This is a genomic window from Bradyrhizobium nivariense (genome assembly GCF_029846695.2).
Lineage (GTDB): Bacteria > Pseudomonadota > Alphaproteobacteria > Rhizobiales > Xanthobacteraceae > Bradyrhizobium.
This window is the reverse complement of record NZ_JARWCR020000015.1, coordinates 1-115,343: the sequence shown is the minus strand read 5'-3', so window position 1 is coordinate 115,343 and position 115,343 is coordinate 1. Positions and strand designations below refer to the sequence as shown.

The window sequence follows — 115,343 nt, the reverse complement described above, 5'->3', positions numbered from 1 at the left end:
CGTCCGACAACGCGCTCGGCAGCGCCTGGTACCGCCGCGAGATCGTCGGGGTACATCTGCGTCGTCTTCTCTTGGGTCAGGAATAGATCGTATGGCCAAGACTGCCCTGCAATTTCGTCACAACGGCAGCGATGTCGCCATTTTCGTTGATGGCGGCACCAACCTGCTCGTTGCGCTTCGCGAATTGATCGGCGACATGACGCCGAAGTTCGGCTGCGGACAGGGGGGCTGCGGCACGTGTAGTGTCCTGATCGACGGCGAGCTCCATCTCTCCTGTCTGACGCTGGCCGAGACCGTCGCCGGCCGTTCCGTCGAGACGCTGGATAGCCTGAAGCAGGGACCCAACCTGCATCCGCTGCAACGCGCTTTCGCCGAGAATTTTGCCGCCCAGTGCGGCTATTGCACGCCGGGCATGCTGATGGCTGCCAAGGCACTGCTCGACCGCAATCCCTCCCCGAGCCGCGCCGAAGTCGTCGAGGCGATCTCCGGCAACATCTGCCGCTGCACCGGCTACGAGCCGATCATCAACGCAATCCTCGCCGCCTCCGGCGGCCGGGCCAGCGCCTGAAGGACCAGATCATGCTGGAACTACGCAAAGACATTTTCGCCGACGAGCGCGACGACAATCTCAAGGAGATCGGCAAGGGCACACAGCGCCAGGACATGCTCGGCCATGTCACGGGCACATCGAGCTATTTCAACGACCACAAGCTCCAGGGCATGCTGCACCTGAAAGTCGTCCGCTCGACCCATTCGCATGCAAGGATCCGGCGGATCGACACCGCGGACGCCGAGCGCTCAGCCGGCGTGCGCCGGATCATCCGCGGCTCCGACGTGCCCCGCAACCTTAATACGCTTTTGAGCCTGATCAATTTCGGTAAGGACGACGAGCCGTCGCTGGCCGTCGACAAGGTCCGCTACAAGGGTGAACCGATCCTGGCCATCGTCGCCGACAGCGAGCGCGAGGCCTTCGAGGCGATCGCGAAGGTGCGGATCGACTATGAACCGCTGCCAGCCGTGTTCGACGTTGAAGATGCGCTGAAGGCCGGCGCACCAGTCGTCAACGATACTTATCCGAAGAATGCCTTCATTTATCACGACGTCTATGACCACCAGAAGCTCCGCTTCGGCGACGCCGATGCCGCACTCGCGACCGCCGATCACGTGCTCGAACAGCGCTACCAGATGTCGCCTATCGAGCACGCGCCGACCGAAACCAACGGATCGATCGCGGCGCCCGACACCAACGGGCGCTATGTCGTCTATACGTCGACGCAGGCACTGTTCTTCTCGGTCGACACCTGCGCCAAGATCCTCGACGTCCCCTCCAACACTTTCCACTTCATCGGCGGCACCGTCGGCGGGGGCTTTGGCGGCAAGGTCGATACGCTGACCGAACCTTTATGCATCCTCGGTGCGATGCTGACGGGACGTCCCGTGCGCTACGTGTTCGGACGCGAAGAAGAGATGCAATACGGCCCGCCGCGTGGCGCCGAGCGCATCTACATCAAGGATGGCGTGATGCGCGACGGCCGAGTCGTCGCGCGAAAGGTCCGCGCCTATTTCGACAGCGGCGCATATACGCGGCTCTCGAGCTATGCCGCGGTGAAATGCGCAGCCCACCTGCCAGGGCCCTACACCATCCCGAACGTCTATGGTGACGTCTACTGCGTCTTCACCAACCGCACGCCGGCGACCGCGATGCGCGGCTTCGGCGTCACCGCAATGGATTTTGCGATCGAGTGCCAGATGGACAAGCTCGCGAACCTCGTCGGCATGGATCCGATGGAGTTCCGCATCCTCAATGCCTATCGCGACGGCGACATGAAGGCGCACCGGCGCGAGGCCAAGAACACGGCGCTGATCGAGTGCGTCCAGATCGCCGCCGAGAAAGCCAAATGGCCGATCCGCGACGAGTTCAAGCGCGCCTCCTCCCGCAAGGACGGTGGCGGCAGCCGTGCCGCTATCCCACGGACGCCTGCCGACGCCTACGCAGCGACAACCGCGCCCGCACAGCAGCGCACGACCTATGATCGCCTACCGACGGCCGCGTTGCACGAACCACCGCGCGAGCCCCCACCACCCGCGCCGCCCTCGCCGCCGTCACCGCGACCGGCGTCGCCCTCGCATGGGGCGGGTCGATTCTCATCCGTGTTCGGCACCAGGAGGCGTTGAGATGACCCGACATCGCGGACGCGGCATCGCGTCGGTCAATTATCCCATCGGCATGAACCTCGGCGGCGATCCCAGCCAGGCCCTGGTTCATTCCAATCCAAGCGGTAAATTCACCGTGGCGCTATCTTCGATTGATCTCGGCCAGGGCATGAAGTCGGTAACGCGGCAGATCTGCGCAGAGACGCTCGGCGTGCCCGTCGAGGACGTCTATGTCGACACCGCCGATTCCGACACCGGCCCGCATTGCATGGGCTCGTTCGCCTCGCGCGGCACCCATCGCGTCGGCAATGCCGTGATGGCGGCGGCGCGCGAGGCGCGCGGCGTGATGATGGAGGCCGCAGCCGAGGAGCTCGAGGTCAATGCCGCCGATCTCGAAACCGACGGGCGTGGCAACATCCACGTCAAGGGCGCGCCGCACCGCTCGATTTCCACAAAGGACGTCGCCATCGCCGCGCAGTTCAAACAGGGCAAGACCATCTCGGGCCGTGGCATCTTCCTGGTGCCGCTGTCGAACGTCGACCCCGAGACCGGCGAGATGTCGCCGGCGACCTGCTACGCCCATGCCTGTCTTGTCGCCGAGGTCGAGGTCGACGACGAGACCGGCGAGGTCACGATGATCCGCATGGACTCTGCCTATGAGCTCGGCCGCGCGCTCAATCCGCGCCTGGTTGAGCAACAGCTCGTCGGCGGCGCCTGGATGGGCGTCAGCCACGCGCTCTACGAGACGCCCGAACCCTATTATCCCGACCCCATCCACTGCCCTCGCGACTTCGTCGAATATGTCATGCCTGGTCCTGGCGACATCTGTCCGCACGACATCGCCGTGTTGGAACGCCCCGCTCCCGATGGCCCCTTCGGCGCCAAGGGCCCCGGCGAAATGTGCGCGAATCCCGTATTGCCGGCCGTTGCGAACGCCATCTTCAACGCCGTAGGCGTCCGCATCGACGATTTGCCGATTACGCCGGAGAAGGTGCTGCGCGCGATCAAGGCCGAGGGCGGCGCGCGCCCTCAGGCACGGCGCTGAGGTCTCGATGGCCGTCCGCAGCAACATCGTCGGCATCGACAGTCCCGAGGCACTGGAGAAGGCGCTTCGGGCGGCCTATTACCTCGCCGACGAGGGGCTGGCGACCGCGGCCTATCTCGGCCTGGCACTCGGCAAGCCATTGCTGGTCGAAGGTGCGCCGGGCGTCGGCAAGACCGAGGCCGCCAAAGCCATTGCCGCTGTACTCGGCCGCCGCCTGATCCGCCTGCAATGCTACGAAGGCATCGACGCGTCCGCCGCGCTCTACGAATGGAACTATCCGCGCCAGATGCTCGCAATCCGCCAGGCCGGCGATGAGAGCATCGATATCTACGGCGAAGCATTTCTGATCGAGCGACCGATGCTGGCGACGCTGCGCGCGCCTGACTCAACTGTGCTGCTGATCGACGAAATCGATCGCGCCGACCAGGAGTTCGAAGCCTTCCTGCTCGAGTTTCTGTCCGACTTCCAGATCTCGATCCCAGAGCGCGGTACGGTGCGCGCCTCGGAGCGCCCGGTCGTGGTACTGACCTCAAACCGCACGCGGGATCTTCATGAAGCCTTGCGGAGGCGGTGCGTCTATCACTGGATCGACTATCCCTCCGCCGAGCGCGAAGCACGCATCGTGATGATGCGCGCCTCCAGCGTTGCCGAGGGGACCGCGCGGGCCGTCGTCGCGGCCGTCGAGAAGCTGCGACGCGAGCCGCTAAGCAAGGCGCCCGGGATTGCCGAGGCCGTCGACTGGGCTGAGGCCGCCACGCTGCTGCACAAGGGCGGCGCACGCTGGCCCGATGCCTTCAGGCGCTCGATCGGCGTTGCGCTGAAAGACGAGGAGGATCTGCACTTCATTTCGCCGCGCCTCGACGCCCTGCTGGCGCAGGCCTCTGCATGAGCGCCGAATCCGAACTGCCGCGCGCTGCGCGTGTCTTCATCTCCTTCGTGGGGCTGTTGCGAACGAACAGGTTTGCCGCCGCGCCGGAACAGACGACCTCGTTCCTGGCCGCGATCCAGTTGCTCGGCCCCCGCAGCCTGGAAGACATTCGGCAGGCAGCCCTCGCAACCCTGGCGCCTCCGCCGGAGTGTCGTGCAACGTTCGGCCGGCTGTTCGATCTGCACTTTCGCGGAAACGAGGCAATCGAGCGTGTCGATGAGGGGGAGGACGACGAGACTGTTCGGCTGCAAGAGGAGGCCCGCGGAGACGACGAGCCGCTGTTGTCGGACGAGGCCAACGAGTCCGGTCTCGCGGCTGCGCGCGCGGAAGCCCTGGTCGAGCGCCGCTTTGCGCAGCTCTCAACCGCCGATGCGCTGCGCCGGCTGTTCCGTGAGGCGCCCAGGCGGCTGCCGAAGCGGCGCGGCCATCGCCGCATGCGGGCCCGCCGCGGGCCCTACGCCGATTTGCGCCGCACCCTGCGCGACTCCGTTCGCAGCGACGGCGAAGTCCTTCGGCTGGGACGTTTGAAGCGGCGGCAGCGCCCACGCAAGGTGTTGCTCCTGATTGACGTCTCCGGCTCGATGAAGACCCGCACCGAAGAGAATATGAAGCTCGCGCACACGCTGGTGCAGGCGGCGCCCAACGTCGAGGTCTTTACCTTCGGCACGCGGCTGACCCGCATCACCCGCCCGTTGCGTCTCAGGCGGCGCGAGCAGGCGCTCAACGCCGCGGCCTATCTGGTCAGCGACTGGGACGGCGGCACCCGAATCGGCGATGCGCTTCAGGCCTTTCTCGCCGTGCCCCGCTTCGGCGGATACGCGCGGGGCGCCGCCGTGATCATCGTTTCCGACGGCCTGGAGCGCGGCGAACCCGATGCGCTGCGCGATGCGGTAGCGAAACTATCGCGCCGTGCGTGGCGCGTGAGCTGGCTGACGCCGCTCGCGGCTGGTCCCGGCTTTCGCCCGCAGACCGAAGCGCTGGTCGCGATCGAACGCTTTGTCGACGACCTCGTCGATGGTGGATCGAGCGCGTCGATCATCGCGCATGTGCTGGCGCTGGGACAAAGGAGAGTTGCGTGACCGACATCGTCGATGGGCACCATCATATCTGGCGCCAGGCCGACCTGCCCTGGCTGGTCGGTCCGATGCAGCCGCGCATCTTCGGTCCGTACGAGCCGATCCGGCGCGATTACCCGATCGAGGAATATCTCGGCGACCTCAAAAGCAGCGGCGTCACCCGCTCGGTCTATGTCCAGACCAACTGGGCCAATGACCGCTTCGGGGACGAGGCCGCTTGGGTGCAGCAGACCGCCGAGGAGCACGGCTGGCCGCATGCCATCGTGGCTTACGCCGATTTTTCAGTGGACGACGTGCGTCCGCAACTCGACCGCCTGAAGCGCTATTCCCTCGTACGCGGCGTCCGCATGCAACTGCATTGGCACGAGAACCCGCTTTATCGCTTTGCCGCGCGGCCGGATCTCTGCACCGATCCCGTGATCCGGCGCAACATCGGCCGCCTTGCGGACTACGGCTGGAGTTTTGACCTCCAGGTGTTCACGCCGCAGATGCCGGACGCCGCCCGCCTCGTGGAAGCCTGCCCCAAGGTGACCTTTATCCTCCAGCACGCCGGCATGCTGGAGGACCTTTCACCCTCAGCCCGCGCGGCGTGGCGCGCCGGAAAGGCCCGTCTCGCCGCCTGCCCGAACGTCGTGTCAAAACTGTCGGGGCTCGGAACCTTCATCCACCGCAACGACCCCGCGCATATCGCATCGGTCCTGACCGACACGATCGCGATTTTCGGCGCCGAACGCTGCCTGTTCGGTTCGAATTTTCCAATCGAGAAGTTGTGGACCAGCTACCGCGAGCTGATCGATGCGTTCCGTGCCGCCGCCGCGCCGCTGCGCGATGACCAGCGCGAAGCCATTTTCAGGACCACTGCCATGCGCGTGTATCGGCTCTGAGCGCAGCGGAAACGAACGAGAACGGACACAGGGAGGGACGGAATGCCGCTGGAGATCAAGATCCTCGACTATGGCGATATCGAACTGGAATCGAGCTTTCTGGTTCTCGGTCACAATTGCGGCCGGACGCGCCGTGTCCTCACCCTCGGCTTCCTGATCCTCGGCGGCCCCTACCCGGTCGTGGTCGACACCGGCTACCGCTCCAACCAGATCATGGAGACGCTGGGCATGCGCGGCCTGCAGTATCACGAGCACATGATCGAAAACCAGCTTGCACGGCACGGCGTGCGCATGGGCGATGTGCGCTTCGTCTGCCACACCCATCTGCACATCGACCACGCCGGCAAGGACGATCTGTTCCCGATGAACACGACCGTCGTCGTCAACCGCCGCGAGCTTGAGTATTCCGTGTCCGGCTTGATGCATCCGCAATATCCGGCGCCGGATATCAAGCATCTGATCGACCGTCTGCACACCAAAAGCGCGCTGCGCTTTCTCGACCTCGAGATCACGGGTCCTATCGAGCTGATGCCCGGCGTCTATTGCGACGCCGCGAATGCGCACACGGAGGGCTCGATGAACATCATCGTCGAAACCGCCGACGGCATCGCCACTATCTGCGGCGACGTCATCTATGATTTCAACGACCAGATCGTGACGCCCTTCAACGAGATCCACGACTGGGAGCCGCGCACCACGGGCAACCACGGTACCACCAAGCGCGCGGAGAAAGCCGCCATCAAAAAGCTGCTCAGCAATTCGCGCTATCTGCTGCCGGTCCACGACCGTCCCGCCAAGATCGAAGGCGGCAACGTCGTCGGCCGGCTGCACGACCACGTCCCTGGACCGATCGTGCAGTCCCTGCCCCAGCGCAACTGGTTTCCGGCTTGAGGCTTTTATCTGCGCATGATCTTTTCGGCAAAACCGCTCCACTTTGCCGGATCATGCTCTTGAGGATCGACCGATGACGCACGTCACCTTGCGCTCCGAATTCGAGACCCTGATCGATCCTTACGCGCCAGTCGCGCAGCTCGGCACCGGTTTTGACTTCACGGAGGGACCGATCTGGCATCCGGTCGATCATTACCTGCTGTTCTCGGACATGCCGGGCGACGTTCGGCGGCGCTGGGATGCGCGGCGCGGCGTCGCCGAGGTCAAGCGTCCGTCGAACAAATGCAACGGCATGACCTATGACGCCGAGCTCAATTTGATCGTTTGCGAGCACGCGACATCCTCGTTGATCCGCGAGCGGCCGGACGGGCGGCGCGAGGTGCTGGCCTCGCACTTTGGGGGACAGGAGCTCAACAGCCCCAACGACGTCTGCGTGCACTCCTCCGGCGCGATCTATTTCTCCGATCCCTGGTATGGGCGCATGCCGGTCTACGGCGTCGAGCGGCCAAGGCAGCTCGGCTTCCAGGGCGTCTATCGCGTCGTGCCCGGCGCCGAGCCGAAGCTCGTGGTGGACCGCAATCTGTTCGATCAGCCGAACGGGCTGTGCTTCTCGCCGGACGAGAGGCTGCTCTATGTCAACGACACCGTGCAGGCACTGATCCGCGTGTTCGATGTCAATCCCGACGGTTCCCTGTCGACCGCGCGGGTGTTCGCGAGCGGCATCCGCTCCGAGCTCGAGCCCGGCTTGCCCGACGGCATGAAGTGCGACCAGCACGGCAATGTCTGGGTCACCGCGCCCGGCGGGGTGTGGGTCTATTCGCCGGGCGGCGAGCTGCTCGGCAAGCTCCGCGTGCCTGAACTGGTCGCCAACCTCGCCTGGGGCGGCCCGGATTTCCGCACGCTCTACCTGACATCGACGCACTCGGTCTACGCCATTCCCACCAAGGTCGGCCCGCGCCACGAGCCCTATATGAGCGGCAAGCGAGGCAGCGGCACTGCAGCCGGCGGCTCTGCATCCGCCGCACCCGTCCTCGCCGACGGCGAGATGCAGCTCGACCCGCGACGCTGTGCCATGATCATCCAGGATCTCCAGAACGACGTCATCATGGACGGTGGCGCGTTTGCCGATTCCGGCGCGCCGGGGCATGCCCGCCAGCAGCACGTCGTCGAGAATGTCCGCCGCCTCGCGGAGACCGCGCGGGCGCGCGGCGTCGCCATCATCCATGTCTGGTTCGTGGTCGAACCGGGCGCGCCCGGCGTGACGCTGAATGCGCCGCTATTCGAGGGTCTCGTCGACAGCAAGGCGATGGTGCGCGGAAGCTGGGGGGCCGCACCGGTGTCAGGCCTCGAGCCGCGACCCGGCGATTTCGTGGTCGAGAAGGTGCGAATGAGCGCCTGGGAGGGCACGCGGCTCGAAACCATCCTTAAAGCCACCGGCCGCGACATGATCATCAACACCGGCGCCTGGACCAACATGTCGGTCGAGCACACGGCGCGGACCGGGGCCGACAAGGGCTACTTCATGATCGTCCCCGAGGATTGCTGCTCGACCATGAATGCCGACTGGCACACTGCATCGATCAACTTCGCCATGCAGAACGTCGCCGTCGTGACCAAGGCCGATGCGGTGATCAAAGCGCTGGGATGAACGGTGGCAAAGCTCCTGCACCTGTCCTGCTCGCCCCGCGGCGACTCCGAGTCGAGCGCCGGCGCGCGCGTTTTCCTTGACGGTTTTAGCCGAGCCCGGCCCGACTGGGACGTGGACGTTATGGATCTCTGGCGCGAGCGCCTGCCGGAATTTTCAGGCCCCATCGTCGAGGCCAAATATGCACGGATGAAGGCGCAAGCCTTCAACGACGCGCAACGGGACAGCTTTGCGGAGGCCGAGCGTATGGCGCTCCGCTTGGCGCTCGCCGATCGGGTGCTGATCTCGACGCCGATGTGGAACTTCAGCATTCCCTATAAGCTCAAGCAATGGTTCGACGTCATCGTCCAGCCCGGGCTCACCTTCCGGTTTGACCCGTCCCTGGGATACATCCCGTTATTGAAGGACCGGCCGACCATCGTCGTCATCGCCAGTGGCAGCGATTTCGCCACCGGAATGAACCGCGGGCGCATCGACATGGCAACGCCTTACCTGCGCGAGATTTTGCGCTTTGTCGGTATCAACAATGTCCGCTTCATTCCGATCGGGCCAACCATCGGACCGCAACAGCCCATCGAGGCTGCCCGCGAAAGAGCTCATCAACGCCTGGCCGCAATGGGCGCGAGCTTCTGATGCACTCCGCAGGCGACTCGACGTTACGGTAGATTATCCCGCAGAAAAATGTCGATACGGATACGCTCCTGGTCGGGGCTGATGGGTTCACCCGAACAATGCGCGAGCAGAACTCGCGCCGCAGACCGTGCCTCGTGGCCGGGGTCCTGGTTGATTACGGCATCGAGCGTGCCGCGGACCAGGAAACGCCGCGTGTGCTGGGTCAGCTCATGGGCAATCCAGACCACCTCGCGCGCGCGTCCCGAGGCCTCGAGCGCGTCCGCAATGCCGCGGTTTCCGGCACCGCAGCAGTATATGCCGCGGAGATCGGCGTGACGTGCCAGCAGCGCAGCCGTGAGCTCCCGCGTGCGCTCGCTGTCGTCGCGGCCCTCGATCACCGATAGCCCGAGCAGGTTCGGATACTCGCTGGACAGGATCTGGTGGAAGCCGTATTGCCGCTCGGTGTGATCGCGCAGCGACAATGATCCCGCGATCACGACGACCGTCCCCTCGCGGCCAGTGAGAAACCGTCCCATCAGCGTAGCAGCCGTGCGGCCTGCGGCCGGATTGTCGATGCCGACATAGTGCAGGCGGCGCGAGCTCGGCGCGTCCGACACAAGGGTCACCACTGCGACCCCGCGTGTGGCGAGCTCGTCGATCGCGGCGCGAACCCTGGGATGATCTAGCGCGATGACGGCGACGCCCTGATAGGCGGGCGACAGGTTTTCCAGCGCGGCGGCGAGTACATCCGGATCGAACACGTCGACATGGAGGATATCAATGAAGCCACGCTGGCCGGCGAGCCAGTCCGCGGTGCGCTGGACCTGCTCGGTCAGGTTGGTCATGAAGCTGTTGCTACCGGTCGGCAGCACGAAGGCAAAGCGGAACGTCTGCCCGCGGGCAAGCCGAGCGGCCGCGACATCGGCACGATAGCCGAGTTTTGCCACCGCGGCCTCGACGCGCGCGACGGTCTTGGCACGAACGCCCTCGCGCCGGTTGACGACGCGGTCGGCGGTGGCGAGCGAAACACCCGCCGCGCGCGCGACGTCTTCAAGCGTGGCGCGAATCACCGGCCGGGTCGCAACAGCCGTCATTCGCGCGCTGCCCACAGCATGCCGCGCGTCATCAACGTTCGGATCTCCGGTACGTCGAGCTCGTAGGCGCGGTGGCCGAGCGAGCAATAGAACACCCTGCCCGCGCCGTATCGCTTCTTCCAGACCACAGGCATCACCACCCCGTCGATCCAGGGCGCGTGCTCGCCGGTGAAAGTCGTCGTCGCCAACACCTCGTTGGCGGGGTCGACATGCATGTAGTATTGCTCGGAACGATGCTCGAAACTTTTCAGGCCCTTCATGATGGGGTCATCCGGCTTCGTCAAGTCGACCCTGTAGTCGATGATGTTGCCGGGATGCGCAACCCACTGCCCGCCGCACAGGAACTGGTAGTCGACGGAATCGCGGAACGCGTCGCCCATGCCGCCGTGATGGCCGGCGAGCCCGACGCCGCTACGCACTGCCGCGCAGAGATTGAGCGCCTCCGCCTTCTCGATCTTCGACATGGTGTAGATGGGGATGATCAGCGACAGATCATGAATTGCGGGATCGGCGAACGCCGCCGTCGTGGTTTCGGTCCGCACCTCGAAGCCTTCCGCCTTCAGCCAGCCGCGGATCATCGAGGCACAGAGATCGGGATCATGTCCCGGCCAGCCGCCCCATACAATCATTGCCTTGCGCATGTTTCTGTCCTCAGTCGATCTGTCCGGTTTCGCGCCCGGCCGGCAGCATCGCCGGCCGCTCGACGCAGCTCTCGATCTTGACGCGGCGTCCTTCGTCGGCGGAGGTCTGGAACGCCTCCATCACCTCCAGCACATGGAAAGCGAGCGCGCCGCTAGCGCGGTGCGGCCGATCGTTCAGGATCGCAGAGGCCATGTCGGCGGCGCCGATGGAACGGAACTCACCGTCGACATGACCGTGAGTCAGCGGCACCGGCTCCCATTCACTGCCGGTCTTCGCAACCTGCACCTCGCCGCCGAAGCGGTTCGGATCCGGCACCAGCATGCTGCCTTTGTCGCCATAGATCTCGATCGGCGCGTGCCGGTGCTTCGGCACATCAAAGCTCATCGCGATCGAGACGAGCGCCCCGCTCTCGAATTCGAGCGTGCCGGCGACATGGGTCGAAACTTCGACCGGGATCAGCGTGCCGTTCATCGGCTGGCTGGTGACCAGCCGCTCGGATTTCGGGCGCGCGGTCGAGCCCATCACGCTCGCGACCGGGCCGAGCAGCTGCACGAGATCGGTGATGTAGTACGGGCCCATGTCAAGCATCGGCCCGCCGCCGCGCAAATAGTAGAAACCCGGCGCCGGATGCCAGCGCTCGTGGCCGGGGCAGCCGAAGAACGCGCTGCCTCCCACAGGCGTGCCTATCGCGCCATCGTCGATCAGCTTGCGCGCGGTCTGGTGCCCACCGCCGAGAAACGTATCGGGCGCGCAGCCGACGCGAAGGTTCTTCTGCGCGGCGAGATCGATCACCTTGCGGGCTTCCGTGACGTCGATGCCGAGCGGCTTCTCGGAATGAACGTGCTTGCCGGCGTTCAGCACCGCGAGGCTGACGTCGGTGTGGGCGAGTGGCACGGTGAGGTTGATGACGATCTCGACGTCGTCTCGCTTGAGCAATTGATCGACCCGCATCGCCGGCAGCCCGAAGACGGCGCCCTGCCGCTCCGCCACATCGCTGCGCATATCGGCGAGCGCCTTGATTTCCATCACCGGGAAGCGCTGGGCTGCCTTCAGATAGGCAGTGCTGATATTGCCGCAGCCGATGATTCCGACGCCGACTTTTCTCATTGTGATCTCCGTGAGATATCGCTCATCCCTTGACCGCGCCTGCGGTGAGACCTGCGACGATGTGTTTCTGCGCCAGGAGGAAGAGAATGATCGTCGGCAGGATGGTAAGCGTGATGAAGGCCAGGATTAGATGCCACTCGGACGAATACTCGCCCTGATAAACCATGATACCGAGCGGCCAGGGATAGAGCGCGTCGGTATTGAGCATCACCAGCGGCAACAGATAGGCATTCCAGCTGTTGACGAAGGTGATGGTCCCGACGGTCGCCAGGATCGGCCGCGATAAGGGCAACGTCACATAGCGGAAGAATTTGACATAGCTGCAGCCGTCGACTAGCGCGGCCTCCAGCAGTTCGTAAGGGATGTCCTTGAAAAAACGCCGCAGCAGCAGCACGCTCATCGCAAGACTGAAAGCCACCTGCGGCAGTGCAACGCCAAAATAGGTATCGAGCAAGCCGAGATCGCGCACCTTGATGAAGAGCGGCAGCACCGCGGTCGCGGCCGGAAACAGCAGGCCGAGCGTCAGGTAGCTCAGCAGCATCGAGCTGCCGTAGAACTTGATATGAGCGAAGGTGAACGCCGCCATCGAGGCGACGATCAGGGTCAGGGCCACCGTGAGGGTCGAGATGATCAGCGAGTTGCGCAAGAGCTGCCAGTAGCGCCCGGAGAACAGGATGTCGGCATAGTTCTGCCACTCCCAGTGACGTGGCAGGCCGAACGGATTGACGCGCAGCTCGCCGAGCGATTTGAAGCCGCCGAGCAAGGTCGCGAGCAGCGGCACCAGCACGAACACGGCAACGACGGCGAGGAACACCGCCTTGAACAGCACGGCGGCATCGAACGGCGAGCGGTTGGTCTCGGTGCTACTCATCGCGCATGAACCATCGCTTGTACGTGAACGCAAAGGTCACGCAGATCGCGAACAGAATGACACCGATGGCGCTGCCATAGCCGACCCGCATGCGCGAGATGCCATTGTTGTAGAGAAAGCTCACCATCGTGTTCGAGGAGTCCGCGGGCCCCCCGCGCGTCAGCGGCATGACGAGGTCGAACAGCTGCAGCGAGCCGACAATGGCGAAAAACACGGAGAGCCGGATGGTGGGATAGAGCAAGGGGATGACGACATGGCGCAGGGCTTGCGACCGGGTCGCGCCGTCGATGCGGGCTGCCTCGATCAGGCTCTTGTCGAGGCTCTGAAGCGCCGCGATGAAAAGCATCATGTGGAAGCCAAAGTACTTCCAGACGATCACGATCAGCACCGCCAGCATCGCCGTGTCGGTCGAGGCCAGCAGATGCGGAGGCTCGGCGCCGAAGGTGCGCCAGATCGAGGCGACAAGGCCGTAGTCGCCGTCATAGACGAAGCTGAAGATCAGCCCGGTCGCGATCTCGGCCAGGATATAGGGCATGAAGAACAGCGTGCGCAGCGCCACCGCGCCACGAAAGCGGTCGGCGAGCATCAAGGCCAGCGTGAGCGCAAGCGGCAGCTGGATGGCGAGCGAGACAGCAATGATCAGCCCATTGTTGCGTAGCGCGAGCCAGAAGGCGCGCGTCTCCAAAACGAAGCGGTAGTTGTCGAAGCCAATCCAGTTGCTCGGCCTGCCGAACCCGTTCCAGTTGAAGGCCGAGTACCAAGCTGCTTCGCCGATCGGCAGCACAACGAACAACGTGAACAATAGCAGCGCCGGCGGCAGGAACAGGATGAGCACCGTGAGCCTGCCGTCCCAACTCGGTCCACGGACCGTGACCTGCTGGACCATCCCGCCGGCAACGCCCATCGCCGACACGCTCGCGGTCCGCCGCGCCACCGTCAGTTACCCTGCTTCCAGGCCGCCTGGATCGCCTTGGCGGCGTCTTGCGGGCTCATGCTGCCGCCGGCGATCTCGGCGGTGACGTCGTTGACGACGCGGCCGACCGACGGGCCGAGGCTCTGGTCATAGAAGTTCTGGTGGTAGTTCGACTTCGCCAGATTGGCCGCGATCAGCTTCATGAAGGAGTTGTTGAGGCCGACGTCTGCGCCCTGCACCACCGGGATAATGAAGTTGCCCGCGGCAAGCCGCGTCTGCACCTCCTTGGAGACGAAGTATTTCAGGAAATCGACAGCCTCCTTCGGCGAGCCCTTTGTAATCAACCAACCGGTGATGCCGCCGAGCGTATCGGTCGGCGCGCCCTTGCCGCCGGTCACGACCGGGAAGTCGAACCAGCACATCTTGTCTTCGTTCAATCCGACCTTGTCAGCGGCGAGAGCGCGCTGCAGATGATAGACTGTGCTGATCGCGAGCGTCATCGCCGCCTTGCCGTCGCCGAAATAGCCGATGGCCTGCGGATTCTTGAAACCGAGGAAGCCATTCTGGAACGGCTGGAGATCGACGAGTTGCTTGAACAGCTCGCCGGATTTCTGGAAGGTCTGCCCGGCGAAGCCGCCGTCCTCGCCGCGCAGCGCCGCATCGAACGCCGCCTTGCCGCCGATGCGCACCGCAAGATGCGTCCAGTAGAAGTGCAGCGGCCATTTGTCGGCGCCGCCGACCACGATCGGGGTCACGCCGGCAGATTTCAACGTCTTCACGGCAGCAAGCAGATCGTCCCAGCTCTTGATCCCGGCAGGGTCGACCTTCGCCTTGGCCATCAGCTCCTTGTTGCAGAGGAAGCCGACCTGCGAGAGCGCTGTGGGCAGACCAAAAACACGGCCGTTGCTGGTGAAGGCGGCGAGCGCCGCCGGTGTGAGACTGTCGCTGTAGCCCTTCACAGAATCAGTGATGTCGTCGAGCACGCCGGCCTCGATCTGCGTCTTCAGGACACCGCCGGCCCAGCTGTAGATGATGTTCGGCCGGTCCTTGGACTGCAGGATGGTCGGCAGCTTGGCCTTGTAGGCCTCGTTCTCGAGGAACTGCATCTCGACCTTGACGCCCGGATGCGCCCCCTCATAGGCGCGTGCGACCTCCTCCCAGATTTTGACCTGGGCCGGATTGGCCTCGATGTGCAGCCACTTTACCGTCGTTTCGGCTGCGGCGAGGTCCGCTCCAAGCAGGCATGCGACAACGGCGAGTCCCAGTTTCCCGAGCAGTCTCATCACATTCCTCCCAACGGCTCTTATTCTTTGGCTGCAATCCTGCCTTCGATTTTTGAGGTACGCAACTAAAATTCTGATCTATGCACCTCACGAGAGGAATCGCTAAAGGTTATTCGGTGAGTCGGGCGGCGCGCCGCACTGCCCGTAATGCAAATCGAGGGTACCCATGGCTGCCGTTTATTCCGATCTTGCCGGCAAGGTCGTTCTCGTCACCGGGGGCGCATCCGGAATTGGCGCTGCGATCGTGCAGCGCCTTGCACAGCAGAAATCCAACGTCGTGTTCTTCGACATCAAGGCCGAAAAGGGCCAACACCTGGCACGCGAGCTGTCGGATCAAGGTCTCCGCGCACATTTCATGCGTGTCGACTTGACCGATATCGCCGCGTTGCGCGCCGGCATCGCGGAGGCGCGCAACATGCACGGCGCGATTGACATCCTCGTCAACAATGCCGCGCATGACGAACGGCACAAGACCGAGGAGATGACGCCGGAATATTGGGACAACCGCATCGCGGTGAACCTGAAGCACCAGTTCTTTGCTGCGCAGGCCGTGTTGCCGGACATGAAGGCGGCGAACGCCGGCGCCATCATCAATTTCGGCTCGGTGTCGTGGATCGCCGGACAAGGCGGCATGGCCGCCTACACCGCCAGCAAATCAGGCGTGATCGGTCTCACACGCTCTCTGGCCCGCGATTACGGCTCCTACAATATCCGCGTGAACGCGATAGCGCCGGGATGGATCATGACTGAGCGCCAGCTCGAGAAATGGATGACGCCACAGGGAGAGGTCGAGCTGATGCAACGGCAATGCCTGAAGCGCAAGCTTGGACCTGACGAGGTCGCGAAGTTCACCGTCTTCCTCGCTTCCGACGAGGCCTCCGCCTGCACGGCCCAGCACTACATCGTCGATGGCGGCTGGGTCTGAGGCAAGCGGCGGCACGAGCGCCTTCGTGCAGTGCTTCCGCGGTCCGTTGTCGGACGGTCCCAGCTTCTGCGCGATGACGCATCGGTAGGGACGCCGACTGGCGCGCCGCTACCTTGCCAGGCGGAACCTCCCGCCTTCGACCTTGATCAGAAAGGCCGAACGTTCATCGTAGCCGTTGTGGTCGGCCTTGCTCATGTTCGACAGCCCATTGTTGAGATAGACGTCCTGCCCGCGCTCGAGTGCGTCCCGCAGAGCCGCGCGAAATTCGGCCGTGCCAGGCTTCGCCGTTTTCAGCGCATCCGGTGCAGCTTTTCCGATCAGCGCGACGACATCCCAGAGGTGAGCCGCGAACATGTTGGGCTTCTGCCCGTTCGCCGCCTCATACGCGGTCACGAACTCCTCCGTCGAGCGACGGAACGGATCTCCTGTGGGAAGATCGCCAGCAATGGTAAAAGCCTCGCCTGCGAATACGGCACCTTCGACGTTCGCGCCCCCTAGCTTGATGAACTCCTCACTGGCCACGCCGTGTGTTTGAAATATCTTCCCAGCGTATCCGCGCTCGCGAAGCGCCTGCTGCGGCAAGACAGCCGGAGTTCCTGCGGAGGCAATGAAGACGGCATCGGGATTGGTCGACATCACCTTCAGCGCCTGACCGGTGACGCTCGTGTCGGCTCGCGCATAAACCTCATGTGTGGTTACGGTCAGCCCCAGAGCGGGCGCGAGGCGGCTTACCTCCTTGTAGTAGCCTTCGCCGTACCCATCCGAAACGCCGATATAGCCGAGCGTCTTCACGCCTGATTTCGCAATATGCTTGAGGATGGCGGCCGCCATGAGGTCATCATTGGGAACGACCTTGAAGGCCCAGGCGCGCTTCTCATCCATCGGTTGAACTATCGCGGTAGCGGCAGCGAGCGACAGCAGTGGCGTCTTCGATTCGAGCGCGACATCCAGCATCGGCATGGTCACCGGGGTCAGAGAGGAGCCGACCAGCACGTCAACCTTGTCCTGGATCACGAGCCGCCGTGCATTCTGGATCCCTTTGGTCGAATCCGACTCGTCGTCCAGGGCAATATAGGTCACCTTCTCTCCACCGATCTCTTTCGGAAGAGCTGCAACCGTCCTGAGCTGCGGCTGCCCCAGCGCGGATCCCGGGCCGGTTGCCGAAATCACAATTCCAATTTTGATTTCCGCGTTCGCCGTATTTCCATAAAGGACGCATGCCACAAGCATCCAAGCTCGCGCGAAACCGATCTTCATGTTCTGTTCCCCCTTGCCCGCTTTGATGCGTCCGCCGGCTGTATTGGGCGCCAGAGCGAGCAGTGCTCCCCTACGAGGCACCGTCGCTCCTCAGAAGGATGTCGTCCGACATACGCGCGTCCTCCTGCGGTCCCAAGCAACCGGTGGACCACCCTAAGTGGATCAATGCTACGTGTCTGTCCCTAGCGTTAGGGACAAGACATCGGTGGCCAAGCAGAATTTTGAGGTGAGCGGACGCACCGCCGCGTTCTCGCGGCGCAATTCGCCCGAGTTTTATTTCGTCGCTCCACCCTCAAATCCAAGAGGGTGCAGGGAAGGCCGGGTGCCGGCTGGCACCCGCGGTCCGCTGCGCAAAAGCACACGCAGAAAAACCGCACAGCAGCATACAGGTGTAGCCAAATCACTCGGCCTTCCCTGCGCAGTGGCTTTACGGCTTATGCCGTGCTCTCCCGGGAGCCGAGTTCCTTTTGGCCTCCCTCGCCCTCACAGAAGTCGCCGACATCGCGCCGGTTGACACGAATGCCGCCTCCGCAAGAGCTTGACCGTAGCAACGACGGCCAGGACCACACGGTTTTGCCGTACGCACGGCTCGCTTGCTCACCGCATTATCTCCCGGCGTTGTCGACGTTGCCGGAAGAATGCTGACGAGACGAACCTGACAGCGCCGTCCGTCCGCACGAAGCCTCGGGCTCACGGAGAGCAATCCGCCCTGCCCTTAGCCTCTCGCGCCCGACGCTGCCGCGTCCACCGCAAGCCCGGCTCGCGAAAATGACGACATATGATCGCCCCTCAAGGTCGAGCCGGGATGGGCGACACATACGCCGTTTCCGAATTTCGGTAAAGTGGAATATTTTTGCGGAGAGGGGTTGACGGGATGGTGGGTGTTTTGCCCGACGGGTCCCAGCGCGACGGAGTCGGGGGCGCCGACTTCACCGCGACGGCGGAATCAGGGCGCGGAGGATGTCCGGCTTCCAGGCCTGACGCGCGCTGTCGAAGGCCGCGAAGTCGTGATCGAACTGCCAGTAGGCCCATGCCCAGCCCAGCCTGTCGGCGCTTCTCGCCACAAACGACAAATATCGCTGGCGAGCCTCGGATGGCGCCCGCTCGTACACTCCGAACTCGCCGAGATAGACCGGGCGTCTCTCTTTCTCCGCCCATACGCTCATCTTCTTGAAATCGGCGGCCGCCTTCGCTTCGTCGTCCGGGCTGCCCCAATCCAGGGGCCCGATCCGCGAAAACGTTGGAGACCACGGCGCGCCCTGATGGGTGAACCGTATCGGCGCGTAATAATGAAACGTGACGATGAGATGCCTGTCGTCGGCCGGCAGAACCAGCTCGTCGACAGGGATCTCATCGGTGTTGAGAACGGCGGCAATGACCGGCCGTTCGGGATTGGTGCGGCGGATGATGCCGAGACATTCATTGAGGAGCGAATTCCAGCTGGCGGACGTCATCTCTCCACCGGGCTCGTTCAACACCTCGAAGACGAGCGCCGGATATTTGCCGGCATAGCGCTCGGCGATCTGCCGCCAGAACGCCTTGAGCTTCTCGGCGCATTCGGAAACGTCGCGCTGACAAAGGTGGGTATCGTGCTCATCGACGATGGGAACGAGTTTCCTCGCGAGAACATCCTCGATGACGGCGTCAAGCCGCCTCAGGACGATCTCGTCCAGGACGTTCCCCGGGCCCATGAACTTGAAGCCGAAGAAATTGATCCTGACGTGCGAGAATCCGGCCTTCTTGATCGCGGTCAAATTGTCCAGGCGAAACGGCGCGTTCTGGCCGCCTTCCCAGATTCCATCGTAGCCGAGAATGTTGATGCCGCGACCCAGTTTTGGCGTGTCGCGGGAGGCGGCCTGCTCGGCTCCATGGGCGTGGGATAACAGCGATGCAAGGAAAAATGCCGTTGCTGCGAGATTGAAGCCTCTCGGCCAACGGGCGCGCATGGCGGTCATCCTGCTTCCATTTGTCGAGACTGGAATTCCGTTGGTCGCACCGGTCTGCACGTCGCGAAGAAAAGCCCCACCAGGAGCACCGATGTGAACATCGTCGAGCGAAGGAATGTCGTCTCCGTAAAATTGGTCTGAAAGCTGAGGACGACAAAGCCGATGATGAGGGCACAGTGCGATCGGTCGATCGTGCGAGCGGAAATCAGATGGAGGATCTTGTGCGAGAACAGCAGGACGCTCGCGGCAAAGAGCGTGTACCCCAGAAATCCCGTTTCCATCAAGATCGTGATGTAGCCGCTGTGATAATTGTCGAGGACCCAGCCGTGGTTCTGTTCGAAATAATCGTAGATCGACGGGATCGTCCAGAAGCCGTTGATGCCGAAACCAAGCAGCGGCGCGTCGTCGAAATGGCTTATCGCGTAGTGCCAGATGAAGGTCCGTTCGGTAAAATCGATACTGGCGTCGCCGATATGGATGGCGTCGTATCCCGTCGCATAGAAATACAGGATCAGAAGGCCGGCCAGAATGCACATGACGAACGGCAGGAGCGCATAGAGCCTCATGCAGCCGACCGACCACATCGAGGTCACGAGCATTGCGCAGGCAGCGAGAGCGACAGCACCGGCGCCGCGCGATTCCGACGCGAGGACGCATGTTGACGCCAGCAGGACTACAACGAGGAAGGCCAGCCACCCCTGCCCCGTCATCTTTCGATAGCAGGCAAGGAACATCAGATACGCGCCGACGAAGCCCAGAGTCTGCTTCGATTCGTAGACGCCCTGCCACTGACCGTTGTGCATCCAGCTGTGGTCTATCCCGATGTCGGGTACGGCAACCGCACAGAAAGCCGATGCGGCGACCAATATGAAGAGCCCATTGGCCGTCGCCCTCACGACTTCGTCCAGGTCGACGCGCGTGACGAGGCAAAATGCGCCGAACGTCGTCATCGCAAGCGCCGCGCTCTTCATGATCGCTGCGACGCTCAGGCTGGACCAGAACACCGAGACGACGGCGAAGCCGTAGAATGCGACCAGCGCCACCAAATCGGGATTGACCTGTAACCGCAGACGCGGCCGCACGAATGCACTTGCGTAGATCAGGACGCCCCACATCAAAAGCGCGACGGCCTGTTGCAGAAAGCTCAGCTCCGCCGGCAGTAGCGCGGCGTTGAAGATGCCCATCGACGCGACCACGTTGACCGTGATGGAGCAGCTGATCGCGGTCCTGGCAATCCTCTCAACGCCAACGCTGCGCGTCGTCCAGATCGCGCTCCCGGGTGCCCCGGAATCCACCTCGGTCTGCAGGCTGGCCATGACACGACCTTCCTTAAGCGCGGTTAATAATTCGCTAGCGCCGGCCGAACTCCACGCCGCGAACCCGCTCGGGGCGCGAAAATTTAACGGTTTGGTAACGATGCGAGCCCGGTTCGATGCATTAATGCAAATCACACGCCGCCGGTGTCTCGCCCGTAACGACCCTGCTATAAAGCGAAAGATCCGGCTCGATCGACCTTCCCGGCTTATCTGGTTTCCCAGGTTGCGCATGAACAGACCCAGCAACACGTTCGACATCGCCATCGAGCAGGGGTTCGACTTCCTGTCACCGGACTACGCTGTGCTGTTTGACGACTCGGCCGCCACCGCGTTCCAGCATCCGCTCTGGCTTGATAGCCTCTACACCGGGCTCGCGTCGCATGCAGGGGCAACTCCTCTGGTTGTCGTGGTCCGCCATCGCACGACAGGCACCCTTGCGATGGTGCTGCCCTTGCTACGGGTCCGGCGCGGTCCGATACGGACCATCGAATTCGCCGACCTCCGCGTCTCCGACTATCTGGCGCCGGTGTGCAGCCCACAGTTATTTTCCGAGCTGCTCAAGGACGAGAGTGCGTGCGCAGAGATTCAGTGCCTCGTCCGCCCGTTCGATCTGCTCCGAATGACCAAGCTGCCCGACGGGCGGCTTCCGATCGAGAACCTCCTGGCTACGCCCCGCCGCGTAGCGATGGACACCAATGCCTACGCGACCGTTCTGGTCGCGCCGTTCGAGCAATGGCGCGCCCGTGCGATGGACCGCTCCTATCAGAAGGAGCTCGCAAAGAAATACCGGCAGCTCCAGAAGAAGGGCGGCTTGAGTTTCTCATGCTGCAGCGACAGCGCCTCCGTCCTCGACGCGCTGGACGTGATGAGGAAATTTCGCGGTCCGCGCTTTCAGGCACAAGGCGACGGAGATCTGCTCCAGCGTCCCGAATATTACGGCTTCTATTCCGACGTGGCGCTCCGCGGTCTCGGCTCCTTTGTCCGGCTCTATGCCATGAAGATGGACGGCGACGTCATCGCCGCCGTGCTCGGACTCTGCCATCAAGGCAGCTTCCTCGTCATCATGAGCGCCTTCGACATTGCCGGATACAAGAGCCAGTCCCTCGGCGCGCTGATGTTCGAGCAGGTCGCGAGAGATTGCATCGAGCGCGGAGATCAGATGCTCGATTTCACCATCGGCGACGAGCCCTACAAGAAGCTGTTCGGCGCGCAGCCGTCGCCAATGTGGGCGGTCACACAGGCCGGCAGCAGCACGGGCGCCATTTCCTTGTTCGCACTGAAACAGGCGCCCTGGCTCAAATTGGCCGCCAAGCGAATGTCGGAGTTCAGGCTCCTGCCGACCCGCACCTCGACGCCCACGCGCTGACCGGCGCGAGATGCCGACGGAATGCGGCTCTCAGGCGCGTAGCGCGCTTCGAACATGCGCGAGCCAGCCCGGCCGCATTTGATCGACCCGGTGGGTGATACTGCGGCGCAGGAAGTGCAGCCGCCGCCGCACGTCCCAGCCGATATCGTTGCGGGACGTCAGGGCCTGCCGGAAGCGCGCCATCTTCAGCGACTGCTGGTCCGCCGCGACCTTGTCGGGATCGGAATAGAATTCCGAAATCTTCTCCTTGCTCATGCCCTCGGTCATGAGCCAACGCGGCGCATATTCGGTGCAAAGGCGCTCGACGTCGACCAGCAGGCGGGCGACGCCCGTGCCGGCGGCGGGGCAATTGGTCTGGAACGCATCGCCGATGAGCACGACGCCGGGCTGGAGATGTCCTTCCACGACGGACAGGTCCATCACCCAATTCTGCACCCGGTCGGTCACGCGGAAATCGCCGAGATAGGGCCGCAATCCCGGCAGCAGGCGCAGAACCGTCGCTTCCGGTTCGCGGCGCAGCTCGCGCATGATCGGATCGGTCGAGTCGCGGAACATGAAGAGATTTGCGCGCATGCCGGCACGCACGGGAAACAGGCTGAGATAATCAATGCCGTCCGCCGTACGCTGGCCGTAGCAGGTCAGCGCCTCGAAATCGAACGGCGCGCCGTCCCGGCGGGCGATCGTGAAGCCGAACGAAACCGAATGGCGCTCGGCCACCACGCGCCGCTTGATGCCGAGCTTGTAGCCGAGAACGCCCGCCATGCCCGTGGCCAAAACAACGAGGCGTGCAGTTACGCGCCGTCCGGAAGCGAGCTCGATATGCTGGACATCGTCGCTGCAGTTGACTGCCGTGACCTCGTCGACGATCAGGCTGGACGGATCAGGCAGCTGACCGCGCGCCATGGCGACGAGATCGGCATAGGGAAGCCCGTAAGCCCGGCCGAGGCTGACATCGACCACCTTGCCTTCCCTGATATTGAGCACCTGATCATATCGGCAGGCCACGTTGTCGAGCGCGTTGAGGAAGCCAAGCTTGCGGAACATCTCCAACTGATGGCCGCCTATTTTCTCGACCCGAAACTCGTCGGGATAGATCGCGCGCTTGTCGATCAAGGCGACGCGGTGCCCTGCCCGCGCGAGCACGGCCGCCGCGAGCGAGCCCGCAAGACCACCGCCGACGATGGCGATATCCGCAACGATCGTCGAAGTGCCGGCTGCGGCAATCGGCTCGGTCACGCTTCTATCCGCCGTCATGGTCCAGGCTCCCACGGTCAACGATGGTTGCACGTGCAATTCTCTCGCCTGATGTCGCATCGCAGGACCAAACGCGATCATTTCTCGATATCTCGGTTAATGCAGCGGAGACCTGCCCGGCTTGACGATATCCGGCACGCACCTTGCTAAGGATGCCCCGGCAAACTCCGGTCTCGGGTGACTCGGCGGCCATTCCCGGCGAGACAGTCCGCATTCAAGCGGCTCATCTCGCCTTCATTGGCCGTCGATGCGGCGCTATGCCGCCACGCGATCGGGCTGCACTTTGCTCTATCTGGGACAAATGGGGTCAGCGATGTTCCATAGTGAAGCAACAGGCATGGCTGCGACGTCGTCGCGGTCGGCAAGATCCTGGAGGCCGCCCATTAACACTCGCGGTTTTTCGGCATGCTAGGCTGTCGCCGGTATCGAAAAATGTCTCTTCAGGGGGAGTTGCCCCTTAAATCTCCATGATCAAATCCATCGTCCAGTTCATGCGGCGCGACGTGACGCGCGGTGTTGCCGGAACCATCCTCCTCAAGGTTGGTAGCGGCGCGCTTGCGTTTGCGTTGTTCTCACTCGCGGCACGAACGATGTCGCCCGATGGGTTCGGCATCTTTGCGACCTGGCTTTCGGTGGCCCAGATGGCAGCGGTCGTGGGGCTGGTCGGCCAGGAATCGCTGCTGGTGCGATTTCTGAACGAGTATCGGGTGGGAAATCAGCCCGATCTCACGAAAGGCGTGCTGCTATCGAGCCTCAAGATTTCCTCCATCGCGATGCTGATTGCGATCGGCGCAATCGCGATCGGCGCTGACATCAGAGGCAACTCATGGCTGCTGGTTCTCGCGGTGTCGGCCTACACCGCCGTGAATGCAGGGCTGATGCTTGGCAGCCAGATCGCACGCTCGCTGGTCAGCATTCTCATGGGAGAAGGAAACAGGGAATTCTTCTGGCGCGTCAGCGTCGTGCTGTTTCTGCTCGCAATCATGTCCGGCCACCGGCAGCTCGATCCCGCCGAATTGATCGCCGTGATGACGATTGCCATGTCGGTCGGGCTGGTCGCACAGACCATCGCGATTGCGCGAGCTCTGCCGGATTTCCGCGGCACGGCGGTACGTTCCGAGACGTCGCGCTGGAGATCGAGCGCGCTTCATTTCTGGGTCGCATCCATCCTCGAAGCCGCGAACCAGTATTTCGACGTCATTCTGGTCTACTGGATGCTGGATCCGGCAACCGCCGGAATTTATTTTGCCGCTTCGCGCCTGGCCAACATCTTCGCCATGCTGTCGGCTGCACTGTACAGTTTTGGCGCGCGGCGGCTGCCCTCGCTGTACTTCAGCAAGAACCACCAGGAATTCGAGCGAACGCTGCGGCTCATGGCGGAAGTGACCGCGTTGTGCGTGGTCAGCGGACTTCTCCTGATCTGGATTGGCGGTCCCCATCTTCTCAACCTGTTCGGGCCGCATTTCGCCGCGCAGCACTGGGTCCTGATCGTGCTCGCGATCGGAACGGCCTTCCAGGCGGCGGGCGGTCCATCTGCGGCGATATTGCAGCTGACCGGCTACGAGCGTGAGTATGTCCCTGTCGTTGCCGCGAACGTGGCGCTGCGGCTCGTCGGATTTCTCGTCCTCATTCCCTGGCTCGGCGTGCTTGGCGCCGCGATCTCGGCCACTGTGTCGCTGGCGCTCGCGACCATCGCCCTCAACATCCTCTGTCGCCGGCGAACCGGGGTCGATCCGTCAATCCTGGGGCTTTTGCGCTTCTCGGCATCGAAGCGCGGCGCCTACGCAGTCCGCGGCGCGGACTCCGGCGAATAGACGGCTGCTCAATCAGGGCAATTGCACGGCTCGGCAATCCATTACCGCGTGGCGTCAGCCAGCCAGTCCGAGCACTTCGCTGCGACGAGGCGCCGACGGGTCGGCCGGCACACGATTGACGACGATGCCGGTCGGCACACCGACAAACCGGGAGAGCGCAGCAATCGCCCTGCGCATTGCGGCCGAATCGACCGCGTCTTCGCGAGCGACCAGGATGACAAGATCGGCGTGAGCAGCCAGCGCCGCGGCCTCCGGCTGCAAGGCCAGGGAGGTGGCGTGGACGACGATCAGATCGAACTCCGAACGAATATCGTCCGCGGGCGGCGGCTCGGGCCTCTTGCTGGCGCTCAAGAGCTCTTCGACGCTGCGAGAGTCCGCGATGGTCATGCCGTCAGCCTGGCCCTTGGCGAGGCCAGCGCCGACACCGCCGAGGTCCGGCTCGACCCTGATCAGGACGCTCAGCTTCCCCGTGTTCAGCGCCCATCGGTTCAAAGACCGCGCGACGGTGTTGCCGCCGGCCCGCTTCCCGACCGACATCACGAGGACGACCTTGCCACGAGGTCCCGGCACCTTCTCCAGCCGCTCCAGCAGCGGACGCAGATGGGGACCGAGATCGAGTTCGGTCGTCGCGGATACCGGACCCTGCCAGATGTTTCTGGGGATTTCGCCAGGCCTCAGGTCGGGAATGCGGGCCCAGACGGGCGGACGTGACCACGTCGCGGGCTGGCGCGGAGCCGGTTCGGGGTCGCGGATGTCAGGAGCGGAACTGTCCGATCCGCGTCCCGTGGCGGCAACGACCGCCGTCGATGTCAGCAGCGAACCGATCGCAAGAGCGGCGAGCAGCAAGGACAGCGGTGGAAGGGTCGAGCGCAGCGGCGGAATGGCCGACGACGCAATCTTGGTCTGAGAGCTCTGCAACAGGCGCTGCTCGTTCGTCGTCTTGGAGCGCGAGAGGAACTGCTCGTAGATGTTTCTGTTGGCCTCGGCGTCGCGCTGCAGCTCCTGGAGCCGGACCAGCGCCTGACCGTCGACCAGAAGCTGCGATTCCGCCGCCTTCATCTGGCCTTCCAGCGCCTTCTGCTGCTCGCGCTGGGCCTCGTATTCCGATTTTGCGGTGTCGATGCCCTTCGTCCGCTCGACCTCGATCTGCCTGTTGAGATCGGTCAACTGGCTGTACGACATGACGAGGTCGGGATGGCGATCGCCGAACACAGCCCGCTTCTGCGCAATCTGGTCATTGAGTGCCGACCGCTGTGCGCGCAGAGCGCTCAGGAGATCCTGCTTGACGGGGCTCTCGACATTGGCCTTCACGTCGCGCTGCGCCTGCTCGTAGCGGGCCTTCGCTTCTTCGGTCCGGGCGCGCGCAGCGGCAACCTGCTGCGACAGTTCGGTGACCCGCAATTGCTGGGTGGTGGAATCCTTGCCCGCGTTGACGATCCTGTGCTCGAGCTTGAACGTGGCAACGGCGTCCTCTGACGTCTTCAACCGTTCGTTCAATGATTTGAGCCGGCCACTGAGCCAGTCGGCGGCCTCGTCGGTCGCATCGGTGCGGCTGCGGCCCTGGCTGGCGACGAACGCCTCGGCGATGGCATTGGCATAATAAGCCGCCCGCTCCGGCCGGTTCGAGGTGAAGCGGATGGCGATGACATAGGTCAGCCCGCGACGGGAAATGTCGAGGCGGTTGCGGAATCTCTCGAGCAGGCGTGCGGGGTCGGTATGTCCCCCGGAAATGTCCTCGTCATCCCGAATCTTGAGCTGCTCGATCAGCGGCTTCAGAAAGCCGTCGGACTTCGCCACTTCGACCAGGCTTTGCAGCGCGGCGCTATCCTGCCCGATGCCGGGCAGAACGTCCTGCTCCGTGGTCACGCGTTGCTCGCGGGGATCGACCACGACCAGCGCGGTCGCTGCAAATCGAACCGGGATCACCAAGAGAACGATGACGCTAAGAGCAAAAATCGCGAGAGCGAGCGTCAGGATGCGGCGAGCGTTGTCCCGCATGAAGGAGAGCGCACCCGCGGCCGTGAGCGCACCGCCCAAGCGTGCGGCGGTTTCACGAGCCTCGCCGTTCGGCGCGTTTTGAGTCTGCCACGACGCGGCGACACCGGTCGATCCGGAGCTTGTCGGGTCTGCGCGGCGACCGAACGTCATGGATTTTACTCGGATTCAACTGGCGAACACTGTTCAGTGGCCTACCCCAACGTAAATATCTATGGTTAATCGGCGGTTACCCGCGCCTCACCCGACCATGACCAATTGGTTAACGCGCTCGCTTGCTTTGTTCGGGAACCAGCGGAATTCTCTCGCGAACGGTGCCCTTCCGGCCGGCCGCGCATTAACTCCGTTTATTGCTAGTCGGTGTCCGCGCGATGCCCGCATGGTAGGTACGGGGTTAAGAAGGTGAACATTTCGTTTCATCAGCGGGGCGGGACACGTGCTCCATTACCAGCCAAACAAGGCATTGGGCGAGACGGCTGCGACAGCACTCCCGCCGGCCAACGGCGGCGAACGAAAGCCGCACGTGCTTCTCGTACAGACCCAGGCCGAGAACGCCGGTGCGCAGGAGATCTCGCGGCTGCTTGGCGCGGGGCTGACCGCCCGCGGCTATCGGGTCACCAATCTGTTCTTCTTCCGCAAGTCGGATTCTTTCGATGAACCGCCCGACACGATCTATTGCGCCTCGAGCCGGCCCGGAAATCCGCTGGCGCTGCTGCAAATGCTGTGGACGCTCGGCCGCCATATCCGGGCCACCAGACCCGACGCCGTTCTGACCTTTCAGCACTTCGGCAATGTCATCGGCGCCGGCGTGGCGCGCCTCGTCTGCCGCGCGCCTGTTATCGCCAATCAGGTTTCATCGGCGCTGTCGATGAGCTGGCCGGTCCGTACGGCCGACATCGTCATGGGCAGCCTCGGCTTCTTCGACCGCATCACGCTCAACTCGCTGGACATGCAGCGCGAGTATTCGCGATACCCGAAGGCCTATCGCTCGCGCATGGTGCATGTCCCGCACGGCTTCGACGACAAGGCCCTCACCCTGCCGAAGCAGGCTGCGCGACAGAAATTCAATCTGCCGCCGGATCGCATCCTGCTCGGCTGCGCAGCAAGATTGCACCCGCACAAGCGGCTCGATGCGGCGATACGCCTGTTGCCGGATCAACCATCCTGGCACCTCGCACTGGCCGGCCAGGGAGCCGACGAGGCCCGGCTGAGGCAGTTGGCGGATGAGTTGAAAGTATCGGACAGGCTGCATCTGCTCGGCGAAATCACCCCGCGCCAGATGGCGGAATTTCTCGCCGCTCTCGACGTGTTCGTATTTCCGACCCAGGCCGAGACCTTCGGTCTGGCCGCTGTGGAGGCCGCAAACGCCGGCGTCCCCTCGGTCGTCACCGATCTCCCGGTCTTGCGCGAGGTGTTGTCGTTCGAAGGAAAACCGACAGCGCTGTTCGTCGATGCCTCCGATCATACCAAGCTGTCGGCGGCCGTCTCCAAGCTCCTGACGGACCAACAACTGAGCGACGAACTGCGACAAAACGCCAAAGGCCTGAAGCTGCGCTATTCAGTGGACGCCATGGTGGAGGAATACGTTCGAATTCTCGGCCAGATCATTTGATCGGGACGCATTGAAACAGATTGGCTCGACATGATCATCGAGTTTCGCTGTGAGATTGAGCATGCGCGGCGGTGGATGGGCCGCGAGACGCTGTCGATCGACGGCCGGGATGTACCGGTTCAGATCGCATGGACGGCAACGGCAGAGCCGCGGCCGACAGGTCTCGACGTGCTGTTCGAGCTCGAACGTTTGGTGTTGCACAAGGGAAAATATAGCGGCGCCGACAGGCTGAAGATCAGTCCGGAACGGATGCAGGCGCGCGCCGGCACGACCGACGTGATCGTCGATTTCACCGGTGCCGCGCGGGATCCGACCTGCACCGCCCGGCAGTATCTCCGCCCGCTGTTCAATGGAGCCGCAGGCGAAAACGCAGCCCTTGCCGCCATTCTCGCCGGCGATCTGCCGGTGATCGACATCGTCGACGAGGTCGACGGTGCCGTCCTCGATCGCGGCCACCCCTCCGGAGAAATCGCAGCCGGCTTGAGCGGCGCGCTCGAAACGGTCATGGCGCGAACCCTGACCATGGTGGTAGCCATCCTGTCGGGACGGCCAAGAATTCTGCCGCAGCTGGCGCGTTCCGTCGGCGAGGGCATCGGCCGGAGCCCAGCGGCATATGTCGCGCGCGGCCTCGCCATATCGATCGCCAAGGAAATCTATCGCCTCTGCTGCTATGCCCCGCATTGGCATGTCGGATGGCGCATCAACAAGGGCGCAGGCGTCTGGCAGACCGGAGATCTGTCCGGGCCTCGCTGGAACGTCCTTGCAGATCCCGGAAACCACTTCTACGCCGATCCTTTCCCCATCACATGGCAGGGACGAACATTCGTCTTCTTTGAAGATCTCGATCACCGGATTGGAAAAGGAATCATTTCCGCGATCGAGTTCGACGATTCGGGCCCGGTCGGAGAGGTCGTACCCGTGCTGGACGAGCCGTGGCATCTCTCCTATCCGTTCCTGATCGAGGACGATGGTGCATTGTGGATGATCCCGGAGAGCTCGCTCAATGGCGACGTCGCCATCTATAAATGCGTTCGGTTTCCAGACAAATGGGAGCGGCAAGCGACGCTGCTTTCGGGCTTCGAGCTGGCCGATGCCACGATCACGCGGCACAACGGCTTGAATTATCTGTTCGGAGCCTGGCGCGACGGCACCGGCGGGTATTCGGATTCGCTGGCGATCTATTACGCCGAGCACCTCATGGGCCCCTGGTTGCCGCATGCCAGCAACCCGGTCCTGATCGACCGCGCGAGCGCGCGGCCGGCGGGGAATTTCGTCACCATCAATGAACGATTGTGGCGACCGGTCCAGGATTGTGCCGACGGATACGGTGCAGCGCTCGCCCTGGCGGAAATCGTCGACCTGTCGCCGACGACGTTCAAGCAGATCGTCCGCCACTCTCTGAGGCCCGGACCGGCCTGGCCCGGCAGGAAGCTGCACACCTTGAACCGCTGCGGCCAGCTCGAGGTGATCGACGGATCGCGCGTCCAACCCAAGACCCGCGCCTTCGGGAGCAGATTTCCATCGGCCGTTTTGCCGCCGCGAGCCAGTCCCTATACCGCCAGCTAGCGCGGATGGCTGAACAGGTCCGTCGCGGCGGCGTCGACGGCGATCTCGACCAGCGCGGGACCGCGCGATGCCAACGCTTCGGTCAAGAGGCGGTCGACATCGCCGGCATCGGTCACGCGCTGCCCCGGGCAACCCATTCCGCTGGCGAGCGCCACGAAGTCGAGCCCGGGCAAGTCGATTCCGGGCGGGCGGTGCGCCTGCATGAGCTGGCTGAAGGCACGCATCGCGCCATAGCCTGAATTGTTCATGATCACGAACGTGATCGGCAAGCGGCGTTGCGCCGCGGTCCAGATCGCCTGGATGCAATACATCGCCGATCCGTCGCCGATCAGGGCAACGATGCGGCGGCCGGGCCGCGCCAGCGCCACGCCGACGGAGGCCGGCAGGCTGTAACCAAGTCCGCCGCTCGCCATGGTGTAGAAGCTGTCCGCGCCCGGCCGCGGCAGGAATTGTTGAATGGCGGGACGATGCGACGGCGCCTCCTCGACCACGATCGCATCGCTGGGCATCAACGCCGAGAGCCGGGCGAGCGCATAGGCCGGCGGAATCGGATTTTGCGCGGCAGGAGCGGCAGGCCGCGCCCGCGGGGCCGGCGCCTCGCGGTCTGCGATGTCGGGCAGCAACGGCAGCAGCGCGGCCAGCGCCTTGGGAAGCGTGCTGATGATGGTGTCGCCGACGGCCGCGGAGGCGGCTTCAATCGGATCGTCGGTGATCTGCCAGACCGGCGAGCCGTCGTCGAGCAATTCGCATTGTCCTTCGACATGGAAGGTGAACACCGGCGCGCCGACCACGACGATCAGATCGGCGCCGCGCAGGGCGCGGGCGAGCCCTCCTGGTGCTGCCGGAAGGAAGCCGGCGAACAGCGGATGCAATTCCGGAAAGCTCGAACGGCTCGACATCGGGCTTGCCCAAACGGCCGCCCTCGCCTGTTCGGCCACAGCGACCATCGCATCGACACAGCCGTTACGATCGATCTCGGGGCCGACCACGAAAGCAGGTCTTGTGGCCGCTCCGATCGCCGCGCCGAGCCGAACGATCGCCGCCGGATCCGGCGCAAACTCCGTCGCGATGTGGCGGACCGGCGGAGCGACTGCGGGCCGCGCCCAATCATCCGACGGGACCGACACGAATGTCGGACCGCGCGGATGCTGCATGGCGGAGAGGAAGGCCCGAACAATCGCCGCTGGAACATCTTCGGCGCGCGCCGGTTCCGCGCTCCATTTCACATAGGGCTTTGGAAACTGTGCGGCGTCCTCGGCGAAGAGATAGGGTCGCATTCGCAACAGGCTGCGCGCCTGCTGCCCGGCTGTCACGACCATCGGCGTCTTGTTGCGGAACGCAGTGAAGAGATTGCCGAGCGCATGACCGAGTCCGGCCGCCGAGTGTAAATTAACGAACGCCGGTCGTCCGGTGGCCTGCGCATAGCCATCCGCCATGCCGACGACGCAGGCTTCCTGCAAACCGAGCACGTAGTCGATGTCATCGGGCCAGTCGCCGAGGAAGGCAAGCTCGGTCGAGCCGGGATTGCCGAAAATGCGATCGACGCCAAAGGAGCGAAGCACACCGAGGGTGGCTTCCCGAACCGTGAGAACTTTCGAATTCATGAACGGACGTCCTGGTGGGCTTCGCTTGCGGCGCGGCTAGAATGGATAGTGCTGCGGTTGCGTCTCGATGGTGATCCAGCGCAGATCGGTGAACTCGGCGATCCCGGCCTGGCCGCCGAAGCGGCCGTAGCCCGATCCCTTCACGCCACCGAACGGCATCTGCGCCTCGTCATGCACGGTCGGGCCGTTGACGTGGCAAATCCCGCTTTCGATGCGTTGCGCCACCGTCAGCGCGCGCGCGACGTCGCGGCCGAACACCGCCGCCGAGAGCCCGTACTCGGTGTCGTTCGCGAGCCGCACGGCGTCATCCACGCCGCGCGCGCGGATCACGGAGACGACGGGACCAAAGCTTTCCTCGGCGTAGATGCGCATGCCGGGCACCACGCGGTCGAGCACGGTTGCCGGAACGACCGTACCGGCACGGTCGCCGCCCGCGAGCTTGACGGCGCCTTTGGCGATCGCGTCGTCGATCAGCGCAACGACATGCCTGGCCGGCGCCTCGTCGATCATCGAGCCGACGACCACCGGACCGGAGCGCGGGTCGCCGGCCGGAAGCGCAGCAGTCTTCTTCGCGAGCTTCTCGACGAAGGGTGCCGCCACCGCCTCGTCGACGATCACCCGCTCGGTCGACATGCAGACCTGGCCCTGGTTGATGAAGGCGCCGAACGCCACGGCCGCCACGGCGGCATCGAGGTCGGCATCGTCGAGCACGACCAGAGGCGCCTTGCCCCCAAGCTCGAGCAGCACCGGCTTGAGGTGACGTCCGGCGAGCTCGGCGATGACGCGGCCGACGCGGGTCGAGCCGGTGAAGTTGATCCGCCGCACGGCAGGATTGGCGATGAGGCGTTCGACCAGAGCGGGCGCATCGGCCGGTGCGTTGGTCACGACATTCGCGACGCCGGGCGGAAAGCCCGCGTCCTTGAAGACCTCGCCGATCAGCCGGTGCGTTCCCGGGCAGATCTCGGACGCCTTGAGCACGACCGTATTGCCGCAGGCAAGCGGCGTCGCCACGGCGCGAACGCCGAGAATGATCGGCGCATTCCACGGCGCGATGCCGAGGCACACGCCGGCCGGCTGGCGGACGGACATCGCGAGACATCCAGGTTTGTCCGACGGGATCACCTCGCCCGCGATTTGCGTGGTGAGTGACGCCGCTTCGCGCAGCATGCCGGTCGCGAGCCTCACGTTGAAGGCCGACCAAACCTCCGTCGTGCCGATCTCGGCCATCATGATCTTGATGAAGGCATCGCGCTTGGCGTCGAGCGCGTCGGCGGCCTTCAGCAACAGTGCGCGCCTCGCGTTCGGGCCAAGCGCCGACCACGCGGCAAGCGCGGCGGAGGCCGCCGCCACCGCGGCGTCGGCATCGGAAGCGGTCGCGGCGGCCGCGCGGCTTGCGACCTCCTGCGACAGCGGATTGCGCCGCTCGAACACCTTGCCGCCGGAAGCGGCCTGATCCTGCCCGTTGATGAGAAGACTGACGTCCATGAAAACCTCCCTGATATTGGTGATGGCGCTCGGCCTAGCCGAGCAGGCGCGATTTGCTGGTTTCACGCGCGAAGCCGAGCGCGATGATCGCGGCAAGCGCGAGCGCGACGTAATAACCAGATATCGCGTAGGTGGAGCCCGTCTGCGCAAACAGGCTGGTGGCCACCAGCGGCGCGATGCCGCCGCCGAGCACCGTCCCGAGCTGCTTTCCGATCGACACGCCAGTGAAGCGAATGCGGGTCGGAAACAGTTCCGGGAAATAGCTGCCTTCGCTGCCGAACATCAGCGGATGGATCACTCCCGCGGCGAGGATCACCGCGCCTGTTACCAGCATCGTGTCACGGCTCGCGACCATACCGTAGAATGCAAACATCGAGATAGCTGCGAGCACGACGCCGGCCAGGAACAGACGCTTTCGTCCGATGCGGTCGGACCATGCGCCGATGAGGGGCATCGCAACGAGCCCGACGAGATTGGCGAACAGCACGGCCTGCGTGATGACGTCCTTCTGGACCCCGAGCTGACGGGTCGCGAAGGAGATGGTGAAGATGGCCGTCAGATAGAAATAGGATGTCTGCGCCATCTCGGCGAAGAACACGATGAGGATCGGCCGCCAATGTTCCCTCAGTGCTTCGACCGCGGGCGCGACCTTGGTCACCTCCGCCTCGCGGAATGTCGCGCTCTCCTCGATGCGCAGGCGCATGTAGACGCCGAGCGCGACCAGCACCGCGCTGATCAGGAACGGAACGCGCCAGCCCCATGACAGCAGGTCGGCCTCCGGCAGCCGCGAGATCGTGAGTGCTGCAAACGAGGCGAGCACGACGCCGACGGGTCCTGCGGCCTGGATCACCGCGGCCGAGAAGCCGCGCTGATGGCCGGGCGCCGTCTCGATCGCCATGATGATCGCCGCGGTCGACTCGCCGCCGAGCGCAAAACCCTGGAGGAAGCGCAGCATGACGAGCGCGACGGTTGCGGCCACACCCACACTGGCGTAGGTCGGCAACAGTCCGATCGACATGGTCGCAAGTCCCATCATGAGCAGCGTACACAGCAAGACGGACTTTCTGCCGAGGCGGTCGCCGAAATGACCGAACACAAGTCCGCCGAGCGGACGCGCCAAAAATCCGACGGCGAACGTCGCGAACACCGCAATGGTCGCCGTGAGCTGGTCGAACTTCGGAAAGAACAGCTGATCGAACACCAGCGGCGCGATCAGGCCGTAGATGAAGAAGTCGTACCATTCGATCGCGGTGCCGATGGTGCCGGCGATCAGGATACGCCGGCGGCTGCTCGCCGTCTGCTCGGCAGTGGCGGCGGTGGCGGCGGTGGCGGCATGATCGTCGTAGTCCTCCAATGCTCTTGTCGTCACGGTTTCCTCCTCCGGTGTCATTGACGTTTTGTTGTTATTGGCCGCGCAGCCGCTGATCGGATGCGATGGCGGGAGTCGATCAGCTTGCCAGGCGCGCGCCGTCGCTCGCACTATGTCCGAGTGCGCGGGCGAGGACGCCTCCGATCATCCCGGCCTGTGATGCGCTACCGCGCCAGGCCACGATTTGGTCGGGGCGTATCAGGGCGAGATCGGCCTCGTAGAGATCGCGCAGAGATTTCGGCAGCGTAACGAGTTTCAGATCGACCTTGATCGCCCGGATAGCCTCGGCGACCACTGCGTGAGCCGACGCGACCTCGCCGAACTGGAGCAGCGTCCACTCGAAACCGAACAGGTCGTACAAGGAGACGCCGTCGTTCAACCACGCATGCGGTGCGCGGCCGCCGGGACAGGCGCTCGGAACGTAGACGTTCGCGGCATCGGGCGGCGGCGGGCTGCCATCGGAGACGATAATCGGCGAGCCGTCGTAGCGCCCGCCGAAGGTGACGCCGGGAATGTTGAATTCGGCGCGGGCGTGCTGTTCGAGATAGACGCCCGCCGTCCGCCGCGCCTCGCCGCCGGCGTCGGTGGCGTCCTCGATCTCCGTGGCGGGAGCGAACAGACCAAGCGAGTCGGCGAAGCGGCGCGCATAATCGGTGTTGCGCAGCGCCACCGGACGCCGCTCGACCTCATAGCTGTCGAGCAGCCCCGCCGGGCTCACACCCTTGACGACGCTTGCGAGCTTCCAGCCGAGATTGACCGCATCCTCGATCGCCGTGTTGTAGCCGAGCCCGCCGGTCGGCGTGAACAGATGCGCCGCGTCGCCGCCGAGGAACACCCTGCCCCGCTGCATCCCATTCACGACCAGCGCGTGACCGGCGGTCCAGGTCAGAAATGAAAGCACCTCGCAATCGATCAGCGCGCCGCAGGCGCGCTGGAACGCGACCTTGGCTTCTTCGATCGTGATCGCACTCTCGTCTTCACCCGGCCGAAGCTGCGTGTGAAACGCGAATTCGTCGCGACCGTTGACGGACGCCATGAAGGCGCGGCGATCGCCGTTGAAGCAATTGTACATCCACGCCTTGGCGTGCGGGATGCTCGCGTAGAAGCCGGGCGAACGGAGATAGACCGCAAGCATGCGGCCGCCCATAAAATCACGCTGCGTTCCGCTTTCGCCGCCGTAGACGATCCCGAGCGACTGCCGGACCATCGAGCGCGGCCCGTCCGCCCCGACCAGAAAGTCGGCCCGCACCTGAAAGCGGCTGCCATCATCGAGACATTCGACGTCGCCGACGATGCCGTCGTCGCTTTCGACATAGCCGATCAGCCGGTGGCCATAGTTGAGCTTTACTCCGGGGATTCGTTCGGCATGGCGGCGCAGCACCGCCTCGACATATTTTTGCGATACCCGATGCGGCAGCTGGGCCGCGCTCCAGGAGCCCGACATGCCCTTGACGAGCTCGCTCGCGCGTGACGATGACGGCAACTGAAACCGGGCCAGCTCGTAACCGGCGTAGCGCGTGAAATACGCAACGTCGGTCGGATAATCCGCAGGCAGACCTTCGCGTCGGATCTCGTCGGCAAAACCCAGCCGCCGATAGTGCTCCATCGAGCGCGCTTGCGTCGCATTGGCTTGCGGATTGAATGCCGTGCCTGGCTTTTCATCGACCAGGATCGCGGACACGCCGCGCCGGCCGAGCTCGTTGGCGAGCATCAGCCCGCAGGGCCCCCCGCCCACGATGAGCACCGAGGCCGTCAGACATGTTTCCAAGACGCTTCTCCCTACCAGCATTATCCTGCATGGTAAGGTCGCCTGACGATCTCGTCAAGTAGCCTGACTAAATGACGTCGTCGAGCGTGTCGAACTCCGCGCCATAGACCGCCAGTCCCTTCAGGATCGCGTCCATCGTGGCCTTGCCGAGCTCGGTGCGCATCTCCTGCTCGGCGATGTCGACCGCATCGCGGAACGCATCGAGCCATTTGCGCCCGGCCGGCGTGAACATGACAATGCGCGCGCGCCGATCGGTCGGATCGGCAATGCGATCGACCAGGCCGAGCTCGGCGCATTGATCGACCAGCTCGCCCATCGCCTGCTTGCTCATGGAGGCGCGGCGGGCGAGCTCGGTCAGTCTGGTGCCCTCCACGTCGAGATTGCGTGTGAGGCCGACATGCGCGATCCGCGTTTCGTCATGCCCCTTCTCGCTCATCAGTTCGAGCACACGACCTTCGAATCGCCGCACTGCGTTGTTGAGCAGGCGACCGATGTTGGCATGCCGCCATGCGGTGCCGGATGTCCTGGCTTTCAATGGATGTGCCTTCTACAAAGCCGCCTGAATTCGAAATGTCGCTCACTTCGCTGCGTCGATCCAGATCCCCGGCTGCGAATGCTCGCGGATGTGGGTGACCAGGAAGTCGGAAAAGACCCTGATCTTGGCCGGCAGTCCGGCGCGGTTCTGGTAGGCGATGTTCATCGTCAACAGCGGCAGCTCCCAGTCCATCAGGACCGGGACGAGACGGCCCGCCGCGATATCGCTTTGCACGATGTAGAGCGGCTGGATCAGAATGCCGAGCCCCGCCAGTGCCGCACCGCGGATGACCTGGCCGTCATTGCTGTCGAGCGTCGGCGTGATGCGGACAGTCTGCGCGCCATTGCCTTTGCGCAGGCGCAGTGAATAGGGATCGTTGGCGAGATTGTAGACCAGCATGTTGTGTCGCGCGAGATCGGCGGGCTGCTCCGGCTCGCCGCAGCTTGCGAGATATGAGGGCGCCGCGGCGAGCACACGCCGCATCTGGCCGATGCGGCGGACGATGATGTTCGAATCCGGCTCCTGCTCGCGCGTCCTGATCGCCACGTCGATGCCGGCCTCGATGAAATCGGAGTACCGGTTGGCGGTGGTGATCTGCATGTTGAGCTTCGGATAGCGCGCGCGGAAGGCCGGCAGCATCGGCGCCAGATAGATCACTGCAAAGGACAGCGAGCTCGTGACCCGCAGCGTGCCCTGCGGCGACAGCGCGCGATCGCTGACGATGTCCTCGGCCTCCGCCAGTTCGCTCAAAACCCGGCTGGAGCGCTCCAGCAGCTCCTGTCCCGCCTCCGTCAACCACAGCCGGCGGGTGTTGCGCTCGATCAGCCGGACCGCAAGGCGCTCCTCGAGCGCGCTGAGATGGCGGCTGGCGGCAGCATTCGACATGCGCAGGGCTTCGGCAGCTTTGGACAGGCTGCCGAGCTCGGCCGTCTTGGCAAACACTTCCAGTTGGAGCAGGCGGTCCATTTTTTCGCAAATAGAAAAAGAGACTTGCGATTATTGGTCTTTATTTCCGCATCCCGCAAGTCAAAATGGCCCCAACACGAGCAAGACAGCAGGCGAGGAAACAGGGAAATGTCGGGCCCGATCAGGCACATCGTGATGTGGCGGCTGCGCGGGGAGACGCCAGCGGAGCGTTCCGCCGCCCGGGTCAAGGTCAAAACCCTGTTCGAGGGGCTGCGCGGCCGGATCGACGGCCTCACCCATATCGAAGTCGGCCTCGATGTCAGCGACGTCGACTATGCCTGCGACGTCGTTCTGTTCTCCGAATTCACCGACCACGCCTCGCTCCAGGCCTACGCCACCCACCCGGAACATTTGCGCGTACGCGAGGCGCTGGGCGACTTGCGGATCGGGCGCTTCCAGGTCGATTATCCGATCAAAGAGACCGGCGCATGATCGGTACGTTCACCTTTGAAAACCTGCCCAGCCGCGTCGTGTTCGGCAGCGGAACGCTGGCTGAAGCCAAGGCCGAGGTCGAGCGGCTCGGCGGCAAGCGCGCGCTGGTGCTGACGACGCCGCAACAGGAGGCGCAAGGCAAAACCCTAGGCGCAACACTCGGTCCGCTCTATGCCGGCAACTTTCCGGGCGCGACCATGCATACGCCGGTCGAGGTCACGGAGCGGGCGCTCGCGGCGATGAAGGCATGCGAGGCCGACTGCATCGTCTCGCTCGGCGGCGGCTCGACCACCGGCCTCGGCAAGGCGCTGGCCTTGCGCACAGGCGTCAACCAGCTTTGTATTCCCACCACCTATGCCGGCTCGGAGATGACGCCGATCGTCGGCCAGACCGAGAACGGCCTGAAGACCACGGTACGCGATGCAGCGGTGCTGCCGGAGACCGTGATCTACGATGTCGATCTGACCCTGACGCTGCCGGCGAGCCTGGCCGCGACATCAGGCATCAACGCGATCGCGCATGCGGTCGAGGCGCTTTACGCGCGCGACACTAATCCCATCACCTCGCTGATGGCGGAAGAAGGCATTCGCGCGTTGGCACGCGCCCTGCCCGCCATCGCCGCCAAGGGCGACGACCGCGAGGCTCGCACCGAAGCGCTCTATGGCGCCTGGCTGTGCGGCGTTTGCCTCGGCACCGTCGGCATGGCGCTGCATCACAAGCTCTGCCACACGCTCGGCGGCACCTTCGATCTGCCGCATGCCGAGACCCACACCATCGTGCTACCGCATGCGCTGGCCTACAACGCGCCGGCCGTGCCCGATGCGATGGCGCGGATCTCACGCGCAATCGGCGCCGCCGATGCATCGCAAGGACTTTTCGAGCTCGCGAAGCGGCTGGGTGCGAAGGTCGCATTGCGCGACATCGGCATGCCCGAAGGCGGCATCGACAAGGCTGCCGATCTCGCGGTCACCAACGCCTACTGGAACCCGCGGCCGCTCGAACGCAACGCCATTCGCGACCTGATCGCGCGGGCCTGGGCCGGCGAGCCGCCCGGCGCCATCAAAGCGGCGGCTTAACCCGATGCGGCGCACGCTGATCAAATCCGCTGTCATCATCAGCATGGATGACGCGATCGGCGATCTGCCCGACGGCGACGTGCTGATCGAGGGTAGCCGCGTCGTTGACGTGCGCCCATCGATCGACGTCGGCGGCGGCGCGGCCGAGACGGAGATCGTCGACGGCACCGGGCGCATCGTCATCCCCGGCCTGATCAACGCGCATATGCACACCTGGCAGACGGGCTTACGCGGCTATGCCGCCAACTGGACGCTGCTGGAATATTTCCGCCGCATGCATGCCGGGCTCGCGACCGTGTTTCGGCCCGAGGACATCCATATCGCGACGCTGGCCGGCGCGCTGAACCAGATCAATCAAGGTACCACCACGCTGGTCGACTGGTGCCACAACAATCCGACGCCTGATCACACCGACGCCGCCGTGCGCGGCCTGATCGAGAGCGGCATCCGCGCTGCCTTCTTTCACGGCTCGCCAAAACCCGAGCCGAAACCGGGCGAGCCGCATTTCTCGGAGATCCCGCATCCACGCCGCGAGGTCGAGCGGCTGCTGGCGGGGCCCCTCGCCGACCGCGACGGCCTGGTCACGCTTGGGCTTGCGATCCTCGGTCCGCATTATTCGACGCTCGATGTCGCCATGCACGACTTCCGCCTGGCGCGCGAACTCAAGCTGATCGCATCGATGCATCAGGGCGGCGGCCCCGCCAAGACGCCCGATGGCTGGGAGAAGCTGATCGAGGCCGGCCTCGTCAGTGCCGGCGTCAACATCGTCCATGGCAACGATCTGCCTGACGATCTCCTGGACCGGATGGTCGATCTCGGCGTGTCCTTCTCGGTGACGCCGGAGAACGAAATGATCCAGGGCCACGGCTTTCCCATCACCGGACGGCTGCTCAAGCGCGGCGTGCGGCCGACCATCGGCATCGATCTGGAATCCGTGCTCGCCGGCGATCTCTTCTCCGCCGCGCGCGTTGCGCTCTCGATGCAGCGGGCGCTCGACAACGCCGAGTCGCGCAAGGCCAGCGGCACCATTCCGGCCACGACCACGATCCCCGTCCGCGAGGCGCTGCGCTGGATCACGACAGAAGGCGCCCGCATGCTCGGCCGCGAGGACCAGATCGGCTCGCTGACGCCGGGCAAGCTCGCCGATCTCGTCATCATCGATGCCTCCGATCTCAATCTCGTTCCGGTGCACGATCCCGTTTCCACCGTGGTGATGCAGACGAGCCTCGCCAATATCGAGGCCGTGATGATCGGCGGCGTGTGGAAGAAGCGGAATGGCCGGCTGCTGGCCGACGGTCTGGAGGCGAACAAGGAACTACTCGTGCAATCCGGCCGGCGGCTGGTGCGCGACATCGAACGACAGGGACACGCCGCCTGAGGGCGTCAAGGACAACAACGATGACAGACGCTCTAGAGAACATCGCTTTCATCGGGATCGGCAAGATGGGCCTGCCGATGTCGGTGCTCGTCGCCAAGGCCGGTTACGCCGTGACCGCCTTCGACCGGAGCGCAGCGCGGCTCGACGAGGCCCGCGCGCAAGGCATTTCGATTGCCGCTTCACCGGCCGAGGCCGTGGGCGGCAAGGCCGCGATCGTCACGTCCCTGCCCGATGACGCCGCCTTGCGCGGCGCGTTGCTCGGCTCGACCGGCCTCATCGCCGCGATGGCGCCCAAAACCGTTTTGATCGAAACCAGCACCGTGAGCGCCGAGGCGTCCGCTGAAGTCGACGCCGCCGCACAGGCGCGCGGTGTCTTCTACCTGCGTGCGCCGGTCTCGGGCAATGCCAGCATCGTCCACACCGGCGCGCTGAGCTGCTTCGTCTCGGGTCCGAAGGACGCCTACGAGAACGCAAAGCCGCTGCTCACCGCCTTCACCCGCGCCCAGACCTATCTCGGGCCTGGCGAGGAAGCGCGATATGCGAAGCTAGCGGTCAATCTGATGATCGCGGTGTCGGCCGCAATGATGGCGGAGAGCCTGGCGCTGGCGCGCAAGGGCGGCATCGGCTGGCAGGACATTCTGAAAGTTCTCGACGACAGCGCGGTGGCCTCACCTATGGTGAAGTACAAGACCGCGCCGCTGCGTAACCGCGATTTCGACTCGACCTTCTCCTGCAAGCAGATGGCCAAGGATCTCGACTTGATCCTCGGCGCCGGCCACGCCGTCGGCGTGCCGCTTCAACTCGCAGCCCAAGTGCGCGAGACCTATGGCTCGCTGGTCGCGCAGGGCGATGGTGACACCGATTTCATCGCGACCGTCAAGCACCTGGAACGACTGTCCGGTCTTGGCGAACCGAAACTCTGATTCACGGAGGCACTCATGCGTAACTTCAACGAAAACACCATCACGGACGCGGTGCTGGAGCGGATCGCGGGCGCGACCGATCCGCGGATCAAGCAGGTCAGCGAAGCGCTGGTGCGCCACCTTCATGCTTTCGTCCGCGAGGTGCGACCGACCCAGAAGGAATGGGACTACGGCATCGACTTCCTGACCCGCACCGGCCACATGTGCGACGACAAGCGCCAGGAGTTCATCCTGCTGTCGGACGCGCTCGGCGTCTCCATGCTGGTCGACGCGATCAACCATCCGGTGCCGGAAGGCGCGACCGAAACCACGGTGCTCGGCCCGTTCTTCGTGCAGGCCTCGCCCGAGAAAAGCAACGGCGAGGACATCTCCGGTCCCATGGAGGGCGATCCGATGCTCGTCACCGGCTCGGTGTCGACCGTCGACGGACGGCCGCTTGCCGGCGCGATCGTGGACGTCTGGCATTCCGACGATGATGGCTATTACGACGTGCAGCAGCTCGACAAGATCGGCGATCTTGCGATGCGCGCACGCTTCCACACCGACCAGAATGGCCGCTTCAATTTCTGGTCGATCAAGCCGGCCGCCTATCCGATCCCGCATGACGGCCCGGTCGGCGACATGCTGGAGGTCCAGGGCCGCCATCCCTGGCGCCCGGCGCATGTGCATTTCATGATCTCGGCGCCCGGCTTCGAGCAACTCGTGACCCATGTGTTCGTGGCCGGCGACCAATATCTCGACTCTGACGTGGTGTTCGGCGTCAAGGACAGCTTGATCCGCGAATTTGTGCGGTGCCCGCCCGGCCGTGCGCCCGATGGTCGCATGGTGGACAGCGAGTATTTTCATCTCAACTATGATTTCGGCCTGAAGCAGCTCGCGAGCAGCGCAAGAGCCGCTTAAGCTGAACGACGGCGGACCAACAAGAGTCCGACAACAAGAGCCAGATAGGGAGCCAGGATGGGACCGCGGGTCAGCACGAGCATATTGGCCGATCGCCTCACAGGCATGATCGGCCCGCGCGCGAGCGTCGCGCGTGGCGTGCTCGATCAGCATGGGCAGAGCGAGTCCCATTACCGCAACCTGCCGCCCGATATCGTCGTCTTCCCTGAAACCACGCAGGAGGTCGCCGAGATCGTCAAGCTGTGCGCCGGCGCGAATATGCCCATCGTGCCGTTCGGCGCCGGGACCTCGCTCGAAGGCAATGCGGCCGCAGTCGCCGGCGGCGTCTGCTTCGACTTCGCGCGCATGAACAAGGTGCTGGCGGTGCACGACAGCGACATGGACGTCGTGGTGCAGCCCGGCATCACACGAAAGCAGCTCAATGCGGAGCTGCGCGGCACCGGACTTTTCTTTCCGATCGATCCCGGCGCCGACGCCTCGATCGGCGGCATGACGTCCACGCGCGCCTCCGGCACCATGGCGGTGCGCTACGGCACCATGAAGGACAACGTCATGGCGCTGGAGGTGGTGCTGGCCGACGGCCGCGTGATCCGGACCGCCAGGCGCGCGCGCAAGTCAGCCGCCGGTTACGACCTGACGCGGATGTTCGTCGGCGCGGAGGGCACACTCGGAATCATCACCGAGATCACGCTGAAGGTGCATCCGGTCCCGCAGGCGATCTCGGCCGCGGTTTGCAGCTTCGACACCCTGCACGACGCCGTCGACACCGCGATCTCCGTGATCCAGTCCGCGATTCCCGTCGCGCGCATCGAGCTGCTCGACGACGTCATGATGCGCGGCATCAATGCCTACGCCAAGCTCGGCTATCGCGAAGCCCCGACCCTGTTCTTCGAGTTCCACGGTTCCGAGACGTCCGTCGCCGAGCAGGCCGAGGCCGCGCAGGCAATTGCCTCCGATCATGGCGGTCATGGCTTTGCCTGGGCAAAGGCGCCGGAGGATCGCAGCCGGCTCTGGCACGCCCGCGACAACACGCTCTATGCGGGCCTCGGCTTGCGCCCCGGCGCGCGTGCCGTGATCACCGATGTCTGCGTGCCGATCTCGCGGCTGGCGGAATGCCTCACGCAGACCCGGCGCGACGCGGACGAGCATGGTTTTATCGCCCCGATCGTCGGCCATGTCGGCGACGGCAATTTCCACATGCTGATCCTGATCGATCCCGCCAGGCCGGAGGAAGCCGAAGATGCCAAGGCGCTCCAGGCCCGCATGGTCGCCCGCGCGATTGCCATGGACGGCACCTGCACCGGCGAGCACGGCATCGGGCTCGGCAAGATCGACTTTCTCACCGACGAGCTCGGCGAGGCCGTCGATGTGATGCGGTCGATCAAGACTGCGCTCGACCCCGATGGACTGATGAATCCCGGAAAGATCTTTGCAAGCGGAGCCCCCGCATGAGCACCGCCGCATTAACTGCCGACACCTCCTCGTCTGTCCCGCTGCTCGAGCTGCGCGGCATCAGCAAGGAGTTTCCCGGCGTCAAGGCGCTGGACGATGTGTCCTTTGCCGTCTTCCGCGGCGAAGTCCACATGCTGTTGGGGGAGAACGGCGCCGGCAAGTCGAGCCTGATGAAGGTGCTGTGCGGCGCCTACCGCGCCGATGCCGGCGAGTTCTACTCCAAGGGCGAGCAGGTCGCGATCAATTCGACCGCGGATGCGCAGAAGCTCGGCATTGCCGTGATCTTCCAGGAATTCTCCCTCGTCCCCCATCTCGACATCGCCCAGAACATTTTCCTCGGCCGCGAGCCGAAGGGCCGCATCCCCGGCACCATCGACCGCCGCAGGATCTTGGCCGACGCCGCGCGCGTGCTCGGCACGATCGGCTTCGACATCGATCCCTCCACCATTGTCGACAAGTTAGGGGTGGCGCAGCAGCAGATGGTCGAGATCGCGAAGGCGATCAGCCAGAACGCGCGCATCCTCGTGATGGACGAGCCGACCGCGGCGCTATCCGATCGCGAGACCGAGCTGCTGTTCGCGCTGATCGCGCGGCTGAAGGCCGACGGCGTCTCCATCGTCTACATCTCGCACCGCATGGCCGAGGTGTTCGCGCTCGGCGACCGCATCACCGTGCTGCGCGACGGCCGCCGCATCGACGGCGTGCGCCCGGCCGATGTCACGCCCGACCAGCTCGTCCGCATGATGGTCGGTCGCAACGTCGACATGACCTATCCGCGCAATTTTGCCGACCAGCCCGGCGAACTGCTGCTGGAGGTCAAGGGCCTGAGCGCCTCCACCGGAATCTCGGACATCAACATCGAGGTGCGCCGTGGCGAGATCGTCGGCCTGTGTGGCCTGGTCGGTTCCGGCCGCAGCGAGGTCGCGCGCGCCATCTTCGGCGCCGATGCCGTGAGCTCCGGCGAGATCATCTTCGACGGCAAGGCTATTTCCGGCGAGCCCGATCTCGCCGCCCGCCGCGGCATCGCGCTGATCCCGGAGAGCCGCAAGAGCGAGGGCCTCGCGCTGCTGCGCTCGGTCGGCGACAATCTGGTGGTGTCGGCGCTGCGAAAGCTGTTCCCGAGCGGTCTGTTCGACCAGCGCCGTGCACAGCGCACGTCCGACGGCCTGATCCGGCAGTTGCGCATTGCGACGCCAAGCGCGCGCCAGACCGTCGGCCTGCTCTCCGGCGGCAATCAGCAGAAGGTCGTGATCGGCAAATGGCTCGCCGCCGGTTCAAAGCTTTTCATCTTCGACGAACCGACGCGGGGCATCGACATCGGTGCCAAGTCCGAGATCTTCGCCCTGATCGACCGCCTTGTCGCGGAAGGCGCGGCCGCGCTGATGATCTCGTCGGAGCAAATCGAGATCTGCCATGTCTGCGACCGTGCCTATGTGATGCGCGAGGGCCGCATCGCCGGGCACCTCGCGCGCAACGAGCTGACAGAGGAGAACATCGTGCGACTGGGGATGCATCATGCGTGAGGCCGCGGTCGTTTCACAATCCAATCCGCTGCAACGCATTCCCGGCGTTGCCATCGTGCTGGTGCTTCTGATCGCGGTGTTCGGCACCATCGCGCCCGGATTCCTGTCCGTCGCCAACCTCTCCAACGTGCTGGTGCAGTCGACGATCCTGACCATGCTCGCGCTGCCGATGACGCTGATCATCATGACCGAGGGGTTGGACCTGTCGATGGGCGCGGTGCTGACGCTGACCTCGCTCTGCGTCGCGATCGTATCGCTCGCGACCAAGTCGATGCTGCTGGGCCTCGGCGCCGGGCTCCTCGTCGGCGCGGCCTTCGGCACCGTCAACGGCTGGCTGGTCGCAATCCTGGGGATTCCGCCCTTCGTTGCGACGTTGGGCACGCTCGGCATGGCGCAAGGCCTGTCGCTGATCGTCAGCGACGGCCAGAGCGTGGTCGGCATCCCCCACAGCGTGCGCGACATCTATTCGGCGACGCTTCTGGGCGTGCCCGTCCCGATCGTGATGGCGCTGGCGAGTTATGCTGCGTTTCACGGCCTGCTCTATCACACCCGCTTCGGCACCTACATCTTCGCACTCGGCGGCAACCGGGAGGCGCTGCGCTATGCCGGCCTCTCGCCCAACCGGCTGCTGATCGCGGTCTATGCGATCGGCGGCGCCATGGCCGGCATCGCCGGCCTGCTGATGACCGCGCGGATGAATTCCGGGCATCCAACCGCGGGCCTCGGTCTCGAATTCGATGCGATCGCGGCGGTCGCCGTCGGCGGCACGTCGTTCGAGCGCGGCAATGGCTGGCTGCTCGGTACCCTGCTCGGCGTGCTCTCCGTGGGCGTGCTGCGCAACGGGCTGAACCTGATCTCGCTGCCCTCCTCGGTGCAGGTCGCAAGCGTCGGCGTGCTCGTCATCGTCGCGCTGTTCCTCGATGGCCTGCGGAGCCGCGCATGACCGACATCAGCAAAGAAGCCATCGCGCCGCCCCGCTCGTTCCTGTCGCAGGACGCGATCCAGGTGTTCTATCGGCTGCTTGCGGCGCTGCTGATCTGTGCGGTGCTCGCCGTGCTCAGCGATTCCTTCCTGAGCCTCGGCAACATCCTCAATGTGCTCAGGCAGGCGAGCCTGACCTTCTTCATCGCCTCCGGCCTGACCCTGGTGGTGCTGACCGCGGGCCTCGATCTCTCTGTCGGCGCCAATGTCGCACTGTCCGCCTGTATCGCCGGGACCGTGATCCACAAGACCGGCTCGCCGGCGCTCGGCATCCTCACCGGGCTTGCCTGCGGCGGCATCGTTGGCCTCCTCAACGGCGTGATGGTCACCGCGCTGCGCATCCCCTCCTTCATCGCCACCTACGGTATGCTCTGGGTGCTGAACGGCCTCACCTATTGGTACATGGCGGGCGAAACCCTTCACGGCTTTCCGGCAGGCTTTCGCCAGATCGGCAGCGGCTATCTGTTCGGCCTGCCGATCCCGGTCTATCTGCTGCTGGTGTTCCTCGGGATTGGAACGCTGTTCGCGCAGCGAACGATCTGGGGCCAGGAGATCTATGCGATCGGCGCCAATCCGGTCGCGGCACGGCTCTCCGGCATTCCGGTCGCGCGCCGCTTGCTGCTGGTCTACGCCGTCTCCGGCACCATGGCGGGGCTCGCCTCGATCATCTTCCTGTCGCGGCTCAATTCGGCCGAGGCCGACATCGGCGAAAGCCTGACGCTGCCGGCGATCGCCGCCGTGCTGATCGGCGGCACCTCGCTGTTCGGCGGCGTCGGCACCGTGTTCGGTACTTTCATCGGCGCGCTGATCCTGACGCTGGTGCTGAACGGCATGAATCTCTTGTCGGTCAGCGCCAATTGGCAGCCGCTCGTCACCGGCATCATCGTTATTCTCGCGGTCTGGCTCGACATGAAGACCCGCCGCCGGGCGTAATGAGTTCTGGAGTTCGAACAAGCAAAATGAGGGATGGAGGCAACATGAAACAGACACTGGGCTACCTGGCTCTGCCGCTGCTGATGGCCGCGGCGTTCACCACGCAAGCGCGAGCCGACGGCGAGACCATCGCCGTCTTCACCAAGAACCAGACCAACCCGTTCTTCCAGACCGTGCGTGTCGGCGCCGACAACATGGCGAAGACGCTGAACGCGAAAACACTGCAGTACATCCCGACCAAGCCGGATTCGATCCCCGAGCAGCTCAGCCAGATCGAGGACGTCGTGGTGAAGAAGCCGAGCGCCATCGTCTTCACGCCGGTCGACTACAAGGCGATGGTGCCGGGCGTCGAAAAGATCAACGAAGCCAAAATCCCCGCCGTCAACATCACCGACCGCTCCGCCGGCGGCAAATTCCTCTCCTTCGTCGGCGCCGACGATTACAGCCTCGGGCTCGAGACCGCGCGCCATCTGCTGAAGACGATTGGCGGCAAGGGCAACATCGTCATCATCGAGGGCGTCAAGGGCTCGCTGACCAATGTCGACCGCGTCCGCGGCTTCAACGACGCGCTGAAGGAAAACGTCGGTGCCAAACTGCTGGCCTCGCAGCCTGGCAACTACCAGCGGCTCCAGGCGCTCCAGGTGATGGAGAATTTGATGCAGTCGAACGCGCAGATCGACGGCGTACTCGCCGCCAACGACGCCATGGCGGTCGGCGCCATCGAGGCGCTCGATGGCGCCAACCGCAAGGCCCAGGTGATCGGCATCAATGGCACCAAGGAGGCGATCGACGCGATCAAGTCCGGCAAGCTGCTCGCGAGCGGCGATTACAACGGATTTGCGCAAGGATGCCTTGGCACCATGATGGCGATCCGATCCTTGCGCAACCAGCCCGTCATCGCCGAGATCGTGCTGAAGCCGACCGTCATCACCAAGGACAATTACCAGCCGTTCGACGTGCCGCTGGAGCAACGGAGCTGCCCGACTTTCGAGGAAGCCAGCAAGCTTGGCACCAAGTAGATAAGCGCACCCGTCACGACAAGCCCGGACGGCCGCTGCCGCGGCCGTCCCAAGAAACGGACACATAAACGGAGACCATCATGCTGTTCGCCATTCACGCCATCGACCGCGCCGGCGCGCTGCCGACCCGGCTCGCCAATTACGAGGCCCATAAATCCTTCCTGAGCGACACCTCGCGCTTCGGCGTCAAGATCGTGATGTCGGGACCGCTGGTCTCCGACGACGGTCAGACCATGATCGGAAGCCTGTTCCTGATCGAGGCGCCCGGCCGTGGCGACGTCGAGGCCTTCAATCGCGCCGATCCGTTTGCCGCGGCCGGCATCTGGGAAAAGGTCGCGATCACGGGCTTTCTCCGCCGCCAAGGTTGAAGGCGGCCAAACCAAAAACGCGAAAACAACCCCATGCACAGTAGAATGAGGTTGTTTTTGCTCATGAATTTTCGTCGCAAACGTCTTTGACTCGTCGGGCAAAACAGGAGCAGAGTGCCATCATCGCCCGATGGCCGCCCCTGCGCTTCGATCCAGAGCTTTGCCGCTGCCGAAACGGCTAACCGCTCGTCACCGTCGCACCATCTTCGAGATGACAGGCCACCCACTGCTCGCTTCCGGCCGCGCGCAATGTCGGCTCCTCGGTCCGGCAGCGATCGAACACGAGCGGACAACGGGTGTGGAAGCGGCACCCGCTCGGCGGGTTGATCGGGCTCGGCACGTCTCCCTTGAGGATGATCGGATTGCGCTGGGCCCCCGGCTCGGGCAGCGGCACCGCCGAGAGCAGCGCCTTGGTGTAAGGATGCTTCGGCGCGGCGAAGATCTCGCGGCGCGGTGCCACCTCGACGATCTTGCCGAGATACATCACCGCGACGCGGTGGGTCATGTGCTCGACGATCGCGAGGTCGTGGCTGATGAACAGCAGCGCGAGGCCGAATTCGCGCTGGAGATCCTGCAGCAGATTGACGATCTGTGCCTTGACCGAGACGTCGAGCGCGGAGACCGCCTCGTCGCAGACGATCAGCTCGGGCTCGGCCGCGAGCGCCCGCGCAATGCCGATGCGCTGGCGCTGGCCGCCGGAGAATTCGTGCGGCCTGCGGTTCAGCGCCTCGCGCGGCAGGCGCACGGTGTCCATCAGCGCCGTCACGCGGGTTTCGAGATCGATCGCGGATTTGGCAAGTCCGAAATTGCGGATCGGCTCGGCCAGGATGTCGCGCACGCGCATGCGCGGATTGAGGCTCGAGAACGGGTCCTGGAACACCACCTGCACGCGGCGGCGCATCTGGCGCATCGTGCTCGGATGGGCGTCATCGATACGCTGGCCGTCGAGGATGACCTGCCCTGCCGTGATGTCGAACAGTCGCAGGATCGCACGGCCGACCGTCGATTTGCCGCAGCCGGACTCGCCGACCAGAGAGAGCGTCTCGCCGCGCGCGATCTCGAACGAGACACCGTCGACCGCATAGACCCATTCGGACTTGCGGCTGAACAGGCCTCTTTTGACCGGAAAATGCTTCTTGAGGTCGTTGACCTGGAGCAGCGGGGGACTCATGCCGCGACCGCTCCCTTGGCCGCATAGTGGCAGGCCGCGACGTGGCGTGGCCCCTTCTCTTCGAGCCCCGGCGCGTACTGCCGACAGAGATCGGTCGCGAGCGCGCAACGTCCGGCGAAGACGCAGCCGACGATGGGCTTGCGCAGATCAGGCACCTGCCCGGGGATCTCTGCAAGTCGTCTCGCGGTGCCGGTCAGCGACGAGCCGAGCCGCGGCACTGCGCCGAGCAAACCTTGCGTATAGGGATGACGCGGCGAACGGAACAGTTCCGCCACCGGTGCTTCCTCGACCTTGCGGCCGGCATACATGACCATGACGCGCTCGGCGATCTCGGCGACGACGCCGAGATCGTGGGTGATCAGGATGATTGCCGCGCCAACCCGGTGCTTGAGATCCAGCATCAATTTCAGGATCTGCGCCTGGATCGTCACGTCGAGGGCGGTGGTCGGCTCGTCGGCAATGAGAAGCTTTGGATTGCAAGCGAGTGCAATGGCGATCATGACGCGCTGGCGCATGCCGCCGGAAAGCTGGTGCGGATATTCGCGCACGCGACGCTTCGGCTCGGGAATGCCGACCAGAATCAACATCTCGATGGCGTGCGCCTCTGCGGCCTCCTTGTCCAGACCCTGGTGGATCATCAGCGTCTCGCGGATTTGACGCCCGACGGTCAGGACCGGGTTGAGGCTGGTCATCGGCTCCTGAAAAATCATCGAGATGTCGTTGCCGCGGATCGCGCGCATCTCGCGATCCGACATTTGCAGCAGGTCCTTGCCCGCGAAGCGGATGCTGCCGGCGATTTTGCCCGGCGGTTCCGGGATCAGCCGCATCAGCGACATCGAGGTCACCGACTTGCCGCAGCCGGACTCGCCGACGATGGCGAGCGTCTCACCTTCGTTGACATGGAACGACACACCGTCCACCGCGCGGTTGATGCCGCTGGGCGTGCGGAAGTGGGTCTGGAGGTTTTCGACTTCAAGCAGTGCCATCGCGATCAGCCCCTCGACATCAGAGGCTCTTGGCCATGCGCGGATCGAGCGCATCGCGAAGGCCATCGCCGAGCAGGTTGACGGCGAGCACGGTGACGGACAGGAAGGCCGCCGGAAAGAACACGATGTAGGGCTTGACCTGCCACAGCGCCCGCCCCTCGGCCATGATGTTGCCCCAGGACGGAATGGTCGGCGGCGTTCCCGCGCCGATGAAGGACAGGATCGCCTCCGTGATCATCGCACTGGCGCAAATGTAAGTCGCCTGGATCAGCATCGGCGCCAGCGTGTTGGGCAGGATGTGGCGCAGGATGATCATCGGTGTGCGCGTGCCGCAGGCCACCGCCGCATCTACGTAAGGCTGCTCGCGCAGCGACAGCACGACGCTGCGCACGAGGCGCGAGACGCGCGGAATCTCGGCAACGGTAATCGCAAGAATGACGTTGCCGACGCTGCCGCGTGTCAGCGCCATCAGCGCGATCGCCAGCAGGATCGGCGGGATCGACATCAGGCCGTCCATGAAGCGCATCAAGATGCCGTCGGCCCAGCGGATGAAGCCGGAGACGATGCCGATGGCGAGACCGGCCGCGGAGGCGAATATCGCAACGGACAAGCCGACCGTGAGCGAGACGCGTGCGCCGAAGAGCACGCGTGAATAGATGTCGCGGCCGAGGACGTCGGTGCCAAACCAGTAAAGCGCCGATGGTGCGCGGGTGCGCTTGGCCGGCGCAAGTGCGGTCGGATCGACTGTTCCGAGGTAGGGCGCAAAGATCGCGATCAGGACGAGCATCAGCAGCAACGTGCCGCCGATGGCAACGGTGGGATGGCCGCGCAGCAGCCCGATGAAGCCGCGCCGGATCACGACAGGCCGGAGGATCTCAGGCAGTTGCGGCGCGAGGACGAAGCCCGCCGGCAGCGCTTGCGGATTGACGGTCGTGTCGGTCAATAGCGGATCCTCGGGTCAACGAGCGTATAAGTGACGTCGATCATCAGATTGACGAGGACGTAGACGAAGCTGAACAGCAGCACGATGCCCTGGATGACAGGATAATCGCGGCGCAGGATCGCGTCGATCGTGAGCCGGCCGAGGCCGGGAATCGCGAAAACGCTTTCCGTGACCACTGCGCCGCCGATCAGGAGCGCAATGCCGATCCCGATCACCGTGACGATTGGCACCGCCGCGTTCTTCAGCGCGTGGACGAACAGGATGCCGCCCTGCCCGAGACCCTTGGCGCGCGCAGTGCGGATATAGTCCTGCTGCAACACTTCGAGCATGGTGGCGCGCGTGATACGCGCGATCAGTGCGATGTAGACACAGCCGAGTGCGATCGACGGCAGGATCAGGTTTTGCAGCCAGGGCCAGAGGCCCTGGGCGAGCGGCGTATAGCCCTGCACCGGAAGCCATTCGAGCTCCAGCGCGAAGACGTAGGCGAGGACATAACCGACCACGAAGACCGGCAGCGAGAAGCCGAACACGGCAAAGGCCATGATGGCCCGGTCGATCAGGCTTCCCGCCTTCCACGCCGCCAGCACGCCGAGCGGCACCGCGACCACGATCGTGAGCAGGAGCGTGACCATCATCAGCGACAGCGTCGGCCCGAGACGCTGCCCGATCATCGTCGAGACCGGCAGATTGGTGAAGATCGAGGTGCCGAGATCGCCGTGCAGGATGCGCCAGACCCAGCTTCCGAATTGGATCAGGAAGGGACGATCGAGGCCGAGGCTCTGACGGATGCGCTCCACATCCTCCGGGCTTGCCTGATCGCCTGCGATCACCACGGCGGGATCCCCCGGCGCGATGTAGAGCAGGCTGAACACGAACAGCGCGACGATCGCCATCACTGGCAAGGTCGAGGCGATACGCCGGAGGATGTAGGAGAGCATCTGGCTTCAGCGCAGGGTCATGCGGATTTCGACACGCCCCAGAAGAACGGCAGCGGCCCTTTCGTGATGCCGGAGACGTTCTTGCGCCAGGCCGTGTAGCTGAGGAAGAAGCCGGTCGGCGCGTAGACGACGTCCTCGAGCGCGACCTTGTTGAGGCGGACGACCGCGGCCTTCTCCTCGTCGAGGTTCTTGGCCTCGAACCAGGACGTGACCTCCTTCTCGGTGCCGGGGCTGTTCGGCCAGCCGAACCAGGCCTTGTCGCCGTTGGCGCGAATGGCGGTGTAGGGCGCCGGATTGATGCAGTCCGAACCCGCATGCCAGGTGTGGAACATGTTCCAGCCGCCCTGCCCGGGCGGCGTCTTCTGTGCGCGGCGGGAGCCGACCGTGCCCCAATCGGTCGCGACGAAGTCGACATTCATACCGAGCTTCTTCAAGAGATCGGCGGTCACATCGCCGAACGCCTTGGTGATCGGCTGATCCTGCGCCACCAGGCACGTGACCGGCTGGCCGGAATAGCCGCTCTCGGCGAGCAGCTTCTTGGCCGCGTCGAGATCGCGCTTGCCCTTCAGGACCTCGCCGCCCGCCTCGGTGTAGAGCGGCGTATCGGGCGTGAAGAAGCCGGGCAGCGACTTCCACAGCGAATTGTCGTCGCCGACGAGCGCACGCATATAGTCTTCCTGGCTCATCGCCATCAGCACTGCGCGCCGCGCCCGCACGTCGTTGAAGGGCGGATACAGGAAGTTCATACGGAACGAGCCGACATTGCCGAGCGGATCGCCGATATCGACGCTGATGTTCTTGTTCTTCTTCAAAACCGGCACGAGGTCCGCGATCGGGTTCTCCCACCAGTCGATCTCGCCGTTCTGCAACGCGGCCGCAGCGGTCGCTGGATCCGGCATCACGATCCATTCGACGCGGTCGATCAGCATCTGCTTGCCGCCGGCGAGCCACGACGCCTTTTCCTGCCGCGGCACATAGTCGGCAAACTTCTCGAACACGGCTTTCGCGCCGGGGACCCACTCGCCCTTGGCGAACTTCATCGGCCCCGAGCCGACATAATCGCCGATCTGCTTGAACGGGTCGGTCTGCGCAATGCGCTCCGGCATGATGAAGGCGCAAGGCGAGTTGTTCTTGCCAAGCGCATAGAGCATCTTCGGGAACGGCTGCTTCAGCACCCATTTGAAGGTGCGGTCGTCGACGGCGGTGAGTTCCTGCTGGTTCGCCTTGAGCATCAGCCCCATCGGATCGCGCGCCGCCCAGCGGGTGAGACTCGCAACGACGTCCTTGCTCAGCACCGGCTCGCCGTCGTGGAATTTGAGCCCCGGGCGCAATTTGAACGTCCAGGTGGTGCCATCGTCGGTCACTTCCTCGGACTCGACCATCTGCCGCTGCGGCTGGAGCGAGGAATCGACGCCGTAGAGCGTATCCCAGACCAGCGCGGCGGCATTGCGCACGACATATTGCGTGCCCCAGATCGGGTCGAAATTGGCGAGGTTTGCTTGCGGCACGAAGCGCAGGGTGCGCGCGGCAGCGCCTTGTGCGATCGCCGGGGCCGAGAGGCCGCTCAACGCCAGACCGCCCGCGCCGGCCAGTCCCTTCAATACGGTCCTGCGATCCATGAAATCCTCCCAATAGTGCCGTGATGCCGGCCATCGTTGGCCAAGAACAGGTGAAACCAGAGCTCATTCGCGTGCAAATGGTATGCCACTAACCGGACCTTCGCCAGCGGGATCTCCGCACCATTTGGCCGGTCGAGGCTCAAAGCGCCGCCGCCAGCGCTGGCCCGGTCTCGATATGCGGGATCGCCTCGACCAACTCGCGCGTGTAGTCGGTCTTCGGATTATCGAACAGCGCCCGGCTCTCGCCCTGCTCTACGATGCCGCCATTGCGCAGCACGATGGTGCGGTCGCAGAGCATTCGCACCACATTGAGATCGTGGCTGACGAACAGCAGCGCGATGTCGTTCTCGCGCCGCAGACGGTCGAGCAGTTGCAGCACCACCGCCTGCACGGAGACGTCGAGCGCGGCGGTCGGCTCGTCCAGCACGAGAAGTCGCGGCCGGCAGGCGATGGCGCGGGCAATGCCGACGCGAGCCTTCTGGCCGCCGGAGAGCTGATGCGGAAAGCGCGGCAAGAGGTCGAGCGGCAACCCCACACGCTCGGCGCATTCCTCCACGCGCTGCCGTAATTCTCTGCCCGCACGCATACGATCGAGCCGCATCAGGGGATGGGCGATGCAATCGAAGGCCGTGAAGCGCGGATTGAGGCTCTCGTTCGGATCCTGGAAGACCATCTGGATCTCTTTGCGGAAGCGCGAGCGGTGAAAGTCGCGCGAAGCCACGTGGCCGATCGACTGCCCGTCGAACACGATGTCGCCTTCGCTCGGATCGATCAGGCGGCAAATCATCCGCGACGTCGTGCTCTTGCCGGATCCGGATTCGCCGACAAGGCCGACGCTTTCGCCGCCGGCCATCGTCATCGAGAAGTCCGCCACCGCCGCAGCGCCCTGGTCAAAGCGTTTTGCGAGCTTGCGCACTTCCAACAGCGGCGGAGTACCGTGGGCGAGCTCCTGCCTGGGCTTGCTGATCACAGCCGCATGGCGCTCCCTCTCTTCCTGCGTCACGAGATCCTCGATCCGGGAGGTCGCGGTCGGCGATGCCGCCACCAGGCGCCTGGTATAGGCGTGCTGCGGCGCGCCGAAGAGCGTTTTAGGGCTCGCTTCCTCGACGATGCGGCCGCGCTCCATCACCGCGATACGGCGACAGTATCGCGCCGCGAGGCCGAGATCGTGCGTGATCAGGACCGTCGCCATGCCGCGCGCGGCGGCAATCTCCGCCAGGAGGTCCATCACCACCTTCTGCGTGGTGACGTCGAGTCCGGTCGTCGGCTCATCGGCGATCAACAGCGCGGGATTGCAGGAGATCGCGATCGCGATCATGACGCGCTGGCACATGCCGCCGGAGAGCTCGTGCGGATAGGCGTTCATCCGCGTTTCAGGGTCGCGGATCTGGACGGCGCGCAGCAGCTCCAGCGCCTCGGCGCGGGCGGCGTCTTTCGATATTCGCTTGTGGGTCAGGATTGCGTCCGCGATCTGCAGACCGATCGCGCGGATCGGATTGAGCGCCGCCCGCGGGTTCTGGAAGATCATCGACATCGCGGCGCCCTGCAGGTGACGAAGGTCATCGCCCCTGAGCTTGGTGACGTCCTGCCCGCGAAACAGGATTTTTCCGCCAGTGACGCGCCCGGCTGCATCGAGCAGCCGCGTCGTGGCAAACCCAGTGACCGATTTGCCCGAGCCGCTCTCGCCGACGAGGCCGAGCATCTCGCCGGCCCTGACCGTGAGCGTAACCCCGCGCACAGCCTCGACCATCCCGCGCCGCGTCGAGAACGCGACGTGGAGATCGTCGATCCCTAGCAATTCCTCGCTCATGTGCGCATGCGCGGGTCGAGAATGTCCCGCATCCCGTCACCGAGGAGATTGAAGCACAGCACGGCCATCATCAACGCGAGGCCCGGAAAGGCCACCAGCCACCACCGCCCGGTCGAGATGAAGCGCGCACCCTCTGCGACCATGATGCCCCATTCCGGCGTCGGCGGCTTGACGCCGAGGCCGATGAAGGACAGGCCGGCGGCATTGAGAATGGCCCAGCCGAGGTTGAGCGAGATCTGCACCGCCATCGCCGGCAGGATGTTCGGCAACAGAAAGCGCAGCACCACCGAGAAATGGCTCTCGCCGCAGGAACGCGCCGCCTCCACCCAGCCGACATTGCGCCGGACGTTGACCTCGGCGCGCGCGAAGCGGATGTAGAAGGGAAGATTGATGATCGCGGTCGCGATCACGATGTTCTCGATCCGGTTGCCGAGGGCCGCAACCATCGCCATCGCCAGCACGAACAGCGGAAAGGCCATCATGACGTCGACGAAGCGGCCGACCGAGCGGTCGAGCCGGCCGCCGGCATAGCCGCAGAACGAACCGACGACCGCCCCGATCACGAAGGAGATGCCGACCGCGGAGACGGCGATGGCCAGATCGAGCCGTGCCGCAACGACGAGGCGGCTGAACACGTCGCGGCCGAGCTGATCGGTGCCGGCGAGATGCGCCGCGCTCGGCGGCTGCAGCGCCTCCGAAACGTTGGAGACGACGGGATCATAGGGCACGAGCCATGGCCCGAAGATCGCGACCAGGACGAACAGGAAGACACCCGCCGCGGCGACACCGGTCAGCGGGTTGCCGCGCAAAATCCAGATCGAATGGCGGAGGGTTGCGCTGGTCATCCGATCGACACCCTGGGATCGGCGATGCCGTAGCAGATGTCGACCACGAGATTGACCAGCACGAAGATGCCAGCCATCAGCAGCACGAAACCCTGCACCGGCGCATAGTCTGAGGAGAGCAACGCATCGAGCGCGTAGGACGCGACGCCCGGCCACGAGAACACCTTCTCCACCAGCACATTGGCGCCAAGCATGGTCGAGAACACGATGCCGGCAATGGTGATGACGGGAAGGATCGCATTGCGCAGCGCATAGGTGACGACGACCTTCTGCCAGGACAATCCGACCGAGCGCGCGGTGCGCACGAAATCGCTGCCGAGCGAGACCAGCATCGAAGCACGCGTGATCCGCGCCAGCGGCGCGATGACGAACAAGGCCATGCTCACCGCCGGCAGGATCAACTGCTTGCAGGCCGCCCACCAGCCCTCGATGTCTCCCGCGAGCAGGAAGTCGATCGACAGGAATCCGGTGCGCTGCGGCGGCAGCGAGGTGAAGACGTCGATCCGCCCGGTCGGATCAGGCGCAAGACCGAGCAGATAATAGAAGACATAGATCAGCAACAGGCCCGACACGAAGGTCGGCACGCAGACGCCGAGCGCGCAGAACAGCCGCACGCCGTGATCGACCAGCGATCCCGGCCGCAGCGCCGCCACCACGCCGAGCGGCACCGCCGCGATCAGCGCGATCAGGAGCGCCGTGAAAGTGAGCTCGAGCGAGGCCGGCAGCCGCTCGCGCAAATCCTTTAGCACCGGCTGCCCCGTCATCATGGAGCGGCCGAGATTGCCGTGGCCGATATCGGAGAGATAGAACACGAGTTGCTCCGGCACCGACTTGTCGAGCCCCATCTGCTTGCGGATCTGCTCGATCTCCTCCTTGCCGGCGTTCGGCCCCGAGGCGAAGAACACCGCGGGGTCTCCAGGCAGGACGCGCATCAGGAGAAAGGTGAAGACCAGCACGCCGCACAGCGCCGGCAGCGACGACAGAAGCCGCCTGCCCGCCCGCACCACCGTTGCACCAAGACCGGTCATCACCTTTCAGAGTCTCCGGTTTGCCGACGTCACTTTTTGCTCAAGTCACTTTTTGCTCAAGTCACTTGTTACTCAAGTCACTTGCGGCTGACGTCGCGATAGTCGATCTGACGATGGAACTCGTAGGTATAGCCCTCGATCGACGACGCCATCACCGCGTCCTGGTTCGGCTGCCACAGCGGGACCTGCGGCATCTCGCTGAAATGGATCGCATTGAGCTTGCGGCCGGCTTCCTCGTACTTGGCCTTGTCAGGCTCGAAGCGGGCTTCCTGCGCGATCGCGGCCAGTTCGGGATTGTTGATCGAGCTGTAATTCCAGCGCTGATTGCCGGTGTAGAAGTTGCGGTAGAAGTAATCGGTCGAGGGCAGCCAGGCGACGATGCCTTCAGTGAACAAGGGCAGCTTCTTCTCGTTGATCTGCGTTGACATCTGCGCATCCGGCAGCTTCTGGATGTCGACCTTGATCCCGATCTTGGCAAGCGATTCCTTCACGAGAGCCGCCATCGGCTCCGCGGTCGAGGCCTGGCCGACATTGAAGCTGAAGGTGGTGGAAAAACCCTCGGGAAGCCCCGCGGCCTTCAAATATTCCCTGGCCTTGTCGAGATCGGTCTTCACCGGCGCCTGGAACGGATAGATGCCGTTCAGCGGCTTGCCGTCCGGCCATGCCGCACCGAACAGCGGCGCGCCGCGGCCGAACAAGGCGGCCTTGAACATGTCGTCATAGGGCAGCGCGAAGGCGACGGCACGGCGGACATTGACGTTGTCGAAGGGCGGGATCTGGTTGTTCATCGAAACGAAGGTGATCGAATTGTATTGCGGCGTCGAGATCACCTTGAGCTTGCCCTTGGCTTCGAGCGACTGCACGTCGCTGGCCTGGAGATCGACGACAAGGTCGGCGTCGCCGCGCTCGACCAAATTGGCGCGGGTCGCGGGCTCAGGCACGGACTGCACGATCACGCGCTTGAAGAACGCCGGCTTGTCGGGCGAGCCGCGGTTCCAGTCCTCGTTACGCTTGATGATCACCTGCTCGCCGGGCTTGAAGGTCTCGATCACATAAGCGCCGCTGCCGGCGGTGTGCTCCTTCAGCCAGGCTGTCGCCCAGGGATCCTCAGCGGTCGCATGCTCCTTGGCGACTTTCGAGTTGATGATCAGCGGGTAGACCGTGGCGAGATTCGGCAGCGCGAGCTTGTCGGGTTTCGGCAGCGTCACTTCGATCGTGAGGGGATCGATCACCTTGAACTGGTCGGCGGACGTCAGCGATCCCGTTAGCAATTGTGCCTTGCCGAGGATCGGCGCGGTGACGCAGCGATCGAGCGACCATTTCACGTCCTCGGCGGTCACAGGCGAGCCGTCCTGGAACTTGGCATCCTTGCGCAGACGGAACGTCAGCTTCAGTCCGTCGGGGCTGACGTCGTAGGATTCGGCAAGCTCGCCGGTGATCTTGTCGAGATCGAACACCCATTTGCCGTTGAGCTGCTTGCGGCCGAACGCCACCAGGCGGTCGTAGGTGCTCATGCTCAGCGCGAAGGATTCGCGCGTCGAGCCCGGGATGTTGGGATCGAGCGTGTTGACGGAGGCGCCGGTGACATAACGCAATGTCTCCGCCCTGGTTTGCGCTTGCGAAGGCGCGGCGGCGACAAGCAAAAGCGCAGCGGTGGCGAGCACGGAGGATGCCGGCCTGAAAGACACAAAACGCATTCGTTTTCCCCAAAATTTCGACAAGAACACCAGCAAGACAGGTTAAGAAAGAAGCAAGTTGCGCGCCAGTCTCACGGGGCGCTCCTGGGGACGCTTCGTCGCGGCGGCGCATGGATGATCATCGCTATTCCCCCAGTTCTCGCGCCTGCCGCGTGACCACGGCCTGCGGCACGTCGTAGGCGCGGAGCGAAGCCCAGTGCCGCGCGACATCGGCGCGGAACAGGCCGCGCGTCAGGCCATTGACCAGCTTCGGCACTGCGGTTGTCATCGCGTTGATCGACGATCCCGACGGGCCAAAGCTCATGGTGGAGGCGATCGCGAAGAGATGGATGTCAGCGATCCACGGTGTCTCGCCCGCGACACGTTCGGTGAAGGCGTAATCGTCGGCGAGATAGGGAAAGCGGCCGAGTCGCGCGTTGCGCTCGCTCTCCGGCGGCTGGTAGCGGTCGGCCCAGGTCGCGATATTGCCGGCAAATGCGCGCAGTTCGCCGCGCCCGGCAAAGTTCATGTCGATGCCGGTGCCGCAGATGACGAAATCCGCAGGTATGGCGCCGCGTGGCGTCTGCAATTCCACACCGCGATCGGTCTCGCGGGCCGCCTCGATCGGCGCGCCCTCATGCAAGGTGAAATTGGCATGACGCGCGCAGCGATCGTAAGTCGGTTGCGGAAAGCCTTCGCGCATTTCGAGGATGGCGCGCATGAAGCGCCAGCGCCAGGCATCATCGAGATCGCTGAGATGCCGCAGGAAGCCGCGGAAGGTCAACCAGCGATAAGGCTGGATGACCTGGATCCGCGCCCGGCGACACAGCAGATGCACTTCCGCTGCGCCCGCTTCCAGCGCGGTTGCCGCATTGTCGAAGGCAGATGCGCCGGCGCCGATCACGGCGACGCGCTTGCCGCGAAGGCTTTCGAAATCGATGTCGCCGGCGACCGTTGCGACCGAGCCGGCCGGCAGTTCGCGCAACGGCTCCGGAATCATCCAGTCGCCCATTCCCTCCTGCCCCGTCGCGAGCACGATCTTGCGCGCATGGAGTGTCTCGACGCCATCGCCACGTTTCACGCGTGCGGCCAACAAACCATCTGCCGCCGGCCGGATTTCCAGAAGCTCGCTCCCGTTGCGCACGGGCAATCCGACCGTGCGCCGCAGCCAGAGCAGATACTCAGCCCAGTGGCCGCGCGCGATCAGGTCGAGTGTCTGCCAGCTCTCCCGGCCGAAGCGGGCTTCGTGCCAGGACTGGTAGGTCAGGCTCGGGATATCGAGGTCCGGGCCGGTATAATCCTTCGGGCTGCGCAGGGTCGGCATGCGGGCATAGGTCAGCCACGGGCCTTCCATCCCTTCCTCGGCCTTGTCCAGCAGCAGGATGTTGCTGACGCGCGATCGCATCAGACCGAAGCCGATGGCGATGCCGGATTGACCGGCGCCGACGACGAGCACGTCCAGCGCCGGCTTGCCGTCCGGTCCCATCTTCGGTTCGAGCCAGGCGGCACCGGGATGCGCGATCCGCGCGAGATCGGCGCTGACGTCGGCTTCGAGCTCTGCCAGCGTGTTGCTCATGCCGCGAGCCAGCCTCCGTCGACCACCATCACGGTGCCGGTCGTAAACGAGGATGCGTCGCTCGCCAGATGCAGCGCGGTCTGCGCGATCTCCTCCGCCTGGCCGAACCGTTTCATGGCATGGCGGTTGCGGGAGGCTTCGCGCACCTCGTCCGAATTGGCGTGACGGGCAAAGCTGCGGCGAAGCATCGGCGTATCGATCGCGCCGGGTGCAATCGCGTTGACGCGGATGCCGTCCGTGGCGAAATCCACCGCCATCGTCCGCGTCAGGCTGACGATCGCGCCCTTGGCGGCGATATAGGCGCTGTTGCCCTTGCCGCCGGCAATCGCAAGCTGCGATGCCAGCGTGATGATCGAGCCGCTGTTCTGCCGCTGCATCTGCGGCACCGCCGCCCGCGCCCACAGCCAGGTGCCGCCGACATTGGTGCGGAACACTGCATCCCAGTCTGCCGGATCGGTGGTCAGGACCGTGCCGCCGCAGGAATAGCCCGCCGCCGTCATGAGGATATCGAGCCGGCCATGCCGCGCAACGGCATCGCCGACAACGCTCGCGGCGAAACCGGCATCGCCGACGTCACCGACATACGTCGCTGCCTCGCCCACCAGGTTCAGCGTTTCCTGAAGGCCGGCGGGATCGCGATCGACCAGAGCAAGACGCGCGCCCTCTTCCGCGAACAGCTTTGCGCTGGCGCGGCCAATGCCCGAGCCAGCGCCGGTGATGATGGCGGTCCGCCCCTCCAGCCGCATATCAGATCCACTCCTTGTGCTGCGTCAGCCAAGCGCTCATCGCGGCGGCGGACTCGGCACTGCCGAACTGCGCGCGCCAGCCAAATTCATCCGCCATCCGCGTCACCGACAGCGCCGCGCGATGAGGCCCATGCAGCTTGATCACGGTTTTCTCGCCGGGCGCCGCGAGGCGGCACTCCAGGCCTGGATGCAACGCCGCAAAGGCCTCGCCCCATTGCAGCGCAGGCCAAAGCCCTCCGCGGGAGATGTTGTAGAGCCGGTGGCGCGGCCGCTCGGCTTCGATCAGCAGTGCGACGGCCTCGGCCGCATCCGGCGCGTAGATCCAGTCCCTCATGCCCGCTTCAGGCATGATCGCCGGCTCGCCGCGGGCGAACGCGGCCAAAATCTGGAACTGGAGGCTTGGCGTGTCGCGTACGGAGCTCGGTCGCTCCCACGGTCCGAACAGGGCGCTCAGCCGCACGCTGAGGAAATCGCCGCCGAAGAGTTCGGCATGGCGCGCGACGGAGCGCTCCGAGGTGAACTTGCTGATGGCGTAGAACGAGCCCGGATCGCAAGGCGTTTCCTCGTCGAGAATCTCGACCCGCGCCCCCGCGGCGCCGTAGGCCGATGCCGAGGAGAGATTGACGACGCGGCGTGCGCCATGGCGGATGGCGGAGAGCAGGATCGGGATCTGCGCCATCACGTTGATCTCGAGAACGCGCGCGGTCGATGCTCTCTCCAGTTCATCACCGGCGGTGATCGCCGCGCCGAGCACGATCGCATCAAAGCCTTCGGCGATGAGGGCATCGATGGCATCTGCGTCGGTGATATCGCCCTGCACGGTTTTGAGCCGGGCGCCGTAATCGGCAAGAGACCGCTGCGCGGATGGCGGCAACTCTGCGCGGTCATACAGCGTCACGTCATGGCCGCGCGCGAGCAGCGCCTCCGCAACATTGAGACCGACAAAGCCGGTGCCGCCGAAGATGACGATCTTCATCGCGCGATCCGTCGTCACAGCAGTTTTGCCCCGAAATTCCGCTCCGGATCCATGTCAGCGACGAGCCGGCCGGTCGGCTTGGCCGCCTCGCCGCCGCTGCGTGCCAGGAACTTGCCGCTGCCGGCATCCGCGAGACACTTGTTGCCGTCGATGATGATGCGGCCACGCGAGAGCACCGACATCGGCCAGCCCTTCAGCTTGCGGTCGGCAAACGGCGTATAGCCGGCAAGATCGTGCATCATCTCGTTGGCGATCGTGGTCTCGCGATCGGGATCCCAGATCGCGATATCGGCATCGGCGCCCACCGCGATCGAGCCCTTGCGCGGATGCAGATTGTAGATCTTTGCGGGCGCCGTCGAAGTCAGCTCGACGAACTTCTCCAGGCCCAACCGCCCCTTCGACACCATCGCGTCGAACAATAGCGGCAGCCGCAACTCCAGCCCCGGCAGGCCGTTCGCGACCTGCTTGAAGTTCGGATTGGGACCGGCGCGCAGCTTGCCGGTTTCGTCGTAGCGATACGGCGCGTGATCCGACGAGATGGTCTGGAGATCGCCGAGCGACAGCGCCTGCCACAGCGCCTCCTGGTCCGAATGCGTGCGGGGCGGCGGGCTGCACATCCATTTGGCGCCTTCTGCGCCGGGCTTGTCGAGATCGGCGGCGGTCAGGAACAAATACTGCGGACAGGTCTCGGCGAACACCTTCAGCCCCTGCCCGCGCGCGTCGCGGATTACCTTGGCGCCTTCGGCTGTGGAGACGTGGAAGATCATGATGGGCTGATCGATCAGCGCCGCCATGCCGATCAGCCGGGTGAAAGCTTCCGCCTCAGACACGCGGGCGTGGCTGACGGCATGGTATTTCGGCAGCGTGTAGCCGCGCGCGAGCAGGCGCTTCACCATCCAGGCGATGATGCCGTGATTTTCGGCATGGGCGCACAACATCGCGCCGGATTGGCGCGCGGCGAGGAGAATGTCCAGCAACGGCTCGTCGTCGACCTTGAGCCGGTCATAGGTCATGAAAATCTTGATCGATCCATGCCCCTGTTTCACCAATGCGGGAATATGCTCCTCGACCGTCTCCCTGGTGGCATCAGCAATGATCATGTGGAAGGCGTAGTCGATCACCGCGCCCTTCTTCGCCAGCGCGTGATAGTCCTCCACCACCTGCGGCAGCTTCATGCCGACATGCTGGGCTGCGAATGGAATCACCGTCGTCGTACCGCCGAAAGCGGCCGAGACCGTCGCGCTCTCGAACGTATCTGCGTTCATGATGCCGGCAGCCGACAGTTGCTCGATATGGGCGTGGCTGTCGACGCCGCCGGGCAGCACCAGCTTGCCGCGCGCGTCGACCTCGCGCTTGGCCGCCGGAAGCCCACGGCCGATGGCTGCGATGGTTTCGCCGGAGATGGCAACATCGGCCTCGAACACATCGGTGGTGGTGGCGACGCGTCCACCGCGAATGATCAGGTCGTAAGCGGGTTCAGTCATAACGCACTCCATGATAGGCTCAAGCCAAGTGATCGAAATTTCGCAGGAAGACCATCATGTCCCGGCCGCGCATTCTCGTCATCAATCCGAATTCCAATCCTGCGGTCACGCAGGGGCTGGAGGACGCGCTGAAGCCGCTCGGTTTCGAGGGCGGCCCCGAATTGGTCTGCCAGACGCTGGCCGAGGGTCCCTTCGGCATTGAAAGCCAGGCCGATGTCGATGGCGTCGCCATGCCGCTGCGCCGGCTGGTCGAAGGCGACAACCGCTCGGCCGCCTTTGTCATCGCCTGCTACAGCGACCCCGGGCTTCAAGTCTGCCGCGAAGGCACCGACCGCCCCGTGTTCGGTATCGCCGAGTGCGGCGTGCTGACCGCGCTGGCCCGCGCCGAAACCTTTGGCGTCATCGCGATCGCCCAACGCTCGATCCCGCGTCACATGCGCTATCTCAGGCAGATGGGTCTGACCGAACGCCTCGCCGGCGAGCGGCCGCTCAACATGAGCGTCGCGGAAACCGCCTCGGGCGAAGGCACGCTGGCCAAAATGATCGACATCGGCCGCGCGCTGCGCGACGAGGACGGGGCCCGCGCCATCGTGATGGGCTGCGCCGGCATGGCGCGCCATCGCCGTCCTCTGGAAGACGCGCTCGGCATTGCCGTGATCGACCCGACGCAGGCGGCCGTCACCATGGCGCTCGGTACGGTGCAGTTCTCGAATCACTAGGCGTCCTTCAGCTCTTTGGCGTGCTGCCGCGCGAGCCATTGCGCGTGGCTCTCGCGCGAAAGCGCGAACGTATCCCGCTGCGTCGTGTAGAGATTGCCGAACATGCGGCCGATCGGCCGGTAGGCGTCGAGGTCGACATACATGTTGGCCTCGTCGACCAGGCCGTCACGGGCATGAACCCTGAGGACTTCGCCGACCAGCAACTCGCGATCAGGCGAGAAGGTCAGCACGACGTGACGACGGCATTCGAGCGCGAAAGGAGCTGCAGCGAGGCGCGGCACCTTCACGTCGACTGACGCAAGTGTGGCGAGCCCCGTCGCCGCAACCTCGCTGTCACCGGAGGGGAAATCGACCGCGCAATCATTCATCACCGCCGACAGCGCCTCGTCCACCATGTGAACCACGAACTCGCCATTGCGATGGATGTTGCGGGTCGTATCCTTCGGGCTGTGATCCGGCTTGTGCTGAAGCCCGAGCACGATCAGCGCCGGGCTCTCCGAGAACACGTTGAAGAAGCTGAAGGGCGCGGCGTTGACCGCCCCATTCGCATCGAGCGTCGTCACCAGCGCAATCGGCCGTGGCACCACCACGCCGCAAAGCAGCTTGTAGCGGTCGCGCGGATCGAGCTCGCGCAAGGAAATGCCTGATGTGCTGTTGTCCGCCATGAGCCTTATGCCTCGGGCGGCGGCACCGCGCCGGTTTGGTTGGTGATCAGGCCATAATGCTCGATGCGGCGGTGCTGCGCGAAGTTGAAGATGGTGGTCTTGCCGAACGTGGTGGCATCGAGGTCGCAGGGATGAACCAGAACTTCGTCCCCCTCGGTTTTCGCCTCGACGACGATCTCACCGTTCGGGTCGACGATCAGGCTGCCGCCGAACAGCGGATGTCCATCCTCGACGCCGGCCTTGGCCACAGCGATGACCCAGGTCGCATTCTGATAGGCGCCGGCCTGCACGGAGAGGCGGTTGTGAAACAGGCGTTTCTCGACGCCCTCCTCGCTCTTCTCCGCGTTGACGGACGGCGTGTTGTAGCCGATCACCACCATCTCGACGCCCTGCAAGCCCATCACGCGATAGGTCTCGGGCCAGCGCCGGTCGTTGCAGATGGCCATGCCGATGATGCCGCCCAGCGCGCGCCAGACCTTGAAGCCGAGGTCACCCGGTTCGAAATAGCGCTTTTCCAGGTGCTGGTGGGAGCGCTTGGTGTCGAACTCCACATGGCCTGGAAGATGGATCTTGCGATATTTGCCGACGATCTTGCCGGACTTGTCGGTGAGAACAGCGGTGTTGAAGTGATGGCCGTCCGGGGTCAGCTCCGCATAGCCGAAATTCATCGCCATCTGGTGCTGCGCCGCGCGCTCGAACAGCGGCTTCGTCGCCGCGTTCGGCATCTCGCGCTCGAACCAGGTGTCGGCCTCGGCCCGGTCCTCCATGTACCAGCGCGGGAAGAACGTCGTGAGCGCCAGTTCCGGATAGACGATCAGGTCGGCGCCCTTGGCCTTGGCTTCGTCCATCAGCGCAATCATGCGCTTGACCACGGCCTCGCGGCTGTCGGCTCTCTGGATCGGGCCCATCTGGGCGGCGGCAACATTGACGATACGCATCAGCGAGTTCCTGGTGATCTCTTGAGTAAAGCTACAGTTTCAATCACGTGCCGGCGCGCGCAGCATAACGCGGCATCGCCCGGACTTTCCAGCCGGCGCCTGCCGATCGGCATCGTGTGCGTTGCATGATCCACGCTCACGCCCGTTCCGCATCGGCAACATCCAGGCCATAGTCGAGCGCATCCAGCAGCTGCTCGGCTTCATGCTCGGAGATCACGAGTGGCGGTGCGAGGAACAGCGAGGTTTGCTCGCCGCTGGTCCCGATCACGGCGCCTGCCTCCAGCGCCCGATCCGCGACGCGCGAGGCGATCGGCACCTCGGTCGTATCGGCATGCCAGGAGCGCCAGTCCGGGCCGTGCAGTTCAACCGTCCAGTGCAGTCCCTGCCCTGCTACGCGCTGCACGCTTGGATGTTTTTGCGCGATAGCGAGCAGCCGGCGGGTGAACAGCTTTTCGAGGCCTCTCACGTGTTCCAGAATATTGTCTTCGTTGACGACATTCAGATAGGCGCTGACAGCCGCCATGCTGATGGGATGACCACGCAAGGTGCCGTAGTTCTGCCAGCTCGTGCCCTTGAGCCGTTCGACGATGTCCTTCGACACCACGACCGCGGCAACCGCAGCGGCGCCGCCGCCGAGCGATTTTCCGAGTGTCACGATATCGGGCCGGCTCTTCGCCCCCTGGAATGCGAACCAGCGTCCGGCGCGACCTGCGCCGGTGACGACCTCGTCCGCGATCCAGTACGAGCCTGCCTGCCGCGCACAGCGCGCCACCTCGTCCTGATAGGCGCCGTCGTAGTAGATGCCGCCCTGCGTGTAGTCGATGATCGTCGCTGCGGTATCCGAAAGCATGCCCGCGGCATCCGCCAGATATTCGCTTGGGGGAACATTATCGGACGGCGCGCCATAGATCGCGCCGTCCGGTGCCGGCAAGATTCGCACCGGCGCCATCGGCGCCGGTAGCTTCGATCCGCCGGCGTGCACCGCGAGACCGCCGTGCCATTGCGGCTGCACCGTCATGCTGCGCGACAGGCCGGTGATGCCGTGATAGGCGCGCTCGCGCGTCGCCAGCGCGGACCGCTGCGTCAGCGCCTGGCACAGCGACAGCGCCATGTCGTTGGCCTCGCTGCCACTGATGCAGAAGCGCACCGCGCCAACCCAATCCTCCTCGCCTTTGAACGCGGTGGCCATCAAATCGTCAGCGGCCTGCTCGCGGCCGACCCAGGTCCACCCCTCGTTCACGACGGGCGTATCCGCCGCACGGCGGATCGCCTCCACCATCGCGGGATGACGATGGCCGAGGCCACCGCCGGTGTTGCTGCCGTCGATGAGCTTGCGACCATCTGAAAGATGAAAATAGACGCCCTCACCGCCGACCACGGCCATAGGCGCACTGTCGCCGGCATTCAGCCCGGTTCGCAACAATCTGCTCATCGCAGTCCCCTCATTCCGCGGCCTCGGCGCCGTAGCCACCGCCGCCGCAGGTCTCGATCGTGACGAGATCGTCTTGCTGCAACACCAGGTTCGACTTGCCGTCGATCGCGACGTTCGCGCCCTGCCTGATCAGCAAGATACGGCAGGCCTTGCCGGGCTCGCCGCCCTGCATCCCGAACGGCGCAATCACCATGCGCTCGATGCAGGTGGTCAGATGCATCGACGGTGCCAGGATGCGATAGGTGCGAATGACGCCGTCACCGCCGTGATGTGCGCCGACGCCGCCGGAATGCCAGCGAATGGCCTGCTGCTCGACGCGGATCGCGTAATTCGCCTCGATCACTTCGACCGGTGTGTTGGAGGTGTTGGACAGATGCACCCGCGTCGCCGAGATGCCGGCCCGATCATGCCGCGCACCTTCGCCGCCGCCGTGAACCTCGTAAAGCATCCTCCACGAACCGTTCTGCCGCGGTTCGGCGAAGAACAGCACGCCTGCGGTCGTCGCCCCACCAGCCGACAAACGTTCGGGAATGATGTCCTGCATGGCGAGGAAGATCGCGTCGACGATGCGCATCGACGTCTCGTGGTTGCCGGCAGCGACGGACGCGGCCCAGCCCGGCTCCAGGATCGAGCCCGGGCGCGTGATGATGGTCAGCGGCCGCAGCGCGCCCGCGTTCTGGTGCATGTCGCGCCCGCTCATGATGCGCGCGGCATAGGCCACCGCAGAGCGCGCCATGAACGGCGTCGTGTTGCAGAAATTCGAGACACGGTCGCAGCTTCCCGAGAGGTCGAAGGTCGCTTCGTCGCCTGCAATGGTGATCTTGACATGAATGCGCGCAGGCGCGTTATTGACGCCGCCGTCGTCCAAATAATCCTCGCCATCGTAGACGCCGTCCGGCAGACCGCGGAGCGCCTCGCGCATCTCGATCTCGGAGAGATCGTGCAGGCGCGACTGCGCCGCCGTGAAGACCACTTTGCCGTGCTCGCGGCAAAGCTCGACGATGCGCCGCTCGCCGGCTTTCGTTGCCGCGATCTGGGCGAGCAGATCGCCCTCGCAAGACTCGGGATCTCGAACATTGGCCTTGAGCAGCTGCACGATCGGCGTATTGACGCCGGCCACGGTGGCGATCAGCACCGGCGGAATGCGCATCGCTTCCTGGAAGGTGTCGATGGCCTTTGCAAAATAGCTGCCGGGCCAGGTGCCGCCGATATCGGGCCAGTGCGCGAGACTGACCGCGAACGCCACGATCTCGCCGTCGACGAACACGGGCCGCACGACCTTGACGTCGTTGAGATGATTGCCGCCGAGCGCGCCGACATTGTAGATCAGCACATCGCCGTCGTTGAGGCTCTCGAGCGGGACGATCTTCAGCAGTTCGGGAATGGTGTAGGCCATCGCGCCGAGATGGATCGGGATGTCGCGGCCCTGCCCGACCAGGTCGCCGCGACCGTCCGTGATCGCCGACGACAGGTCGCCGGCCTCGCGCAGCAGCGGCGAGCGCGCCGAGCGCGTCATCACCAGGCTCATCTCCTCGGCCGCGGCCGAGAGCCCGTGCCGGATGACTTCGACGACGAACGGATCGAGCTTCATGCCGTCCCCCGCGTCAGGAACAGATTGCCTGAACCATCCGGCCTCACCTGCCAGCCGGGCGGGACCACCACGGTCGACCATGCGTCTTCGATGATGGCGGGACCGCTGACGATTTCCGTCAGCGAAGCGCGGTCGATGATCGCCGTCGCGATCTCGTGAAAGCCGTCGAACGAGCAGATGCGCTTGCCGGACGATACCGTCCTGACCGCGGTGGCCGGCCGACTCACGACGGTGCTCGACGGACGGCGTGCCTGCACCCGCACGGATTCGATGACGCAGCTCTCGCTCGTCGCATAACCGAACAGCTCGTGGTGCCGGGCCAGAAAATCCTTCTTCAGCCTGATAACGTCGAGCGGTCGCACGAAAGGCACCGGAATAGCGTCGTTCTGCGCTGCGTAGCGCATCAAGGCCACCAGCTCGACCTGAATCTCAGTCGTGGCAACGCCATTGGCGATGAGCGGCGCCGAAGCATCGTCAATCAGCGTCCCGATCCGCTCCGACACGCGAACGAGGTCGATGCCGTCAAGTGCGGCGCGCAAGGTCTGCTGCTGGAGGAAGCTGAAGTCGGCGGTGAGACAGCCCAGCGCCGAAAACGCACTTGATGCGCTGGGAACGACGACCTCGGCAATCCCATAGAGATCGGCAAGGCCCGCGGCGTGCATCGGGCCACCACCGCCAAAGGCGAGCAGCGTGCAGTCGCGCCCGTCGATACCTCGCTCGACCGTGACGCGGCGGAGCGCACGCGCCATTGTCGCATTCGCGACCTTGATGATTCCGATCGCGGTCTCGGTCAGGCCCAGTCCCAAGGCGCGCGCGATCGGCGCGATGACATCAGTAGCTGCCTTGATGTCGATCCCGATCCGGTCGCCGAGCCTGGTCTCGGGATTGAGATAGCCGAGCACGGCATTGGCGTCGGTGATGGTCGGCTCGATACCACCGCGGCCGTAGCAGGCCGGTCCCGGCTCGGAGCCGGCGCTCTCCGGCCCAACCGTCAAGCCACCGGGGCCGTTGCGCACGATCGATCCGCCGCCCGCCCCGATCGAGTGAACCGCGAGCATCGGCTGGCGCAGCGGCTTGTCGCCGAGCATGCGGCCGTCGGTCATCTCGGCCTGGCCGTCGACGATCAGGCACACGTCGGTCGTGGTGCCGCCCATGTCGAACGTCAGCATGCGCGATGTGCCGAGCTGGCGCGCGATGCTGACGGATGCGGAGACGCCGGCCGCGGGGCCCGACATCGCCATCACCAGCGGCCGCCGCTTCACGGCCGAAATCGGGATCATGGCGCCGGCCGAATGAAATACCTGCAAGCCGGGGCCGATCGGCAGCCGCTGCTCCAGCTCGCTGAGATATTCCACCGCGATCGGCATGGCGGCCGCGTTGAACACGGTCGCCGAGGTCCGCTCGTATTCGCGCGCCTCGGGATTGACTTCGTGCGACAGCGAGACGTGGGCAACGACGCCCTTGAGCCGCTCGCCGAGCATTTTCTCGTGCACGGGATTGGCATAGGCGTGAAGGAGTGCGACCGCGACGCTCTGCACGCCGGTCGCCTTCAGCCACGCCACCAGACGCTCGATCTCCGCTTCATCCAGCGCCTTCAGCACCCGGCCCTCGTGGTCGAGGCGCTCGGCAAGCCCAAAACATCGTTCCGGCGGCACCAGCGGCGGTGATTTCGGCGGGATGTCGAGACGATAGAGATCGCGGCGGCGATAGCGCGCGATCTCCAGCACGTCGGCAAAGCCTTCGGTCGCGACCAGCGCCACTTTCGGCAGCCGGCCCTCGACGATGGCGTTGGTCACGCGCGTGGTGCCGTGGACGAAGCGCTTGACTTCGCTCTTGCGCAGGCCGACCGCCTCGATGGCCTCCAGCATCGCCTGAACCGGAGCCTGAGGTCGCGATGGCACTTTCGCGATCCGTGCCTCCGCGGGGGAGCGCCGGATTGCGATGATGTCGGTGAAGGTACCGCCGATATCGGTGCCGACTTCCCAGTGGTTTTCGTCAGTGCTCATGTGTGGGATCAGCTACGGACGACGTTCGAATCGGACGCCGGGTCCTTCCCGTCCGCCGCCAAGTTCAATGCCACGCCGAGAGCACTCATCATCATCCCCTGTCATGCCACCGCTTGCGAGCGTGCGACAGAGCGATGGGATCGGGAAAGGGCCAGAGTTGTCGCAACGCATCGGACCGGCAGCAACCGGCGCGGCGCGCCGAGGCACATTTTAGTGCAGCGCTGCCCGCATGGAGAGCACGTCGGTGTGGATCGTTCCACGCCAGAAAAGTGCAGCGCACCACGAATTTCCCCGGACGAAACGCCACATCCGCTGCATTGCAATCCACGCGCCGCGCACCGACTGTCTAATTTGCAGGCGATCGACCGGCGCTACGGGCCATGCGGTTGCCTATGAGCTATGCATGGCAGTCGGCTCAGCCTCTCTTTATTGTACGATCAGTAAGAGGTGGTTTTGCCCGCTCAACGCATCGCGACCTCGCTCCGGCTCTCAGGCTGCGAAGGACGGACGCAGGCGGCGCCAGCCGATGACGAGGCCCGTGATGGAGAACAGAAAGCCGAGGGCGCAGAGCCCGACGACCAAGCCGTCGCGCAGCAACGGATGCGCGACGAGAACCGGAAAATCCAGCGTGTGCAGCGCGCCGTAGAACCAGCGATAAGCCCGCCGCGACGAATCCAGCCTTTGCAGCAAATTGCCGTCGGCACCGTCGATGTCGAACCAGAGGTCACCGCAATACGAGCGGTAGACCGGGGCACCCGGGACGGTGGACTGCGCGGGATAGTTGTCGTTGTCGGCAAGTACGGACGGTACGCCGCAGCCGGCCGCGAGCCGCGCGGTCAGCCCCTGGACGTCGTGCACATCCAGAGATCCCGTTGGGCCATCACGGGGCGAATCCCCTGCCTTGATCAAAGTCTGACCGGCAGGCTCATCCGATCCCGCCGATAGAGATTGCCGTTGAAGGCGAACCATTCGATTTCACGGGCCGACGGCGATATCGGCTGCCGATCGAGCGATAGGGCAGCCGTCCAGTTCGGTGAAGCGTTCATCACGCTGGATTCGGCCGAGCTCAATTGCCCGCGCGAGAACAGCCGCCCGTGATCCATGGAGAGCCAGCCACTGAAAATCCACGTCAGCACGAAGACCGTCGCCGCGAGACCGATAAGATGATGCAGGGCATGCCAGCCACGATAGGGTGAGCCGATCAGACCTCCTCGAAGCCTGATCCGCGCAAGGCCAAGCACGGCGCCAAGCAAAGCTGCGATCAGGGCCAGCAGCGACAAGGTCCAGACCACGCGATCGCACAGCGACCAGTTGCTTCGCAGGACCGTTGGATAGATCCAGTGCTGCACGCTGCCGACGAGATTCCAGCCGCGCTCGCTACGCGTCGTATCCAGGACGATCTCACCGGTGAGCGAGGAGACATAGACTTCCGTTCCGTCGGCATCGCCGAGGGCAACCAGAAACAAGGGCCGATGGCGGTCAAAGCCGTTCGGCACGCTCCATTGGTCATAGTCCGAGCGCGCAACGATCGCGGCCCGCGCAGCATCGAGCCCGCGGCTGCGTGCGTGATCTCGCGCGATGGCCAGCGCGACGTCGAACGATTTGACCGACGCGTCGGCGCCGTCGGAGGCACGGACTGCGCCTGCGCGCGACGGCCCCGAGACGACATAGACCGGTCCGTCGCTGCGCTGGATCAGGCGAACGCGCGTTGCATCCACGATCCCGCTCGCGGTCACGGCATCGGCGACCGCGATCCTCATCTGCGCGCGATCCAGCGGCAGGAGTCCGGCAAAGCGTTCCGCTTCCGTCAAGGACGGAAACGGAACGAAGTGCATCACGATCCCCGTCGCGAACCACATCGCGAACAGCAGGCAGAACGCGATCCCGAGCCATCGATGCAGCAGGACGATCGCGCGCATCATCGATCAGCGTCCTACCATTTGAACGCGGCCGAGATCTCATAGGTGCGCGGCGCACCCAAAAGGATCTGGTCGGGATAGAACGGATCGCCCCAGATCGCGTAACGCTTGTCGGCGATGTTGCGTACCCGGAAAGTCAGGCGGGCTTGGTCGACCGCATTGAACACCGTTTTGGGGATGTCGACGAAGGCGTAGACGTCGGCGACCGTGTAGGCTTTCAGCGTCACGACGTTGGCATCGGTGTTGTAGCGGTCGCCGACATGACGGCCGGTGATGCCGAGCTCGACCGGCCAGGGCGTGAAGAACCGGTAAGACGCGCCGGCATTGGCGACGACGCGCGGCACGTTCGGCGGCGTATTGCCGGAGAACGAGCCGCCGACAAAATTGTAGTCGGCGTAGCGCGCATCGACATAGGCGATGTTGCCCCACACCCGCAGAGGCTCGATCGGACGCACCGAGGCGGCGAGCTCCACGCCCTTCGATTCCTGCCGCCCTGCGAGGTTGAGCTGCATGCCGCCGGCCGCGGCATAGACGTTCTTGCGCAGGATGTCGTAGGCCGAGAACGACCACTCCGCCCGATTGTCCCAGAACAGATGCTTGACGCCGGTCTCATAGGTGCGCGCGGTGGTCAGGTTGAGCGGATCGGTCGGATTGAGCAGGAAGATGTTGTTGGCCGAGATGTCGGCGCCGGTGGCATATTGGCTGAAGAAGGTCAGGCCCGGAACGGCCTCCCACGTGTAGCCGATACGCCCCGTCGTCGGGACCCAGGATTTCGAGAACGGAAAATTCGCGTTCTCCAGACCGGTCTTGTCGGTCGAATTACGGTCGAGCCCGATATGCTCGACACGGAGACCACCAACCAGCGCAAAGCTGCGCGTGAGCTTCAGCCGGTCCTCGAATGACAGCGCCTCGTTGTCAATCCGCGCGGTCTGCTGCTTGGTCGTGAGATCGCCGTAAAAGCCACGAACGGGATCGACCAGCGAGACGGAATCACCGGGAAAGTTTGCGGCGCCCGGCCTCACGAAATCAAGGTAGCTCGAGGAAAGCGTCGTGACCAAACGGTTGTCAAAGGCGGCGATATTCGCATCCCAGATCAGGTCGGTGATGTTGCCGACCAAGCGTTGGCTGTGCGCGACATAGAAGCGCTCACGGTCGACCATGTTCGTACCGGAATTGAACGCCTCGATCTCATTGTTGAACCATGTGCGCTCCGCACCGTAGCCATATGCCTGGCTCTTCAGCGTCAGGTCGGGCGCCAGCTTCAGCTCGAAGCCGCCGCGCAGCCACACTTCTTGCGCGACGTTGCGATTGTCGAGGACGTTGTAGTTGGTGTTGAAGGTGCGGTCGTCGATCGTGACCGCACCGAGATTCGTTTTGTTGTAGTTCGAGACGTAATTTCCGGAAACGATCCCCGTCGTGGCATGCGAGCCGCTGAAGGCGATCGGCACCAGCGGCGCGCCCCAATAGGCTTTCGAACGGTCTTCGCGATATTCGATCGCGCCCCAGACCTTGAGGCTATCGGAGATGCGGTAGTTGAGCTGGCCCGACACATCGAGCGTCTTGGTGTTGGTGTCGTCGGCAAAGCCGTTGAGCGAGGAACGGCTGACGTCGACGCGGTAATCGAGTCCCTCTACGTTGGTGCTGCCGCCCGAGCCGTAATGCGCGCCGAATGAGTTGAGGGAATCCCAGGAGAAATCCGCCTCGTTCCGGATCGGCCCCGTGTGCGGCTGCTTGCTGACGAAGTTGATCGCGCCGCCGGCGGCGCCCTCGCCCGAGATCAGCGAGGCCGGGCCTTTGAGGAATTCCACCGCCGCCAGATTGGCAGTGTCCATGACCCGCGAGGTCATGTTCTGCGGGCCGATCTTGATGCCGTTGTAGAGCGTGTTGATCTGGCTGTTGGTAAAGCCGCGCATCGAGAACGCCGCGGGCTCGGCCGGGTTATCCCCTGAGGTGACCCCGACGGCGCCCTGGGCCACCTCGGAGACCGTGCGATAGCCCTGCTCGCGCATGGTCTCGGCCGAGATCACCTCGACGGTGGCCGGGATCTCCCGCACGGTCAGACCGAGACGCGAGGCGCTTTCGGCGACTGCATTGGTGTTGAGCGGCGTTTGCGCCGCTGCGGTTGGCACAACGGGCTTGGGCACTGCGGATGCCGTCTCTGCCCGGCGCGCTGCTGCGCGGCGTTGGCTCTGCGCGTCCCGGCCGGCCGGCCTGGCCTGCTTGCGGGATTGGGCGGGCGATACCTCGACGGGCGGCAGAGATTCGCGAACCTGCTGCGCCAGCGCGGCGGGCAGATCAAGGATGGCAAACGATGTGAGCGCAGCGGGCGCAAGCAGGAATTTGCGCAGCCGCGTCGCATGGACGGAGAACATGGTTCAGACCTCGGTATGACGTCAGTGGCACGTCACAGCGAACGAGGTCTCACCTTGGCTTGTCAGCCTTCCGATGAAGCCGAATGTCTGTACTCCCCGACCGACATCTTCGCGTGTGACCACGGCTGACGGCAGGTCTCCTGGCTCGCGGGTCAATACCTTGCATCGCCTTCCCGGGACCGAGATACCCAGTGGCTTGTGACGCAAGATTCGCCGCTTACAGTTGCGGGGGCAGCCACGGCATTGGGGACAAACTCCCCGCACCGCATTCCCTTTTCATCCCCTCTCGGGGAAACCGTCGCGAGCATCTAGGATTACGACCCAGACAGAGTCAATGTGCCAGTTGCGGCGTTAGTGCCACAGCGACCAATTTCCTTGGAGATAAGCATGGAAGGCGAGACCTTCCTCTGGCTGATACGGCATGCGCCCGTCGACGGGGTCGCCGGGACGATCCATGCAGCCGATGCGCCGGCCGATCTCGGCAATCGGGCGGCGCTGGAGGCGCTGCGGCAGCGCCTGCCGCGGGACGCCGCGAGCTATGCGAGCCCCTCGCGGCGCACGGTCGAAACGGCCCGCGCGCTAGGGCTCGACCCGGTGCAGTTGCGCGAATTCAGCGAGCAAAACTTTGGCGACTGGACCGGCCGTCGGCATGACGAACTCGCCATGACCGGTGGCGAGGCCTATGCGCAGTTCTGGAGCGATCCGGCTCGCGGACGGCCGCCGGGCGGCGAAAGCTTTGAGGATCAGGTCGCGCGCGTCCGGCTGGGTCTGTCAGGGATCGGCACCGGATCGACAACGCTCGTCGTGCATTCCGGCACGATCCGCGCGGCGCTATGCATCGCGCTGGATTTGACGCCACAAGCAGCCCTGCGCTTTGTGGTCGATCCGTTGTCGCTGACCCGGATCGACCGGCTCGCGACCGGCTGGCGCGTCGTCATCGTCAATCAGCGGATGCTTTGATCAGACCGGACGATCAGGCACATTGGCCTGCGCAAAGGTCGCCATCCCGTTGTGGAGCGCGCAGGCAGATCGCACCAGCGGCAGCGCGATGGCCGCGCCCGATCCTTCGCCGAGCCTGAGATCGAGGCTGATCAGCGGTTGCACATTCAGCGCGCGAAGCACCAGCCGATGCCCCTGCTCCGCGGACTGGTGCGAGGCTAGCTGGAACGGCTGGCACGAGGGGTTGAGCCGCGCCGCCGCCAGCGCCGCGACCGACACGATAAAGCCGTCGATCAACACCGGGATGCGGCGCTGTGCAGCCGCGATTACGGCCCCGCAGATGGCCGCGATCTCAAGACCGCCGACGGCGCACAGGATCTTTTCAGGCGAAGCGCCCGCAACGCCATGGCGTGCGATCGCAGCGTCGATCACCCGCGCCTTGTACGCACGGCCGGCCGCATCGACGCCGGTGCCGCTGCCCGCGATCTCCTCGGCACTCACGCCGAGCAAGCCGGCCGCGATCGCCGCCGATGTCGTGGTGTTGCCGATGCCCATCTCGCCGAAGATCAGGAGATCAGGCTGCCCAGCCTGCGCCCGCGTCACCGCACGTCGGCCGGCTTCGAACGCAAACGCCAGCTCTGGGGGGGTGAGCGCAGCTTCGACGCTGAAATCGCGCGTGCCGCTACGCGGCTTGTCGGTAACGATTCCAGCCATCTCCTCCTGCGCCAGCGTGCCGGCGTCAACGACCTCCAGGCTAGAGCCCAGCTCACGCGCCAGCACCGAGATCGCGGCGCCGCCGGAGGCAAAATTCGCCAGCATCGCGATGGTCACTTCTTGCGGATAGGCCGAGACGCCCTGCGCGACGATGCCGTGATCGCCGGCGAAGATGATGATCGGCACCCGCGCCGCGCGCGGTTGCTCAGTTGCTTGCAGGCCCGCAAGCTCGATCGCGAGCTGCTCGAGCCGGCCGAGCGCGCCGGTCGGTTTCGTCAGTTGCGCCTGCCGCGCGACCGCCGCCTCGCGATGGACTGCCGAGATATCGGGGCATTGTTGGTAGACCCATTCGGGGAGCATGCTGCCTCGCTTGGCTCACGGCCTGCGCTTGAGAATGTAACTGTCCATGATCCAGCCATGCCGTTCGCGCGCCTCTTGCCGCACGGCGACGATACGCGGGCCGATCTCGGCCAGCGCGCCGGACATGATGATCTGATCTGGCATGCCGAGATAGGCGCCCCACCAGATGTGCAGGCCTTCCGGATCAAGTGACTGGAACGCCGTGCCGCCGTCGAGCATCACCACCACTGTATCGACACCTGCCGGCCAGCCGCCATCGCGCAAGCGGCGTCCCGTCGTGACCAGGAAGGGTTCGCCGATGTCGTTGAGCGGCAGCGCATGCGCCGCGCATAGCGCCTGGATCGAGGTGATGCCGGGCACGACCTCGATATCAGGCAAGGGATTGAGCCGCCGCGCAATACGCAGCGAAGAATCATAAAGCGAGGGATCGCCCCAGATCAGCAGCGCAACCTTGCCCTCGCCTTCGAGATGATCTGCGATCGTCTGCGACCAGGTTGCGGCCACCGCATCGTGCCAATCGTCCACGCCCTTGCGATAATCCGCTTCAGCCGCGTCGCGCACGGGAAGATCGAACTCCGCGATGCGCGTCTTGTCGCTGGTGAGCACATCAGCGCAGATCGTCCGCCTGAGATCGGCGAGATCGGACTTTGCGGTCCCCTTGCGCGGGATCAGGACGAGATCGGCCGCGTTGATCGCACCGATCGCGGCGCGCGTCAGCTGCTCGGGATCGCCGCAACCGATGCCTATCAGGGAAAGCGTGAACATCGTGCCTGCGAAGGGCGGCCGCACATCGGCCGCCCGTTCGCTTGTCTCTTAAGCCGCGTTGTGCAGGCGCGGCGTGACGAGGCCGGGCGCGGTGACACCACGCAGCGACTTCGCCAGCGCCAGCACGCCGAGATCGGCGAGCGGCTCGATCACGATGACCAGCGCATAGGACGCCGCGAACGTCGCGATGCTGGCGAGGTTGGTCGCGCCAAAACCCGATCCATAGAGCGCCCAGAACGCCACCCAGAGGATGACGCCGGACTGATACGTCGTCGAAAGCGCCAATGCCTGGCGGTACTTCAGATCGACATAGGCGGTGTTGCGCGAAATGATCCGCGTGGCGATTGCCTGGATCGCGAACAGCGGCACCAGCAGCGTGGTGACGTTCATGCCATATTGCGGCAGGTCGGGCGGCTCGAAGAAGATGCCCTGGAACAGCAGGCCGAACGCGAGACCGAAGGCCGCTGGTGCAGCACCGAACAGCAGGAACAGGGTCGAGCCGAGGATGAAGTGCACTTCGGAGACGCCGACCGGGAAGTGCGGCAGGATCTCGAAGAAGACAAACACCAGTCCCGTAGTGGCGAGCGTCCGCGCCGCGAACGACGTGATGCCCTGCTCGCGCACGGTCTCGACCGCGAGCTTCAGTGCAACGCCGCCGACGGCGAGGCCTGTTGCGTAACTCAACACGAGCTTGGCGCCCGACACTAGTCCGGGTTCGATATGCATGGCTCAGATCCTTCCTGCCGTCACACCCGACGGCCTTGGCCTAAAAACGTGCAGGGCCGGTCTCCTGGCTCGCGGTTCACTGGGAGTCTCCGGCCTTCCCGAACCTTGCGGCCCAGTGGCTGATCGAAGTCCCTCACCGCTTACAGTCGCGGGGGCGGCTGAGGTTTTGGGCGCCGCAACTGGGTCCGCCCATCCCCATTCCCGATTATGCTCCGGCGCTTTGCGCCGCGTGGAGCACCATGCGTCTCCTGTGTGCCCCTTTCGCAAGCCGGGCGTCAAGGGGCGAAGGGCGGCTGAGGCCGTCATGACGGATAATCCCCCGCCAGCGCGCCGAACAGGATGACGGCCGCCGTGGAGGCCGCCCCGCCCCGCGCAAGCTGCTCGGCAAGCTCCGAAATGGTGGTGCGGACCAGCCGCTCATCGGGACGGCCGAGCGATTCGGCGAACAACGCCGGCGTGGTTGGGGAGAGGCCGTGCTCGATCAATTTTGCGACAAGCACCGGAAACGTGCGGCGGCCCATATAGACCACGGTCGTCGCCTCCGGATCGGCCAGCGCCGCCCAGTTGAGGTTTGGCGGCAGCTCGCCGGTGACGTCCGCTCCGGTCACGAACTGCACCCGGCGCGAGGTGTGACGCCGGGTCAGCGGAATGCCGGCCTGGGCCACGGCGACACAGGCCGAGGTGACGCCGGGAATGATCTCGTAGCCGATGCCCGCTTCGCGCAGCGTCTCGAGCTCCTCCTCGAGCCGGCCAAAGATGCCGGCATCGCCCGACTTCAATCGCACCACGCGCGCGCCTGTTACGGCATAGTCGACCAGCAATCGGTTGACGTGGTGCTGCTTGGTCGAGGGCCGTCCCGCCCGCTTTCCTACCGCGACAAGATTAGCGCCGGGACGGGCGAGATCGAGGATCGCGCCCGAAGCAAGATCATCATAGAGCACAACGTCGGCCTCGCGCAGCCGCGCGGCACCCTTGAGCGTGAGGAGCTCGGGATCGCCGGGGCCGGCCGAGACGAAACTGACAAAACCGCTCACCGGTCCTCCGCGATCAGATGGAAGAACGTGCCGGTGGCATGACCTCGCCGCGAGCCGGTCTCGGAAATGACCGCGCCTGTCGCGTCGTGCACGACCGCCAGCGGCGTGTCGGGCTGCGCGAGGATCGTCGAATAGTGGAATTCGTGGCCACGCAGGCGGGCACCCGCCTGATGGCCCGGCATCGGCGCGGCGAGCTCGGCCAGACGATAGCCCAGATGCATGCGGCGCTTGGCAAAGCTCGTCTCCAGGCCGAGCAGGCCCGTCATCTCGTGGCTGATGCCGTCGGCGTCGGTCAAAGCGGTGCCCAGCACCATATAGCCTCCGCATTCGCCATGCACCGGCCGCGTTTCGGCGAAGGCGCGCAAGCCGCTGCGGAAGCGCGCATTGGCCGCGATCTTGCCGGCCTGCAGCTCGGGATAACCGCCAGGCAGCCAGCACACATCCGCACTCGCGTCAGGACCTTCATCGGCGAGCGGCGAGAATGTCGATATCTCCGCACCCGCCCCGCGCCACGCTTCCAGCATATGCGGATAGACGAAGGAGAACGCGGCGTCACGGGCAAGCGCAATGCGCTGGCCGGGTGGCGTCACGTTCAGGCCGCTCGCGGCGGGTTGCGGCGACCAGCTGGCGGCCGAACGCAGCACCGCGTCGAGATCGACATGCTCGGCGACGAAGCGTGCGGCCTCGTCGATCAGCTTGCCGATCTCCGCCTGCTCCTCGGCCTGTACCAGCCCGAGATGCCGCTTCGGCAGGCTGATCTCGGCATGGCGTGGCAGCGCGCCGAACACGGCGATGCCGGCATCCAGCAGCGCACGCCGCACGAGGTCTTCGTGGCGCGGGCTGGCGACTCGGTTCAGCACCACACCTGCGAGGCGCACGCCGGGACGGTAGTCGCGGAGTCCTGCGGCGATCGCCGCCGCCGTTTGTGCCTGTCCGGAGGGATCGATCACCAGCAGCACAGGCCAGTCCAGCATCTCTGCGATGTCGGCGGTCGCTCCGGTGCCGCAGACGCCGCGCGCGGCGACACCGTCGAACAGGCCCATCGAGCCCTCGGCCAGCACGACATCGGCGTCATTGCCGCGACTGACGAGATGCGAGATCGTCCCGCGATCCATCGCCCAGCTGTCGACATTGACTGAGGCGCGTCCCGTCGCGGCTGCATGAAACGCGGGATCGATGTAATCGGGGCCGCTCTTGAAGCACTGCACCCGCAATCCGCTGTTGCGCCAGGCGCGGGCAAGCGCCAGCGTCAGCGTCGTCTTGCCGACGCCGGAGGCCGGCGCGGAGATGACGAGCCCAGCCGCCATCACGACACCTCCGGAAAGCGCGGCTCGGCGCCAACCGGCCGATAGCGGCGGTCGTAGTCGGCAGCATAGAGACGGCTCTCGGAAAAATCCGCCGAGCCCAGCGTCTTGCCGACCAGAATCAGCGCGGTGCGCTCCATCTCGCTGCCGACAGCAGCGTCGAGTGTTGCGAGCGTGGCGCGAACGATGCACTGATCGGGCCAGCTCGCACGCCAGACGATCGCGACCGGGCAGTCCGCGCCGTAATGCGGCGTCAGCTCGGCGATGACCTTGTCCAGCAGATGGATCGACAGATGGATGGCGAGCACCGCGCCGGTGGCGGCGAACGCGGCGAGCTTCTCACCTTCCGGCATCGCGCTGGCGCGGCCCGGCTTGCGCGTCAGCACCACGGTCTGTGCAAGACCAGGCAATGTCAGCTCGGCTTCGAGGGCGGCTGCCGCTGCCGAGAAAGCCGGCACGCCCGGCGTCACGGTGTAGGGAATGCCGAGCGCGCGCAGGCGACGCAGTTGCTCACCCATCGCCGACCAGATCGAGAGATCGCCGGAATGCAGCCGCGCGACATCCTTGCCGCCCGCATGCGCGGCGGCGATCTCCGCGACGATCTCGTCGAGCGACAGCGGCGCGGTGTTGACGATCCGTGCGTCCGGCGGGCAATGCGCCAGCACGCCTTCGGGGACCAGCGAGCCGGCATAGAGACAGACCGGACAAGCGGCGATGAGATCGCGTCCGCGCAAGGTCAGCAAGTCGGGAGCGCCCGGCCCGGCGCCGATGAAATGCACCGTCATGCGCCGTCTCCTTCCGCAATCGCCGCGGTCGCGGTGCGATCCTGCGAGACCACCCGCGTCGCGATCAACCGCGCACGGGGTCCAGCTGCCGCGAGGGCCGCCGCTTCGGCGACCGATCCCGTCCCGAACTTTTCCACGATGAGATTTGACTGTGTTGGCGTGTCGATGCCGGCCAGCATTTCGGCGGCGACCGCCTTGATGGGCACGCCGCATTCGCGCGCGAGCTGCTTCAGCGCCTCCGCGTCGGCCTTATCGCTGACAGTCGCCACCGCCGCGAGGCCTTCGGGACCACCGGCCGCCAGAAGCGCCTCGCGCAGCGAGGCCAGCGTGACATCCCGTTTGAATCCGAGCCCGGCGACCTTCATCGGACCGCACTCCATTGCACTACCGGCCGCGCCGCCTGCCAGGAGCGGGAGCGGCCGAGCGGAGCGGCATGTGCAATCTCGACCCGCATCAAGTCGCCGCCGTGGCGCTGATGCAGCTCGCCGAGCAGCGCTTCCGTCTCCAGCGTCACGGCATGCGCAACGACTCGCGTTCCGGATGCGAGCCGCGACCAGACGACATCGAACATCGCGATGTCGAGACCGCCGCCGATGAAGACGGCATCAGGTGCGTCCAGCGCAGCAAGGGCCTCAGGCGCTTTACCCGTGACGATGGTGATCTCGTGCGCCAATCCGAACGCCGCCGCATTGCTGCGGATGTTCGCGGCACGATCCTCGCGCGCCTCGACGGCGATCGCAGTCCCGCCGCACAGCGCCCACTCGACCGAGATCGAACCCGAGCCGGCGCCGATGTCCCACAACCGTTCACCGGGACGCGGCGCCAGCGCCGAGAGCGCGAGCGCACGGACCGGACGCTTGGTGATCTGGCCGTCATGGACGAAGAGATCGTCTGATAGTCCCGAGCTGCGAGGAAGACCCTGCGCTCCTCTCGCCTCCACGGCCACCGTGACCAGACTTCCGGCAAGATCGCCTGCGAAGCTGTCGGCGCGATGCGCGCTGATACTTTCGCGCGACCCGCCAAGTGCGGTGAGCGTCCAGAATCCCGAAGCGCCCCAACCGCGCTCCGTCAGCCATTTCGCGAGATCGCCTGCGGCCTTCCCGTCGCGCACAAGGCAAATGATGCGCGCGCCTCGCGCCAGATGCGGCACGAGACGCTCGAATGGCGCGGCATGAAGGCCAAGACAGACAGCGAATTCGAGACGCCAGCCCAGCCGCGCGGCGGCGAGCGAGAAGGTCGACGGCGCCGAATGCGCAATCCACTCGCCGGCGTCCAGCTTCTCGGCGAGGCTCGCGCCCGCGCCATGCCAGAACGGATCGCCGGAGGCGAGCACCGCCGTCGGGCGGCCGCGGCACCTCAGCACGACATCTGAGTCGAACGGCACCGGCCACGCGCGGCCTCGGCTGGTTACGCCCGCGAGCGCAAGATGACGCTCGCCGCCGAAGACAGTTTCAGCATTGGCAAGCGCCTTTCGGCTTGCTTCGGACAGCCCGGCGAGTCCATCTTCGCCGATACCGATGATGGTCAGCCAGGGATCAGCCATGACGCGCGCCCTCATTCTGGGCGGAACGGCCGACGCGAGCCTGCTTGCGGCGGAGATCGCGCGCGCAGGCATTGACGCCGTGTATTCCTATGGCGGCCGCACCCGCGCGCCCGCCGACCAGCCGCTGCCGACCCGCATCGGCGGCTTTGGCGGCGTGAGCGGTCTTGCAGATTACATTCGCCGGGAAGACATCACGCATGTGATCGACGCGACGCATCCCTTTGCCGCCGGGATGAGCCGCAATGCGGTCGCGGCGTGCAAGGACACGGGAACGCCGCTGATCGCGCTGGAGCGTGCGCCCTGGACGAAAGCGCCCGGCGACAACTGGATCGAAATTGCAGACGTCAACGCCGCGGTCGCCGCACTGCCCGAGGCGGCGGCAAATGTGTTCCTCGCCATCGGCCGCCAGCACATCGCACCGTTCGCGGCCAAGCCGCAGCACGCCTACACGCTGAGGTTCGTCGATCCGCCCGAAGCGCCGCTGCCCTCCGCCGCGGATGTCATCGTGTCGCGTGGGCCGTTCACGCTCGAGGGCGAGCTGGCGATGCTGCGTGCGCGTGCCATCACTTGGATTATCGCCCGCAATTCCGGCGGCGACGGCGCGCGCGCCAAGATCGACGCAGCCCGCAGGCTCGGCCTGCCCGTGATCATGATCTCGCGGCCGCAACTGCCGGAACGATTGCGGGTCGAAAGCGTGGCGGAGATCATGCAGTGGCTCGGTCATCGGACCTGCCTCGGCGCATAGACCCAGCGGCCGACGCGGCGTGTCTGCGAGTTGCCGACGATCACCAGCGTGCGCATGTCGGCCATCTCGGGCGTCGCCTCGTTCAGCGTCACGGTCTCGATCTTCTCGCCAGAAGTGCTGATCGCGCGCGCGAAGATCACGAGGCGTTCGCCGCAGCCGGCCTCCTTCAGCACCGCAAGCGCACGGCCAAATCCTTCCGGCCGGCTCGCCGAGCGCGGATTGTACATCGCAATGGCAAAATCGGCTTCCGCGGCAAGCCGCAGGCGCTTCTCGATCAGCGCCCAAGGCTTCAGATTGTCGGAGAGATTGATGGCACAGAAATCATGGCCGAGCGGCGCGCCGGCGCGCGCGGCGGCCGCCAGCATCGCGGTGATGCCGGGCAGCACGCGGATCGGCAGCTCGCGCCATTGCGGCGCCTGTTCGAGCGCCTCGAACACGGCAGAGGCCATCGCGAAGACGCCGGGATCGCCGGAGGATACGATGACGACCTGTCCGCCTTCGGCCGCGAGCCGCAGCGCCTCGCTCGCACGCTGCAGCTCTTCGCGATTGTCGGAGGGATGCAGGGTAAGCCCCGCTCGCGGCGGCACGCGCGCGACATAGGGCGCGTAGCCCAGAATATCGGTCGCGGCGGCAAGCGCGGCGGAGACCTCGGGCGTCACCAGCGCATCGCTGCCCGGCCCGAGGCCCGCGATGGTCAGCATACCCGTCATTCCGCGGCGTCCAGATGCCGGCCCTTGCCGTGCACGAGCACGATCGCGAAATAGGGGCAGTCGGCGGCATCGATCTCCGCGAGCCGCACCACGCGCTCGCCCGGCATGGTGCCGCGCTCGACCAGCCAGGCACCGTCCAGTCGTCCAGCGGCAGCGAGCGCGCGGCGCACCTTTGCGAGATTGCGCCCGGTCTTCATGATCACGAGTGCATCGGAATCGCGCATGCGGCGTTCGAGTTCTTGCTCGGCGAGCGTGCCCATGAGCACCGTCGTCACATCATCACCGAGCGCGATCGGCTGTCCCACGCCATTCCAGCAACCGACCATGCCTGGAATGCCCGCGATCACCTCGATCTCGACGCGGCCTTGCAGGCGCGTGTGCAGATGCATGAAAGAGCCGTAGAAGTAGGGATCGCCCTCGCAGAGCACGACGACATCGACCGCGCGCGCCAGCCGCGCCAGACGTTCCGCCCATTCGTCGTAGAAGCCGGCAAGCAGCTTGACGTATTCAGGCGTATCGAAAGCGATCTCAGTGGTGACCGGATATTCCATGGGATATTCGGTGACGTCGGCAGCCAACATGCCCTCGACGATGCGGCGCGCCTGGCCGGGCCGGCCCTTCTTGCGGAAATAGGCGACATGGCTTGCGCCGCGCACCGTCCGGTCCGCGCGCACGCTCATCATATCAGGGTTGCCGGGGCCGAGACCGCAGCAGATGATGCGTCCCATCGCTATTCGCTCCGGCTCGCCAGCGCGTTCACGGCGGCGACCGTGATCGCGGAACCGCCGAGGCGGCCCTCGACCGTCAGCGCCGGCACCGGCGGATCGGCCATCAGCGCAGCCTTGGATTCGGCCGCACCGACGAAGCCGACGGGGCAGCCAATGATCGCCGCGGGCCGCGGGCAGTTCCGGTCCTCCAGCATGTTGAGGAGATGAAACAACGCGGTCGGCGCATTACCGATCGCCACGATCGCGCCGTCGAGATGCGGCCGCCATAGCTCCAGGGCCGCAGCCGAACGGGTGTTGCGCATGGACTGCGCGAGCGCGGGAACGGTCTCGTCGCCCAGCGTGCAGATGACAGCATTGGCCGCGGGAAGCCGCGCGCGCGTAATTCCTTCGGAGACCATGCGCGCGTCGCACAGGATCGGTGCCCCCTTCTGCAAGGCCGCGCGCGCAGCGACCGCCATGCCGGGCGTGAAGCGGATATGCGCCTCCAGGCCGACCATGCCGGCGGCATGGATCATCCGCACCACCACCTGCTCCTCGTCCGGCGTGAAGCGCGCAAGATCGGCCTCGGCCCGGATGGTCGCAAAGGACTGCCGGTAGATCGCCGCGCCGTCGGTCTCATAGAGATGCGGCATCAGTGCCCTCCCATCAGGATGGAGGGATCTCCGACGATGTCGTCGCGGTTCAGCCCACGCAGGATGGGCTCATCGCGTGTCGACCCACCGCGCACGAGATCGAAGCCTGCGCTGGTCGCAACCAGAGTGATGGCGGCCGCACCGGAATGGGCGCAGCCCTTGGCACAGCCGGAGACGTGAAGCCGTGCGGCCGCGCCGATGTTCGGGGCCAGCGCCGCGGCAAGGCCGCGGGTATCGGCATGCGCCTCGCGACAGCGTGGCGCACCGCTACAGGCGATGACGCGCAGCGCAGGGTCGTAGGCCTCGGTGATCAGGCCGGTCGCGTTCGGCATCACGTGCTTGCCTTCGCTCAAAACCATCCGCCATGGCGTCATGCGCAGCGCGTGCCCGCAACCGGCGAACTGGTTGAGCGTCGCATGTGACATCTGTCCGAAGGCGACGCCGACCATCGCACCTTGCAAATAGAGGCCGGGACGCGCCGCGGCCATGATCGGCGCGGGCTCGGCTTCGCCGCGCAATGCCGCCGGCAAGAATGCACCGGCGGCAAGATGCGCCGCCATCCGCCCTCGCCCGCCCTTGGCGCCGCGTGAGATCACGAACCAGTTAGCGAACGCAAGCACGGTGGTCACGGCCTCGCCACGCGCGACGGAGCGGCCGCATTTGTCGCCGTCAGCCCGCACCAGCAGTCCGCCGGAACGATCGCGCTCGATCCGCACATCCGCGGAATCGCCCGCAAGCACGCGTGAGGTGCCGTCATCGATGGCGAAGCCGAACTTGGTTGGAAGTTCGAGCTTGCTATCAGCGAGCGCCTCCTCGAGCTCGGCGGCGAGCGATTGGGTCTCGTCCCCGGCACGCCAGAACGGCGTCACAAGGATATTGCGACGGGATTCGGTGTCAGCGTCCGGGTCGAGCAGCGCCAGCTGCGAAAGGCCGTCGAGCAACAGCCTGTGGCTGGTCTCGTTGACGCCCCTGATCTGGAGATTGGCTCGGCTGGTCACGTCGATCAGGCCGTTGCCATGGCGTTCGGCAAGATAGGCCAGTCCGGAGATTTGTGCCGCTTCGAGCCGTCCGCCGAACGGACGCACGCGGACCACGAGCCCATCGCCCGATTGCATCGGGCGCAGCGCGCCGGGACACCAGCCCTTGACCACGGAAGCGCTCATGACGCCTCCCGCAGCGCAGCCGCGATCGAATTGCGGCGCGTCCGCCAGAGCGAAGCCTCATGCAGGCGTGTGAAATACGTCTCCATTGCCGCCAGCGCCGCCGGATTTTCGCTCGCCATGAAGGCGCGGACGTCGTCATTGCCGAGCGTCGCGTCGTAGTAGAGGTCGAACAGATGCGGCGGCACGGCGCCGGCCAGGTGGGCGAAGGCGGCCATGTGCTCGAGCGTCGCTGTGATCTCGGCAGCCCCGCGAAAACCGTGGCGCATCATGCCGGCGATCCAGGCCGGATTGGCCGCGCGCGCGCGGACGACACGGGAGATTTCTTCGGTCAGAGTACGTGCGTGGGGCTGCTCGGGGCGCGTCGTGTCGAGATGATAGAGCGATGGCGCTGCCGCACCGAGATGCGCTGCGGCCGCCGCAACGCCGGCTTCGTGGGCGGCGTAGTCGGCCGCAAGCAGAAGGTCGGTTTCCGGCAAATCCTGGACGTGCACGAAAGCATCGGCGGATGCGAGTCGCGATTCGATGCCGGCTCGATCGGGCTTGATCTCGCCATTGGCGGAGAACGCCCAGGACGATGCCGACAGCCAGGCTTCGCCGGCGGCTTCGCGCGTCTCGGGCGTGAAGGCATCCGGGATTGCCGACAGGCTGACGCCGTATTGCCCGGGACGCGGCGCAAACACACGGGACGCGCGGTGACGATACGGATTCTCCTCGCCCTCGTCCTCGCGGGTCGACAGCGCCTCGGCTGCCGCTTCGAACAATTGCGCAAGGCCTGAGAAGACATCGCGGAACAGGCCCGAGACGCGCAGCGTGACGTCGATGCGGGGTCGGCCAAGCTCGGCCGGCGCGATGATGTCGTAGCCGGTCACACGGCCGGAAGCGTGATCCCAGCGCGGTGCGAGGCCGGCCAGATGCAGCGCCATGGCAAACTCCTCGCCAGCGGTGCGCATCGTCGCCGAGCCCCAGAGATCGACGACAAGGCCTTTCGGCCAGTCGCCATGATCCTGCAAGTGGCGGCGGAGCAATTCTTCCGCGAGCTTGACGCCCTGCGCATGCGCCGACGGCGTCGGCACCGCGCGCGGATCGACGGCGAAAAGGTTGCGTCCCGTGGGCAGCACATCCTGGCGGCCGCGATAGGGCGAACCTGACGGCCCTGGCGCGACGCGCTGGCCCGCAAGCGCGGCCCGCAGCGCGTCCCGTTCCACTTCACCGCAGGTGCCGCGGCCGAACACATGCAGGCCGTCGCCGAACTGGCTTTCCTTGAGATCGCAGACGAAGCGGTCGATCCGCGGGATCGCTTCGGCGGGCGCGGCCGCTGCATCGAGGCCAAGATCGTCTTCGAGGCCTGCCCCGCGCGCCTCGTCGCGGATCGCGGCGACCAGACGCTGGCGGCGGGCGGGATCGAGGCCATCGGCCGTCGAGTACTCGTCGAGGAGCTGTTCGAGCCTGCGCAGCCCGTCCGGCACCGCTGATGCTGCCAGCGGCGGCGGCAGATGGCCGATCGTGACGGCGCCGATGCGCCGCTTGGCCTGCGCGGCCTCGCCGGGATCGTTGACGATGAAGGGATAGATGACGGGCAAATCGCCGATCAGGGCTTCCGGCCAGCACGCCTGCGACAGCGCGACAGATTTTCCGGGCAGCCATTCCAGCGTGCCATGCGCGCCCATGTGCACGACGGCATCACAGCCCTGCCCCCGGAGCCAGAGATAGAACGCGACATAGGCGTGGCGCGGCGTGCGGGCGAGATCGTGATAGTCGGCATCGCGCGTGGTCGCATCGCCACGCTCCGGCTGAACCGCGATGATCGACCGGCCGCAATGGATCGCTGCGAAGTGGAACGCGCCGTCGCGGCAACCCGGATCGTTCTCCGGCGCGCCCCAGGCTTGCGCGAGATCATCCTGCAAGGATTGCGGTAGGCGCAAGAGCGCGGCGCGGTAATCGGCGACGCTCCAGGTCAAATTCTGCGTTAGCAGCGTCTCGCCGAGCGCATGGACCGGCGCGACATCGAAGCCGGCCTCCGCGAGGTCGGACATCAAAGCCTCGACTGAGGCCAGCGCATCGAGACCAACGGCATGCGCGATCTGATGCGGGCGGCCCGGATAGTTGGAGAGCACGAGTGCCATCCGCTTTTCAGCGGCCGGCGTCTCCGCGAGGCGCCGCCAGGCTGCAACGCGCGCGGCGACGGCCTTCACGCGCTGATCGTCGGGCCTGTGCGCCAGATGCGAAAATTGCAAATCGGGATCGCGCATCGCGGCCGACTTGAAGCTCACCACGCCCGCGAACAGGCGGCCGTCGACCTCGGGCAGCACCACATGCATCGCGAGATCGCCGGGCGACAGGCCACGCAGCGAGGTAGCCCAGTCCTCGCGCCGTGCCGTGGAGAGCGCGACCTGGAACACCGGGCAGGATGCGGCATCGAACGGCGTCGTGCCGTCGTCGCCCATCGCCGAGAACGCCGTCGCATTGACGATCGCCGCCGGAGAATTTTGCGCAAGCTGCGTCCGCAGCCAATCCACGACGCTCGGAGCCTTCAGCGAGGTCACGAACACGCCGCAGGCATCAAAGCCCTTCTCGCGCAGCGCCGCGATCAGGGCATCGACCGGACCGGTGTCCGCGGCGGTGAGATAGGAGCGATAGAACGTCACCAGCGCTCGCGGCTTCCCTTCGCAGGCCGATGGCGCCGCGATGACGCCACGCGCGGGATCGTAAAAACCGATCTCGGGAACGGTCGTCTCCCCGATAACGGGGCCGGCATAGAGGCCGGAGGCCAACGCAAGCTGCGCGATCGCGGCTTGTGCTGCGACGGGGCCGCCGGTGTCGCAGAGCACCTTGAGCCGCCGCAGCGTCGAGACCGGCAGGGTCGAATACGCATCCAGCCGCGTGTCGTCGCGGCCGTCGGCCGGCAGCACGGCCAGCACGATGCCGCGATCCTTCGCCATTTGCTGCAGGGCCGCGAGCCCGTACGACCAATAGGACTCGCCGCCGATCAGCCGCACGAGGATGCCGCGCGCCCGTGCAAGAGTGCGCTCGATATAGGTGTCGACCGAGAGCGGATGACGGAGTTCTGCGAGATTGACGAGCCGTAGCGACGGCAGGCTGTCGCGGCCGCGGCGCCAGCCGGCCGCAAACGCGGCAAGATCGGAATCCGAATACGAGAGCACCACGAGATCGGCCGGGTCCTGGCCGATGTCCCTTGGTATCGCGGTCTCCTCGAGACCGCGGCTCTCGCGGAAGACGACGTGCATCAGATGCCGGATCCTGAAAGACCGAGTCCTGCCCTGATTGCGGCCTCGTCGATATCGCCGTGCTCGCCGATCACGACGAGCTTTGACTGCCTCGCACCCGCGCCCCAGGGCTTGTCGAACTGGTGGCGCACGCGCTCGCCGACCGCTTGCAGCAAGAGACGCATCGGCCTGCCCGCGACCGCGATATAGCCCTTGGCACGCAGCACATTCTGCTCGCGCGCCAGACGCTGGACCGATGCGACCAGCGCATCGATATCGATGACCTCCGGAAGATTGATCACGACGGAAGCAAAATCGTCGTGCTCGTGATCCTCTTCGCCGTCGTGGTGCGAGGGACGCGCGGCGAGATCGTTCTCCGCGGCAGCGCCGAGACCGAGAATGACGCGCGCGTCGATCACGCCATCGATGATCGCCAGCATCGGAACGCGACGCGGCATCTCGGCGGTGATCGCAGCCCTGGCGGCTTCGAGCCCTGCCGCGCCTGCAAGATCCGCCTTGGTCAGTAGCACGATGTCGGCGCAGGCGATCTGGTCCTCGAACACTTCCGACAGCGGCGTCTCGTGATCGAGATTTTCGTCCGCCGCGCGCTGCGCCTCGACGGCAATCGGGTCGGGCGCGAAACGGCCGGCTGCCACAGCTTCGGCGTCGGCCAGCGCGATCACGCCGTCGACCGTGATGCGCGAGCGGATCTCGGGCCAGTCGAACGCCTTGAGCAACGGCTTTGGCAGCGCCAAGCCCGAAGTTTCGATCAGGATGTGGTCGGGCCTTATGGGCCGCGACAGCAACTTCTCCATGGTCGGAATGAAATCGTCTGCGACGGTGCAGCAGATGCAGCCATTGGCGAGCTCGATGATGTTCTCTTCGGGGCAATCCGCATCGGCGCAGGATTTCAGAATCTCGCCATCGACGCCTTCGCTGCCGAACTCGTTGACGAGCACTGCGAGCTTCTTGCCGTTGGCGTTGGCAAGCAGGTGCTGGATCAGCGTCGTCTTGCCGGAGCCAAGAAAACCCGTGACCACCGTGACCGGGACTTTTGCGAGCGAATTCATTCGGCGGCCTCCGGCGCGACGGCCATGGGGGGAATGCGGGCAAGCGATTGCTTGCGGAAGATCTCCGGGCGGCTGCGCCACGGCACCAGGCCGTCGGGTGCGGCGGCATAGGCCGCGGCGCCCGCGACCACGTCGCTGGCATTCGCATCCGAGAGGCGACCATAGACATAGGACCAGCGCCCGGGCGCGCTGAGCGCGACCGAGCAACCCTGGCTACAGGCCGACAGGCATTCGACGGGAACCACGCTGACGCCGTCGGGCACGCCGGCCTCGAGGATCGCACCATGCAGGCGCTTGCCGGGCGTCGCCTCGCCCTCGTCAAGCGTTTGGCCGGCGCGGCAGGTGATGCAGACATGAAGTGTGACGCTCATCGCCTCTTCCAGAATAAACAGCGGGAAGCGATGAGGCCCACGAACCGTTCTTGCGAAGGCCCGTTTCCCCGTCGCGGAACACCCCGTCCGCCGGTCCAAAATCGTCCGCGCTGGCAGGTCTCCCGGCTTGCGGAGCAGGGTTTGCACCCTTCGATCCCCGCCTTCCCGATCCCCAAGGGGATCAGTGGCTTCGGGCATCTCTCCGGTCACGGTCGCGGGAGCGGCTGCATTTTGGAACCAAATCTTGCCGATTCGGACCCTATCGCATTCCCTCTTCGCCTGTCGTAGGACAGGAACCAACGCCGGGCCACCATTTGCCCCCGACCGCCTCTTGTCAAGCCGAAGGACCCCGTCCGATGACGCCCGAACCGGATACCCAGACGGCCGACGAAGCCGACGACCGCCACGCCTCGAAAATGGCGAAGAAGAAGGCCGCCCGCGACAAGATCATGGCGACCAAGAGCGGTGAAAAGGGCCTCATCATCGTCCACACCGGCGCCGGCAAGGGCAAGTCCTCCTCGGCCTTCGGCATGATCATCCGCTGCGTCGCCCATGGCTTCCCCTGCGCGGTCGTGCAGTTCATCAAGGGCGCCTGGGATACCGGCGAGCGCCGCATGCTCACCGGCCATTTCGGCGACCTCTGTCAGTTCCACGCCATGGGCGAAGGTTTTACCTGGGAGACGCAGGACCGCGCCCGCGATATCGCCGCCGCCCGTGCCGGCTGGGAGAAGGCCAAGGAGCTGATCCTCGACCAGAACCTCCGCATGGTTGTGCTCGACGAGATCAACATCGCGCTGCGCTACGACTATCTCGACATCGCCGAGGTCGTCGATTTCCTGACGACGCAGAAGCCGGCGATGACGCATGTCGTGCTCACCGGACGCAACGCCAAGGACGAGCTGATCGATATCGCCGATCTCGTCACCGAGATGACGCTGGTCAAGCATCCCTTCCGTTCCGGCATCAAGGCGCAAGCCGGCGTCGAGTTCTAAAGACACCAGGTTCTGAAGACACCATGGCGCGCGCATTGATGATCCAGGGGGCCGGCTCGGACGTGGGCAAGTCGCTCATCGTCGCCGGCCTCGCGCGCGCCTTTGTGCGACGCGGCCTGCGCGTGCTCCCGTTCAAGCCGCAGAACATGTCGAACAATGCCGCCGTCACCGTTGACGGCGGCGAGATCGGCCGCGCCCAGGCGCTCCAGGCGCTCGCCGCCCGCGTCGAGCCGCACACCGACATGAACCCGGTGCTGCTGAAGCCCGAGACGGATGTCGGCGCGCAGGTGATCGTGCAGGGAAAACGCATCGCGACTGCGCGTGCGCGCGAATATGCGGCGATGAAGCCTTCATTGATGGCTGCGGTGCTGGAGAGTTTTGAGCGGCTGAAAGCGCGCGCCGATCTCGTGCTCGTGGAAGGTGCCGGCAGTCCGGCCGAGGTGAACTTGCGCAAGGCCGACATCGCCAATATGGGCTTTGCGCGCAAGGCCGACGTGCCGGTCGTACTGGTCGGCGACATCGACCGCGGCGGGGTCATCGCGCAACTCGTCGGCATCAAGACGGTGATCGACCCGGACGATGCCGTGATGATCCAGGGGTTTGTCATCAACAAGTTCCGCGGCGATCCCACGTTGTTCGATGACGGCTACAAGCTGATCGAAGCGAAGACCACATGGCGCGCCTTTGGCGTGCTGCCCTGGTTCACGCGCGCCGGCGAGCTGCCGGCTGAGGATGCGCTGGGCCTGAGCGATGCGCGAAAACCCGGCCAATGCAAGATCGCCTGTCTCGCGCTGTCGCGGATCGCCAATTTCGACGATCTCGATCCGCTCAAGCTCGAACCTGGCGTCGACCTCGTGATGGTGCGGCCGGGCGAAGCAATCCCCGGCGACGTGCGCCTCGTCATCATTCCCGGCTCGAAATCCACCCGCGGCGACCTCGCCTTCCTGCGCGCGCAGGGCTGGGACATCGATCTCCTGGCGCATCACCGCAGGGGCGGCCATGTGCTCGGGCTCTGCGGCGGCTATCAGATGCTCGGACGAAGCGTCGCCGATCCTGATGGCATCGAAGGTCCTGCCGGCAACACACCGGGCCTCGGACTTCTGGATGTAGAAACGGTGATGAGCTCGGAGAAGACGCTGACGCGCGTCGCGGCCGTGCACGCCGCCACGGATCAGCCGATCGAAGCCTACGAAATCCACATCGGCCGCACCGACGGACCCGATCGCGCGCGCCCATTCGCAAAGCTGAATGGCGAACCGGAAGGCGCGATCACGCGCGATGAACGCGTGCAAGGCAGCTATCTGCATGGCCTGTTCACGTCGGATGATTTCCGCAAGGCGTTCTTGGCAAAGCTCGACATTCCTGCCGGCGACGAGCCCTATCACGCGAGGGTCGAGAGCGCGCTCGATGCGCTCGCCGATCACATCGAAGCCCATCTCGACGTTGAAGGCTTGCTCGCGCTAGCGCGCTAGAGTCTCGGCCAGGCGCGTCCATTCGGATTCGCTGCCCGGAAGCCCGAGGCGCAGCCACGTCGGCTCCCGCGCGAAGACGCGCGACCAGATCTGGCCGCGCGCGAGCTTCTCCTGCGCGGCGAGCGCGTCGGGCGTCTCGTAGAGACGAAACAGCGGCGTCCCGCCGACGAGCCGCCAGCCTTGCGACTGCACCATGCCGTCGATGCGAACGCAGTCTCGCGCGAGCCGCGCGGACGTGGCCTCGGCCCAGGCATCATCACGCAGACCGCGGCAACCGATCGCGATCGCCGCTCCCGAGACCGGCCAAGGCCCCGACATCGATGCGAGCCTGGCGATGTCGGACGAATTGCCGAGCGCGAAGCCGAGCCGCAGGCCGGCAAGACCATAAAACTTTCCAAAGGAGCGCAGGATCAGCAGCCCCGGCCGATCCTCAGATGCAAGTGAAAGCTGCGAGGCCACATCGGCAAAACTCTCGTCGATGACGAGACGGCCGACGCGCGGCAGCAGCGCCAGCAAATCCTTTGGTATATGGCATCGGCCGTCAGGATTGTTGGGATTGGCGACAATGGCGAGGTCCGCGCCGGCCAGCGCGTCGAGCGCGCTGACCTCTTCCACCTCCCAGCCCGCAGCCGAGAGGACTCCGGCATATTCGTTGTAGGTCGGCGCGAGGATGCGCGCGTGGCCGGGTGGCGCGAGTTGCGGCAGCAATTGAATCGCGGCTTGCGCGCCGCCGAGCGCGACAACCGCCGCGCTCGTGCGGTAAGCGTGCCGCGCCGCCTGATGCAGCGCCTCAATCTCGGCCCGCGACGGCAACGCGCTCCACGCGCGCACGCTCACCTCGCCGACGGGATAAGGCAGCCTGTTGATCCCGGTCGACAGATCGATCCAGTCCTCCGCGCGTCCGCCGAAACGCTGCTGGGCCAGATCGAGATTTCCACCGTGCTCGCGCATGCGCTGTTCTTTCACGCGAAGATCAGGATCGCAAGGACGCCGGCGAGCAGCAGCATGGCACGGCGGTAAACCGTCAATCCCCGATCGATGTCGGCAGCAAGCGGATCGCGCGCACCTTCATTCAGCCATGGCTCGTTCGTGGTGCTGCCGTGATAGATCCGGGGACCGCTCAGCCGCACACCAAGCGCACCGGCCATGGCTGCTTCCGGCCAGCCGGCATTGGGCGAACGGTGACGGCCCGCATCCCGCGTCATGCAAGATAACGCCTCCGATCGCCGTGGCGCCAGCAGCACGAACAGAAATCCGGTCAGCCGCGCCGGAATGACATTGGCGACATCGTCGATGCGCGCCGCGGCCCAGCCGAAGGCTTGGTGGCGTTCGGAGCGATGGCCGATCATGGAGTCCAGCGTGTTGATCGCCTTGTAGCCCAAAATGCCGGGCAGACCGAACAGCGCGCCCCAGAACACGGGTGCGACGATGCCGTCGGATGCATTCTCGGCGAGGCTCTCGATCGCCGCGCGCGCGATGCCGGCCTCGTCGAGCGCTAGGGGATCGCGGCCAACGATGCGCGAGACCGCGTCGCGTGCGGCGGCGATGTCACCGGCCCGCATCGGGTTTGCGACGGCAGCAACGTGGTCGTGCAACGAACGCAAGGCGACCAGCGGCCACGCCAGAACGCCGACCAGCACGATCTGGATCCAGCCTGAGGGAAGCAAGGACTGAAGCGCCCAACCGAGCGCGACCGAGAGCGCGATCACCATGAGCGCCCCCGCGAGACCAGCGGCGCGGCGAAATGCCGGCGGATCGGCGGGCCGATTCCAGGCGGTGTCGATGGCAGCGATCAGCCGGCCGAGCCAGGCGACGGGATGGCCGACCCGCGCGAACAACCACGATGGCCAGCCCAACAGGGCATCCACCGCCATCGCCACGACCATCGCACCCGCAAAACCCACGCACGCCTCCTGTCCCGCCCCTGTTGCGCAAACCATGGCCGGAGCGCAAGCCCCGCCCGTCTGATTTCGGCTTTGTCTTTGGCCACGTTTGGTGATTAGTGCTGGCCGACAGGAGACCTCCATGGCCGTCATTTTGATCACCGGCGGAGCGCGGTCGGGCAAGAGCAAGCGTGCGGAACTGCGCACGCGTGCCTTTCCCGGGCAGCCCGTTTATGTAGCCACGGCCGAGGCGCTCGATGCGGAAATGGAGGCGCGCATCGCCAGGCACCGTGCGCGCCGCGGAACCGACTGGAGGGAACGCGAAGTGCCGCTCGATCTCGTGCCCGCGCTGCTCGCAACCGACGACGACGGCGCGCGACTCGTCGATTGCCTGACGCTGTGGCTCTCCAACCTGCTCCATGCAGAACGCAACTGGGAGCGCGAGGTGAGCGAGCTCGCCAGCGCCCTGCCCCGCTTGAATAGCCCCGTCGTTCTCGTCACCAACGAAGTCGGCCTTGGCATCGTGCCTGACAACGCGCTGGCGCGCAGCTTTCGCGACGCTGCCGGGATCATGAACCAGATCATCGCTGATGTCGCCGACGAGGTCGAATTCGTCGTCGCGGGCCTGCCGATGAAACTGAAATGATGCCGCGCGCCGAACTTCTGCGGGACCTCATTGCCGATCTCAGGATGGCGGCATCGTTCGTGACGATCCTCCCCGTCGCTTCGTCGAAGCCCGCAGAGGACGGCGCCGTCGCGCGCGCGACCTGGGCCCTCCCCGTCGCGGGACTGCTGGTCGGCCTTACCGGCGCTTTGGTCTATGCGATCGCCAGCCGGTTCGGACTGACACCGAACCTCGCCGCCCTGCTCGCGCTGGCGACGACCGCTCTCATCACCGGCGCGCTGCACGAGGACGGCCTCGCCGATACCGCCGACGGGCTCGGCGGCGGCCGCACGCGCGAGCGCAAGCTCGAGATCATGCGCGACAGCCGGATCGGCAGCTATGGCGTTTGCGCGCTGATCCTGTCGTTCGGCCTGCGCTGGAGCGCACTCACGGCGATCGCCAATCCGTGGGCAGTCGCGCTCGCGCTGTGCGCTGCGCACGCCGCGGCCCGCGCGGGCGTGCCGGCCTTCATGTCGCTGGTCACCCCCGCGCGACCTGACGGACTGTCGGCGAGCGCCGGATCGCCGCCGGGCCGCAGCGTCGCCATCGCCTTTGCTCTTGGAACCCTCGCGCTCGCGCTCGCGCTTGGGCCTGGCAAAGCGTTGGTCAGCTTGATCGTTCTGTCCCTCGCCGGCCTGATGCTGGCGCGACTTGCCATCCGCCAGGTCGGCGGCCAGACCGGCGACATCCTCGGCGCGTTCGAGCAAACCGGCGAGATCCTGATCCTGCTGGTTGCCGCGGCCTTCCAGATGGGACGCTGACGTCATGGTCGAGTTCGACGACACCTTCCGCCAACACTTGCGCGAGCTGTTCGTGTGGCGCCGCGATGTGCGCCGCTTTCGCAGCGACCCGCTGCCGGACGGCGCCATCGAGCGCCTGATCGAGACGGCCTGTCTCTCACCCTCGGTCGGCCTCAGCCAGCCCTGGCGCTTCGTCACCGTCGACGATGCGGCACGGCGCCGCGCCGTGATCGACGACTTCAAAGCGTGCAACGCCGACGCACTGAATTCCTATGCCGGTGAGCGCGCAGCGCGCTATGCCACGCTGAAACTGTCGGGCCTCGAACAGGCGCCCGGCCACCTCGCCGTGTTCGCAGACAAGGCCAGCGACGTCGGTCACGGCCTCGGCCGCGCGACGATGCCGGAGACGACGGAATATTCCGTGGTCGCGGCGATCACCGCGATGTGGCTGGCCGCGCGCGCCGAAGGCATCGGGCTTGGCTGGGTATCGATCCTCCATCCGGATCGTATCCCCGCCATTCTCGAGGTGCCGGACACCTGGAAATTCATCGCCTATCTCTGCATCGGCTATCCGGAAATCGAATGCGACCAGCCTGAGCTGGAACAGGCGAAGTGGGAGCACCGGCGCAGCGCGGAAGAATTCACGCTGCGGCGTTGAGGGCGAGCTACGGCAGCTCCACGACATCGCGCTGCACAAGCACTTTCAACAGCGCGTCCGCTCCGCACTGGCTGGCCTTGTAGCCCGGATCGCAGTTACGGTCGCCCACAAATTTAACGCTGCGAATGAAGGTTCACAGAAGCATTCTTTCATCAATTGTGGATGCCGGCCGTTCGCGCTAAACATCGGCCTGGGGCAAACCATCATGCAAAGAATTTCATGACCGAACGGCCTTCCGCCCTCGCGGTCGATCGCCGCGGGTTCATTCGCCTTGCGAGCACAACCGCTGCGGGTTGGCTGACGCTCGGCGCAACATCCGATCGCATGCGGGTCGTGGCATCGCTGACGGCATTGCCGCTCGACGACGAACTGACCAGACGGAGCATGATCGACAGCCCGACCTCTCGCCTGGGTGGCCTCATCGTGGGCTTGAGGCAGCGTGGTTGGGTCGAAGGCATCAATTTCCGCTTCGAGCTCCGTTCGACCTTCGGCGCTTCGGATAGACTGAAAACCGCGGTCCAGGAATTGCTGGCGCTCAAGCCTGACGTGATCCTGACCGGCTCGACGATCGAAACCGCAGCAGTCCTGGAAGCCACCAAAACCATCCCGATCGTGTTCGCGACCGCCAACGATCCCGTCGGCAACGGCTTCGTCGAGAGTCTTGCGCATCCCGGCGGCAACGTGACCGGCTTCACCAACAGCAGCGCCGAGATGGGCGGCAAATGGCTTCAGCTCGTCCGGGAGGCCGTGCCGGATCTTGCGCGCGTCGGTATCCTGTTCAACCCGGCGACCACACCTCGCGGCGGCCGCTTCTTCCTCGACTCCATCGAGCAAGAGGCGGTGGCGTCCGGAGTGTCCGTGGTCCCCGCCCCCGTCAACGCGCCAACGGACATCGACGAAGCCATCAGGCGTTTTTCCGAACCGCCCAAGGCGGCGATGATTGCGCTGGTCGACAGCTTCCTGGTGGTCAACCGGCAGGCGATCGTCGCGGCGGCGGCGAGATATCGCGTCCCCACGATCTATCCGTTCCACTATTTCATGGATGTGGGCGGGCTGATGAGCTACGGGCCGACGCTCGAAGTGCGCTCGGCCGACTATGTCGATCTCATCCTGCGCGGCACCAAGGCCGGCGATCTGCCGGTGCAAGCGCCGCGGAAATACGAGCTGCTGATCAACCGCACGGTCGCCCGCACGCTGGACCTGACTATACCATTCACGCTGCTCGCGCGCGCCGACGAGATTCGCGAGTGAACGAGACGATCGACCAGGGAGATTTGCGGACGCCTCCCGGCCGGCTGTTCCGCAAATACCTCTACTCGATCGTCGCGCTCGCTTTTGCCGCGCTTGCCGTCAACACCGGCTTCGACGTCTGGTTCTCCTACCGCGAGCAGAAGCAGCTTCTCGCGGCGACCCAGCGCGAGCAGGCCGCGTCTGCCGCCATCCAGATCGGCCAGTTCATCGGCCAGATCGAAAACCAGATCAGATGGCTTTCGCGCCTGCCCCCGGAGCTGTCCACGAACGAGGACGAGCGCCTGAACGCCATCCGCCTCCTGCGCCTCTCGCCTGCGATCGCGGAAATCGCCGAGCTCGACGCCCGGGGCCGCGAGCAGGTGCGCGTGTCGCGCCGTGTCGCGGACAGGATCGGCGGCAAAGCCGACCTCTCCGCTTCGGCGGCCTTCCGCGGCGCCAATGACAGCCGGGCCTATTACGGGCCGGTCTACTTCCTCGGTGACACCGAGCCATTCATGACGCTTGCCACGCGCGGAACTGGCCTGACGCCGGATGTGATTGTCGCCGAGGTCAATCTTCGCTTCATCTGGGACCTCGTCGCCGGGATCAGAGTGGGCAACACCGGCAAGGCCTATGTTGTCGACCGCATGGGAATCTTGATCGCGCACCCCGATCTGTGGCGGGCGCTGCGCCGCAGCGATCTCTCCGGCCATGCGGACGTCCGCGCCGCGCTCGATGGCGCGGGGCCGCCCTCAGGCGGCCTGGTCAAGGACGATCTGTCCGGTCAACGCGTGCTGTCGACCTATGCGACGGTTCCCTCGCTGGGCTGGCTGGTGTTCGTCGAGCTGCCGCTCACCGAAGCCTACGCGCCGATCTATGCATCGATCGGACGCTCGACATTTCTTCTGGTCATCCTGCTGGCCTGTGCGGTGCTGGTCTCTTTGTTTCTCAGCCGGCGCATGACCGTGCCGATCCAGATCCTGACGCAGGGCGCGCGGCGGATCGGCAGCGGCGACCTCGGCCTGCGGCTCGCGATCAAGACCGGTGACGAGCTGGAAGCGCTCGGCGATCAGTTCAACCGGATGGCCGCTCACTTGCACGAATCCTATGCGACGCTCGAGCGCAAGGTGATCGAGCGCACCTCCGAGCTGGAGAAGACGCGAGACCAGGCCCTTGCCGAGCACGACGCCGCCGAGCGCGCGCGCAGCGCGGCAGTGGCGGCCAACGAGACCAAATCGCGCTTCCTCGCGGTCGTCAGCCACGAGCTGCGCACGCCGCTGAACGGCGTCATGGGCGTGCTGCAACTGCTCGACGATGGCAGCCTTGGCGATGCGCAGCGGCGCCACCTCACGACTGCGGCGGCATCCGGCGAAACGCTGATCGCGCTGGTCGACGCCATCCTCGAATATGCGCGCCTCGAGGCCAGCGCCGAAACGCTGGAGACCCGCGATTTCCGGCTCGACCAGCTCATCGAGACAGCCGCCGATCTGATGCGGCCGCAGGCCTTCGGCAAGGGCCTGACCTTCGACCTCGCCTGCGATGCGACGGTCAACACCTCCGTGCACGGCGATCCCGTGCGGCTCAATCGCATCCTGCTCAATCTGATCGGCAACGCGATCAAGTTCACCCCGCGCGGCGGCATCGGCTTGAACGCGGCCGCCGAGCGTCATGACGATCATGTTCTGCTGCGCATCACCGTCCGCGATACCGGCATCGGCATTGCGCCCGACATGCATGAGCGGATTTTCGAGGATTTCGTCCAGGCCGACGACAGCATCGCGCGGCGGTTCGGCGGCACCGGCCTGGGCCTCGCGATCGCGCGGCGCCTCACCCGCCTGATGCACGGTGAGCTGACGGTGGAAAGCACGCCGGGCGCGGGCAGCTCGTTCGTGCTTGAAGTGCCGCTTGGCCTCGTCGCGAGTGGCATCGCGCAAGGCGCGGTTCAGCCGCCATCACGGCAGCTTCGCGTGTTGCTGGTCGACGACGACCCCGTCAATTGCGAGGTCGGCGAAGCGATGTTGCAGAGGCTCGGCCATCACGCCACCATCGCCACGAACGGCGCGTCGGCCATCGCTCTCGCCCGCGATCAAGCGTTCGACATCATCCTGATGGATCTGCACATGCCCGACATGGACGGCGTCGAGGCGGCGTCGCGGATCCGAAAGCTCGGTCTGCCGAGGATGCCGCGCACCATCGCGGTGACCGCCGACATGTCGCGCCGCGCCCGCGAGCGACTCGCGGGCGCAGGCATCGCCAGGATCGTCAGCAAACCGATCCTGATCAATGCGCTGCGCGAGGCGATCGAGGACGATCCCGAGGACGAGCCAGCAGCGGCGCAACTCGCCGCAGGCACATTGATCGACCGGCATTTCCTCGACGACCAGAAGGAGCTGCTGGGCGCGGCGCAAATCGCAAAGCTCCACCACCTGCTGGAGGAGACCAGCGAGAAGTTGATCGAGGACGTCGCCAAGGCTGCTGAGCTTGGCGATCACACGCAGCTCGCGCGGTTCGCGCATCAACTCGGCAGCGCCGCGAGCGCGCTCGGCCTCGTCCGCCTGTTCGAGCGCTGCCGCGAGATCGAGCTGGCGGCAGCCACGATGTCTCCGCCCGAGTGCCAGAGCGCCGCCCGCGAACTTGCCGCGCTTCGAGAGGCTTCGATGAGCGCGCTGGACGATTCGCTTCGTCCCGCGGAGCAGCACTCGGTCAACTAGCCGCGGCGGGTTTGCGCGCGCCTGCTTCGTCCTCGCGACCGAAGCGCTCGACCAGGAAGTCGATGAAGAGCCGCACCTTCACCGACAGATGCCGGGTCGGCGGATAGACTGCGTAGAGCGCAAGCGGCGGCGCAGAATACTCTTTGAGCACCATGCGCAGCTCACCCTTCCTCAAGGCGCCGGCGGCGATGAATTCGGGAAGCAGCGCGAGCCCCCTGCCCTTGATTGCGACATCGCGCAGCACTTCGGCATTGTTGACGCAGAGCGACCAGGCCGGCTGGATCCAGTGATCGCCGTCGGCGCCGGTCAGCTTCCACTGATTGCCCGTAAGCAGGAAGCCGTAGGTTAGCGAGGCATGCTCGCGCAGATCCTGCGGATGTTTTGGCGTGCCGTGACGCGAAAGATAATCCGGCGAGGCGCAGATCATGCGCGCCACCGGCATGATTTTCCGCGCGATCAAACTCGACGATTCCAATTCCGCAATCCGCAACGTCACGTCAAAGCCGTCCTGGACGGGATCGAGCAGATCGTCGCTGAGCACGAGCTGGAGCTGCAGCTCCGGATATCGCGCCATGAAGTCGGCGAGCACCGGCCCGAGCCGGAGGGTCCCGAACGACATCGGCGCGTTGACGCGCAGCAATCCCCGAGGCGCCGACTGCGCTTGCGTCACCGCCTGATCGGCGGCCTCGATCTCCGACAGGATCACGACCGCGCGCTCGAAATAGCGCTGGCCGTTCTCAGTCGGGCTCGCATGCCGCGTGGTCCGGTTCAGGAGCTGGACGCCGAGGCTCTCCTCGAGGTCGGCGATATATTTGCTGATCGCCGAGCGCGACAGCCGCAACTGCCGGCCCGCCTCGGCAAAGCTGCCGCTTTCGACCACTTTTACGAACGCCCGGAGGCTAGCGAGCTTATCCAAAGGCTGGCGCCGGTGATTGTTTCCAAATCGTAGACATAGACGTCATATTTGCATGGATTGTCTCCAATCCAAAGCGGAACGATATTTCCGGCCAGAGAGCAAAACCGCTCCCCGAATTCTGGAGGACGACAATGTCTGGACTGCACCATGTCACCGCGATCGCCGGCGACCCCATCAGGAATTTTGGCTTCTACACCCGGGATCTCGGCCTGCGCTTCGTCAAGAAGACGGTCAATTTCGACGATCCCGGCACCTATCACTTCTATTATGGCGACGAGACCGGCCGTCCCGGCACCATCCTGACCTTCTTTCCCTGGGCCGGCGTCCCTGCCGGGCGCCGCGGCGTCGGCGAGACCCATCAGACCGCCTTCCGCGTGCCGCAGCGTTCGCTCGGCTACTGGACGCAGCGCTTCACCGAGAAGGGCATCGCCTACGAGGCGCTGGAGAAGCGCTTTGGCGAGTCCGTGCTGCCCTTCACCGACCCCGACGGCATGGCGCTGGCGCTGGTCGGCATTCCCGGCGCGGAGAACGAGCCCGGCTGGAGCAATGGCGACGTGCCGGCCGAGCACGCGATCCGTGGCTTCCATGGCGTGACCTTGCTGCTCGACAGCGCGGCGAAGACGGCTGCCGTCCTCACCGACGTGTTCGGCTTCAAGGAAACGGGCCGCGAAGGTTCTGTGATCCGCTTCAAGGCGCCGGGCGATGCCGAAGGCAGCGTCGTCGACATCTACGAGGCCAAGGGCTTTTTGCGCGGGCATCAGGGCGGTGGCTCCGTGCATCACATCGCTTTCCGCGCGGCTGACGACGCCGAGCAGGGCAAGATGGCGCAGAAGCTTGTCTCCAATCACGGCCTGCATCCGACCGAGCAGAGGGACCGCAACTACTTCCGCTCGATCTACTTCCGCGAACCCGGCGGCGTGCTGTTCGAGATCGCGACCGATATCCCCGGCTTCGCCGTCGACGAACCCGTCGCGACGCTGGGACGTGAGCTGAAGCTGCCGGGCTTCCTCGAGGCGCAGCGCAAGCAGATCGAGGGTGTCCTGCCGAATTTGGAAGAGAGGGTGTCGTGACCGAGAATTCGTTCATCCATCGTTTCGAGCCCGCGCGCGACGCTGGCTCGGCCCCGCTTCTGCTGCTGCACGGCACCGGTGGCGACGAGAACGACCTGCTCGGGCTCGGCAAAATGATCTCGCCCGGCTCGGCCCTGCTCTCGCCGCGCGGCCGCGTGCTCGAGCACGGCATGCCGCGCTTCTTCCGCCGCCTCGCCGAAGGCGTATTCGACGAGCAAGATGTGCGCCGCCGCGCGCGCGAACTTGGCGACTTCGTCGCGGAGGCGCGGCAGCGATATGGCCTCGCCGCGCCGGTCGCGGTCGGCTTCTCCAACGGCGCCAACATCGCAGCCGCGCTGTTGCTGCTGCAGCCGGACGTGCTGGCAGGCGCGATCCTGCTCCGCGCCATGGTGCCGCTGTCGGATCCGCCCAAGGCAGAGCTTGGCGGCAAGCCGATCCTGCTCCTGTCCGGACAGGCTGATCCGATCGTGCCAGCAAGCAATTCGGCGCGGCTCGCGGCGCAGTTGTCGGAGGCAGGCGCCAGCGTGACCCACAAGATCTTGCCGGCGGGCCATCAATTGTCGCAAGCCGACGTGGCGCTCGCCCGCGATTGGATCGGCAACGTCGCCGCCGAGGCGGCCTGATCCAAAGAAGCGGCCCACTGTTCGGCCACGGTGCGCCGCTTCGAATTCCCTACGGGCAACCTTCGGTCGCATCTGCGCAATCGGGCACCACCCTGCCGGAAATTTCCGCTTGCCCGTTTCCACGCCAGGCTTAGAATTTGGGACATGGTTCCGAATTTTGGAACTGACGTGGACAAGGCCCATGAGTGCCCTCACCAACGCCATCGAGATCCTGCGCTGCTTTTCCAGCGCGCGGCCCGATCTGTCGTTCGCCGACGTGATGGCGCTGACGGGCAAGCCGAAGAGCTCGACCTCGCGGCTGCTGCGCTCGTTGCGCGATTGCGGGCTGCTCGAGCAGGATCCTCACACCCGCCGCTATCGACCGGGGCTCCTCACCTTCGAGCTCGGCCGGCTGCACCGCGCCCATGACGACCTCATCAGCATGGCCGAGCGCGAGCTGCGCGAGGTCTGCGCACGCACCGGGCATACCGGTTACATCGCCGTGCTCGACGGCTACGAACAGGTCGTGCTCAGAATCGTGCCGGGCTCCAATCCCTTGCGCGTCGTCAATCCGCCGGGCCAGCGTACGCCGGCACTCGCCACCTCGAACGGCCGCGCCATGCTCGCACGTCTCTCCGACGAGGATATCCGAGCCCGCGTGCCATCGACCTATCCAAAGCTGCCGCGCAACTCGCCGCAGAACTTCAAGCAGGCGATGGCGCGCCTGGATGAAATCCGCCGCACCGGCGTATCCGAGGCGGCCGACGAATCCATCGAGGGCGTGGGCTCGCAGGGCTTTGCGTTGAAGAGCGGCGAGACAGGCGAGATGATCGGGATCGCGGTGTCCTATTCGGTGCAGGCGACCACCGTTGCCGAGCGCGCCAATGTCCGGCGCGAGCTGACGGCGATGGCCGCAAAGCTGCGCCGGCTGACCGGCGATCAACTGGACCCGGTCGTCACACGCGCTCAGGCGGGGACGCGATGAGCGACGCCGCCGCCCAACGCCCCAATGGCCTTGCGCTCTTCATTCTGCCGAGCGCGCTGCTGTTTGCGCTGTTCTTCTTCCTGCCGATCGGACTGATGGCGCTGATGAGCGTGCTCACCGGCAATCCGGTGGTGGCGCCGAAGGTCGCCTTCACCACGCGGCATTACGCCCGCATGTTCGACGATCCCTATTATCTCGAGGTGATCTGGACCACGATCCGGATCGGACTCGTGACCACGCTGGTCGCGCTCGCGATCGGCTATCCGCTCGCACACTGGATGGCGCGCATCCGGAGCCGCACCGGGCACGCGCTGCTGCTGATGGCGGTGCTGGCACCGATGCTGACCGGCATCGTGGTGCGCACCTTCGCCTGGATGACGCTGCTCTCCGACAAGGGCGTGATCAATCAGACGCTGCTCTCGCTCGGGCTGATCAGCCAGCCGTTGAAGCTGATGTACACCGAGACCGGCATCGTGGTCGGGCTCGTCCACATCTACGTCCCCTTCATGGTGCTGACGCTCACCGGCGTGATCGGCCGCATCGACGAACGGCTGGAGCAGGCTGCGGAAAATCTCGGCGCCAGCCCCTTGCGCGCCTTCATCGAAGTGACGCTGCCGCTGAGCCTGCCCGGCATCCTGGCCGGCTCGCTGCTGGTCTTCGCGCTCGCGATCAGCGCCTATGTCACGCCGATCCTGCTCGGCGGCTTCCAGATCATGACGCTGCCGATCCTGATCTATCAGCAGATTTCGGCGAACTTCAACGTCGGCTTCGCGGCGGCGCTCGGCATCGTCCTGCTGCTGATCTCGCTGATGCTCGTCATCGCCTATAACCGCGCGCTCGGCCTCGTCTCCGGCCAGCGCGAATTGCAGTGAGCTCGGCGATGAGCACCTCCACCTCGCACAGTCCATCGCTCGCACCTGATCGCGCAGCTACGCCCGTTCGTATGGGCGGAAGCCCCAGGCATTATGGTCGATACCTCTATCTCAGCATCAACATCGCCATCCTGATTTTCCTGCTGGCACCGATCGCCGTCGTCGTCGTGTTCGCCCTGAACCCTACGCCCTTCATCCAGTTTCCGCCGGTCGGCGTGTCCTTGCGCTGGTTCGAAAAATTCTTCGCCTCGCGCGATTTCATGCATGCGCTCGGCTTCAGCCTCGAAATCGCGCTCCTAACCACGGTGTCCGCGACCGTGCTCGGCGCATCCGCCGCGCTGGCGCTCGCCCGCGGCAATTTGCCGGGCATGCGGCTGATCGTGGCGACCATGCTCTCGCCTTTGATGCTGCCCGCGATCCTGACGGGATTGGCGCTATTTCAAACTTATGTGCTGCTCGATGTCGGCCGCCCGACCTGGGGCCTGGTCGCGGGCCATACGCTGGTGACGTTGCCCTATGTGGTGCGCACGACGCTCGCGGTGCTGCATAATTTCGACCTGCGCCTCGAGGAAGCCGCACGCAATCTCGGCGCAAGCCCGCTGCGCACCTTCTTCGAGGTCACGCTGCCGCTGATCAAGCCGGGCGTGCTTGCGGGCGCGATCTTCGCCTTCATCGTCTCGTTCGACCAGTTCCCGGTGTCGCTGTTCCTGGTCAGCCCGGGCAACGAGACGCTGCCGGTCACGCTGTTCAACTATCTCAAATTCGATCTGGACGGCACCATCGGCGCCGCGTCGGTGGTGTCGATCGTCCTCGCATTCCTCGTCGTCGTCGGGCTCGACCGCACCGTCGGCCTGCGCTCCTACGTCAAACTGTAACCGCTCATTGTACCCAAAGGAATCGAGACATGATGAAAGCTCTGGGATCGTCACGGCTCAACCGCCGCCGCTTTCTTGTCGCGAGCGCCTCGCTCGGGATCGGCACGATGGCCGCGCCCTATGTCGCACGCGCCGACGATCCCACGCTGCGCATCACCGGCTGGGGCGGCAAGTGGGGCGAGGTCATGAAAGCCGAGATCGGGCCGGCCTTCGAGAGCGAGTTCAAGTGCAAGCTCCAGATCGACTCCGCCTTCCCTTATCTGCCAAAACTCCAGGCAAGCTCACGTTCTGCGCCGATCTATGACGTGATGCATACCAACTCCAACGAGCAGTGGGCCGCAGCCGAAATGGGGCTGGTCGAGCCGAAGATCGATCCCAAGCTCGTGCCCAATCTCGCCGACGTCTATCCCTATGCCATCAGCGACAAGATCGTCGGCGTCTCGATCTTCACCAGCGCGATCGGCCTCGGCATGCGCACCGACAAGGGCTATGCCGGCGTCACCTCCTGGAAGGAGCTGTGGGACGCGAAATACAACGGCGTGCGCGGCGGCTATGTCATCCCGGTCAACAGCCTCGGCCAGGCCTTCCTGATGATGTGCGGCACGCTGTTCGGCAAGGGCCAGACCGATCTCGATGCGGCCTATGCGGCGCTGGAGAAGCTGAAGCCGATCAAGATCGTCGATTTCACCGGCGCGATGGAGAAGATGCTGCTGTCGGGCGAAGTTGGCCTCTGCGTCATCCACGATTCCGGCATCTATCGCTATGACGGGCAGAACCAGCCGATCGATTTCGTCGCGCCGAGCGAAGGCGTGCTGTCGCTCGAGCAGGTCCTGACCATCACGCCCGGCAGCAAAATGAAGGAGCTCGCCAACGCCTATGTGAACTACATGCTCCGTCCGGATGTGCAGAAGCGCCTTGCGGAAACCGTGTGGTACTCGCCGGCCAACAGGAAGGTGAAGCTCGACGCCAAGTACGACGCCAAGCTGCTCACCACGCCGGAAAAAGTCTCCAAGCTGATCCAGGTCGACTGGAAGTGGTACAACGAGCGCAAGGACGAGATCGACCAGCGCGTCAACCGGATTTTCCGCGCATGAGCGCGTCGATCGAGATCGCCGGCGTCAGCAAGATCTACGACGGCGGCGTGCGCGCGGTGGATACGGTCGCCATGGACATCCGGCAGGGCGAATTCTTCTCCCTGCTCGGTCCGTCCGGTTGCGGCAAGACCACCACGCTGCGCATGATCGCCGGCTTCGAGACGCCGAGCGCAGGGGCCATCCGGGTCGACGGCGCCGACATCACCCATGTGCCGGCACACAAGCGCGACATGGGCATGGTGTTCCAGAACTACGCGCTGTTTCCGCATCGCACCGTCGCCGAGAACGTTGCCTTCGGCCTGCGCATGCGTGGCCTGGACAAAGCGAGCATCGCGACCAAGGTGAAGGCCGCGCTCGCCATGGTCGAACTGTCCGGCCTGGAGAACCGCCGGCCCGCCCAGCTCTCCGGCGGCCAGCAGCAGCGCGTCGCGCTCGCCCGCGCCATCGTGATCGCCCCGCGCGTCCTGCTCTGCGACGAGCCGCTGGGTGCACTGGACAAGAAGCTGCGCCAGCAGATGCAGTTCGAACTCAAGCAGCTCCAGAAGCAGCTCGGCCTGACCCTGGTGTTCGTCACCCACGACCAGGAGGAGGCGCTGGCAATGTCCGACCGCATCGCCGTGATGAATGGCGGCCGGGTCGAGCAGGTCGGCACGCCCGCCGAGATCTACAACCGGCCCACCACGCGTTTCGTTGCCGACTTCATCGGCGACACCAACATCTTTCGGGGCGAACGCGCCACGACAAGCGCTGGCAGTCGAGCTCTCGATGCGGGCAAGGGCCTGATGCTGGCGCTACCTCTCTCCACCGAGACGCAAGGCACCGGCGTTCTCTCGGTGGCGCTGCGTCCCGAAAAGATCCGCCTCTCGCCGCGCAACGATGCCGCAGACGGTGCGTCCGGCGTCACCGCGCATGGTGTCGTCGAGAACACCAATTTTCTCGGCGGCGCGGTGCTCTATCGCATCGTGCTCGAGGGCGGACATCGCGTCCTCGTGCAGCAGCCCAATGCAGGCACGGGCCGCCTGTTCGTTCCCGGCAACGGTGTCACGCTCGACTGGACGCCGGCCGATCTCGTCGTCTTGAAGGACTAGACCAGACATGAACATGCCATTGAAGCATCAGCGCATCGGGGTGGTCGTGATCGGCCAGAGCCCACGTCCTACCGTCGCCTCCGAAATCGCCACCGTATTATCGCCGGGCATCGAGATCGAGCTGCGCGGCGCGCTCGACGGCATGAGTCGCGCCGAGATCGACGCCATCCCGCCGATGGACGGCTACGACACGCTGTTCACCCTGCTGCCGAACGGCGACGGCGTCAGAATCAGCAAGAAGGAGGTCGAGCGTCGCGCGAGCCAGCAGATCACCCGCTTCAAGCACGAGGGCGTCGGCGTGACGCTGATGGCCTGCACCGGCAAATTTCCCAATCTCGCGGCTGACGGCCTCGTCATCCTGCCCTCGGCCATTCTGCATAATCTCGTCGAGGCCGTGCTGCCAAGGGGCCGCCTCGGCGTGTTCTCGCCGCTCGTCGAGCAGACTGCGCTGATCGACAAGAAGTGGCAGCGTGAGAGCGTCGAGGTGGTCGGCGTTACGCTTCGCCCCGGCTCGGACGATGCTGCGGTCGACGAGGCCGCACGCACGATGGCGGAGCTCGAACCCGATCTCGTGGTGATGGATTGCATCAGCTACACCAGCGCCAACAAGGCGCGCGTGCGCACCGCCTATCCCGGCCCGGTGATCCTCGGCATTGCCGCTGCGGCCCGCATCGTCGAGGAGCTGGTGTCGTGAGCAAGCCGGAATTGAAGACGATCAGCCTCGAGGAGATCGAAGCGCTGGCGGTCGGCGCCTGGATCCTCGGCACCGGCGGCGGCGGCAGCCCCTATCTCGGCCTGCTCAACCTGCGCCGGCTCTACGCCGAGGGCCACCGCGTGCAATTGATGTCGCCGCTCGACCTCGATGACGACGACTGGGTCGCGGTGGTCTCCAACATGGGCGCGCCGCTGGTCGGACAGGAACGCCTCGCCGACAGCCGCAACATCGCGCGCGCGGTGCGGATGCAGGAGGAGATCAACGGCATCAAGTTCCGCGCCGTGATGTCGGTCGAGATCGGCGGCGGCAACGGCGTACAGGCGCTGATGGCGGCCGCTCATCTCGGCATTCCCGTGGTCGATGCTGACTGCATGGGCCGCGCCTTCCCGGAGGCGCAGATGACGTCAGTTGCGATCGGTGACCTGCGCCCCTACCCCTGCACACTCTACGATCCGCGCGGCATCGAAGCCGTGGTGACAAAAGTACCGAGCTGGAAGTGGATGGAGCGGGCGAGCCGCAAAATCTGCGTCGAGATGGGCTCGATCGCCTCCACCAGCAAGGCCCCGCGCACCGGGCGCGAGGTGAAGGACTGGGGTATTCACTTCACCACCACCAAGGCGATCGGCATCGGCCGCGCCGTGCAGGATGCAAACCGCCGGCACGAAGATCCGATCGCCGCGCTGCTTTCGACCGAAGGCGGCAAGAAGCTGTTCACCGGCAAGATTGTCGACGTGGCCCGGCGCACGACGGAAGGATTCTTGCGCGGTTCGGCCACGATCGAAGGCAGCGATGCCGACCGCGGCAGCCGGCTCAAGCTTTCGTTCCAGAACGAATGGATCGTGGCCTGGCGCGGCGAGGAGGCGATCGCGACATCACCCGATTTGATCTGTGTGCTCGACAGCGTCAACGGCCACGGCGTCGGCACCGAGACCGTGCGCTACGGCCAGCGCGTCACCGTTGTGGCGCTGCCGGCGCCACCCGTGCTCACGAGTCCCCGGGGCCTCGAATTCGTCGGCCCGCGCGCCTTCGGCTACGACCTCGACTATCGTTCCCTGTTCGCGCCCGCTATGGCTGGAGCTTAAGATCTCATGAAACGTATTGGCATCGATGTCGGCGGCACCAACACGGATGCCGTGCTGATCGTCGACGAGAAGGTCGTTCATTCCGTCAAGCGCCCGACCACCGCCGACGTGACCTCGGGCATCCTGGATGCGCTGAAAGCGCTGCGCGCCGAGCCGGCCGCGGCGGTGAAGGTCGATGCGGTCGTCATCGGCACCACGCATTTCATCAATGCAGTGGTACAGCGCCGCCACGTCCAGAAGATCGCCGCGATCCGCATCGGCATGCCCGCGAGCGCCTCGCTGCCGCCGTTCTGCGACTGGCCCGCGGTCCTCGCCGCGCTCGTCAACGGCGACATCTTCATGCTGGAGGGCGGCCACGATTACGACGGCCGCCCTTTCATGCCGCTCGATGTCGCCGCCCTCAAGGACGCCGCGCGAAAAATCAGGGACAAGGGCCTGCGCTCGGTCGCGGTGTGCTCGAGCTTCTCGCCGCTCGACCCCTCCTGCGAGATCAGCGCGCGCGAGATTCTCGCCGATATCTGTCCTGACGTCGCGGTAACGCTGTCGCACGATCTCGGCCGCATCGGCCTGCTCGAACGCGAGAACGCCGCGCTCCTCAATGCCTCCCTGCACGATCTCGCCATCACCACGGTCGCGGCCTTTCGCAAGGCAATCGCCGACAGCGGCATCGATGCGCCGCTGTTCCTGACCCAGAACGACGGCACCGTCATGCAGGCCGAGATCGCCACCGCCTTCCCGGTGATGAGCTTTGCATCCGGCGCCACCAATTCCATGCGCGGCGCCGCCCACCTCTCCGGCCTCGACGACGCAATGGTCGTCGATGTCGGCGGCACCACCTCCGACATCGGCCAGCTCCGTCACGGCTTTCCGCGCGAGGCCAACGCCGTGGTCGAAGTCGGCGGCGTCCGCACGCTGTTCCGGATGCCCGACCTGTTGTCGATCGGGCTCGGCGGCGGCAGCCATGTCGACGAGGATCCGGTCCGCGTCGGGCCGCTCAGCGTCGGCTACCGGCTGACATCGGACGCGCTGGTGTTCGGCGGCACGCGTCTCACCGCTACCGACATTGCGGTTGCCGCCGGCCTGATCGAGATCGGCGACCGCTCGCGCGTCGCCAACCTGCCGAAACGCCTGATCGAAGCCGCGCTGCGCGATGCCTGGCGCAAGCTCGAGGAAGACATCGACCGCATGAAGACCGAGGCCGGCGACGTGCCGCTGCTCGCGGTCGGTGGCGGCGCCTTCCTGGTGCCGGATCGCTTGCCCGGCATTTCCGAGATCGTGCGCGTGCCGCATGGCGACTGCGCCAATGCAGTTGGCGCCGCGATCGCACAGGTCAGCGGCGAAGCCGATCAGGTATTCCGCGATCTCAGCCGCGAGGATGCGATCGCGGCTGCACGCGTTATCGCGGCGGACCGTGCCGTTCAGGCCGGCGCTGCACGCGACAGCCTCAAGACCGTCGACGTCGAGGACATGCCGATCGCTTACCTGCCCGGCAATGCATTGCGCGTCCGCGTCCGCGTCGCCGGCGCGATCGCCGATCCGGATTTGCCGGCGGCGGCGTAGCGGCCTGTCAAAACCTGAAAAACAACCCCATGCACAGTAGCCGGTGACAGCAAAATCAACGGCTTACGCGCGCAGGCCATGAGGCGGTTTGACTCGTCGGGCAAAACAGGGGCATAGTGTCATCATCGGAAAATCCGCAGCGCCGTGCCACCCCGTCATCCTGAGGTGCGAATGGCGCGATGCACAGCATCGCGCCGGGAGCCTCGAAGGATGAACGGCCCATCTGTAACCGGACTAAAGCGCGATGAGATCAGGATGAATCATCATCGCGCTTTAGGTTGTTGTTTGAGCATGATCTTTTCGGAAAACCGCTTCGCACTTTTCCGGATCATGCTTTAGCGCTTACTTCTTGGATTTCGGCGCTCCCGCGCGTCTCCGCGCAAGCTGGCTCACCGATCTCCAATCCGAACGAATGAGCGCCTCCTTTTTGGCTCGGCTCGATCCCTTGAGCTGCCGCTCGGCCGCAATGCCGTCAGTGATCCGATCGAAATACTCCGACCACACGAGAACGACCGGCCGTCTCGAATAGGTGTATCCTTGATAGGCACCCGCATTGTGCTCGTCGACGCGCTTGGATGTGTCCTCGCCAGTGGCGCTTCCAATGTAGAAAGAGCCATCCGCACAGCGCAGCATGTAGACATAGATGCCCACAACCTCATCCTTCGAGGCTCTCCGTACGGTGCTTTGCACCGCACGGCTCGCACCTCCAGCGACAACCGCTTCGCGGTGCGCGGGGATGACGGCAGCGTGCTTGTTGTCAATGTTCAATGAAGCAACTTTTGAGTGCGCCGACGGCTCTACATCGTTTTGAGCGCTTCGGTCCGACTTCGCCTCTCATTCCGTCATCCTGAGAGCTTGTGACGCATTTGGCGTTCTGCGGAGTTTTGGAGCGATGTGGCAAGTGCTCGTCGTGGCAAACGGCAGTTTGAGGCTCGAGTTTGTCGATGAACTCCCGCTTATGCGCTGGCGAGGC

101 protein-coding genes, 1 pseudogene and 3 riboswitches (1 of these 105 running past the window's edge) are annotated in these 115,343 nt (G+C 65.1%); of the genes and pseudogenes, 46 read left to right on the top strand and 56 right to left on the bottom strand.

Annotated elements, in window-relative coordinates:
• The 10 genes from QCM77_RS15055 to QCM77_RS15010 form a co-directional block, all read left to right on the top strand.
• Nucleotides 1-86, top strand: the 3' portion of a protein-coding gene (locus tag QCM77_RS15055) for an FAD binding domain-containing protein (RefSeq protein WP_279659797.1). It extends 733 nt beyond the left edge of the window; only the last 86 of its 819 coding nucleotides appear in the window; the start codon falls outside the window, past its left edge; its stop codon occupies nt 84-86.
• A 5-nt stretch (nt 87-91) separates the two neighbouring features.
• Nucleotides 92-568, top strand: a complete 477-nt coding sequence (locus QCM77_RS15050; protein WP_279659798.1) for a (2Fe-2S)-binding protein — start codon at nt 92-94, stop codon at nt 566-568.
• 11 nt (nt 569-579) lie between these two features.
• Entirely contained in the window at nt 580-2,175 is a 1,596-nt protein-coding gene (locus QCM77_RS15045) for a xanthine dehydrogenase family protein molybdopterin-binding subunit (protein ID WP_279684086.1), read from the top strand.
• Between the two features lies 1 nt (nt 2,176).
• Nucleotides 2,177-3,199, top strand: coding sequence for a xanthine dehydrogenase family protein molybdopterin-binding subunit (locus tag QCM77_RS15040; protein WP_279684085.1), 1,023 nt, complete (start codon nt 2,177-2,179; stop codon nt 3,197-3,199).
• Between the two features lie 7 nt (nt 3,200-3,206).
• Nucleotides 3,207-4,088, top strand: a complete 882-nt coding sequence (locus QCM77_RS15035; protein ID WP_279684084.1) for an AAA family ATPase — start codon at nt 3,207-3,209, stop codon at nt 4,086-4,088.
• On the top strand, nt 4,085-5,206 hold the full coding sequence (locus tag QCM77_RS15030; RefSeq protein ID WP_279684083.1) for a vWA domain-containing protein: 1,122 nt from the start codon (nt 4,085-4,087) through the stop codon (nt 5,204-5,206). Before QCM77_RS15035 ends, QCM77_RS15030 begins: the two co-directional genes overlap by 4 nt.
• Nucleotides 5,203-6,087 (top strand): amidohydrolase family protein, encoded by an 885-nt coding sequence (locus QCM77_RS15025; protein ID WP_279684082.1) that lies wholly within the window; start codon nt 5,203-5,205, stop codon nt 6,085-6,087. Before QCM77_RS15030 ends, QCM77_RS15025 begins: the two co-directional genes overlap by 4 nt.
• A 42-nt stretch (nt 6,088-6,129) precedes the next feature.
• A complete protein-coding gene (locus QCM77_RS15020; protein ID WP_279659803.1) occupies nt 6,130-6,978 on the top strand; it encodes an MBL fold metallo-hydrolase in 849 nt (282 codons plus the stop codon).
• Between the two features lie 73 nt (nt 6,979-7,051).
• Nucleotides 7,052-8,626 (top strand): isochorismatase family protein, encoded by a 1,575-nt coding sequence (locus QCM77_RS15015; RefSeq protein WP_279659804.1) that lies wholly within the window; start codon nt 7,052-7,054, stop codon nt 8,624-8,626.
• A gap of 3 nt (nt 8,627-8,629) precedes the next feature.
• Nucleotides 8,630-9,256 (top strand): FMN-dependent NADH-azoreductase, encoded by a 627-nt coding sequence (locus QCM77_RS15010; RefSeq protein WP_279659805.1) that lies wholly within the window; start codon nt 8,630-8,632, stop codon nt 9,254-9,256.
• Between the two features lie 23 nt (nt 9,257-9,279).
• On the opposite strand, the gene QCM77_RS15005 is transcribed toward QCM77_RS15010, so the two are convergent.
• From QCM77_RS15005 to QCM77_RS14980, 6 genes are read right to left on the bottom strand one after another with little or no spacing between them, the layout of a single operon-like run.
• Entirely contained in the window at nt 9,280-10,329 is a 1,050-nt protein-coding gene (locus QCM77_RS15005) for a LacI family DNA-binding transcriptional regulator (protein WP_279684081.1), read from the bottom strand.
• Nucleotides 10,326-10,970, bottom strand: coding sequence for a ThuA domain-containing protein (locus QCM77_RS15000; protein WP_279684080.1), 645 nt, complete (start codon nt 10,968-10,970; stop codon nt 10,326-10,328). The genes QCM77_RS15005 and QCM77_RS15000 overlap by 4 nt, the downstream gene beginning before the upstream one ends.
• Before the next feature lie 10 nt (nt 10,971-10,980).
• Nucleotides 10,981-12,078 (bottom strand): Gfo/Idh/MocA family protein, encoded by a 1,098-nt coding sequence (locus QCM77_RS14995; RefSeq protein ID WP_279684079.1) that lies wholly within the window; start codon nt 12,076-12,078, stop codon nt 10,981-10,983.
• 22 nt (nt 12,079-12,100) lie between these two features.
• Nucleotides 12,101-12,949: a carbohydrate ABC transporter permease gene (locus QCM77_RS14990; RefSeq protein ID WP_279659809.1), complete on the bottom strand. Its 849-nt coding sequence runs from the start codon at nt 12,947-12,949 to the stop codon at nt 12,101-12,103.
• Entirely contained in the window at nt 12,942-13,883 is a 942-nt protein-coding gene (locus QCM77_RS14985) for a carbohydrate ABC transporter permease (protein ID WP_279659810.1), read from the bottom strand. The genes QCM77_RS14990 and QCM77_RS14985 overlap by 8 nt, the downstream gene beginning before the upstream one ends.
• 2 nt (nt 13,884-13,885) lie before the next feature.
• The gene (locus QCM77_RS14980; protein ID WP_279684078.1) at nt 13,886-15,145 is read right to left on the bottom strand and encodes an extracellular solute-binding protein; all 1,260 of its coding nucleotides are present in this window, start codon (nt 15,143-15,145) and stop codon (nt 13,886-13,888) included.
• 166 nt (nt 15,146-15,311) lie between these two features.
• On the opposite strand from QCM77_RS14980, the gene QCM77_RS14975 reads away from it, so the two are divergent.
• Entirely contained in the window at nt 15,312-16,070 is a 759-nt protein-coding gene (locus QCM77_RS14975) for an SDR family NAD(P)-dependent oxidoreductase (RefSeq protein WP_279684077.1), read from the top strand.
• A 108-nt stretch (nt 16,071-16,178) separates the two neighbouring features.
• Here the strand turns inward: QCM77_RS14975 and QCM77_RS14970 are convergent, their stop codons facing one another.
• The 3 genes from QCM77_RS14970 to QCM77_RS14960 all read right to left on the bottom strand — a co-directional run bounded on the left by QCM77_RS14970 (nt 16,179) and on the right by QCM77_RS14960 (nt 20,589).
• Complete coding sequence (locus QCM77_RS14970; protein WP_279684076.1) at nt 16,179-17,327, bottom strand: ABC transporter substrate-binding protein; 1,149 nt, start codon at nt 17,325-17,327, stop codon at nt 16,179-16,181.
• A gap of 929 nt (nt 17,328-18,256) precedes the next feature.
• Nucleotides 18,257-19,282 (bottom strand): glycoside hydrolase family 5 protein, encoded by a 1,026-nt coding sequence (locus QCM77_RS14965; protein WP_279684075.1) that lies wholly within the window; start codon nt 19,280-19,282, stop codon nt 18,257-18,259.
• The gene (locus QCM77_RS14960; protein ID WP_279684113.1) at nt 19,279-20,589 is read right to left on the bottom strand and encodes an O-antigen ligase family protein; all 1,311 of its coding nucleotides are present in this window, start codon (nt 20,587-20,589) and stop codon (nt 19,279-19,281) included. Before QCM77_RS14960 ends, QCM77_RS14965 begins: the two co-directional genes overlap by 4 nt.
• A gap of 229 nt (nt 20,590-20,818) precedes the next feature.
• On the opposite strand from QCM77_RS14960, the gene QCM77_RS14955 reads away from it, so the two are divergent.
• The gene (locus QCM77_RS14955; protein WP_279684074.1) at nt 20,819-21,955 is read left to right on the top strand and encodes a GNAT family N-acetyltransferase; all 1,137 of its coding nucleotides are present in this window, start codon (nt 20,819-20,821) and stop codon (nt 21,953-21,955) included.
• A 30-nt stretch (nt 21,956-21,985) separates the two neighbouring features.
• On the opposite strand, the gene QCM77_RS14950 is transcribed toward QCM77_RS14955, so the two are convergent.
• A complete protein-coding gene (locus QCM77_RS14950; protein WP_279684073.1) occupies nt 21,986-23,209 on the bottom strand; it encodes an FAD-dependent oxidoreductase in 1,224 nt (407 codons plus the stop codon).
• Between the two features lie 467 nt (nt 23,210-23,676).
• On the opposite strand from QCM77_RS14950, the gene QCM77_RS14945 reads away from it, so the two are divergent.
• Complete coding sequence (locus QCM77_RS14945; protein WP_279684072.1) at nt 23,677-25,023, top strand: lipopolysaccharide biosynthesis protein; 1,347 nt, start codon at nt 23,677-23,679, stop codon at nt 25,021-25,023.
• A gap of 54 nt (nt 25,024-25,077) precedes the next feature.
• Here QCM77_RS14945 and QCM77_RS14940 read toward each other — a convergent pair whose 3' ends face one another.
• Nucleotides 25,078-27,171 carry a GumC family protein gene (locus tag QCM77_RS14940; RefSeq protein ID WP_279684071.1) on the bottom strand — a complete coding sequence of 698 codons (2,094 nt, stop codon included), beginning with the start codon at nt 27,169-27,171 and terminating at the stop codon, nt 25,078-25,080.
• Nucleotides 27,172-27,454: 283 nt separating this feature from the next.
• Between QCM77_RS14940 and QCM77_RS14935 the strand changes: the two genes are divergently transcribed.
• Entirely contained in the window at nt 27,455-28,630 is a 1,176-nt protein-coding gene (locus QCM77_RS14935) for a glycosyltransferase family 4 protein (RefSeq protein WP_279684070.1), read from the top strand.
• 30 nt (nt 28,631-28,660) lie between these two features.
• Complete coding sequence (locus QCM77_RS14930) at nt 28,661-30,196, top strand: glucosamine inositolphosphorylceramide transferase family protein (protein WP_279684069.1); 1,536 nt, start codon at nt 28,661-28,663, stop codon at nt 30,194-30,196.
• Here the strand turns inward: QCM77_RS14930 and mdlC are convergent.
• The 6 genes from mdlC to QCM77_RS14900 all read right to left on the bottom strand — a co-directional run bounded on the left by mdlC (nt 30,193) and on the right by QCM77_RS14900 (nt 37,923).
• Nucleotides 30,193-31,800, bottom strand: coding sequence for a benzoylformate decarboxylase (mdlC, locus tag QCM77_RS14925; protein WP_279684068.1), 1,608 nt, complete (start codon nt 31,798-31,800; stop codon nt 30,193-30,195). The genes QCM77_RS14930 and mdlC overlap by 4 nt on opposite strands.
• 36 nt (nt 31,801-31,836) lie before the next feature.
• Nucleotides 31,837-33,285, bottom strand: a complete 1,449-nt coding sequence (locus QCM77_RS14920) for an aldehyde dehydrogenase (protein ID WP_279684067.1) — start codon at nt 33,283-33,285, stop codon at nt 31,837-31,839.
• Nucleotides 33,286-33,319: 34 nt separating this feature from the next.
• Nucleotides 33,320-34,654: an MFS transporter gene (locus QCM77_RS14915; RefSeq protein ID WP_279659821.1), complete on the bottom strand. Its 1,335-nt coding sequence runs from the start codon at nt 34,652-34,654 to the stop codon at nt 33,320-33,322.
• Between the two features lie 79 nt (nt 34,655-34,733).
• On the bottom strand, nt 34,734-36,443 hold the full coding sequence (locus QCM77_RS14910) for an FAD-dependent oxidoreductase (RefSeq protein WP_279684066.1): 1,710 nt from the start codon (nt 36,441-36,443) through the stop codon (nt 34,734-34,736).
• Between the two features lie 46 nt (nt 36,444-36,489).
• Complete coding sequence (locus tag QCM77_RS14905; RefSeq protein WP_279684065.1) at nt 36,490-36,957, bottom strand: MarR family winged helix-turn-helix transcriptional regulator; 468 nt, start codon at nt 36,955-36,957, stop codon at nt 36,490-36,492.
• 42 nt (nt 36,958-36,999) lie between these two features.
• Nucleotides 37,000-37,923, bottom strand: a complete 924-nt coding sequence (locus QCM77_RS14900) for a LysR family transcriptional regulator (protein ID WP_279659824.1) — start codon at nt 37,921-37,923, stop codon at nt 37,000-37,002.
• A gap of 108 nt (nt 37,924-38,031) precedes the next feature.
• Here QCM77_RS14900 and QCM77_RS14895 point away from each other — a divergent pair, with 108 nt between their 5' ends.
• From QCM77_RS14895 to QCM77_RS14845, 11 genes are all read left to right on the top strand, one after another.
• Nucleotides 38,032-38,355, top strand: coding sequence for a Dabb family protein (locus tag QCM77_RS14895; protein WP_106942282.1), 324 nt, complete (start codon nt 38,032-38,034; stop codon nt 38,353-38,355).
• Nucleotides 38,352-39,431 carry a maleylacetate reductase gene (locus QCM77_RS14890; protein WP_279684064.1) on the top strand — a complete coding sequence of 360 codons (1,080 nt, stop codon included), beginning with the start codon at nt 38,352-38,354 and terminating at the stop codon, nt 39,429-39,431. Before QCM77_RS14895 ends, QCM77_RS14890 begins: the two co-directional genes overlap by 4 nt.
• A 4-nt stretch (nt 39,432-39,435) precedes the next feature.
• The gene (locus QCM77_RS14885) at nt 39,436-40,809 is read left to right on the top strand and encodes an amidohydrolase family protein (protein WP_279659826.1); all 1,374 of its coding nucleotides are present in this window, start codon (nt 39,436-39,438) and stop codon (nt 40,807-40,809) included.
• A gap of 20 nt (nt 40,810-40,829) precedes the next feature.
• Nucleotides 40,830-41,732 (top strand): NAD(P)-dependent oxidoreductase, encoded by a 903-nt coding sequence (locus tag QCM77_RS14880; protein WP_279659827.1) that lies wholly within the window; start codon nt 40,830-40,832, stop codon nt 41,730-41,732.
• Nucleotides 41,733-41,747: 15 nt separating this feature from the next.
• Nucleotides 41,748-42,632 carry an intradiol ring-cleavage dioxygenase gene (locus QCM77_RS14875; RefSeq protein ID WP_279684063.1) on the top strand — a complete coding sequence of 295 codons (885 nt, stop codon included), beginning with the start codon at nt 41,748-41,750 and terminating at the stop codon, nt 42,630-42,632.
• A gap of 57 nt (nt 42,633-42,689) precedes the next feature.
• Nucleotides 42,690-44,084, top strand: coding sequence for an FAD-linked oxidase C-terminal domain-containing protein (locus tag QCM77_RS14870; RefSeq protein ID WP_279659829.1), 1,395 nt, complete (start codon nt 42,690-42,692; stop codon nt 44,082-44,084).
• Nucleotides 44,081-45,607 carry a sugar ABC transporter ATP-binding protein gene (locus tag QCM77_RS14865; RefSeq protein ID WP_279684062.1) on the top strand — a complete coding sequence of 509 codons (1,527 nt, stop codon included), beginning with the start codon at nt 44,081-44,083 and terminating at the stop codon, nt 45,605-45,607. The genes QCM77_RS14870 and QCM77_RS14865 overlap by 4 nt, the downstream gene beginning before the upstream one ends.
• Nucleotides 45,600-46,550, top strand: coding sequence for an ABC transporter permease (locus QCM77_RS14860; protein ID WP_279684061.1), 951 nt, complete (start codon nt 45,600-45,602; stop codon nt 46,548-46,550). Before QCM77_RS14865 ends, QCM77_RS14860 begins: the two co-directional genes overlap by 8 nt.
• A complete protein-coding gene (locus QCM77_RS14855; RefSeq protein ID WP_279684060.1) occupies nt 46,547-47,521 on the top strand; it encodes an ABC transporter permease in 975 nt (324 codons plus the stop codon). The genes QCM77_RS14860 and QCM77_RS14855 overlap by 4 nt, the downstream gene beginning before the upstream one ends.
• A 44-nt stretch (nt 47,522-47,565) precedes the next feature.
• A complete protein-coding gene (locus QCM77_RS14850; RefSeq protein ID WP_279684059.1) occupies nt 47,566-48,540 on the top strand; it encodes a sugar ABC transporter substrate-binding protein in 975 nt (324 codons plus the stop codon).
• 80 nt (nt 48,541-48,620) lie between these two features.
• Entirely contained in the window at nt 48,621-48,908 is a 288-nt protein-coding gene (locus tag QCM77_RS14845) for a YciI family protein (protein ID WP_279684058.1), read from the top strand.
• 178 nt (nt 48,909-49,086) lie between these two features.
• On the opposite strand, the gene QCM77_RS14840 is transcribed toward QCM77_RS14845, so the two are convergent.
• The 13 genes from QCM77_RS14840 to hydA all read right to left on the bottom strand — a co-directional run bounded on the left by QCM77_RS14840 (nt 49,087) and on the right by hydA (nt 64,706).
• Nucleotides 49,087-50,079 carry an ABC transporter ATP-binding protein gene (locus tag QCM77_RS14840; RefSeq protein WP_279684057.1) on the bottom strand — a complete coding sequence of 331 codons (993 nt, stop codon included), beginning with the start codon at nt 50,077-50,079 and terminating at the stop codon, nt 49,087-49,089.
• Nucleotides 50,076-51,065 (bottom strand): ABC transporter ATP-binding protein, encoded by a 990-nt coding sequence (locus QCM77_RS14835; protein WP_279684056.1) that lies wholly within the window; start codon nt 51,063-51,065, stop codon nt 50,076-50,078. Before QCM77_RS14835 ends, QCM77_RS14840 begins: the two co-directional genes overlap by 4 nt.
• Before the next feature lie 19 nt (nt 51,066-51,084).
• A complete protein-coding gene (locus QCM77_RS14830) occupies nt 51,085-52,008 on the bottom strand; it encodes an ABC transporter permease (RefSeq protein ID WP_279659837.1) in 924 nt (307 codons plus the stop codon).
• Nucleotides 52,005-52,946 (bottom strand): ABC transporter permease, encoded by a 942-nt coding sequence (locus QCM77_RS14825; RefSeq protein WP_279659838.1) that lies wholly within the window; start codon nt 52,944-52,946, stop codon nt 52,005-52,007. The genes QCM77_RS14830 and QCM77_RS14825 overlap by 4 nt, the downstream gene beginning before the upstream one ends.
• Before the next feature lie 17 nt (nt 52,947-52,963).
• Nucleotides 52,964-54,565 (bottom strand): ABC transporter substrate-binding protein, encoded by a 1,602-nt coding sequence (locus QCM77_RS14820; protein ID WP_279684055.1) that lies wholly within the window; start codon nt 54,563-54,565, stop codon nt 52,964-52,966.
• 139 nt (nt 54,566-54,704) lie between these two features.
• Nucleotides 54,705-56,375: a nickel ABC transporter ATP-binding protein NikE gene (gene nikE, locus QCM77_RS14815; RefSeq protein ID WP_279684054.1), complete on the bottom strand. Its 1,671-nt coding sequence runs from the start codon at nt 56,373-56,375 to the stop codon at nt 54,705-54,707.
• A complete protein-coding gene (locus QCM77_RS14810) occupies nt 56,372-57,220 on the bottom strand; it encodes an ABC transporter permease (protein ID WP_279684053.1) in 849 nt (282 codons plus the stop codon). Before QCM77_RS14810 ends, nikE begins: the two co-directional genes overlap by 4 nt.
• Complete coding sequence (locus tag QCM77_RS14805; protein WP_462804321.1) at nt 57,217-58,251, bottom strand: ABC transporter permease; 1,035 nt, start codon at nt 58,249-58,251, stop codon at nt 57,217-57,219. The genes QCM77_RS14810 and QCM77_RS14805 overlap by 4 nt, the downstream gene beginning before the upstream one ends.
• Before the next feature lie 74 nt (nt 58,252-58,325).
• Nucleotides 58,326-59,945 carry an ABC transporter substrate-binding protein gene (locus tag QCM77_RS14800; protein ID WP_279659843.1) on the bottom strand — a complete coding sequence of 540 codons (1,620 nt, stop codon included), beginning with the start codon at nt 59,943-59,945 and terminating at the stop codon, nt 58,326-58,328.
• Between the two features lie 124 nt (nt 59,946-60,069).
• Nucleotides 60,070-61,500: an NAD(P)-binding domain-containing protein gene (locus QCM77_RS14795; RefSeq protein ID WP_279684051.1), complete on the bottom strand. Its 1,431-nt coding sequence runs from the start codon at nt 61,498-61,500 to the stop codon at nt 60,070-60,072.
• Nucleotides 61,497-62,246 carry an SDR family oxidoreductase gene (locus tag QCM77_RS14790; RefSeq protein WP_279684050.1) on the bottom strand — a complete coding sequence of 250 codons (750 nt, stop codon included), beginning with the start codon at nt 62,244-62,246 and terminating at the stop codon, nt 61,497-61,499. The genes QCM77_RS14795 and QCM77_RS14790 overlap by 4 nt, the downstream gene beginning before the upstream one ends.
• Nucleotide 62,247: 1 nt before the next feature.
• Nucleotides 62,248-63,222, bottom strand: a complete 975-nt coding sequence (locus QCM77_RS14785; protein ID WP_279684049.1) for an NAD-dependent epimerase/dehydratase family protein — start codon at nt 63,220-63,222, stop codon at nt 62,248-62,250.
• Nucleotides 63,223-63,236: 14 nt separating this feature from the next.
• The gene (gene hydA, locus QCM77_RS14780; RefSeq protein ID WP_279659846.1) at nt 63,237-64,706 is read right to left on the bottom strand and encodes a dihydropyrimidinase; all 1,470 of its coding nucleotides are present in this window, start codon (nt 64,704-64,706) and stop codon (nt 63,237-63,239) included.
• 56 nt (nt 64,707-64,762) lie between these two features.
• Between hydA and QCM77_RS14775 the strand changes: the two genes are divergently transcribed.
• Nucleotides 64,763-65,425: an aspartate/glutamate racemase family protein gene (locus QCM77_RS14775; RefSeq protein WP_279684048.1), complete on the top strand. Its 663-nt coding sequence runs from the start codon at nt 64,763-64,765 to the stop codon at nt 65,423-65,425.
• Here the strand turns inward: QCM77_RS14775 and QCM77_RS14770 are convergent.
• From QCM77_RS14770 to QCM77_RS14740, 7 genes and pseudogenes are all read right to left on the bottom strand, one after another.
• Entirely contained in the window at nt 65,422-66,090 is a 669-nt protein-coding gene (locus QCM77_RS14770; RefSeq protein ID WP_279659848.1) for a flavin reductase family protein, read from the bottom strand. The two genes, QCM77_RS14775 and QCM77_RS14770, sit on opposite strands and share 4 nt — an antisense overlap.
• Before the next feature lie 5 nt (nt 66,091-66,095).
• A complete protein-coding gene (locus tag QCM77_RS14765) occupies nt 66,096-67,028 on the bottom strand; it encodes an N-carbamoyl-D-amino-acid hydrolase (protein WP_279684047.1) in 933 nt (310 codons plus the stop codon).
• A gap of 136 nt (nt 67,029-67,164) precedes the next feature.
• Entirely contained in the window at nt 67,165-68,460 is a 1,296-nt protein-coding gene (locus QCM77_RS14760; RefSeq protein ID WP_279684046.1) for an aminotransferase class III-fold pyridoxal phosphate-dependent enzyme, read from the bottom strand.
• 10 nt (nt 68,461-68,470) lie between these two features.
• Nucleotides 68,471-70,051 carry a hydantoinase B/oxoprolinase family protein gene (locus tag QCM77_RS14755; protein WP_279684045.1) on the bottom strand — a complete coding sequence of 527 codons (1,581 nt, stop codon included), beginning with the start codon at nt 70,049-70,051 and terminating at the stop codon, nt 68,471-68,473.
• Nucleotides 70,048-72,057, bottom strand: a complete 2,010-nt coding sequence (locus QCM77_RS14750; protein WP_279684044.1) for a hydantoinase/oxoprolinase family protein — start codon at nt 72,055-72,057, stop codon at nt 70,048-70,050. Before QCM77_RS14750 ends, QCM77_RS14755 begins: the two co-directional genes overlap by 4 nt.
• 489 nt (nt 72,058-72,546) lie before the next feature.
• A pseudogene (locus QCM77_RS14745) lies at nt 72,547-73,979 on the bottom strand (PepSY domain-containing protein).
• An 11-nt stretch (nt 73,980-73,990) separates the two neighbouring features.
• On the bottom strand, nt 73,991-76,348 hold the full coding sequence (locus QCM77_RS14740; protein ID WP_279684043.1) for a TonB-dependent receptor: 2,358 nt from the start codon (nt 76,346-76,348) through the stop codon (nt 73,991-73,993).
• A gap of 113 nt (nt 76,349-76,461) precedes the next feature.
• Nucleotides 76,462-76,663, bottom strand: a riboswitch (cobalamin riboswitch).
• A 72-nt stretch (nt 76,664-76,735) separates the two neighbouring features.
• On the opposite strand from QCM77_RS14740, the gene QCM77_RS14735 reads away from it, so the two are divergent.
• On the top strand, nt 76,736-77,308 hold the full coding sequence (locus QCM77_RS14735; RefSeq protein ID WP_279684042.1) for a histidine phosphatase family protein: 573 nt from the start codon (nt 76,736-76,738) through the stop codon (nt 77,306-77,308).
• Here the strand turns inward: QCM77_RS14735 and cobT are convergent, their stop codons facing one another.
• From cobT to cbiT, 8 genes are all read right to left on the bottom strand, one after another.
• Nucleotides 77,309-78,361 (bottom strand): nicotinate-nucleotide--dimethylbenzimidazole phosphoribosyltransferase, encoded by a 1,053-nt coding sequence (cobT, locus tag QCM77_RS14730; protein WP_279684041.1) that lies wholly within the window; start codon nt 78,359-78,361, stop codon nt 77,309-77,311. It abuts the gene before it with no gap.
• 15 nt (nt 78,362-78,376) lie between these two features.
• Nucleotides 78,377-79,126: a precorrin-6A synthase (deacetylating) gene (gene cobF / locus QCM77_RS14725; RefSeq protein ID WP_279684040.1), complete on the bottom strand. Its 750-nt coding sequence runs from the start codon at nt 79,124-79,126 to the stop codon at nt 78,377-78,379.
• Nucleotides 79,127-79,174: 48 nt separating this feature from the next.
• Nucleotides 79,175-79,852, bottom strand: coding sequence for an energy-coupling factor ABC transporter permease (locus tag QCM77_RS14720; RefSeq protein ID WP_279684039.1), 678 nt, complete (start codon nt 79,850-79,852; stop codon nt 79,175-79,177).
• A 37-nt stretch (nt 79,853-79,889) separates the two neighbouring features.
• Nucleotides 79,890-80,109, bottom strand: a riboswitch (cobalamin riboswitch).
• A 45-nt stretch (nt 80,110-80,154) separates the two neighbouring features.
• On the bottom strand, nt 80,155-80,886 hold the full coding sequence (gene cobA, locus QCM77_RS14715; protein WP_279684038.1) for a uroporphyrinogen-III C-methyltransferase: 732 nt from the start codon (nt 80,884-80,886) through the stop codon (nt 80,155-80,157).
• Nucleotides 80,883-82,193 (bottom strand): cobyrinic acid a,c-diamide synthase CobB, encoded by a 1,311-nt coding sequence (locus tag QCM77_RS14710; RefSeq protein WP_279684037.1) that lies wholly within the window; start codon nt 82,191-82,193, stop codon nt 80,883-80,885. Before QCM77_RS14710 ends, cobA begins: the two co-directional genes overlap by 4 nt.
• On the bottom strand, nt 82,193-82,975 hold the full coding sequence (gene cobM, locus QCM77_RS14705; protein WP_279684036.1) for a precorrin-4 C(11)-methyltransferase: 783 nt from the start codon (nt 82,973-82,975) through the stop codon (nt 82,193-82,195). The genes QCM77_RS14710 and cobM overlap by 1 nt, the downstream gene beginning before the upstream one ends.
• A complete protein-coding gene (locus tag QCM77_RS14700) occupies nt 82,972-83,340 on the bottom strand; it encodes a cobalamin biosynthesis protein (protein ID WP_279659863.1) in 369 nt (122 codons plus the stop codon). Before QCM77_RS14700 ends, cobM begins: the two co-directional genes overlap by 4 nt.
• Entirely contained in the window at nt 83,337-84,518 is a 1,182-nt protein-coding gene (gene cbiT, locus QCM77_RS14695; protein WP_279684035.1) for a precorrin-6Y C5,15-methyltransferase (decarboxylating) subunit CbiT, read from the bottom strand. Before cbiT ends, QCM77_RS14700 begins: the two co-directional genes overlap by 4 nt.
• Here cbiT and QCM77_RS14690 point away from each other — a divergent pair.
• The gene (locus QCM77_RS14690) at nt 84,517-85,263 is read left to right on the top strand and encodes a cobalt-precorrin-6A reductase (protein WP_279684034.1); all 747 of its coding nucleotides are present in this window, start codon (nt 84,517-84,519) and stop codon (nt 85,261-85,263) included. The genes cbiT and QCM77_RS14690 overlap by 2 nt on opposite strands.
• On the opposite strand, the gene cobJ is transcribed toward QCM77_RS14690, so the two are convergent.
• The 7 genes from cobJ to QCM77_RS14655 are packed head-to-tail and all read right to left on the bottom strand — an operon-like array spanning nt 85,239 to nt 93,161.
• The gene (gene cobJ / locus QCM77_RS14685; RefSeq protein WP_279684033.1) at nt 85,239-85,973 is read right to left on the bottom strand and encodes a precorrin-3B C(17)-methyltransferase; all 735 of its coding nucleotides are present in this window, start codon (nt 85,971-85,973) and stop codon (nt 85,239-85,241) included. The genes QCM77_RS14690 and cobJ overlap by 25 nt on opposite strands.
• On the bottom strand, nt 85,970-86,701 hold the full coding sequence (locus QCM77_RS14680; protein WP_279684032.1) for a precorrin-2 C(20)-methyltransferase: 732 nt from the start codon (nt 86,699-86,701) through the stop codon (nt 85,970-85,972). The genes cobJ and QCM77_RS14680 overlap by 4 nt, the downstream gene beginning before the upstream one ends.
• Before the next feature lie 2 nt (nt 86,702-86,703).
• Complete coding sequence (locus tag QCM77_RS14675; protein ID WP_279684031.1) at nt 86,704-87,333, bottom strand: precorrin-8X methylmutase; 630 nt, start codon at nt 87,331-87,333, stop codon at nt 86,704-86,706.
• Nucleotides 87,333-88,496, bottom strand: coding sequence for a precorrin-3B synthase (gene cobG, locus QCM77_RS14670; protein ID WP_279684030.1), 1,164 nt, complete (start codon nt 88,494-88,496; stop codon nt 87,333-87,335). The genes QCM77_RS14675 and cobG overlap by 1 nt, the downstream gene beginning before the upstream one ends.
• Nucleotides 88,493-91,741, bottom strand: a complete 3,249-nt coding sequence (gene cobN, locus QCM77_RS14665; protein ID WP_279684029.1) for a cobaltochelatase subunit CobN — start codon at nt 91,739-91,741, stop codon at nt 88,493-88,495. The genes cobG and cobN overlap by 4 nt, the downstream gene beginning before the upstream one ends.
• Entirely contained in the window at nt 91,741-92,790 is a 1,050-nt protein-coding gene (cobW, locus tag QCM77_RS14660; protein WP_279684028.1) for a cobalamin biosynthesis protein CobW, read from the bottom strand. The genes cobN and cobW overlap by 1 nt, the downstream gene beginning before the upstream one ends.
• Entirely contained in the window at nt 92,787-93,161 is a 375-nt protein-coding gene (locus tag QCM77_RS14655; protein WP_279684027.1) for a DUF1636 family protein, read from the bottom strand. Before QCM77_RS14655 ends, cobW begins: the two co-directional genes overlap by 4 nt.
• Before the next feature lie 95 nt (nt 93,162-93,256).
• Nucleotides 93,257-93,477, bottom strand: a riboswitch (cobalamin riboswitch).
• Between the two features lie 40 nt (nt 93,478-93,517).
• On the opposite strand from QCM77_RS14655, the gene cobO reads away from it, so the two are divergent.
• Both cobO and QCM77_RS14645 read left to right on the top strand, forming a co-directional pair.
• Complete coding sequence (cobO, locus tag QCM77_RS14650) at nt 93,518-94,153, top strand: cob(I)yrinic acid a,c-diamide adenosyltransferase (protein WP_279684026.1); 636 nt, start codon at nt 93,518-93,520, stop codon at nt 94,151-94,153.
• Between the two features lie 23 nt (nt 94,154-94,176).
• Nucleotides 94,177-95,625 (top strand): cobyric acid synthase, encoded by a 1,449-nt coding sequence (locus tag QCM77_RS14645; RefSeq protein ID WP_279684025.1) that lies wholly within the window; start codon nt 94,177-94,179, stop codon nt 95,623-95,625.
• Here QCM77_RS14645 and cobD read toward each other — a convergent pair.
• The gene (cobD, locus tag QCM77_RS14640) at nt 95,614-96,576 is read right to left on the bottom strand and encodes a threonine-phosphate decarboxylase CobD (protein WP_279684024.1); all 963 of its coding nucleotides are present in this window, start codon (nt 96,574-96,576) and stop codon (nt 95,614-95,616) included. The genes QCM77_RS14645 and cobD overlap by 12 nt on opposite strands.
• An 11-nt stretch (nt 96,577-96,587) precedes the next feature.
• Nucleotides 96,588-97,529, bottom strand: coding sequence for an adenosylcobinamide-phosphate synthase CbiB (cbiB, locus tag QCM77_RS14635; RefSeq protein ID WP_279684023.1), 942 nt, complete (start codon nt 97,527-97,529; stop codon nt 96,588-96,590).
• Nucleotides 97,530-97,650: 121 nt separating this feature from the next.
• On the opposite strand from cbiB, the gene cobU reads away from it, so the two are divergent.
• The 5 genes from cobU (at nt 97,651) to QCM77_RS14610 (ending at nt 103,511) form a co-directional block, all read left to right on the top strand.
• Nucleotides 97,651-98,154: a bifunctional adenosylcobinamide kinase/adenosylcobinamide-phosphate guanylyltransferase gene (cobU, locus tag QCM77_RS14630; RefSeq protein WP_279684022.1), complete on the top strand. Its 504-nt coding sequence runs from the start codon at nt 97,651-97,653 to the stop codon at nt 98,152-98,154.
• Nucleotides 98,151-98,933: an adenosylcobinamide-GDP ribazoletransferase gene (cobS, locus tag QCM77_RS14625; RefSeq protein WP_279684021.1), complete on the top strand. Its 783-nt coding sequence runs from the start codon at nt 98,151-98,153 to the stop codon at nt 98,931-98,933. The genes cobU and cobS overlap by 4 nt, the downstream gene beginning before the upstream one ends.
• 4 nt (nt 98,934-98,937) lie before the next feature.
• Complete coding sequence (gene bluB, locus QCM77_RS14620; RefSeq protein WP_279684020.1) at nt 98,938-99,570, top strand: 5,6-dimethylbenzimidazole synthase; 633 nt, start codon at nt 98,938-98,940, stop codon at nt 99,568-99,570.
• A 219-nt stretch (nt 99,571-99,789) separates the two neighbouring features.
• Complete coding sequence (locus QCM77_RS14615) at nt 99,790-100,821, top strand: ABC transporter substrate-binding protein (protein WP_279659882.1); 1,032 nt, start codon at nt 99,790-99,792, stop codon at nt 100,819-100,821.
• Nucleotides 100,818-103,511 carry a hybrid sensor histidine kinase/response regulator gene (locus tag QCM77_RS14610; protein ID WP_279684019.1) on the top strand — a complete coding sequence of 898 codons (2,694 nt, stop codon included), beginning with the start codon at nt 100,818-100,820 and terminating at the stop codon, nt 103,509-103,511. Before QCM77_RS14615 ends, QCM77_RS14610 begins: the two co-directional genes overlap by 4 nt.
• On the opposite strand, the gene QCM77_RS14605 is transcribed toward QCM77_RS14610, so the two are convergent.
• Nucleotides 103,504-104,427 (bottom strand): LysR family transcriptional regulator, encoded by a 924-nt coding sequence (locus tag QCM77_RS14605; protein WP_279684018.1) that lies wholly within the window; start codon nt 104,425-104,427, stop codon nt 103,504-103,506. The genes QCM77_RS14610 and QCM77_RS14605 overlap by 8 nt on opposite strands.
• Before the next feature lie 131 nt (nt 104,428-104,558).
• Between QCM77_RS14605 and QCM77_RS14600 the strand changes: the two genes are divergently transcribed.
• The 10 genes from QCM77_RS14600 (at nt 104,559) to QCM77_RS14555 (ending at nt 114,370) form a co-directional block, all read left to right on the top strand.
• On the top strand, nt 104,559-105,497 hold the full coding sequence (locus QCM77_RS14600) for a ring-cleaving dioxygenase (protein WP_279684017.1): 939 nt from the start codon (nt 104,559-104,561) through the stop codon (nt 105,495-105,497).
• Entirely contained in the window at nt 105,494-106,120 is a 627-nt protein-coding gene (locus QCM77_RS14595) for an alpha/beta hydrolase (protein WP_279684016.1), read from the top strand. The genes QCM77_RS14600 and QCM77_RS14595 overlap by 4 nt, the downstream gene beginning before the upstream one ends.
• 181 nt (nt 106,121-106,301) lie before the next feature.
• Nucleotides 106,302-107,084 carry an IclR family transcriptional regulator gene (locus tag QCM77_RS14590; protein WP_279659886.1) on the top strand — a complete coding sequence of 261 codons (783 nt, stop codon included), beginning with the start codon at nt 106,302-106,304 and terminating at the stop codon, nt 107,082-107,084.
• A complete protein-coding gene (locus QCM77_RS14585; RefSeq protein WP_279684015.1) occupies nt 107,081-107,956 on the top strand; it encodes an ABC transporter permease in 876 nt (291 codons plus the stop codon). Before QCM77_RS14590 ends, QCM77_RS14585 begins: the two co-directional genes overlap by 4 nt.
• A gap of 8 nt (nt 107,957-107,964) precedes the next feature.
• Nucleotides 107,965-108,831, top strand: a complete 867-nt coding sequence (locus tag QCM77_RS14580; protein ID WP_279684014.1) for an ABC transporter permease — start codon at nt 107,965-107,967, stop codon at nt 108,829-108,831.
• A 29-nt stretch (nt 108,832-108,860) separates the two neighbouring features.
• Nucleotides 108,861-109,925, top strand: coding sequence for an ABC transporter substrate-binding protein (locus tag QCM77_RS14575; RefSeq protein ID WP_279659889.1), 1,065 nt, complete (start codon nt 108,861-108,863; stop codon nt 109,923-109,925).
• On the top strand, nt 109,922-111,013 hold the full coding sequence (locus QCM77_RS14570; RefSeq protein ID WP_279659890.1) for an ABC transporter ATP-binding protein: 1,092 nt from the start codon (nt 109,922-109,924) through the stop codon (nt 111,011-111,013). The genes QCM77_RS14575 and QCM77_RS14570 overlap by 4 nt, the downstream gene beginning before the upstream one ends.
• A gap of 7 nt (nt 111,014-111,020) precedes the next feature.
• Nucleotides 111,021-111,707 carry an AroM family protein gene (locus tag QCM77_RS14565; RefSeq protein ID WP_279659891.1) on the top strand — a complete coding sequence of 229 codons (687 nt, stop codon included), beginning with the start codon at nt 111,021-111,023 and terminating at the stop codon, nt 111,705-111,707.
• Nucleotides 111,704-112,810 carry an S-methyl thiohydantoin desulfurase family protein gene (locus QCM77_RS14560; RefSeq protein WP_279659892.1) on the top strand — a complete coding sequence of 369 codons (1,107 nt, stop codon included), beginning with the start codon at nt 111,704-111,706 and terminating at the stop codon, nt 112,808-112,810. The genes QCM77_RS14565 and QCM77_RS14560 overlap by 4 nt, the downstream gene beginning before the upstream one ends.
• 6 nt (nt 112,811-112,816) lie before the next feature.
• A complete protein-coding gene (locus tag QCM77_RS14555) occupies nt 112,817-114,370 on the top strand; it encodes a hydantoinase/oxoprolinase N-terminal domain-containing protein (RefSeq protein WP_279684013.1) in 1,554 nt (517 codons plus the stop codon).
• 342 nt (nt 114,371-114,712) lie between these two features.
• On the opposite strand, the gene QCM77_RS14550 is transcribed toward QCM77_RS14555, so the two are convergent.
• The gene (locus QCM77_RS14550) at nt 114,713-115,021 is read right to left on the bottom strand and encodes a GIY-YIG nuclease family protein (RefSeq protein ID WP_279684012.1); all 309 of its coding nucleotides are present in this window, start codon (nt 115,019-115,021) and stop codon (nt 114,713-114,715) included.
• Nucleotides 115,022-115,343 lie beyond the last annotated feature (322 nt).

Coding starts and splice junctions, on each gene's coding strand:
- QCM77_RS15050 (WP_279659798.1), top strand. CDS start 92: ATGGCCAAGACTGCCCTGCAATTTCGTCACAACGGCAGCGATGTCGCC.
- QCM77_RS15045 (WP_279684086.1), top strand. CDS start 580: ATGCTGGAACTACGCAAAGACATTTTCGCCGACGAGCGCGACGACAAT.
- QCM77_RS15040 (WP_279684085.1), top strand. CDS start 2,177: ATGACCCGACATCGCGGACGCGGCATCGCGTCGGTCAATTATCCCATC.
- QCM77_RS15035 (WP_279684084.1), top strand. CDS start 3,207: ATGGCCGTCCGCAGCAACATCGTCGGCATCGACAGTCCCGAGGCACTG.
- QCM77_RS15030 (WP_279684083.1), top strand. CDS start 4,085: ATGAGCGCCGAATCCGAACTGCCGCGCGCTGCGCGTGTCTTCATCTCC.
- QCM77_RS15020 (WP_279659803.1), top strand. CDS start 6,130: ATGCCGCTGGAGATCAAGATCCTCGACTATGGCGATATCGAACTGGAA.
- QCM77_RS15015 (WP_279659804.1), top strand. CDS start 7,052: ATGACGCACGTCACCTTGCGCTCCGAATTCGAGACCCTGATCGATCCT.
- QCM77_RS15005 (WP_279684081.1), bottom strand. CDS start 10,329: ATGACGGCTGTTGCGACCCGGCCGGTGATTCGCGCCACGCTTGAAGAC.
- QCM77_RS15000 (WP_279684080.1), bottom strand. CDS start 10,970: ATGCGCAAGGCAATGATTGTATGGGGCGGCTGGCCGGGACATGATCCC.
- QCM77_RS14995 (WP_279684079.1), bottom strand. CDS start 12,078: ATGAGAAAAGTCGGCGTCGGAATCATCGGCTGCGGCAATATCAGCACT.
- QCM77_RS14990 (WP_279659809.1), bottom strand. CDS start 12,949: ATGAGTAGCACCGAGACCAACCGCTCGCCGTTCGATGCCGCCGTGCTG.
- QCM77_RS14980 (WP_279684078.1), bottom strand. CDS start 15,145: ATGAGACTGCTCGGGAAACTGGGACTCGCCGTTGTCGCATGCCTGCTT.
- QCM77_RS14975 (WP_279684077.1), top strand. CDS start 15,312: ATGGCTGCCGTTTATTCCGATCTTGCCGGCAAGGTCGTTCTCGTCACC.
- QCM77_RS14970 (WP_279684076.1), bottom strand. CDS start 17,327: ATGAAGATCGGTTTCGCGCGAGCTTGGATGCTTGTGGCATGCGTCCTT.
- QCM77_RS14965 (WP_279684075.1), bottom strand. CDS start 19,282: ATGACCGCCATGCGCGCCCGTTGGCCGAGAGGCTTCAATCTCGCAGCA.
- QCM77_RS14960 (WP_279684113.1), bottom strand. CDS start 20,589: ATGGCCAGCCTGCAGACCGAGGTGGATTCCGGGGCACCCGGGAGCGCG.
- QCM77_RS14955 (WP_279684074.1), top strand. CDS start 20,819: ATGAACAGACCCAGCAACACGTTCGACATCGCCATCGAGCAGGGGTTC.
- QCM77_RS14950 (WP_279684073.1), bottom strand. CDS start 23,209: ATGACGGCGGATAGAAGCGTGACCGAGCCGATTGCCGCAGCCGGCACT.
- QCM77_RS14945 (WP_279684072.1), top strand. CDS start 23,677: ATGATCAAATCCATCGTCCAGTTCATGCGGCGCGACGTGACGCGCGGT.
- QCM77_RS14940 (WP_279684071.1), bottom strand. CDS start 27,171: ATGACGTTCGGTCGCCGCGCAGACCCGACAAGCTCCGGATCGACCGGT.
- QCM77_RS14930 (WP_279684069.1), top strand. CDS start 28,661: ATGATCATCGAGTTTCGCTGTGAGATTGAGCATGCGCGGCGGTGGATG.
- mdlC (WP_279684068.1), bottom strand. CDS start 31,800: ATGAATTCGAAAGTTCTCACGGTTCGGGAAGCCACCCTCGGTGTGCTT.
- QCM77_RS14920 (WP_279684067.1), bottom strand. CDS start 33,285: ATGGACGTCAGTCTTCTCATCAACGGGCAGGATCAGGCCGCTTCCGGC.
- QCM77_RS14910 (WP_279684066.1), bottom strand. CDS start 36,443: ATGCTGGTAGGGAGAAGCGTCTTGGAAACATGTCTGACGGCCTCGGTG.
- QCM77_RS14900 (WP_279659824.1), bottom strand. CDS start 37,923: ATGGACCGCCTGCTCCAACTGGAAGTGTTTGCCAAGACGGCCGAGCTC.
- QCM77_RS14895 (WP_106942282.1), top strand. CDS start 38,032: ATGTCGGGCCCGATCAGGCACATCGTGATGTGGCGGCTGCGCGGGGAG.
- QCM77_RS14890 (WP_279684064.1), top strand. CDS start 38,352: ATGATCGGTACGTTCACCTTTGAAAACCTGCCCAGCCGCGTCGTGTTC.
- QCM77_RS14885 (WP_279659826.1), top strand. CDS start 39,436: ATGCGGCGCACGCTGATCAAATCCGCTGTCATCATCAGCATGGATGAC.
- QCM77_RS14880 (WP_279659827.1), top strand. CDS start 40,830: ATGACAGACGCTCTAGAGAACATCGCTTTCATCGGGATCGGCAAGATG.
- QCM77_RS14875 (WP_279684063.1), top strand. CDS start 41,748: ATGCGTAACTTCAACGAAAACACCATCACGGACGCGGTGCTGGAGCGG.
- QCM77_RS14870 (WP_279659829.1), top strand. CDS start 42,690: ATGGGACCGCGGGTCAGCACGAGCATATTGGCCGATCGCCTCACAGGC.
- QCM77_RS14865 (WP_279684062.1), top strand. CDS start 44,081: ATGAGCACCGCCGCATTAACTGCCGACACCTCCTCGTCTGTCCCGCTG.
- QCM77_RS14860 (WP_279684061.1), top strand. CDS start 45,600: ATGCGTGAGGCCGCGGTCGTTTCACAATCCAATCCGCTGCAACGCATT.
- QCM77_RS14855 (WP_279684060.1), top strand. CDS start 46,547: ATGACCGACATCAGCAAAGAAGCCATCGCGCCGCCCCGCTCGTTCCTG.
- QCM77_RS14850 (WP_279684059.1), top strand. CDS start 47,566: ATGAAACAGACACTGGGCTACCTGGCTCTGCCGCTGCTGATGGCCGCG.
- QCM77_RS14845 (WP_279684058.1), top strand. CDS start 48,621: ATGCTGTTCGCCATTCACGCCATCGACCGCGCCGGCGCGCTGCCGACC.
- QCM77_RS14840 (WP_279684057.1), bottom strand. CDS start 50,079: ATGAGTCCCCCGCTGCTCCAGGTCAACGACCTCAAGAAGCATTTTCCG.
- QCM77_RS14835 (WP_279684056.1), bottom strand. CDS start 51,065: ATGGCACTGCTTGAAGTCGAAAACCTCCAGACCCACTTCCGCACGCCC.
- QCM77_RS14825 (WP_279659838.1), bottom strand. CDS start 52,946: ATGCTCTCCTACATCCTCCGGCGTATCGCCTCGACCTTGCCAGTGATG.
- QCM77_RS14820 (WP_279684055.1), bottom strand. CDS start 54,565: ATGGATCGCAGGACCGTATTGAAGGGACTGGCCGGCGCGGGCGGTCTG.
- nikE (WP_279684054.1), bottom strand. CDS start 56,375: ATGAGCGAGGAATTGCTAGGGATCGACGATCTCCACGTCGCGTTCTCG.
- QCM77_RS14810 (WP_279684053.1), bottom strand. CDS start 57,220: ATGACCAGCGCAACCCTCCGCCATTCGATCTGGATTTTGCGCGGCAAC.
- QCM77_RS14800 (WP_279659843.1), bottom strand. CDS start 59,945: ATGCGTTTTGTGTCTTTCAGGCCGGCATCCTCCGTGCTCGCCACCGCT.
- QCM77_RS14795 (WP_279684051.1), bottom strand. CDS start 61,500: ATGAGCAACACGCTGGCAGAGCTCGAAGCCGACGTCAGCGCCGATCTC.
- QCM77_RS14790 (WP_279684050.1), bottom strand. CDS start 62,246: ATGCGGCTGGAGGGGCGGACCGCCATCATCACCGGCGCTGGCTCGGGC.
- QCM77_RS14785 (WP_279684049.1), bottom strand. CDS start 63,222: ATGAAGATCGTCATCTTCGGCGGCACCGGCTTTGTCGGTCTCAATGTT.
- hydA (WP_279659846.1), bottom strand. CDS start 64,706: ATGACTGAACCCGCTTACGACCTGATCATTCGCGGTGGACGCGTCGCC.
- QCM77_RS14775 (WP_279684048.1), top strand. CDS start 64,763: ATGTCCCGGCCGCGCATTCTCGTCATCAATCCGAATTCCAATCCTGCG.
- QCM77_RS14770 (WP_279659848.1), bottom strand. CDS start 66,090: ATGGCGGACAACAGCACATCAGGCATTTCCTTGCGCGAGCTCGATCCG.
- QCM77_RS14765 (WP_279684047.1), bottom strand. CDS start 67,028: ATGCGTATCGTCAATGTTGCCGCCGCCCAGATGGGCCCGATCCAGAGA.
- QCM77_RS14760 (WP_279684046.1), bottom strand. CDS start 68,460: ATGAGCAGATTGTTGCGAACCGGGCTGAATGCCGGCGACAGTGCGCCT.
- QCM77_RS14755 (WP_279684045.1), bottom strand. CDS start 70,051: ATGAAGCTCGATCCGTTCGTCGTCGAAGTCATCCGGCACGGGCTCTCG.
- QCM77_RS14750 (WP_279684044.1), bottom strand. CDS start 72,057: ATGAGCACTGACGAAAACCACTGGGAAGTCGGCACCGATATCGGCGGT.
- QCM77_RS14740 (WP_279684043.1), bottom strand. CDS start 76,348: ATGTTCTCCGTCCATGCGACGCGGCTGCGCAAATTCCTGCTTGCGCCC.
- QCM77_RS14735 (WP_279684042.1), top strand. CDS start 76,736: ATGGAAGGCGAGACCTTCCTCTGGCTGATACGGCATGCGCCCGTCGAC.
- cobT (WP_279684041.1), bottom strand. CDS start 78,361: ATGCTCCCCGAATGGGTCTACCAACAATGCCCCGATATCTCGGCAGTC.
- cobF (WP_279684040.1), bottom strand. CDS start 79,126: ATGTTCACGCTTTCCCTGATAGGCATCGGTTGCGGCGATCCCGAGCAG.
- QCM77_RS14720 (WP_279684039.1), bottom strand. CDS start 79,852: ATGCATATCGAACCCGGACTAGTGTCGGGCGCCAAGCTCGTGTTGAGT.
- QCM77_RS14710 (WP_279684037.1), bottom strand. CDS start 82,193: ATGGCGGCTGGGCTCGTCATCTCCGCGCCGGCCTCCGGCGTCGGCAAG.
- cobM (WP_279684036.1), bottom strand. CDS start 82,975: ATGACGGTGCATTTCATCGGCGCCGGGCCGGGCGCTCCCGACTTGCTG.
- QCM77_RS14700 (WP_279659863.1), bottom strand. CDS start 83,340: ATGAAGGTCGCCGGGCTCGGATTCAAACGGGATGTCACGCTGGCCTCG.
- QCM77_RS14690 (WP_279684034.1), top strand. CDS start 84,517: ATGACGCGCGCCCTCATTCTGGGCGGAACGGCCGACGCGAGCCTGCTT.
- cbiT (WP_279684035.1), bottom strand. CDS start 84,518: ATGGCTGATCCCTGGCTGACCATCATCGGTATCGGCGAAGATGGACTC.
- cobJ (WP_279684033.1), bottom strand. CDS start 85,973: ATGACGGGTATGCTGACCATCGCGGGCCTCGGGCCGGGCAGCGATGCG.
- QCM77_RS14680 (WP_279684032.1), bottom strand. CDS start 86,701: ATGGGACGCATCATCTGCTGCGGTCTCGGCCCCGGCAACCCTGATATG.
- QCM77_RS14675 (WP_279684031.1), bottom strand. CDS start 87,333: ATGCCGCATCTCTATGAGACCGACGGCGCGGCGATCTACCGGCAGTCC.
- cobG (WP_279684030.1), bottom strand. CDS start 88,496: ATGAGCGCTTCCGTGGTCAAGGGCTGGTGTCCCGGCGCGCTGCGCCCG.
- cobN (WP_279684029.1), bottom strand. CDS start 91,741: ATGCACGTCGTCTTCCGCGAGAGCCGCGGTCTCGAGGAGACCGCGATA.
- cobW (WP_279684028.1), bottom strand. CDS start 92,790: ATGAATTCGCTCGCAAAAGTCCCGGTCACGGTGGTCACGGGTTTTCTT.
- QCM77_RS14655 (WP_279684027.1), bottom strand. CDS start 93,161: ATGAGCGTCACACTTCATGTCTGCATCACCTGCCGCGCCGGCCAAACG.
- cobO (WP_279684026.1), top strand. CDS start 93,518: ATGACGCCCGAACCGGATACCCAGACGGCCGACGAAGCCGACGACCGC.
- QCM77_RS14645 (WP_279684025.1), top strand. CDS start 94,177: ATGGCGCGCGCATTGATGATCCAGGGGGCCGGCTCGGACGTGGGCAAG.
- cobD (WP_279684024.1), bottom strand. CDS start 96,576: ATGCGCGAGCACGGTGGAAATCTCGATCTGGCCCAGCAGCGTTTCGGC.
- cobU (WP_279684022.1), top strand. CDS start 97,651: ATGGCCGTCATTTTGATCACCGGCGGAGCGCGGTCGGGCAAGAGCAAG.
- cobS (WP_279684021.1), top strand. CDS start 98,151: ATGATGCCGCGCGCCGAACTTCTGCGGGACCTCATTGCCGATCTCAGG.
- bluB (WP_279684020.1), top strand. CDS start 98,938: ATGGTCGAGTTCGACGACACCTTCCGCCAACACTTGCGCGAGCTGTTC.
- QCM77_RS14615 (WP_279659882.1), top strand. CDS start 99,790: ATGACCGAACGGCCTTCCGCCCTCGCGGTCGATCGCCGCGGGTTCATT.
- QCM77_RS14600 (WP_279684017.1), top strand. CDS start 104,559: ATGTCTGGACTGCACCATGTCACCGCGATCGCCGGCGACCCCATCAGG.
- QCM77_RS14590 (WP_279659886.1), top strand. CDS start 106,302: ATGAGTGCCCTCACCAACGCCATCGAGATCCTGCGCTGCTTTTCCAGC.
- QCM77_RS14585 (WP_279684015.1), top strand. CDS start 107,081: ATGAGCGACGCCGCCGCCCAACGCCCCAATGGCCTTGCGCTCTTCATT.
- QCM77_RS14580 (WP_279684014.1), top strand. CDS start 107,965: ATGAGCACCTCCACCTCGCACAGTCCATCGCTCGCACCTGATCGCGCA.
- QCM77_RS14575 (WP_279659889.1), top strand. CDS start 108,861: ATGATGAAAGCTCTGGGATCGTCACGGCTCAACCGCCGCCGCTTTCTT.
- QCM77_RS14570 (WP_279659890.1), top strand. CDS start 109,922: ATGAGCGCGTCGATCGAGATCGCCGGCGTCAGCAAGATCTACGACGGC.
- QCM77_RS14565 (WP_279659891.1), top strand. CDS start 111,021: ATGAACATGCCATTGAAGCATCAGCGCATCGGGGTGGTCGTGATCGGC.
- QCM77_RS14555 (WP_279684013.1), top strand. CDS start 112,817: ATGAAACGTATTGGCATCGATGTCGGCGGCACCAACACGGATGCCGTG.